Origin of the sequence: Vibrio halioticoli NBRC 102217 (assembly GCF_000496695.1) — a bacterium.
In the GTDB taxonomy this organism is placed as follows: domain Bacteria; phylum Pseudomonadota; class Gammaproteobacteria; order Enterobacterales; family Vibrionaceae; genus Vibrio; species Vibrio halioticoli.
In genome coordinates, this window is the sequence record NZ_BAUJ01000020.1 from 1 (window position 1) to 96035 (window position 96035).

Below are 96035 nucleotides of genomic sequence, written 5' to 3' on the forward strand. Positions count from 1 at the left end.
GGAAAAATGCTCGAGAACAAGGCAGAATTTTTTGATAAGTAGTTATTCTACAATCAAAAATTCTAACGCCGTTATCGAGCATTTTAACAAGCTAGAATGATCAGTTATTTAGTACGATTGGTATAACTACACAACGCTTTTACTTTGAGGTCATTATGGTTCCAGTTGTTGCGCTTGTTGGGCGTCCTAACGTAGGGAAATCCACATTATTCAATCGCTTAACTCGTACTAGAGATGCGTTAGTTGCAGACTTTCCCGGTCTGACACGTGATAGAAAATACGGTCGAGCTAAGCTTGGCGAGCATGAGTTTATCGTTATTGATACCGGCGGTATCGATGGCACAGAAGAAGGTGTGGAAACCAAAATGGCAGAGCAGTCGCTAGCGGCGATTGACGAAGCTGATGTGGTTCTGTTTATGGTTGATGGCCGAGCAGGCTTAACCGTTGCTGATGAAGCGATTGCTAAACACCTACGCAAGATTGAAAAGCCAGCGATGCTGGTAGTAAACAAAGTTGATGGTATCGATGCTGACGCTGCGAGTGCTGAATTTTGGCAGTTAGGTGTAGATGATATGTATCAAATCGCAGCGGCGCACGGTCGTGGTGTGACGGCATTGATTGATCGCGCTTTAGATCCATTCGTTGAAGCCCTGTTAAAAGAACAAGGCGAAATTGAAGACCTTACTGGCTTTGAAGACGAAGAAGAACAGCTAGAGTACACCGAAGAAGAAGCAGAAGAAGAATTCAAGCGTCTGCAAGATCAGCCTATCAAATTGGCGATTATCGGCCGTCCAAACGTAGGTAAATCGACACTGACTAACCGTATTTTAGGTGAAGAACGTGTTGTGGTTTACGATATGCCTGGTACGACACGCGATTCAATTTATATCCCAATGCAAAGGGATGAGCGTGAATACGTATTGATTGATACTGCGGGTGTTCGTCGTCGTCGTCGTATTAACGAAACGGTAGAAAAATTCTCAGTGGTAAAAACGCTGAAAGCGGTTGAAGATGCCAACGTAGTATTATTGGTTATCGATGCTCGTGAAAATATTTCAGATCAAGATCTGAGCTTACTTGGTTTTGCATTGAACGCTGGTCGTTCTATTGTGATTGCTGTGAATAAGTGGGATGGTCTTGATACTGATGTGAAAGAACACGTTAAGAAAGAGCTTGATCGTCGTCTTGGTTTCGTTGATTTCGCGCGTATCCACTTTATCTCTGCATTGCATGGTACTGGTGTTGGTAACTTGTTCGAATCTGTACAAGAAGCGTATAAATCGGCGACAACCCGTGTGGGTACTTCGGTACTTACTCGCATTATGAAAATGGCAACCGACGATCACCAACCACCATTGGTTAGAGGCCGTCGTGTGAAGCTTAAATACGCTCACGCAGGCGGTTATAACCCACCTATCGTTGTGATACACGGTAATCAGGTTAACGAGCTTCCAGCGTCATACAAGCGTTTCTTGATGAACTACTACCGCCGCTCTTTAGAGATCATGGGTACACCAATTCGTATTCAGTTCCAAAGCAGTGAAAACCCATTTGAGGGTAAATCTAGCAAGATGACAATCTCGCAAGAGCGTAAGAAAAAACGTTTGTCACAAATGCTGAAAGGCCGCAGTAGCAAAAAGTAACAGTTACGCTTTATCATTTTTAAAGCCGCTTCGATCGCCGAAGCGGCTTTTTTTTGCCCGAAAAAGGGAACAATGACACAAAATCCATATAGGAGATCTTTTTATTTTATTCTTTAAATGCCACTAAAAACATACGGAATAGAATAATAATCTTCTGTAAATTGAAAAACAGCATATGTAACTTATGCTTTCGGTGTGTGGTTATATAAATGTTCTTTTTACGGTAGAAGGCTGATCACGAGCAATAAAGTATAAGATCAAACAAAGATCATGTTAAAGCTGTAATGTGGCGGTTTTGATAGAAGAATAAGCAACAATGAACATAAACTGATGACTGTTTAATCAAACTCATTTTACCCGTGTAAGCTATCTGAAACTATAGGCTATTTTAACTGGCTAGAATGATAAACTAATGACTACGGTGGTAGATTCATCAAATAGTGGAGAGCAAGTAATGGCACACAACATTTGCCCTGAGTGTAATCAAGAACTGCAATGGGATGGTCAATATTACTGTGCAGACTGTCAGACGCATTATAAAAAGTTAGCCTTTTGCCCTGATTGCGATGCGGAGTTGGAAAAACTGCAAGCGTGTGGCGCAGCCAGTTACTTTTGTAATGCCGCTTGCAACGAGCTCAAGTCAAAGTCTCGAGCTCGCGTTGAGTTTAAGCGAGCAGAATAACCGTTAAGATTGTGTCGCTTTGACCGATTCTACGCTTGAAGTGACTTCACCATCGGCAAAACGAGTGACTAAAGTATCACCTTGTTTAAGTTGCGATGATTGAGTGACAACCTTACTATTTTTGCTTGAGATAGAATAACCACGGCGCATAGTCGCTAAAGGGCTTACTGCGTCTAGTTTTTCTGTTAACAGCTCAAACTGGTGCCTATCTTGACGAACTTGGCTTTGAATAGCCTTATTTAGTCGCTGTTCTAAATACACTAGATTTTGTTGTTGCTTGGCAATTTTGTTGGCAGGAGCATGCATTTCAAGGCGCATCTGCAAACGAGAAAGACGCTGTTTTATCGCGCTAATTTGTCCAAGCATTGCACGTTTTAATTGCGCCTCTTTTTCATCTAATTGCTGACTTTGTTTTTGCAATTGATGTTTAGGGTGCAGCTTGTCTAATCGATGCTCTTGAATCAAGATTTGTTGTTGCTGCTGTGTCAGATAACGATTCATCGCATTCATCAGTTGCTTTTGCTTGGCAAGCAGACCTTGCAACTTAAAGCTCTGATCTCGGCTAACTAGCTCAGCGGCGGCCGATGGTGTCGCGGCGCGCATATCTGCCACAAAATCTGCAATTGTCACATCCACTTCATGACCCACGGCACTGATTATTGGAATTTGGCTAGAGGCAATGGTTCGCGCCACTATCTCGTTGTTAAAACACCAAAGATCTTCCAATGAACCGCCACCACGACCGACAATCAACACATCACATTCATTGCGCTCATTGGCTAGGCCAATCGTCTGGGCAATGCTAATGGAAGCACTTTCTCCTTGCACCATAGTTGGGTAGATGATCACCGGCAGGCTAGGGTCGCGCCTTTTCAATACTTGTAAAATATCGTGTAAAGCAGCCCCAGTAGAGGAGGTGACGATACCAATGCATTTTGGGTGTTCTGGCAATGGCAGTTTATTTGACTGTGCGAACAGGCCTTCAGCGGCCAATTGCATTTTCAGCGCTTCAAACTGCTGTTGCAGGCGACCATCGCCTTCAGGCTGCATAGATTCAATGATCAGCTGATAATCACCGCGCGGTTCATACAGTGATAAGCGCGCTTTGACTAAAACTTGCTTGCCGTTTTCAGGGCGGAAAGTCACACGACGATTATTGCCACGGAACATGGCGCACTTCACTTGGGCGCGGGAATCTTTAAGAGTCAGATACCAATGTCCAGACACTGGAGATGAAAAATTGGAAATTTCACCGATAAGCCAAACCACTCCCATTTCATTTTCAAGGAGTAAGCGCACTTCAGCGTTAAGGCGTGAAACAGTAAAAATATTATTGGATTGCGGGGAGGGCAAATTGACGCTCTTCAGACATGGGTATGGAAGATAGCTCCAATATAATACACAGCAATAGGTAAAAGGCAAATTAAATTTCAAAAAATGAGTAGCAAAACGATTGCGCTCTGCGTATAATCCCTCCGCAATATCAATTCCAACTATTTTATACACCCCGTATAAATGATTGGTTTCCTTACTTTACCACCTCTATTGTGAGATATTGCAAATGTTACGTATTGCCAAAGAAGCGCTGACCTTCGACGACGTCCTACTGGTTCCAGCTCACTCCACCGTTCTCCCAAATACAGCGGATCTTCGCACCCGCTTGACGAAGAATATCAATCTAAATATCCCAATGATTTCTGCATCTATGGATACAGTTACAGAAGCTCGCTTAGCTATCGCATTAGCTCAAGAAGGCGGAATTGGTTTTATTCACAAAAACATGCCTATTGCTTTGCAAGCCGAAATGGTTCGCCAAGTTAAAATCTTTGAAGCGGGCATCGTTTCTGATCCTGTCACTGTTCGTCCAGAACAAACCATTGATCAAGTGCTTAAGCTTACTGAAAAACACGGTTTTGCCGGTTTCCCAGTAGTGACTGACAGCCAAGAGCTTGTAGGTATCATTACTGGTCGTGACATTCGCTTTGTGACTGACATGAGCAAAACAGTGTCTGAAGTGATGACTCCTAAAGAGCGTCTAGCAACAGTAACTGAAGGTGCATCTCCTGAAGAAGTTCAAGAGAAAATGCACGAAGCTCGCGTTGAGAAAGTATTAGTAGTGAACAACGAGTTCAAACTACGCGGCATGATCACTGCAAAAGATTTCCATAAAGCAGAACGTAAACCAAACGCTTGTAAAGATGAGCGTGGCCGTCTACGTGTAGGCGCTGCAGTTGGCGCAGGTGCTGGTAACGAAGAACGTGTCGCCGCGCTTGTAGAAGCTGGCGTTGACGTGCTACTTATCGACTCTTCTCACGGTCACTCTGAAGGCGTACTAAACCGCATTCGTGAAACTCGCGCTGCTTACCCTGATCTAGAAATTATCGGTGGTAACGTAGCAACTGGCGCAGGCGCTCGTGCGCTAATCGACGCCGGTGTTAGTGCAGTTAAAGTGGGCATCGGCCCGGGTTCAATCTGTACTACTCGTATCGTTACTGGTGTTGGTGTTCCTCAAGTGACTGCTGTGGCAGATGCTGCTGAAGTTGCTGCAGAATTTGATATTCCAGTTATCGCTGACGGTGGTATCCGTTTCTCAGGTGATATCTGTAAAGCTATCGTAGCTGGCGCATCTTGTGTGATGGTTGGTTCTATGTTCGCAGGTACTGAAGAAGCACCGGGTGAAGTTATTCTTTACCAAGGTCGTTCATACAAGTCTTACCGTGGTATGGGTTCTCTTGCAGCTATGTCTCAAGGCTCATCTGACCGTTACTTCCAAACAGATAATGCAGCGGACAAACTTGTTCCTGAAGGTATCGAAGGTCGCATCGCTTACAAAGGTCGCCTAAAAGAAATCGTTCACCAACAAATGGGCGGTTTGCGTTCTAGCATGGGTCTAACTGGCTCTGCAACTATCGAAGACATGCGTACTAAAGCTGAGTTTGTTCGTATTTCTGGCGCTGGTCTGAATGAATCACACGTACACGACGTGCAGATCACCAAGGAAGCTCCAAACTACCGCCTAGGTTAATATTGCGTCGCGAAATCCCTTGAGTTCAAGGGATTCAACTTAGCAAAAAAAACCTAACTACCTCTATTTATAGGGGTAACAGATTATTTAAAGTTTTGGAGGCCATTTGCCTCCATCCATCTAATACTATTGAGATTTCTAAATGACAAAGAATATCCACGACCAACGTATTTTGATCCTAGATTTTGGTTCTCAGTACACTCAACTTGTCGCGCGTCGCGTTCGTGAAATTGGTGTTTACTGTGAGCTATGGAGCTGGGATGTAGAAGAAGCGGATATCCGTGAATTTAATCCTGACGGCATCATCCTTTCTGGTGGTCCAGAAAGTGTAACCGAAGCAAACTCTCCTCGCGCTCCTCAATATGTTTTTGATTCTGGTGTTCCTGTATTGGGCGTATGTTACGGCATGCAAACAATGGCTGAACAACTTGGCGGCAAGGTTGCAGGTTCTAACGAACGTGAGTTCGGCTATGCACAGGTTAAAGTTGTTGAAGAATCCTCTCTATTCCAAGGTATTGAAGACGCTATTGCTGAAGACGGCAACGCACTGTTAGATGTGTGGATGAGTCACGGTGATAAAGTAGTCGAAATTCCTTCTGACTTTACTAAGATTGCCGAAACAGAAACTTGTCCGTTTGCTGCGATGGCAAATGAAGAGAAGAAATACTACGGTGTTCAATTCCACCCTGAAGTAACTCATACTCGCCAAGGCGCACGTATGTTAGAAAACTTCGTTATCAACATCTGTGGTTGTGAAAAATTGTGGACATCACAATCCATAATCGATGATGCAATTGCTCGTATTAAAGAGCAAGTGGGCGATGATGAAGTGATTCTAGGCCTTTCTGGCGGCGTTGATTCTTCTGTTGTCGCTATGCTAGTTCACCGCGCTATCGGCGACAAACTGACTTGTGTATTCGTTGATAACGGCCTGCTTCGTTTGAACGAAGGCGAGCAAGTGATGGATATGTTTGGCGATCACTTCGGATTAAACATCATCAAAGTGGAAGCGGAAGACCGTTTCTTAGACGCACTGAAAGGTCAATCGGATCCAGAACAAAAACGTAAGACTATCGGTCACGTATTTGTCGACGTATTTGATGAAGAATCGAAGAAGCTGAAAAATGCTAAATGGCTAGCGCAAGGTACTATCTACCCTGACGTTATCGAATCTGCGGCTTCTAAAACAGGTAAAGCGCACGTGATTAAGTCGCACCATAACGTAGGCGGTTTGCCTGACGATATGGAAATGGGCTTAGTTGAACCATTGCGTGAACTGTTTAAAGATGAAGTGCGTAAGATTGGTCTAGAGCTAGGTCTGCCATACAACATGCTTTACCGTCACCCATTCCCAGGTCCTGGTCTAGGTGTTCGCGTTCTTGGCGAAATCAAAAAAGAATACTGTGATTTGCTACGTCGCGCCGATGCTATCTTTATTGAAGAACTGCACAATGCCGATCTTTACCACAAAGTATCGCAAGCCTTTACAGTATTCCTACCAGTACGCTCAGTTGGTGTAATGGGCGATGGCCGTAAATACGATTGGGTTGTATCGCTACGTGCTGTAGAAACCATCGACTTTATGACTGCGCATTGGGCACATCTGCCATACGACTTCCTAGGTAAGGTTTCAAACCGCATTATCAACGAAGTAGACAGTATTTCACGTGTTGTTTACGATATTTCAGGTAAACCACCTGCAACTATCGAATGGGAATAAGCCTGCGCTTTTCTCGTTTTAGATAATCAGTGATACAAAAACCCGTGAGCTAGTTTAGTCTTACGGGTTTTTTTATTGTGACGCAAAATTAGGACATATAGCGGTAGGCGTGCGAAAATAAACGCAATCAGATTAATCGGTAAATAGAAGTATTAGAAATGGCAAAACTGACCCTTCAAGAACAAATGCTAAAAGCTGGCTTAGTGAATGAGAAAAAGCTAAAGAAAGCCAAGAAAGGCGCTAAGAAGTCTCGCGTACAGTCACGAGAAGCAAAGGCCGCTGCAGAAGAAAACCGTTTAGCTCAGCAAGAGCGTGACAAAAAGATCAACCAAGAGCGTGAGCAGCAACGTTTGGCTAAAGAGCTAAAAGCGCAAGTTAAACAGTTGATTGATATGAACCGCATCGATACCTCAAAAGGTGAGATCAAGTACAACTTTACTGACGGTACTTTAGTAAAATCTTTGTATGTTGAGGAGTTAAATCGTACTCAGCTTATTAAAGGTATTTTGAGCATTGCTCGTGACGGCGAAAGCTATGCGGTGATTCCAACGGTTGTGGCAGAAAAAATCGCTACCCGAGTGCCTGAAGCGATTGTTGAAACCATCAAGCCTGAAGAAGAAACGCCAGATGAAGATGATCCGTACAAAGACTTTGTCGTACCAGATGATTTAATGTGGTAATTGATTTTACATCATCAGTAATTGGGTAGCGTAATGCTGCCCATTTTTATATCAAACTCACAAATAAGGCATTTTTCTATGCACTATTGATCACAGACGGACTGTGATTGATATTATTTGACCACTTAGACGGGATTAGGGAAAGAAAATCTGTCTGTGTAAGGTCTAGTGAATATATCTAAGAGATAAATCGGTATTTACTTACGTATTACCTGTCATCGTTAAAGGCTTGAGCCAAGGAAACTAACGGAAAATCATTATGAATAAATTACTCACGGCAATGCTTACGTTATGTGCAACGTTTGGGGTGGGTGCGAAAACACTTGATTGGAATAGCATAGAGAAAACCGCGCAAGGACAAACCGTCTACTTCCATGCATGGGGAGGTAGTCAGGAAATTAACCGCTATATTCAGTGGGCTAATAAACAGCTTCAGCAGCGCTATGCTGTGACGTTAAAGCACGTTAAAGTCTCTGATATTGCGGAAAGTACCCCTCGTCTTATTGCGGAAAAAGCCGTAGGAAAGAGTGAAGGTGGCAGTATTGATCTGGTGTGGATCAATGGTGAAAACTTCAAATCAATGAAAGAGAACCAACTGTTGTTTGGCCCTTTCACTGAAAATTTGCCAAACTGGAAATACGTCGACAAAACTTTGCCAGTGACTGTGGACTTTTCTGAACCTACCGAGGGCTTAGAAGCGCCTTGGGGAGTCGGGCAACTGGTGTTCATTTACGATCAAAAGCAATTAAACACGCCGCCTGCATCATTTGCACAAATGCTCACATATGCCAAAGCGCATCCAAATCGCTTAAGTTACCCAAAGCCTCCAGAGTTTCATGGTTCAAGTTTTTTAAAGGCGTTATTGATTGAACTTTCAGATAATGATCCTGCTTTATCTAAACCTGTCACCGATGAAGAATTTGCGAGATTAAGTCCATTGCTGTGGAGCTACCTCGATGAGTTCCATCCGCTCGCGTGGCGCAGTGGTAAACAATTCCCCGCAGGCACAGCTGAAATGATCCGTTTATTAGATGATGGGCAGCTAGACGTTGCGCTGACCTTTAATCCTAATGCGGTCTATTCTGCACAAGCAGCTGGCAACCTTGAACCTAGCACTAAGCCCTATGCGATGAGCCGGGGCGCTTTGTCTAACATCCACTTTTTAGCCATACCTTGGAATGCTTCTGCTACAGAAGGTGCTTTAGTGGCGATCAACTTTTTATTAAGCCCAGAAGCGCAATCACGCAAAGGTGACTTGGATGTATGGGGCGACCCCTCAGTGCTAGAACGTCAATATTTGCAAGGTAGCGCGCAAAACTCTGAGAAATTTGACGCTATTGATGAACCTCACCCAAGTTGGCAAGTTATGCTAGAAAAAGAATGGCTTAAGCGCTACGGACAATGATCTAATATGCTTCGATTTTTTTACGCACTAGTTGTAGTAGTGTGCGTATTGCCCACAATACCGGGCATGCTGGGTGTCGTCTCATCGTCACTCAGCTTTATTCCTCCTTTAGGTATGAGTTCCATTTCTTTAACTGGTTTTGAGCACGTTTTTGCTTGGAATGGTGTTTGGCGCTCTATTGCTCTGACTTTATTTTCTGCCATTGTCAGCAGTTATCTAGCCTGCTTGATCAGCTTTGCGGTGCTACAGCGCTGTTGGAACACGCGCTGGTGGCAAAAAATAGAGCTATCGTTATCGCCATTGTTGTCTATTCCGCATGTGGCGTTTGCGATTGGTTTTGCTTTTTTGTTTGATCCTACTGGGTTAGGGGTACGTTTGGTGCATAGCCTATTTGGGCATGATTTAAACCAAGCGTCGGCGCATGAATTAGCCCTGTTAATTCATGATCCTTACGCACTGGGGCTGGTCATTATGCTGGCCTTTAAAGAAGTGCCTTTTCTGCTATTAATGAGCATTCCCGTCTTAAAGCAATTAAATATCGAAAAGACAGAAAAAATCACCGCATCAATGGGCTACAACCGCACTCAGATGTGGTGGAAATCTATTTTTGTTCAATGGCTGGTTAAGCTGCGTTTTCCCATGTTAGCGGTGTTAGCTTATAGCTTGTCGGTGGTGGACGTGGCTTTGATTGTAGGGCCGACCAATCCACCTACGTTTGCGGTATTAGTATGGCAATGGTTTAACGACCCTGATCTTTCATTACTGCCGAGGGCATCGGCAGGGGCGATCGTGTTATTTATTATCGCCTCTTTGGTTATGGTGTTTGCTAGAGTGGTTGAGTGGACTATCTGTAAATGGGCAAGGTCGTGGCAAGTGTCAGGGCGGCAAGGTACGTCATTACCGGGAAAGAGTTTGTTTACTTCAATGCTTTTTCTGACAGGGGTTATGTTGCCCCTGATGATGTTGTGGAGTGTTGCACACCGCTGGCGTTTTCCTGATCTTTTGCCTAGCCGCTACTCCCTTAGATTTTGGGAGTACGAATGGTCTGGCATTATCAGCACCATACAACAAAGCCTAAGCTTAGCCTTGGTTTCAGGTACTATCGCGGTACTACTGGCGCTTATTGCTCATGAATATCGAATTCGATATCGCTGGCAAATACCGGGCTACATTATTGCGATACCTATGCTTATTCCACAACTTTCGGTTTTGTTTGGCCTGCAAGTGACCACCTTATTTATTGGTGGCGACAATCATTGGTTATGGGTCTGCTGGGCACACCTGTTTTTTGCGTTCCCTTTTGTCTATTTGTCATTAGATGGCCCTTGGCGTAGTTACAATGAGGCTATGACCCGAGTCGCTCTGAGCCTTGGCAAAACGCCATTTAGTGTTTTCGTTAAAGTGAAATTGCCTCTAATGCTTCCTGCTATTTTATTTGCTTGGGCGGTGGCCATCAGTGTCAGCTTATCTCAATATCTGCCTACGCTGGTGTTAGGGGCAGGGCGAATTTCTACTTTAACCACTGAAGCCGTAGCGTTATCCAGTGGCTTTGATCGTCGCGTGACTGCCATATATGCGTTGTGGCAAGCATTGTTACCACTGATTTTTTTCTTTATCGCAATATTGGGAAGTCGACTCCATAACCGATGTCTGCGTCCACCGAAAGCTTTGCAGCAAAATAAAGGGGCTTTGATCAAATGAGTCTGTATCTTAAACACCTTACCGTACATAAATCAGATGGCAGTACGCTATTCGCTGAGTTGAATATGAGTATTGATTCTGGTGAAGTGGTTTCTTTGATGGGACCCAGTGGATGTGGAAAGTCTACGTTGTTGGATATTATTGCTGGGCATTTATCTTCTGAGTTCACCTATCAAGGTGAAGTGCGGTTAAACGAGCGCCGCTTGGACTCTATTGCTGCACATAAGCGCAAAGTAGGGATCTTATTTCAAGACGATCTGTTGTTTCCGCACTTAAATATCTGGGAAAACCTCGCTTTTGCTTTACCTAATTCAGTGAAAGGTGTGCAAAGAAAGCAGCAAGCTATTGAGGCGTTGCAGCAAATCTCATTGAGTCAGTTGGCAGATTCGTACCCAGAGCAAATTTCTGGCGGCCAAAGGGCGAGGGTAAGTTTGACCCGAATGTTGTTGGCGAAGCCAGAAGTAGCATTATTGGATGAGCCATTCAGTAAACTTGATAAGCAACTTCGTGCACAGTTTCGCGATTGGGTATTTGAGCAATTAAAGCGTGCCAATATCCCCGCATTAATGGTGACCCACGATGAACAAGACATTCCTAGTGATAGTGTGACACTGAATTGGCCGTGGGAGAGTACTCATGCTAGATAGTTATAGCATCAAGGTGATCAAATGGCCTTTAACTCAAGGGGCTAAGCTTGTTAATCACTTTGGGGTGACCGCGAATCAAATCACAGTCTTTGGCTTTGTATTAGGCTGTTTGGCATTGCCTATGCTAATGCTAGAGCAGTACAACATGGCATTGCTGTTTATTGTACTAAATCGTATTTGCGATGGCTTAGATGGTGCATTAGCTCGGATACAAGGCATTACTGACGCAGGCGGTTTTTTAGATATCAGTTTAGATTTTCTATTTTACTCCTTAGTGCCGTTTGGCTTTGTACTCGCTAATCCTGATATCAATAGTATTGCGGGTGCCTTCTTGATCTTCTCTTTTATTGGCACAGGAAGCAGCTTCTTAGCGTTTGCGGTTATGGCGGGCAAACGCGGCATTGATAACCCAGTTTATAAACATAAATCTTTGTATTACATGAGTGGGTTAACCGAAGGCACTGAAACCATTGCTTGCTTCATTATTATGTGTTTATTCCCACACTATTTTGCTGAGTTGGCTTTTGTATTTGGCAGTTTGTGTTGGTTTACTACTGCGACTCGTATTTATTCTGGCTTTCATACTTTACAAGATTCTTAATTTGTTGGGTTACTGAGTTTAAAAACCGTAACCCAGCACTCTTTCTACTTTGTGATACTGCACGCTTAAGCAACTTTATGCACTCCATCAGTTTTCCTAACACTGATCTTCAAAACTACTAGATATTATTTCCACTCTGACTCTCTTAATCTGAATGGGCTTTCACGAAAAGCGTTCAATTAAACGGGTGATGTTATTCACCTAGTTATTTACCGACAGAGAAGGAGGAAACTATGCCGATAAAACGCCCATTCCCAGAATTGGTTGATGTCAGCTCGTCAGTGACGAAGCCGAGTCTAACCATGCAAGCTGCGGACTATGGGCACAAAAAAGTACTTAAACCTTTTAAGCAGTCATTTGTATTAGCGGTATTTGCCGGTGCGTTTATCGCATTAGCCTTTGTCTTCTACATTACAGTGACCACGGGCTCTTATAACAATGGTTGGGGGTTAACCCGCTTTATCGGTGGTGTGGCTTTTAGTCTTGGTTTAATGCTGGTGGTTATCTGCGGTGGGGAGCTCTTTACTAGCACAGTGTTAAGTTCTGTCGCTTGGGCACAAAAAAGGGTCACTACAAAGCAGTTATTGCTCTGCTGGGCTCGTGTTTACGCGGGGAACTTTGTGGGCGCTATGCTCACCCTTACCTTCATTATGATGGCAAAAATGCACATCCTTGATCATGGTAATTGGGGGCTGAATGCACTGAGCATTGCCACTCATAAGTTAGAGCACTCTTGGTGGCAAGCATTCTCGTTAGGGGTAATGTGTAACCTATTGGTATGTCTTGGTATTTGGATGAGCTTTAGTAGCAAAGAGAGTGCAGGAAAGGCGTTTTTAGTGCTGCTTCCTGTTGCTATGTTTGTGAGCTCAGGCTTTGAGCACAGCATTGCTAATATGTTTATGGTGCCACTAGGAATTGCGATTAAGGCAACCGCGGATACGCAACTGCTCAATACAGCACTAACAGCCGGGATTCATCTAGAGCTGTTAACGATAAAACAATTTATTACTGCAAATCTAATCCCAGTCACTCTGGGGAACATTTTCGGGGGAGCGGCTCTGGTTGGGCTGGCTTATTGGAGCATAGAGCCAAAACTAAGCTCAACGGCGTCAATTTACCCGATAAAAAACACAGACATCAATTTTTCATCTTTAAATTCATTGGAGCATGCCATGTTAGAACATATGAAACGTTTACGAGTTGCTGATCTAGCCTCTGACAACCAGATCACTTTCGCAGAAGACTTAAACTGCCAAGTTGCACTTAAGCTATTAATCGATAACGAGCAAGCAGGAGCTGCAGTATTAAGTGCAGATCATCAAGTGCAGGGATTCATTTCACAGCAAGATCTACTTCGAGGAATGTGGGGACAAGATTTTGACCCTGAGATAGAAATGCCGGTTAAAGACTACATGCAATCACCTGTTTGCACTTTGACGCCAGAGCAAAGCATTCTTTCTGCTCTTGAGCCAATGATTGTCGATCAAGATGTGCTTTACCCTGTTAACCAAGGAGGTTTCTACATGGGCGGAGAAGTACTGTCATTTAAAGAGCGTTTAGCAAAAGCGGCAAGTAAAATGCCAAGTGCTTATCCGGTGGTCTTTAATGGTCAGTATGTTGGACTGCTTAATCGTGATGCGATTGCGCAGTGGGTGGCAAATTATAATCAGCCACAAACGCAACAAAAGAAGGATCTGTCAGTCGCTTAATTCTGAGCGATGACATTAGGGCCTGTGACGCCCTATCTAAAAAAGCACAACTAAGTTTTTAGGTCACGCAGGGGTCCAATCTTTGCGTGGCTTGAAAGATTTACCTTTAGTTAATCTTCTCGCCTCAGAAAGTAAACATTCCCTTAGTGGTGATTCACCACTGTCATTGCGCCAAATAAAAGAGATTTCTCGTTGCATGTTCAATTGTGGCGTTGGTAGTACCACCAATTGGTTATTTTCCAGCTCAGGTAAAATATCCAGATAAGGCACGCATCCTAAATAGCTGCCATTGGCTACTAGCGATTTTATGACCCGAATACTCTCATACTCTTTCCATACTTTTATGTTGTCGATATAGCCATGTATCGCACCGTCAAAAATACGGCGAGTGCCAGCGCCTGGCTCTCTTAATATCCATTTTGCTTGCTCTAGCTGTGCCAAAGTCACTTGCTTGTATTGTGCGAAGGGGTGATTAGGCGATGATACAATCACCAAGTCATCATCTAGCCAGTGCTCTTGTTGTAGACGACTATCGGTATTGCGACCTTCAATGATACCCAGATCACAGTCGTAGTTGAGCAGTGATTCTATGACGTTCTCAGTATTCTCAATGTTCAATTTTATGCGCATTTCTGGGAAGTCGTTATCAATTTTACTGATGAGTGAGGGCACTAAATGTTTAGCCGCTGTCTGGCTTGAACATAAGCTTAACGTGCCACTGATCAGGTGTTGGTCATGCAGGCCAAATTCAATTTGTTGTGCTTCTTGTAATAAGTGTTTGGCTCTAGGTCGTAGCCAATGTCCCCAATGACTGAGCACTAAGCGGTTGCCTTGGCGGTTGAATAAAGGGCGATCAAGCACCGATTCCAATTGAGAGAGAGACATGCTCACCGCTGACTGGGTCATCGACAGTTTTTTAGCTGCAATACTCACGCTTTCATAACTTGCTACGGCATCAAATACCGCGATTTGCTTTAAGGAAAATTTAAACATGCAACTCCTATTATTGAAAACTAAGTATCAATTTTACTGATGTTTAGATTTTGCGCTATTTAAAAAGTGAGTTCAATATTTATTCTATTGATAGTAAAGGTTAAATGTAACCACTTGCATATAAATTGATTTTTGATAAACAAGAGTTAGAAAAATAATTTAGAGCGAATGTTGTAGTTTTTACACTTAGTTTGTATATTAATCGTCATTCGACGATGTAAGAGAGATTAGCATGACAGATTGCCAAGTAAAAAAATGCCAAGCGCCGACCATCTCTATCGAGGATGAGAAGCAAGAGCAGGAGTTGGCAACACTGGCAAAAGCAATATCGCATCCAGCGCGAATTAGAATTTTAAGAGTACTTCTAGAGTTAGAACTGCAAGGCGGATGTTTGAATGGTGTTTTAGTCGGGCAACTGGGATTGGCGCAATCTACCGTGTCTGAGCATTTGCGTATATTACGTCAAGCAGGGCTGGTGCGCAGTGAACCTCAACCTCCTAAGGTCTGTTACCGTATCGAAATGCCCGCAATGCAAAGAATACAGCATTTACTTGATAGTTTATTTTAACCACTAGAACAGCGGATCTATTTTACTTTATAGAGATAGACTACACTTAGATTAATCGTTATTCGACGATTAACGAACGTAAATTAACAAACGTAAGTTAACGAATAGCAATTCACAAACACAGAGAGTGATCGGTTATGAGCAAAGAAATAGCGGGTGCAACACCCAAGCTAGGTTTTTTAGACAGATATCTAACCCTATGGATATTTTTAGCTATGGCTGTTGGCGTAGCAATTGGCGCGTTATTTCCTCAAGTAGCGGAAATTAATGAAAGTATGTCTATCGGCAGTACCAATGTTCTATTGGCAATTGGCTTGATTTTAATGATGTACCCACCGTTAGCTAAAGTGGATTACAGTCTGCTTGGTAAAGTCACGCAAGATAAGACGGCGATAAAACTGTCATTGATCATGAACTGGCTAGTTGGTCCTATCTTAATGTTTGCTTTAGCGTTGATATTTTTAGGTGATCACCCTGGCTACATGGTCGGTATTATCCTGATTGGTTTAGCGCGTTGTATTGCAATGGTCTTGGTGTGGAACGACATCGGTGGCGGAAACAAAGAATATGGCGCCGCTTTGGTTGCATTAAATAGTGCATTCCAAATCGTCACTTACAGTTTCATGGCATGGCTCTTTATCACAGTGTTACCTCCGGTATTTGGTTACACTGGAATGATAGTGAATATCTCTATGGCTGATATCGCACAAAGCGTGTTCATCTATCTTGGTATTCCATTCTTAGCCGGTTTCTTAGGACGTAAAATTCTTATTTCGGTTAAGGGTGAGCAGTGGTACAACGATGTGTACATTCCTCGTATTTCGCCGATTACTCTTATTGCATTATTGGCTACAATTGTTTTAATGTTTAGCCTTAAAGGTGAGATGATTCTTGAACTGCCTATGCATGTGGTTCGTATTGCAATCCCTTTGACTATTTATTTTGTCACTATGTTTTTTGTTAGCTTTTATGTCGGTAAACGTCTAGGCATTCCATATGACAAAAATGCCTCAATTGCTTATACCGCAACTGGCAATAACTTTGAATTAGCGATTGCAGTGTCGATTGCAGTGTTTGGTATCAATTCAGATCAAGCATTTGCTGGTGTCATTGGTCCACTCATTGAAGTGCCAGTGTTAATCGCACTGGTTAATGTAGCACTGCGTATGAAAACAAAATACGTAACAAAAAGCGCCTAATTATAAATAGATAAAGCCAGTCATTGACTGGCTTTATCTTTCTTCTACGCCCCATAACTCTGTCTACGATGCTGTTTTTTTCCTAACGGCTTAAGAACGCCCACTCTGCAGACCATACCTCTTAAAGAAATGACGATCAGATCACACTTTTATCCGGTTTTTAAGTGTGACTAATGTCATATAAAAATCTACATACTTGCGTAAAAATCCGATCCCTTAGACTCTTTCAGAGTGCGGTGGGTGATCTAGGTAGCATTTGCCTCCGTCGCCAATATCAGCCACTCAAGTCATACAATATAGTTAACTCATCAGTCAGGTTTGTGTCTATTACAGAGGTTAGGCGATGAAAACTCATGCAGAGATAGCAAAAGATGCTATTGAACTAGTAACACCAGCAATTGAACGATTATTTGAACGAACCAATCGTAAAGAGTTGCACATTGTAGTGATGGACCCACGAGTAAAACCTTGGGAATCTTCATTTGAAGAAGCAATTTTAGTTGAGTCTTCACTGGGCAATCCAGAACAGTGGACCATTCCTTTTGATGAGTTTGCTCGCAAAAAAGCAAAACAAGCATGGCGCAACTCCCGCGCTAATATGACTAATCAAACTCTACACACCGCCTCACTCAACGAAGATGACTTACTGTTCTATGGCTCTTTTGTCTATGGCGACGTAGTTGTGGGTTGCAGTGGAGTTGAGCAATGGTACGACATGCTAATCAGTGGTTGGATTGCTGTAGCAATTGAGCAGCTGTGCATGGCTGAGTATCAAAATAATAAAATTAATAACCCTACTCAAATCACTCGAAATTAAACAATTTCATATACAAACATTGAAACAAAAGGAATTATCATGAACAAACTTCTTAAATCACTTCTTGTCGCTGCTGGCATCATGGTATCTGCAACGGCGGTTGCTGCCGATTACCCAAGTAAAAATATTCGTCTAGTTGTTCCTTTTGGAGCCGGTGGCGGTACTGATGCTGTAGGTCGTACTCTTGCTAACTCAGCAAAAGACATTCTTGGTCAGAATATTGCCGTCATGAACCGTACTGGTGGCGCTGGCGCTGTAGGTATGAGCTTTGGCGCTCAGCAACGTCCCGACGGTTACACGCTTACCGTTGTTACGCGTGAAATTGCTTCTCTACCACAAATGGGCCTAATGCAGCACGATGCGAGTGATTTTAAACTGATTCGTATGGTTAACCTTGATCCTGCGGTAGTGCTGGTTTCTGCGGACAGCCCATACAACACGATCAACGACCTTATTGCAGAAGCAAAGAAAGGCGATGGCGTAGTTAAATTTGCTTCTACAGCGGCTCCAAACTTCTACCTAATGGCTCTAGAAAAAGACCAAGGCATCAAACTAAACGCAATTCCTTACAACGGTGCATCTGAAGCGATTCCGGCAGTACTAGGTAAGCACACTGACGTAACTATGGTGACTCCAGGTGAAGCTATTGCTCAGCTACGTTCAGGTCAACTTAAAGCACTAGGTGTGATGTCTGAAGAGCGCATCGCTTTCTTGCCAGAAGTTCCAACTCTTAAAGAGCAAGGCGTTGATGTAGTAACGGGTACATGGCGTGGTATTGGCGCTCCTAAAAATACGCCAGATGCTGTTATCGAAACTCTAGGTAAAGCATTTGACCAAGCAATGGCATCTCCTGAATTTAAAGAGTTCATGCAAAAAGGTGCGATGACTATCCACAACATGAATGCAGAAGAGTTCACGGCATTTGTTGAGCAAGACACTAAAAACCTTGGTGCATTGATCAACTAATTTCACTTCTAATTCCACTTGGGAGCTCTGCCTAAGAGCTCCCCATTTCCTTAAAGTCTAGCTTTAACGGGTAGCATTATGATTAATAGAAATGTTGTCTTCCCCTCCCTAATCATTGCCCTAAGCGCAGTTATTTTGGTTTTTATTGGTCAGTTCGCGGAGCCTCGCTTTCAAGATGCGAGTGTCGATGCAAAGTTTTTCCCTACTGCAATTGCGATTGCACAAATTCTTATTTGTATTGCACTTTTGGTGCAGCACAAACTTAAATCTATTGCTGTTGAAAAACAGCCAGCCATTTTCTCAAAAATGGCGGTATTTGGCATCGTGTTCTTAATTGGATACGCCTTCTTAATTAGCTTAATTGGCTACCTATTGGCGAGTTTGGTCGCCTTTACCGTGTACCTTGTGTTGTTCAAAGTGAAGAAGCCGTTGTATTACGTTGTCGCTTGGGCATTTGTGTTTGGTGTTTATTACTTATTTGGTGAGGTGTTCTACATAGCGCTTCCTGAAGGTCTATTTTATTAAGGAGGCGGTATGATTGAACATTTATTAAATGGCTTACTGACCGCGTTCAGCCCAGCCGTTTTACCTATTCTTATTTTTGGTGTGGTAGGGGGGATTGTACTTGGTGCTTTGCCTGGACTTACCGCGACCATGGGTGTGGCAATCCTATTGCCATTTACATTTGGTATGGAACCGACCGCAGCACTAGTTATGCTGATCGGTGTGTATATCGGTGGTATATATGGCGGTTCAATAGCGGCCATTTTATTAAAAACACCGGGCACTCCCGCCTCCGCCGCCACTGTCCTTGACGGGCATACCTTAGCGGCCAAAGGGCAGGCAGCAAGAGCGTTAAGTATCTCTGCTATCGCCTCTTTTGTCGGCGGACTGATCAGTACCATAGTATTAATCGCGATTGCTCCTTTATTGGCAAACTTTGCGCTGCGTTTTAATGCCCCTGAATACTTTGCATTGGCTTTGTTTGGCTTAACTATTATTGCGAGTGTGTCGGCACAAAATATTTTGAAAGGACTGCTAGCGGGTACTATCGGTCTGCTTGTATCAACCGTTGGCTTAGACCCTATCAGTAGCGTGCCTAGATTTACCTTTGGCGTGATGGATCTTTACAGTGGCATCAATGTTATCCCTGTGCTTATTGGTTTATTTGCTTTATCTGAAGCGATCAACCAAATCGAACGAATCCTAAAAGAGAAGCAAGCCAAAGTGGCCAAATTTGACCACAAACTGCTAAGCAAAAAAGATCTTAAAGAGATGATGCCTACCGCCATTAAAAGTGGCTTGATGGGAACCTCAATTGGTTCTGTGCCCGGCGCTGGCGCGGATATTTCAGCTTTTGTGTGTTACAACGAAGCTAAGCGATCTTCTAAGAATCCAGAAGAATTTGGTAAAGGATCGGTACGCGGTTTGGCAGCAGCAGAAGCGGGCAACAATGGTGTTACGGGCGGTTCGCTAGTGCCTTTGCTTACTTTAGGCGTTCCAGGAGATGCGGTGGCAGCGGTATTGCTTGGTGCATTGATTGTGCAAGGATTAACTCCGGGACCACTGTTGTTTGCCCAAAACCCTGAAGTTGTGTACGGCGTATTTAGCTCAATGCTGGTGGCGAATATTGTCATGCTGATCGTAGGTCTTATCGGTATTCGCTTCTTCTGTCGCATTATTGAAGTGCCTAAGATGCTGATGATTCCTATCATCATATTCTTATCTGTCGTGGGTGCTTACGCCATCAACAACTCTATGTTTGATGTAGGCATTGCGATTAGCTTTGGTATTTTAGGTTTTGTTTTAGGTAAGCTAGATATCCCATCGTCGCCTATACTATTAGCGATTATCTTAGGACCAATGGCAGAGACAAACCTACGTAAGGCGTTGTTGATGTACGATAACTCATGGTCCTTCTTATATGAGAGACCAATAGCACTAGCCTTTATCTTGCTAGCGGTGTTCTCGGTGTACTCGACAATGAAGATGAAAAAGAAAAAACAAATGCAGGTCGATACTGATTAAGTGAGTTTTTAATCGTTTTGTTGTCGATAACCGAAAAGTAAGATTGTAGATAATTCAGGCGTAATTGTTTCAATTTGTGATCTTCGCATCTATATTGTAATACTATATTAATGTATTGTTTTATCATGTTTATTGCTGGCCACGAGAAGTTTTCTCGTGGCCAGCAATGCTATAAATAAAAATCTTAGAGGTTAAAATGCATACAAAAAATAAGATTGCTGCTGTTGTTGTTTCAGCGCTTGTCGCTGGCCTAGCAGGTTGTTCTACAGCTTCTTCTCCTGATACTGCATCAGCCACACCGGCTAACCAAGATCCGCAACTTGCGGCTCAATACAACTTGGACGTAACCAAAGCTCCTGCTGAGAACTTTGACCTATCTAAGTTTAAACTAAACCTGCCTATGGATGATGATAAGGCTGAACGCGCTGGCAAAGTAATGGAAATTTACAAGTCAATGCTAAACAACAAAGAGAAGCCTTTCTCTCAAGCGCAGTGGTTCTACACTGACCAAACTACAGGTGCAATGGTGTTCAAAGCTCCTAACAAAGCAATGACAACACCTAACTCTAAGAATGCACGTAGCGAACTTCGTGCAATGCTGGCTGACGATTACTCATCACCTAAGAACAACTTCACTGTTGCGTCTACTAAAGATGCAGAAAAATACGGTGCGATTGGCGGTCACATGAGCGCAACTCTTGCAGTTGATTGGGTAAGTACAAGCGGTAACTACAAAAAAGGTGGCGCATTCGCGACCGTTATCGGTCAAATCCACGGTTCTAAAAATGAACCTCTAAAAATCGAATACCGTAAACTACCTGAGCACGAATACGGCTCTGTTTACTGGAACTACGAAACAAATGCTAAAGGTGATGAATATAAATTCCGTCACGACATCAGCACTGACGTATTCGGTCAACACGACCTACGTAAAGGTTCTGCAGAACCTGTTGATGGCATCAAACTTGGTGATATCTTCTCTTACGACGTAAACGTTAAAGGTGACATCATGCACCTAACATTTACTAAAAACCCAGGTCAGCCAAACCAAGAAGTTAAAGAGTTTGACGTTAACCTAGCTAAAGGTCACCTAAAAGGCGACAAATACGACCAAGGTTATGCAAATGACTGGATGTACTTTAAAGCAGGTAACTACAACCAATGTAATACTGGTTCAGCAGGTTGTTCAAACAACGGCCTTGAAGCAGGCGATTACGCTCAAGTTAGCTTCTACAAGCTAAACCTAGACCAATAATATTGGTTTAGTGGCGTTATTGAGTAATGCCAACCAAACAAGTCAAGATGTCTGGTGGGGGCTAGCCATCTTGATTAACTGTGAGGGTTAGGGGATTAAGTAAGTTATAGGATTAACGCTTGATTTCCCTCACGGTTTTTTTCAGAGCTTGCTATGCGCAAGCTCTTTTTTTTGCCTACTTTATTGCTAATCACTTAATCACTGTGACTGGCACTAGATTAAAGTCAAGGCACCAGAATTAAAGTCATAAGTTAGATTTAGCGTTCGCCCTTCACTTAAGTTCAAGCAACAAGAGACATTTGCATCCCATATTACGCTTTGAAAGCTGTGACTTTGTTGCTGTGAAAGGTCATGCAGCACAACGGCATTAAATTGTTGAGATGAACTGCGCAATAAAGAGTAGGCTAAATCTTTTATTGCAGGGTTGTCTGGAGCATAACCTTGAAGCACTTTACTTGGCTCATTGCTCCAAATATGTTGGCTATAATCAACTTGCTCCTCTATTCCATAAATTAACTGATGCGACTGACATAGCTCGCTAATTCTTGTTTGTGTCATACGAGCTAACGGGCCTTGCAATGGATTACTGATGTTGCTGCTGTGTTCAGTGTGCTTGTGAGTACCACGGATATGGTAAGTTAAATCAAGTTGTTGTTGATGCGGATTTTCTACCGTATTTAATTCTAAAAGCATATCTTCAAGCCAGATCAATACGCGGCGATATTTTATCTGTTGGTAACTTTGTGCATCCCATTGAACTATGGTGTGACTGTCTACTTGTGCCGGTTGTTGATTCCAGTCTACTTCGGCATCAATTAAGGTCACGGAATCGCTTTTTTGATAATACTTGAGTACAGGATTGATCGGTGATTGATTTTGTTGGTTTACCGTTAGCGTGTTGTGGGTGGCAGTATTCTTGTAATAACCGTAATGCAGTTCAGCGCCATAACCCGTAGTACCTAGATCTGGCAGTATTTCTTTACCTTGGCGAGTTAAAATAATACCAAGACGATCATAGTGATCGTGTTCGCCACCATAAGGGGCGTGTTTGTAGAGCAACGCATTATTGTTGTTTTCATCAAACGCCAAAGTCACTCCGGCCTCTTTGGTATGAATAGACTGACACGCTAACGGCTGAGCATTGGGCAATTCATCAACACCATATAGCAATGCATCCATGTTATCGCGACTGATATTTTGATAGATGCTAGCTAATGCCTTGGCAAAGAGATCACAGGGGTACTGTCTCTGAGCAAACTCAAATAAATGGGCGTGAGTGAGTTTTTGTTGACCATTAATACAATCATTAAGGCGAGGGAACTCACCATTGTTAAGTACTAAACTTAATGGGAACTTAAGCATCTTTAAAAAATTTGGATTATTGCTCACAGAGTAGGGGGTATTACAGGCCATTTTCTCGAAGTTGAGCAAGGCTTGAAGTGCGTAATAATGGTAATGAATTGAACCTTCGTACCACATTCCTTCACTGGTACAACCGTGATCCAATTGGTAGTGAATACCATATTGTGTATTTAATGCAAAGTCGATGTAGCTTTGTTCATCTAAGATCAGACCAATAACACCTATTGTGGCATTAATTTTCATTTCATGGTTGTGCAGTTGATCGGTGCGGTGCTTCATTAAAAACTCAGCTCCCTCACGTAATAATCGGTCTTCTATATATTGTTGTTGTTCTTTGCTGAGCTGATCTTTCACAAAATCATACCCACGCGCAAAATCAAGATGACAGTTTGCTTCACATAAGGTTTGTGCGTTCGCTTTACCTGGACCGTTGTAAGGGATGCCCCCGTGTTCTTCATAATCTGGGTAATACTTGGCGTACTCAAGGAGAATAGCACGCACTTTATCAAGGTATAGCTCGTCACCGGTTAGTTGCCATAATAAGCCAAGGTCAAAACTAGCTTTGGCATTTAAACCATTTAGCCAACGCCACCAAGCTCCATCATACGGTTCACCAGTAAACTCTTTGCCGTCAATTGGGCAACAATGAGATTTAGGTTTCTCTCGATCCCAAGTAAGTCGTACACCATGCTCAGGGCAGAAGTAATAAAGGTTCCAAGTAGCAATACCGGTTTGTGGCACTAAAGTATCGTGATTAAGTACCACATCATTGTTATTTCTGAGCGTTTTAATCATGGCAGCACTGGCTCGTGCTTTGATGATTTGTATCTCTGAATTAGAAAACTGAAGCATGACAAAATACCTTAATAGCTATGCTATATCTTTGAATTGAAAGTAATTATTTGCGTTGTGGTAACAGATGTTCTGGATAGTCTGTTTGAGTAGCTCTAGGTCGTAAGGGATCTCATTGCTTTCAACCCATTGGGCAAGTAAGTTACACAGCACTCGCCTAAAATATTCGTGTCGACTAAATGAAAATAGGTTGCGAGAGTCGGTCAACATGCCAACAAATCGTCCTAAAGCACCTAGGTTTTTTAAGCTAGTCAGTTGTGCTTCCATGCCGTCTTTGTGGTCGTTAAACCACCATGCCGCGCCAAATTGAATTTTCCCTGCGGCATCATCTCCTTGAAACGCACCGGCCAAGCAACTCAATAACTGGTTGTGATTAGCATTGAGGTTATAAAGTATGGTTTTAGGCAGTTTACCTTCACGATCGAGCTCACTTAGGTGCTTGGCAAGTGCTTCTATATCTAACTCATTGTTGATGACGGTAAAACCGGTACCTGCACCTAGCTGTTGTTTGCGTCTTTCATTTACGTTGGCAAGCACACCAATGTGCAGTTGCTGGCTCCACTTATGTTGGTGATACAACTTACCTAGTTGATTCAATATATATGTGGTGAGTTGAGCGATATCAGTTTCTGACAGTCGCTCCTTGGTCAGTAATTTCAGGAAGATACCTTCACACTGATGCGTGCTGCTTTTGGCAAAAGAAACACGAGGTAAACCAATATCAGACAGTCGACAACCTAGGTTATGGAAAAATTCGACACGCTTGGCTATTGCTTCAATATAGTGACCTAGCGAACTAATATTGATGCTCGTGATTTGGCTTAATTGATGCAGGGTATTTAGAAAGCCAGTGGGGTTAGAAAAAGCGATTAACTCATCAGCCCTAAAAGTAGGGAGCACTTGAATGGAGAAACCTGAATGTTGCAGTTTTTTATGGTATTCGAGGTTGGATAACGGAGAGTCTGTTGTACACAAGGTGTCTACGTTCAAGCGTTTTAATACTGCACGAGGGCCCATTTCTTTGTTTTTCAGTGTATTGTTACATTGCTGCCAAATGGATTGGCAGTTATTTGGGTTAAGCAGTAAATCGCAATCGAAGAAGCGTTTAAGCTCTAGATGTGACCATTGATATAAAGGGTTACCTAACAGGTAAGGTATGGCGTCACACCATTTTTCAAACTTTTCAATGTCTGTGGCATCGCCAGTAATGTAACGTTCTGATATACCGTTACTTCTCATTGCACGCCACACATAATGGTCATTGTGTAACCAAGCTTCTGCTATATTCTTGTGCTTGGTGTCTAACCAAATGTCCTTTGCTTCAAGATGATTGTGGTAATCAATGATTGGCATTGGTGCCGCGTAGTTGTGGTATAAATGCTGAGCCAGTGATGATGTCAGAAGCACATTGTCATGAATGTATTTTTCGATCATGTTTTACCTTATGCACAAAGAGGAGAGTACCTTGCGATACTCTCCTTGGATTAAAGTGAACGGTTAATTTTGAGCACGCAATTGTGGTTTAGCTTTCTTCACCTTGGCACTGCGTAGTAAAGCTGCACCAACGGCTACAACAACAGCACCACAGAATACGAAGGCCATTCTTCCCCAGAACGGATTAGGTATTAGAATCATTGCTGAAACCAAAGCGCCAAAGACTAAAATCAGCTTGCCGAGCATATTGCGTTGCTGACGATCCATTTCATCTTGTCCTTCAGATTCAATTACCGGTGTTGCGACATCTTTCCAGAAGTGATTAAGCTCTTTTTCTCTTTCACCTACTGGCTCTTTGTAGAACTTAGTCGTTAAACAAAAGAAACCACCGGTAATTAATAAGTGTCCAATGATGCCATTCATAACGATAAGATCTGAAGCTTCACGGGAAGTGAATCCATGTTCTAGACCCAGCATATTGGCAATCACGTCTGGCGTGATAACAAAGCTCACAAGGTAAGAAACACACATGCCGACGACAAGAGTTGCCCATGCAGCCCAATCGGGTGTTTTCTTGATGATCATGCCGAAGAATAAAGGCACTAGGATCGGCATTTGTAATAAGGTACTTACGTACATCATTGCATCAAATAGGCTTAATCCACGTAGCGAGTTGATAAATAGCGCTACCATGATGATCAGTGCACCAAATATCACAGTGACGCCCTGGCTAACACGCATCAGTTTTCTCTCTGAAGCGTCTTTATTGATGATAGGGCTATAGAAGTTGCGGACAAATACGCCAGCGTTACGGTTTAAGCCAGAATCCATTGACGACATAGTGGCAGCAAATACCGCTGACATAAGCAAGCCAACCATACCAACTGGCATTACACGCTCAACAAAAACAAGATAGACAGCGTCGGCGGCTTTATTACCCAATTCACTCGCATGAACAAGCGCAGCATCAGGGTAGATAACAGCAGTAACCCAAGGTGGCATAAACCAGATTGCTGGGCCGATCAGCATAAGTACAAAGGCCAGCAATGCGGCTTTTCGTGCGTTAGTTGAATCTTTTGCAGTAAGAAAACGATAAGAGTCTTGCATGTTATTGATGTTTTGTAGCTGCTTTACAAACATGAAGATAAACCAAGCTACAAACAACAATGGGTAGTTCATGTCAGGCCCCATGATTGAGTTACTTGGAAATTGTTCAATCAGATTACTAGGACCGCCAATCTTGATTAAGGCTGCCACGGCACACACAACCGTGACTGCCATGATCACAACCATCTGCACAAAATCCGAAGCAACAACGCCCCATGCTCCCCCTAATACAGAAATAAAGAGAACAATAAGACCAGTAGCAACGATAGTGGTTTCGATGTCAATCTTAAACACTGCACTGACAAATAGGGCTAAGCCATTAAGCCAAATACCGGTGTAAACGATACTGGTCGGCATGGTTGCCCATGTGAATACTTGTTCGTTAGATGCACCAAAACGACGACGTACCCCCTCAATCGGAGTAACTACGCGCATTTGGCGGAATCGATATGAGAAGAACATCCATGACAGCAAGAAGCCAAAGGCATTTGCCATAAAGATCACCATAATAGGAAAGCCATCAGTAAAGGCTTTACCAGCTGCTCCGGTGAATGTCCAAGCACTGAACTGTGTCATGAAGGCTGTTGAGCCAACCATCCACCACAGCATCTTACCGCCACCCCTAAAGTAATCACTGGTGTTGTTGCCAGCAAAGCGTTTGAAAATGACGCCAATAGCTATCATAAAGATGAAGTAGACCCCAACGACGAGTATGTCTATGTTCATTATTCCCACCTGATATATTAATAAAACATTAATTGTTATTTTTTAAAACGATGGTTCATTATGTTTATTGGCGTGTTGTTCTTCGAGTTGTTCTTGTCAAAAGTGTGATCAATGAAACATTGTTTTATTTTTAATGTGTTTTTTATTACGACTTAAATAATTAATTTTGACTTTGTGTTGCCTGCCATCATGGGGAATGAACAACATTGAGCCGAGATTTAGATAAAAAAAAGCCACCTGAATGAGTGTTCAGTCATCCTTGGTGGCTTAATTGAAAACGTTTATACCAATCCTAGTTATTCGTTTTTGAAGCTTTTAATCACTGACGATGTTATGACAAAAAGTCTTTTCTCATCGGGGTGAAATTATCGAGAAGTACGCCTGCTTTTAAGCATGTACAGCCGTGAACGATATCGGGATTTTTGTACAGAGTATCCCCCGCTTTTACTATCCTGCTTTCGTCACCAATCGTAAATTCAAATTCACCTGATAGAACGTAAGTGATTTGTTCATGTGGATGACTATGTAAAGCACCGATAGCACCTTCATCGAAATGCACTTCTACGGTCATGATATTGTCTGAATGAGCGAGTATTTTTCGTTTTACCCCGTCACCGAGATCTTCTAACTCAATATTTTTATTATAAATAAACATGAGAAATCCTTATTAGCGAGATAACCAACCGCCATCAACAGCGATGGTGTAACCATTGATATAATCCGAGGCGCTTGATGCTAGGAACACACATGGACCCGCTAGATCTTCTGGTGTGCCCCAACGTGCGGCAGGAATACGTCCGACGATTTCCGCATTGCGTGATTCGTCTGCGCGAAGAGCAGCAGTGTTATTGGTTGCCATGTAACCTGGGGCAATAGCGTTCACATTAATGTTGTGGCTTGCCCATTCGTTGGCCATCAGACGAGTCACACCCATTACGCCACTTTTTGATGCTGTGTAAGAAGGTACGCGGATACCGCCTTGGAAAGAAAGCATTGAAGCGATGTTAATGATCTTTCCGCCTTGGCCTTGAGAAATGAACTGTTTAGCAACTGCTTGAGAGAGAAAGAACACTGATTTAACGTTGATGTCCATTACGTCATCCCAGTCTTGCTCTGTGAAATCAATGGCATCGTTACGTCGGATAATCCCGGCATTGTTGACCAATATGTCGATACGACCTAGTTCTGTAACCGCTTGGTCTACGATTGATGGGATATCATCCAACTTCATAAGGTTGGCACGAATATCAATGAATCTACGACCTGTCGCTTTTATTTTCTGAATCGTTTCTGTTGGCTCTACAATGTTTACGCCAACAATGTCACAACCGGCACTTGCAAGACCTAACGCCATCCCCTGTCCTAGACCAGTATCACAGCCAGTCACTATTGCTACTTTGTTTTGAAGATCGAATGAGTTGAGAATCATAATTAAGTCCTATGTGTAATCACGTGTGGGTACAACATTAAGTTGTTTATGCGACTACATTAAACAAATTAAACTTAACTATCAAGTAAAATGAAACGTTGTTTTATAAAAATAAGGCGGCGTTAATTATTCTGATGGGTGAGTGGGGTGGTAAAGAACGTCATGCCGTGAATTTATGGCGTCATGTTGCGTTTATCGTTTTGGAATACTGATATCGATGAAAAGGGAGATTGAGAGACTAAAGGGAGGTTCAATAGGCCGGTGGTTGAATAAAATGCATAAAAAAGGCCTTTCACGGTAGGTGCGTGAAAGACCAAAGTGGGGAGTTAAATATTGTTAGGAAGGAGTTTTACAATATTATTTACCATTTAGTTTTAAGGCAGAGAAGGTCACACTGTTGTAGTCGCCATTTTGTCTGTCGATAGTGATGTCACCAGTACCGGCACAACCTGGACCCCATACAGGGTGTTTTTCTTGTACACTACATTGACCGTATGCACCGGCTTTGAAGTAGAAATCATCTTCAGCATAACCTGTTGCATGGTCTTTCTTATCAATACCTTTGCTTAGGTCGATATCGTAAGTCACTGTATCGTGTCTTGCTGTTTTGAAAGTTAGGTGCATCATAGTGCCTTCAACTTTCACCGCGTAGCTAAATTCTTCACCAAGTGCGATACCTGCTTTACCTGGGGCAGCGGTGTTTTCCCAAGTGTTACCCCATACTGGGTATGAGATGTCTTGGCGATTTGGATCGTTTTTCGCTAGGTTACGCTCGTAGTTCCAGAATACTGAACCGTATTTTTGACCAGGGAATTTTTTGTAGAAAATTTTCAATGGTTCGTTGCCATGACCATATCCAGTACCTGCTTTGATCAGGTCATTGTGTTTCTTAGCGTGGATTTGACCTACAACAACAGAGAATGCTGGGTATTTTTCTGGATATTTAGCGTGAATAGAAACATGGTTAACTTTCAATGTTGCTTCTAACGTTCCACCAACAGAGCTGTATTGATCTGCTTGAGGGTGGCTAGATAGAGCCCACTGGTTTAGTTTTGAATCCGTTAGAATGTTATCGAAGTTAGCGCCACGAGGCATTTGACGCAGTTCAGAACGGGCATTCTTAGAGTTTTTAGTAGTAATAGCTTTGTTTTGTACTTCAAAAACTAGGTTACCGTCTTTATCAAGATGAAAGAAATCGTCGTGTGAGTAGCTAAGCATTGCTACGCCTTCAATTTCATCTACTTTGCCATCTTTGTTGATATCAGAAGGAATGGTGATTTTCCAGTTGGTCATATCAAACTTGTCAGCAGGCACTGGGTGAGAAACCCCATTGCTATTGATGTTGGCAAAAGCAGGTACTGCAAATAAAAGCGAACCAGCTATAACGAGACTCTTTTTCATAATGTAACCCCATGTATGTATTATTGTCATACATAATAGTTAGGTGGATTTAAAAAAAAAGCCTCTAAGTTAGGATATGTTTGTTTGATCACAAATTAAAATATATTGATTATCCGATCTTGATAATTGAACAATTGAGGTTATTGAGACCAGAAAATTGCCCCTGTTACGCTACTTGCTCAAGCAAACAAAATGAATGTGAATGTACATTAGATAATGGCATTTCATGTGATCTAGATCGATTGAGGATTGGGGTTACTATTGATTAATAGGTATGAGTAATTAGTGGTGATTAGTGCTTACGCTATGAAACTAAAGGTATTTCTTATCGGGATATTGAAGTGAGTTTTTGAACAGAGTCATTCACAGTAGGGTTTTACTAAGGTGATATTAATATTGCTCAATACAGTAAAATGTAATTTAGAGTGAAGTTGTATTTAGAGAGTGAATTAAATTCATTGTTTGAATAGATAGTGGTAAATAAAAATAGCGATTGAGCTCAATCGCTATTTTAGACTTGTACAACAATTACTCTTTGAAGACGTAATATATGGTTGCCATAGTACCAAAAACCAGTGCTAAACCTGTCGGTATGGCGAGAATTGCGATGGCTTCGTGAGCTGCGGATTTGCCAATCATTGGTGTGACAAAAGCCATTAATGTCCACACAAAGACGCCGTAACCTGATGCACCTAAGCCTGTCACTGTACTCACAACTTTTTTCTTTTTATCCGAGATGTTGCAAAAGCCTAGAGCTAAGATAGTCACTAGTGAGGCTGTACCCATTGCAGCAGAGTGTAGGTGAGCACGCTTAATGTAATCTTTGGCTTTAGAAAATGCAGTATCTTGATCTTTCACATTAGAGAAGTTATCGGCATGTACGACATAAACTTGTTCGTGAAAATAATCTTTCATACTACTATTTGCTGCACCAAATATACAACCTAGTCCATAACCGAACAATATTGTTAATAGACTCAACAAGACACCAATTTTTATCGGTTTTATATTCATATTTTTTACCCCTGTGAATGTTTATTTATTAACAATATTAACATTGCTAAAGTTGAGCATAGCTTACGCAACTTTACTTTTCGAATTTAGGCGAAGTTTTCTTTTTTATCATAGGGTTATTATTAAATATGAATTCTAGAATATATTTTATCTATTCTAGATAACGAGTGATGTTTGTATCTGTTTGTTAATAAAGAATATTATATATTCATCTTTCCTTAATCGTAAAAAGTTAAGGTTATAACTTAGGTTAAATTGGAGTAAGATTTTGTTTATAAGCAATATCTATTTCAGCAAATAAGGATAATTATCAATGAGATTTAGTGAGTACAAAGTGGTTCATATTGTAGAGGGTGGTTGCGGCACTATTTTGTTAGGCTCAAGTGGTTTACCTATGCAAAAAATTGAGGCAGAACTTAATAAATACGCACAAGATGGTTGGCAATTAGTGTTTCAAGTTATTGAACATAAACGCTTTTGGTTATTTTGGTCACGAGAAGCTGCCATCATTACTTTAGGGCGTTAATCTTGCTTAAGATTGTCTCTTTAGCATTGATTAAGCGTTATCAAGCAGGCGGTGGCTCTCGGCGATATTTTAATACTGAGTGCAATTTTGAACCGACCTGCTCTGAATATACTAAGCAATGTATTCAAAAGTATGGGGCTCGAAAGGGTTGGCAGTTAGGTTTGGCTCGGATTAAACGCTGTAGCCAACCTGATTTAGTTGAAAAAATCGTAGATAAGGTACCTTGATGCGTTTTTATGATTCATTGGAGAAGGTTGAGCATAAAGAAGAGCAACTGCGTTTACTGGTTGCTCAACTGTCTGATAGCCGTCGGAAATCTTATTTTCAGCAACAATCTAAACAGCTTAAAGATCCTGATACCTATGCCTGTTTAAATTGGTTTTTCCTATTTGGTATTCATCATTGCTACTTAAAAAGGTATTGGCTTTTTGTTGCTGAATTACTGGGGTCTATTTGGGCGCTAGTGGGGTCTATACTTGGAGATAGTTGGGGTGTTTGGTTTTTTATCGCTTTGTTTTTGTTTGAGCTGCCGCAGCTGTTTTTTTCGCAAAGAATCGCCAGAAACTATAACTATCAAGTGTCCTATCAAATTTACGCTGATTTGCAGCCAGGAAAGTAAAGGCAATTTGTGCAAGTGCATAAATTGCCTTAGCTCGTATTTAATGAAAGATAGCTTTTAGGCAAGCATCTGAATTGAGTTCAAATAACAAAGGCAATTGAGCATGGCTACAAGCCTCATTTAAACGCTGCTGAGCAGTAAGGATATTTTTTCTCCAGTTGTCATCATGCGCCCACATTTCTATCACTAATGGCACGTAACATTCGGTTTCTTTGAGGGTGTTAAAAATCGCGTTAAAGTTAACTTCACCCTCACCAATAACGAGATCTCTGAACTGTCCTTGGTAGTCAGAGGTGACTTTATACGTATCTTTTAAGTGAATCTGGGTGATATGAGGTTTACTTAATTTTAGCTCAGTGACAATATCATAGTTCCAGCCAGAAATGTTGCCTACATCTGGGTAGGCGGTAAAGTATGGTGAATTGATTTCTCTATTTAACACTTCAAACTTACTCAAAGAGTTTAGATAGTCAGTATCCATGATCTCTATAGCCAACATGACCCCTGCCCGCTCAGCAAGTTGAGCACAAAGCTTCATGCCTTCAATAAAACGCTGATGAGTCTCTTGATTCGCAGGCTCATAATAGACATCGTAACCGGCAAGCTGAATGGTCCGAATACCCAACTTATAAGCCAAGGTAATGGCTTTTTGCATGTGGATTACCGCTTGCTCTCTAATCTTTGGATCAGCAGAGCCAAACGGGAATTTTCTGTGAGCACTTAAACACATAGATTGCAGAGGAATCTGGTGTTTTTCACAAAGCCTTCTTAGCGTGTAGATCTCCTCATCAGTCCAATCAAGTCGACTACGACGTTCATCGGATTCATCAATCGAAATCTCTAAAAAATCAAATGCGAGTTGTTTGGTTGTGATGAGCTTTTCTTCCCAACCCATAGTATTAGGCAGTGCTTTTTCATATAGCCCTACACGATGACGTGATAAGTTTGTATACATATCGACACCTAATTCCAGTAGCGATTAATTTGTGCTTTTAACGCCTCTGCTGTTTGCTTGCCTTTGTCACCGGCAAGGGCTCGTCCTGCGATAAAGGTTTTGGCTTTGATGCCTTCAAATAAGTACAAGTCTTCTGGGACTATGCCGCCAGTAATTGATAGCTCGATACCTAACTCCGACAGGGCGCGCATTTTGACTAAGTCTTCTTCGGTCCAACCGACACCCGCAAGCTCAGCATCTCTAGAGCGATGATAAATGGCTTGTGAAATACCTAAATCAACCCAAGATTGCGCATCTTGCATGGTCCAGTTTCCATAAATTTCAATTTGGATTTCACCGTCAAATTTATCGGCCACTTTTTTACATGCATCAATTGTCGCGATATGAGCTGCTGCGGAAACGGTGATCCAGTCTGCGCCAGCTTCAAAGGCCATCTGCGCTAAAATCGCTCCGCCATCGGTTGTTTTCATATCACAGACCAGAATATGATTAGGGTGATTTTTACGTAGTGTGGATACTGCAGTCATCCCTTCAGCAAAAGCGAGAATCGTTCCAACTTCAATTACATCGACAAAGCTTTCAACGTTATTGGCTACCTCTATAGCTGCGGCTAGGCTGGTTTGATCTAGGGCGATTTGAATCATTGGTTTAGTCATGGGTTATCCTTTTAATTGTTCACGTAGTAGATGGGCTAAACCATCGCAATTGTTGTCTGTAGGGCACACTGTCTGTGCGTAAGATTTGACGAGATCGTCAGCATTTTGCATGGCAACGCCTAATCCTGCGTATTCGAGCATGGAGATATCATTGTGATTGTCACCGACTGCGATGACTTGTGAGGCTTGATAACCTAATCGCTCGACATACTCGGCTAGACGTAGGCCTTTATTGTTTCCTGTAGCTGAAAAATCAATTCGATTTGCCCATGAACGCTCACCATTAAAGTTGGCTTTTATCCATGAGTGTTGCATGAGGATATCAATGGATTGCTGATCGCCCTCGACGACAAATTTCCAGATATATTGGGTTTTATTGGCTGTTTCAATAAATGAGTCAACTCGATAAATATTGGGGCGATGCGCTTCGGGGGCGGTTTCTGCCCAACTTTCCAATGCCAACATATATTCAAATGGGTTGTAGTTGGAATAGGTCATGGCATCGGTGATGTACATGACCATTTTCAGTTGAAACCGCTCAGCTAAATCAATAAACGTTAATGCATTGAAGTGGCTGATGGCATTTTGCTGCAATATGGCTTCATTGTGATAGTCATAAATATAGGTGCCATTGCAGCAGATGATTGGAGTATCCAACCCCAATTCGTAGTAGTAAGGTCTGGCGGCAGTATGATGTCGACCTGTCACTATGACCACATGATAATCGCGCTTTATATCCGCAATAGCTTGTTTTACTTTAGGGTGGATGGTGTGCTTATCGGTCAGCACTGTACCATCAAGATCTAACGCTAACACTTTATACATAAAATTTGCTCTCATACATGGCGTTAACCCTTATTGGTTAATGCCTCTCCTGTCCGTAATAAGCATTTTCGCCATGCTTACGTAAATAATGTTTATCGGACAGTTCAGGTTGCAGTTTGATACCACTATTGAGCGCTCTGGTGGCAAGCGCCATGGCTGATATTTCCTCTAGCACTACCGCATTGTGCACGGCATCATTGGCGTTTTTACCCCAAGAAAATGGTGCATGCCCAGCAACAATGGCACTAGGGACAGTCATAGGATCAATGCGGCGTTGAGAAAACTCTTCAACGATGACAAGGCCAGTATTTCTTTCATATTCCTGAGCGATTTCAGTGTTGGATAAACGACGAGTACAGGGAATATCACCGTAAAAATAGTCAGCATGAGTGGTACCAAGCGCCGGAATATCTATGCCTGCTTGCGCCCAAATTGTCGCACTGCGTGAATGCGTGTGCACAACGCCGCCAACGTTGGGAAAAGCTTTATAGATTTCTATATGCGTTGCAGTGTCGCTAGAAGGGTTTAATTCTCCTTCAATGATTGCGCCATTTAGATCGACCACTACAATGTGATTGATCGTCATATCATCGTATTCCACTCCCGATGGCTTAATCGCAATCACGCCCAGTTCGCGGTCAATTTCAGAAACGTTGCCCCAAGTAAAAGTCACCAAGCCATACTTTGGCAGTTGTAGATTGGCTTTAAGAACGCGCTGTTTTAGGTTTTGGTACACAGAAGGTGTATTACATTCTGGCATGTTATCTCCTTAAGCGGCTTCGTCTTCCACTGCGGCAAGTGCAGCATCAATTAACTGAATGACTTCGTCGGTTGTTTTACAAGCTCGAAGTAAAGAGAAGTCTTCGTCAAATTCAATCAGGTTTGCGATTTGCATGGTGCCTTCAATATGCTCCTCGGAATCTTTACCAGCCAAAGTGACTAGCACATCAACAGGCTCATCAACACCATCAAAAAATACTGGGGTTTCTAAGACGGTTAATGCAAAGCCAGTTTTTATTACGCCATCTTCAGGGCGAGAGTGGGATAGAGCAAAAGCATCATGAATGCAGATGTAAGGGCCTTCTTCGGCGACGGCGCTGACAATGGCATCGTAATAACGCTCTTCGACAACATTGGCTTTAACTAAAACATCTGTGCCCAATTTAATGGCTTGCTTCCAATCATTAGCTTTTGCATTGAGTAGGATAGAGTGGTTGTGGATTAGAGATTCTTTTAAGTTCATAGTCTTACCCATCTTTTGATTTATTGTTATAGCTCAGTGGGTGAATCCCACTGAGCGGTTGTTATTTAGAATGACTACTTATGAAAATTATTTTTGATTAATGAAATCAGTTCATCACCAAAGGTTTTCACCATAATCATATTCTTCACTGCAAGTTGTTGTTTGCCTTCTGGTAGCCCAGTGATTTTTTCAGCTAGAGCGACAGAGGTGACAATGATGTCGAATGAAGAAAGGTGAGATTTATAATCAGTAATAGCGCTATTAAAGGTGGTGCTTGGAACGCCTTGCTTATCTAAATACTCTTTGATTTTCTTGGAACACATCATTGACGAGCCTTGGCCTGAACCGCAGCAGACTAAGATGCGAACCGGTGTTTGGTTTTCAGTGCTTACGCTTGATGCTTGTGTCGCTGTTGCTGCCTGTTGAACAGGTAGCTCAACTTCAATGCCTTCAGGGGTAACTGCTGTCATGGTTTGAGTTTCCATTTCAGCGTCTTCTTCAGCGCGCAGCTGTTTTGAAGCAAAGTACATGTAGACACCAGCAAGAGCCACAATAAGGAAGAAGAATAGACCTGAAGCTGACAGACCTTGCATTAGAGGAGGGAAGACTAATGCCCAATCGGCCATGCCCATCCAGCCATTAAACTCAGTACCTGATTGTGCAAAGATATGGATTGCCCAAGCCGAACCGACGACTTCGATAATACCCATCACAAAACAGATCTTCATTACCGCTTTCCAACCGCCGAAGTGGTTTGCGAACACACCTATGGTGGCGTTGGAGAAGAACATTGGGATGAAGCCTGGGATAATCATGATTGGTGCATCAAAGGCAAGCATTGCGAGTACAGCAGTAAACTGACCTACAGCGCCCCACATGAAACCGAATACCATTGCATTTGGTGAGTAGGCATAAATCGCCGCACAATCAATCGCAAGTACCGCATTTGGGATAAGTCTTTGTGAAATACCGTTGAAGGCTTCAGAAAGCTCAGCAACAAACATACGTACGCCAGTAACAATAACTTGGATAGCAACGGCGAACTTAAGACCGGTTTCAAAAATGTAGATTAGCCAATGTGTATTGCCTGCCATGTCTTGCAGGTTATCAAGGCCAAAAGAAAGAAGGATAATGCCGAAGAAGCCCGTCATTACAAGGGTAGTTGCGGCGATGCTGTCGTGGAAAATATGCAGCCATTTCGGCAGTTTTATATGATCAACGCTGTCATTTTTGTCGCCAAGTTTAGGTGCAACTTTCACCGCAATCCACGATGCAAACTGCTGTTGGTGACCAATGGAGAAACCGGCCCCGCCAGTGACTTCTTGGGTAGGTTTAAACATGATATTTGCAGAGATACCCCAATATAGCGCCATTAAAATAGCGGAATATACGATGGTTTCCCACATGCTAGTGCCAAGTACGAAGTAAAATACCGCAATCAAACCCGCTTGCTGGAACATGATGTGTCCCGTTAGCATGATAGTTCGAATACCGGTTATACGACGAAATGCAACCAGAAGGATATTGAGTCCTAACGCCATTAATACGGCGTATCCAACCCAAGAGTAGTTATCCCCCATGGTTTCCATGGTTGCCATCATGGTTGTATACGGGTCTATCACTGAACCTGTAAGGCCGTGAATTTCACTCATCTTCGCAATGACGGGTTTAAAACCTGCAACCAGTGTGCCGGCACCCACTTGTACAATCATGAAGCCGACAATGGTTTTTATTGAACCCGAGATAACAGTTGTTGCATCCCGTTTGAGAAGTATATATCCCAGACAAGTCACTAACCCAAGCAATAATGGTGCTTTGGTCATGACCTGACTGTAAAAAATATAGAAAATATCGTAAATGAACTCCATATCTTTACCCCTAATAATATTTGTTGTTTTTATGGTTTGTAGGATTTAGTTAGTATTTTTTTGCTCACGAACTAGACTTTAACAATCAAAAGTAATCATGCAATGCTCGATTGTGATTACTTTGATATGCATCAATTTATGCCCATAGCAAACGTCATAAACGAGATTACGATCACTGGAATACAGTTAAATTCAATAAAATCAATAACTTAGCAATAAAGTGTGATTTGTGGCTCGTTTTTTACCTTCTAATTGAGATCTATTTTCAAGAGGATTGACAATCACCGCCATGATTATTAGAATCATAAATAATCAAAGGGAGTCATCAAATCATCATTGAGATGAATCGAGCGTTTAAGATGAATGAAGTTCAAAGACACAATGGGATTTTGTCGCTATTGGAAGATAAGCAGACAATCAGTGTTTCCAATATCATTGATAACTTTAATGTTTCTCCTGCTACAGCAAGGCGAGATATTTCAAAGCTGGATGAGATAGGCAAGCTAAAGAAAGTGCGTAATGGCGCTGAGCGTATTGAGAGTTTCAAAAGCAAATGGTCACCTTTAAATATCAACAGCACTGAGTTTTATGAAGAGAAAGCATTGATCGCGAAAGCAGCTGCGGCGTTATGCCAACCCGGTGATAGTGTGGTTGTGAACTGTGGTTCTACGGCTTTCTTACTTGGTCAGCAATTGTGTAGCGATGACGTACAAATTGTAACCAATTACTTTCCTTTGGCGAGTTACTTAATCAACGAAGATCATGACGATGTGATTGTTTTAGGTGGTCAATATAACAAAGCAAAAGGGATCTTTCTAAATCCTGCGCCTAACTCATTAAGTGGTTATGCGGGTAACTGGATGTTTACTTCTGGTAAGGGATTGACGGAAGCTGGCTTGTATAAAGCTGATATGTTGACAGCGGTTGCTGAACAGCAGATGTTGCAACAAATTGATAAATTAGTCGTTGTCGTCGACAGCTCTAAAATAGGCCAAAGGACAGGAATGTTATTTTGTTCAGTCACACAGATAGACATCATTGTGACGGGTAAAAATGCTGATCCTGATGTTATTCGAGCAATTGAAAAACAAGGTACAAAAGTTATTTTAGTTTAATCAGCTTTAATATTGAATTTTAAATAACGTAATACATAAATATTATTAAATAAGCAAAGTGTCTTAATTTCTAATTGAGACACCTAGCACCTTACACCCTACATAAAATAAAAATCAAGAAATAGAAGGTATAATATATGAGCAACGTAAATGAAATTACTCGCGAGTCATGGATTCTAAATACATTCCCAGAATGGGGCACTTGGTTGAATGAAGAGATTGAGCAAACGGTTGTGCAACCAAATACTTTCTCTATGTGGTGGTTAGGGTGTACCGGTATCTGGCTAAAATCTGAAGGCGGCGCAAACCTATCAATGGATTTTTGGTGTGGTACGGGTAAAAAGACTCAACAAGTACAAAAAATGAAAAATCAGCATCAAATGATGCGTATGGGCGGTGTTGAAGCACTGCAACCTAACTTGCGTACGGCTATTTTCCCTCTAGACCCGTTTGCGATTAAAGAGATTGATGCGGTGATGGCCTCTCATGATCATGGCGATCATATTGATATTAATGTCGCGGCGGCTGTTTTACAAAACTGCGAAGATCACGTTAAATTCATCGGTCCTAAAGCGTGTGTTGATTTATGGATGAAGTGGGGAGTGCCAGAAGATCGCTGCGTTATTGCGCGTGTTGGCGACGAAATTAAGATTAAAGACGTCACAATTAAAGTATTAGATGCGTTTGATCGTACGGCGTTAGTGACGCTTCCAGAAGGAACATCGTCTTTAGATAAGAGCATTCTTGATGGTATGGATGATCGCGCCGTGAACTACTTAGTTGAAACCACCGGTGGCTCTGTTTATCACTCTGGTGACTCTCATTACTCTAACTATTACGCGAAGCATGGTAACGATTATAAAATTGATGTGGCGTTACTTTCTTACGGTGAAAACCCAAGAGGGGTAACAGATAAAATGACCTCTTCTGATATTTTGCGTGCGGCTGAGTCTTTAAATTGTGAAGTTGTTGTGCCATTCCATCATGATATTTGGGCAAACTTCCAAAATGATCCGCGTGAAATTGAGATGCTATGGAATATGAAAAAAGAGCGTCTACAATACGGCTTTGCACCTTTCTTCTGGCAGGTAGGTGGTCGCTATACATATCCAACAGATAAAGGGCGTATGCATTACCAACACTTTAGAGGCTTTGCTGATATATTTAAAAATGACCCAGAATTGCCATACCGCGCATTTTTATAGAAATACAAACAACAAGTAAAAATAAAAGGAGCCTAGGCTCCTTTTATTTTGTCTAGTAAATAGAGTGAGCATAACACTCACTCTATTTGTACTATTTCGCTTCTATTTGTTTTGCTTTAATTGATCTTATCATTCTAAGAATTAAGACAAAGAACAGTGGTGCAAAATAGATAACCAATAAGGTTGCCGCCATTACGCCACCCATTACCGAGGTGCCGATAGCATTTCGCGCATTGGCCCCAGCGCCGGTACTGATCGCAAGTGGCAATACCCCTAAGCCAAATGCCAGCGAGGTCATGATGATTGGGCGCAATCGCATTTCACAGGCTTGTACTGTGGCATCTAGCAAGTTAACGCCTTTTTCATACAATTCTTTGGCAAATTCTACGATTAAGATGGCATTTTTAGCGGTCAAACCTATGGTGGTCAATACCCCTACTTGGAAGTAAACGTCATTCTCAAGGCCACGTAAGGTAATGGCACACAGTGCGCCAAGTATGCCCAATGGCACGATAAGAATAATCGCAATCGGGATTGTCCAACTTTCATAAAGCGCCGCCAAACATAGGAATACCATTAAGATAGAGATGCCATATAAGATAGGTGCCTGATTACCCGCTTCTTTCTCTTGGTATGACATGCCTGTCCAGCTTACTTGAACTTGGTCTGACAGTTCCGCTGCAAGGTGTTCAATTTCATCCATTGCTTCTCCTGAGCTGTAACCAGGAGCGGCTTCACCTAAGATTTCGATGGCAGAATTACCGTTGTAACGAGTTAACTGTGGTGAGCCTTGTCCCCAATGGGTCGTACTAAAGGCTGAAATTGGCACCATTTCGCCTTGGTTATTACGCACAAACCATAAATCAAGATCTTCTGGAGTCATGCGATATTGAGCGTCAGCTTGAATGTACACTTTTTTCGAGCGACCGCGGTCTATAAAGTCATTTACATAAGAGGAAGCCCACGCAATAGATAGCGATTGATTAATATCGGCAATAGAAATACCCAGCACTTTTGCTTTCTCGTAATCAATATCTAAGAACAGTTGCGCTGTATCTTCTAATCCGTTTGGTCGGATATTTTGCAAGATAGGACTTTGCCCCATTTTACCTAATAATTGATTACGCATGGCAATCAATTCGTTGTGACTTAAAGAGCCGACGTTTTCTAGGTAAAAGTCAAAACCAGTTGATTGACCTAACTCCCTGATGGCTGGACTGCCAAAGGCAAATACTTTTGCGTGTTTATATCCAGAAAAGTGCCCCATAAATCGCTGTAGCACAGCATCAAGACTGGTATCAGGAGTGGTCCTTTCACTCCAATCTTTAAGGCTAATGATCCCCATACCTGCGTTTTGACCTTTACCTGAGAAGTTAAATCCTGCCACGGTAAATACATGACTTACGGTGTTTGCTTCTTCTTGCTCAAGGTAATCTTTAACGTCTAACATCACTTTTTGGGTTTGTGCTAGCGTTGTACCTGTTGGGGCTTGCACCATTACAACAAAGTCACCTTGGTCTTCATTGGGCAAGAAAGAGCTAGGTAAAGAGTGGTACATGTACGCCATACCACCGACTAAAGCGATGTATATCAAAATAAAGCGGGCAGGGCGCAACAGTACATGATGAATTGAACCACGGTACTTCGATGACAACTTGTCATAGAAGCGGTTGAAAGCGCCAAAGAATTTGAGTTTTGACTCACTTTTGGTTGGTTTAAGTAGCGTTGCACAAAGTACTGGGGTTAAGACCAGCGCCACGATGACCGAAAGCACCATTGCTGACACTATGGTTAAGGAGAACTGCTTATAAATTACCCCAGTTGAGCCAGACATAAAGGCCATTGGGATGAATACTACCGACAGCACCATAGTGATACCAATCAGAGCACTGGTGATCTGATCCATCGACTTTTTGGTGGCTTCTAATGGTGATAAGTTCTCTTCATGTATGATTCGTTCAACGTTTTCTACTACAACGATGGCATCATCAACCAGCAAGCCGATGGCGAGCACTAACCCAAACATGGTTAAGGTATTGATAGAGAAGCCAAGTGCAGACATGATAGCAAAGGTGCCAAGTAGCACGACTGGTACTGCAATGGTTGGGATTAAGGTTGCGCGAAGGTTTTGTAAGAACAGTAGCATGACCAAAAATACAAGACCTACCGCTTCAAATAGCGTTTTTACTACTTCACTAATCGACAGACGGATAAACGAGTTGCTGTCCATTGACTTAACCATCGCTAAGCCTTCAGGGAAGCCCTTTTCTAGTTGTGCTAGTTTTGCATCGACCGCCGCTTGTGTATCTAATGAGTTTGCGCCTGTTGCGAGTGTAATCGCAATACCAGAAGCTTCCTTGCCTTGGTAGCTAGGAATCACCGATGAGTCTTCACTGGCAAGTTCAACACGAGCTACATCCTTCAGTTTTATTTGGGAGCCATCAGCGTCGACTTTGATGAGGATATTTTTAAATTGGTCAACCGTCGTTAATAAGCTCTGAGCGGTAATAGTGGCATTGATTAGCTGTGAATCAACCGTCGGCGTACCACCGAGTTGACCTACCGTTACTTGGCTGTTTTGTACTGATACCGCACTAGAAATATCAACTGGGGTTAGGCTATAGCTATTTAGTTTGGCAGGATCAAGCCAGATACGCATGGCGTAAGAAGGCCCAAATACTGTTACGCTGCCCACGCCACTTACACGACTAAGCACATCTTTGAGGCTGGTATTGGCGTAGTCTTGAATATCCGCCGCACTCATACTGCCATCAGGAGAGTAAAGGTTGGTTACTGACATAAAGCCAGAAGTACTCTTTGTTACTTTTGTACCTTGGTTTTGCACCGCAGTTGGCAAGCGGTTGGTCGCTTGTTGTAAACTGTTTTGCACTTGTACCTGAGCGGTGTCAGGGTCGGTATCGGCGCTAAAGGTCAGGGTAATGCTAGCGTTACCAGCAGAGTCACTGGTGGATGACATATACAGCAAGTTATCAAGACCAGTCATACTTTGCTCAATAACTTGCGTCACACTATCTTCAATCGCTTTAGCGGATGCGCCAGGGTAGGAGGCAGAAATTTTCACCGCTGGTGGCGCAATACTTGGGTATTGTGCAACCGGTAATGTGAAAATTGAAATGATACCCGTGAGCATAATGACAATGGCAATTACCCAAGCAAAAATAGGCCTTTGAATAAAAAATCTAGAAAGAGACATGGCTTACTCCTCTACTACAGGTTCAGACTTAGGTGCTGGTGCAGACTGAGGAGCCAGCGCTGATTGTGCGTCATCGGCGCCACTATCAATAACCACAGCAACATCATTTTTCACGTTGCTTAGGTTACTAATTACAACTTTCTCACCTGCAACCAGACCTTCTTCAACAATCCAACCATTATCGACTTCATCACCTAATACGACAGACTTCTTAATAGTTTTATTATTTTGGTCAACAGTAAAGATAAAAGGCTGACCTGATTGACTTCTTACCACAACAGATTGAGGCACAACTAAGTAATCACGGGCTTCTGGTAGGGCAATGTGAGCACGTACATACATACCATCTAACAAGCGATTTTGTGGATTTGACACAATCGCGCGTAAAGTAACAGTACCGGTTGAGTTAGACACTTTAGTGCTAGAGAACTCTAAATACGCTGTTTGATCGTAAGTAGTACCGTCTTCTAAAATGATAGAGATAGGGATGTCTTTTGGCTTTTTATTTAACCCTGTAAACGTTTGTTTGATCTTAGAAAGTGCAAGCGAAGACTGCTGCATATCAATATAGACATTTGATGTTTGAATAATCGTCGTCAGATAAGAGGTTTGTTGAGCGGTAAGCAGTGAACCTTCCGAAACTTGAGATAGGCCCACTTGACCTGAGATAGGCGCTTTAATTTGAGTATAAGAAAGTTCTAGGTTGGCATAGTCAAGATCTGCTTGGCGGATAGCCACTTCAGCTTTAGCTTCTTGATACGCGGCATCGGCATCATCATAGTTTTGCTGACTGGTCAGTTTTTTCTTTAATAACTGAGCGTAACGGTCGGCCGTTTTCTTACTTGATGCTTCACTCGCCAATGCTTTAGTTAGCTGAGCTTGAGCACTTTTTACCGTTGATTGGTAAGTTGATGGGTCTATCTGATACAGCACATCACCAGCCTGCACTTGGCTGCCTTCTTTATAAAGGCGGCTTTGCAAAATGCCAGTTACTTGAGGTCGCACTTCAGCTTGCTTAAACGCAGTAACACGCCCCGGCAATTCACGAGTCAAACGCAATGTAGTCGGTGTTAAGGTCAACACATCCACATGTAAAGGGCCTTGTGGTGGTCTGTGATCTCGACCTTGTTCTCCACAACCAAGCAAAAGAACAGAGAGTAATAAGCACCAAGAAATTCTTAGCGATTTAGATAAAGACATAGAGACAGCACCTTTCAATGATAGATATAACCCAAGTATGAAAATAGCATAGCGATTCAATGGTTAAGTGTGGGTTAAGGGGGGGAGGTAATCTCAAAGTGGGGGAGTCTGTTTTTTTGAACGGGAGTAAAAACACCGCTAATTTAGAGGGCGGTGCTTTCCGTTTATAGTTTAATGCTTGTCGACATTGGTGGCTTCTTATAGGACGTCTTGCATAAATGCCTTGATAGGTTCTGGTAATAAATCTTGTGGGTGATCTCCTCCTAATGTAGCAAGGCCACTCTGTCCGTCAATAATGCCTGTTTTTACTTCGGTATGGGTTTTTAAGTCAATAATCGTTATTTTTAATTTCACTTTATCAGGGATACCAGACCATTCCGTCGCACGATCTTCCCAGTGTAAAATGGTTGGGTAAATAAGGAAGTCATAGTTATTTTCGGTGGCGTACTGAATAGTATCTTTATAAGAACTATACGCCGTTGCAGTGTCTATATGGTTTAGCTTAGCGAGCAGCTCAGCTTGAATGACTTGGTTTACCATCTGACCTGAACCTTGATAGTGTTTGCTACCATATATGCCATCTTTTGACTGTGCAATGTACACGGAGTCACCTGACTTCAGCTTAATATTGGTATTTAATGCCATTAATTCAAGATTGTGAGAGTCAGCGCAACCCCATAAAAAAGGAAGGAGCAACAAGGAAAATAGTAATGTCTTTAATTTCATATAAAACCCGATTTAGATTAATTTACCCTGATTTCAGTTTACCATTTTTGCTAATGCTACAAAGTGACTTGGCTATAGTATGTGAAAGGGGTTAGCTTTAAGCTTGCCAGAGCTTTCTTGCAATAAATAGTTTAAATTAGGGTTGATTTTTCTCACTATTTTTTCTTTGAAAATACTCCACTAAATATTTTACAAAGTGCGTTAATTGAGTCGGTAAATATTTTGATTGTGGATACTGCGCGATAATCTCACCTTGGTAATTACCACTGATACGCCAGTCACTTAATAAAGGCACTACCTCACCAGAATGAATATATTGCTGAATAGAAAACTCAGGGAAAATGGAAATACCTAGACCACGTAAGACTGCTTCTCTTCGAATTTCACTATGATTGACATGAAACGTTCCCTCCACATTAATAGAACAAGTTTGGCTAGACGAAGTTAACTTCCAATTGCGATCTTTAAGATCTTCACCAAGGCATAAGCAATTATGTTTCAGTAGATGCTGTGGGGATAGAGGTTCGCCATATTGAGTAATATACGCTGGGCTAGCACACATAATTAATCGGCATTCCGCTAAAACTTTTCCTACCATTGCCTCAATGGGAGTATCAGTAATATGAATCAGTAAATCGATATCATCACGAATTAAATCAATAGGTTGGTCTGTGACATTGAGTTGAAAATCCACATTAGGGTGCAGTGTCATAAAATCTAGGATGGCAGGCATTAAAACTTGTTTAGCAAGCGCTTTTGGCGCGGCAACTTTCAAAGCTCCACTAATCTTTGCATTGTCTGATTTAACTGCATTTGTCACAAGCTTTGCACTTTTCATTATGTCACGGCAGATATGATAAATTTCCTCGCCTTTATGGGTTAAGCGCATTTTTCGGGTGGTGCGATGCAATAACTTTTGCTCTAGAGCATTTTCAAGTCGAGTGACAGAGCGGCTCACAGATGAAGGTGCTACTCCTAAAGACTTAGCGGTACTGGAGAAACTTTCAGACTCAGCAACATGAACAAAAATAGCCATTTCTGGCAGCAAAGAAATCATCTGATTTATGTTCAAAACGCAAAATTCCTTTGCACATTCAATGGATTGTTCTTCTGAGGTTAGTTTCGGATACTGATACCGTCAATAGATAAAGGAAGATGAGGAATGCTAGTCAAATCACTTCGAGAACAGCGAAATACCATATCATTTACTGAGCCAATGTTACTTCTAGTTGCGATTTTCTGGGGAACCAGTTACGGGCTAACTAAGGAGGCATTAGCTTATTCTAGCGTTTTAGTTTTTATTATATTACGTTTTTTGTTGACCTTTCTGGTGATGCTACCCGTTGTGATAAGGGACTTTAAGCAAGATCTTAATAGAGATTGGAAAGTTGCTATCCCCACAGGCTTGGTTTTATCTGCGATCTTCTTTTGCGAAGTTTTTGGTGTATCACAGACATCAGCATCTAATGCCGCTTTTTTGATTAGCTTATCGGTGATCTTTACGACATTTGCAGAACTATTAATCAACAAGAAAAAGGTGTCGTTACTTTTATGGGGGATGAGTTTTGCTAGTGTGTTGGGTGTTTTCTTGCTTACCTATCAACCCAGCAATACATATAACTTAAATGTCGGTGATTACTTTATTTTAGGTGCGGCAGTATTGAGGGCAATAATGGTTACGACAACTAAATGCTTAATCGAGGGTAAATCAATCACCACAAGTACGCTTACTTCCTTACAATCACTAACGGTTGCTTTAGTCACATTGTTAGTAGCAAGTATCTATTTGCCTGTGAATCAATTGATTCTGCCTGAACAGCCAAAATTTTGGTTGATCCTGCTTTATTTGGTGTTGTGCTGCACGCTGTTTGCATTTTTCGTACAGAATTACGCTGTCCGCCGAACCTCGCCGACACGTGTTTCTTTATTGATGGGGAGTGAGCCATTATTCGGAGCAGCGTTCGCGATGCTCTGGCTTGACGAATCTTTGAGTGTAATACAATTGTTTGGAGGACTGATTATCCTATTTTGTGTGTTGATGACTTCGATAAAGATAAAATCCTAGAATTAAGGCTGAAAATTGGTCAAAATATCGCAATTCAACGTCAGCAACATCTAGTCCAATTAGCTTCGCTAACTTCCTTGCCATAAATTCATTTATGACAAGGTGTAGTTGGTCATTTTTTCGAACTTCACAATATGAGTTGAGCATAGCTCAACCTCTCCAACCCCTAAGTTTCCATCGATAGATAAAACGTTTAACTTAGATTGAACCCCCGCTACTGATAGTCTTGGTTTACCTTCCCATACATCTAAATACCAAAGTTCAGGGTCAGATAGTTTCTTATTTAATTCACTATCATTGATTGGATTGAAAGAGGTTTCAGTTTGAACTGGAGAAACACCTTCGGATAAGAACATCATGGCACCTGATGTATCTGTTCCAATTCCACCAACTTGTGCCTCCATATAGCATGATGTAATAAAGTATGGCTAACTCTCTATCTGAACCTTAAGGTGGTCGTTCAAGTATTGTGTGTAATACAAAGGCATTACAACATTATCTTGCTCTAGTGCATTGGAGCCTTGTGTTCCTGTTAGCTTGATTGTCTTGTGTGGATTACACTTCGTTATATAGGATTGCAGTGACCTAGCACGAGTTCTTTTGCCACTCTTTACTTCTATAGGAATTATACGACCAATTTCATCGGCAATAACAAATTCAATCTCAGCTCTAGCATCCCCCCATGAAAAAGTCGGTTCGTAGCCTAGTGCTGCAAGTTCTTGTTGAACAAAGTTTTCAGCAATGTAGCCTTTGTATTCGTACCCCTGTTGCTTTATTTCACGGTAACTTGTCGCAAGCATGTGATTAAGTAGTCCTACATCAAATAGAAACAGCTTTATAGCATTCTCTTTTTGATAGGCTGATAAGGGCGATCTAGGTTGCCCATCTATAGGGTAATTCTTCAAGGTTAGTCTGCATTTATGTAGCCATGTAATTGCACTTTCGTATTCAGCATATCGAGATTTACGCTGATGGACGCCTTTAAACTTGAAACGTTTTACTGAATCATCAAATACTGACGATAACTGTGAAGGAATGTTTCTGAATACGGACTCTATAAGTGTGGCATCGACTTTATCCGAGTATTTGCCAAAGTCTCGTAAGTAACCTTGAATTAAGTTGCTGTGAACGTCTGAAACAAGCTCCGTTCGTTCAATGATACTTCTGTCTGAATGAGTAAACCACGCATCAACAGCTTCAGGCATTCCACCCACAAAGTAATAATCAGTAAGCAGATCGAATAGCTTTGTATGCGCAACGTCAGAGTTCATTTGCTGCTCAAATGCTTTAATGAGTGGTTTTTCTTCACTTGCCCATAGAAACTCTTTAAACGTTAATGGTCTTAAGTTGTGTTGTTCAACCTTACCGACAGGAAAGGATGTAAGTAAGCCAATGTTAGAGCCACTTGCAGCGATATAAGCTTGGGGTGCTTTTTCGGCAAAATACTTCAAGGCAGTGACCGCTTTTGGACACTCACCTATCTCATCGAGGATCAGTAGATCAGTGGCGAGGTCAAATACCTCTCCCGTTAATAGTTCAATATTGGTAATGATATCGTCAGGATTTAGAGAGTTAGAAAATGCTTCTCTGAACTGCGGCTCTTCTAAGAAATCAATTCTTATAACCTTGTTAAAATTTTGACCTAGTAGTTCCTGTAACAGATAAGTTTTACCCGTCTGTCTGGCACCATCGATTAAGAGTGGCTTTCTTGATGGTTTATTTTTCCAACTCAGCAGTTTGTCTAAGATTGATCGCTTCATACCATATTGCCCGTATTTTTGGTTACGCTTAATCTCACTCTACCATATTAATGCGCTTATTTGTGTCTCTATCTTACACTTTTATGCGCATAAAAGTGTGGTAAGGTTCTTTTATATGCGCATTAAAATGTTGATTTTTGATTTTATACACTTGGGAAATTACGATATTACCAATCTTCTTCATCAAGAATGCCGTTGCTCTCATTTTTTGTTTGAATCTCTCAACAGCGTGATACGTAAAGCACTAAAAAAGCGGAAGATCTTCCCAAACGATGAGGCTGCAACGAAAATGGTATACCTAGCGATCAAAGACGCCAGCAAGAAATGGACGATGCCCATTCAAAACTGGCGTCAGGCTATGAGTCGGTTTATTATCGAGTTCGAGGAACGTCTCGAAAAGCACATTAACTAAATGGCAATTACACAGAGTCTGTTACAGCCTCGGTAATTTGGTTAGCTTTAATTTCGATATGCTTTCCTATTAGAATTAAAGCCAACCGAACTGGTTGTATCTTTTTTCTGAAAATCTAATGATTCTTTCTCGCTTGATAAAAGCAGCATATATCATTGTTAAAAATTTATCTGTGTAACTAAAACTACTCATTAAATAGGTTTTTTACCATTAACGTAACGGATCGTACTCATAATGGTTTATTGAATAATAACATCAAAATTTAAGCTTTGTTTATATCTCAACATTTAGTCGTCATGGCTGCTAAGTGCTGAATTTAGTAGGTTAGTCGATACAGGTACTAGTCCTACTTTTAGCCCAAATGGCTTGAATACTTTATCAAGAATATCAGTTTTGAAAGTACCTCGATCATTCTCAATCTCAGATATGGTTTTTCTGGAAACCCCAACCATTTTGGCAAAAGTATCTTGTTTGACACCTAATACGTTTATTCTAAGCTCCTTGAGAGCTAATCCTTGTGTTAGTTCGTTCATAAGCAACGATCTAATAACTCTATTTATCTTATATTTTCTTTCTGATACTGATATTGGTTGTACGTTTTTAGGTGTACGCTTTGCCAGTTTTTCAATCTGACCAATCGAGGTTTGAGCATGCTCTTTTGGTATTGCAATTGCTGTACTTAAGTGTTCTTTATTCAAACGAAGTCGGGAGATTGCATCATGCACAGATTCTGCCGAAGTGTTTAGAGAAAGCCGATCTGATCGGTTTAAACTGTCAGTGTTAGAACTCATATCAGCCCCCATTTACCAAGTTTTGTCGCAATGAAATCCATACCTATACCAGGCATATCCAAAATCTGCTTTGGTGTTCCTCTTTCTTCTAACCTTTCTTTTAAAGTAAGGCAGTTTTGCGCAAGCACTTTAAGTTCTTTTAATAGAGTCTCTTTAGGAACTAAATCTGACAGTGAAGTCGCGATACCGTCAAAATCATACTCACCTCCTACCTCTAAAGGTGATTCCCACTTGGTAGCTCTAGGTATCCCTTCAGGGTCTGCTTTCATTGGAGCAAAATCATAGACTGGAGCAAGTTTGATAAAACCTTCTTTTTTGATGAAAGATGTGTTTCTTCCATGGTTATCGCTATTGCCAAATATGATATTGAGTAAGTCCCTTTTTACCCATTCAATAACAAATTCTTGGATGTTAAATTGATAGCCTTGTTCAGTAACCATATGACTATTTATAATTTTATCAATCAATTGTCTAATAGTATCCTCATGGTCAAGAAGGCTACCTGGTCCTTTATTTAAAACTGAGTAAACCGACTCCATGGCATAGCGCTGCATGTGTTGCTTATCACCTACATAGATATCAAACCTTGGTAACCAGAGAGAAGGGTAATTCTCGCCTTCTTCTAATCGCATCGATTCTATTGGAATAGTATCTATTCCCATGCTTGTTAACTCATGATAGTAATAATATTCAGCTCGTAAAATATTGCTGTCAGTTTTCCCTCTAGATCCTCGCGGATACTTTACTAGATAATATAAATCTTGATTAGTAACGTCATCTTGATAACTGTCAATCCAGATTCGCCCCTTTTGGGAGTAACGCAGTAGTAGTTTTGGAGCTTCACCTCCTGCACCAGTCGCACCTCCAGCGGCAGCCCCCCTTTCTTGTGCGTAATCTAAAAAATCACTAGCTCTATCTATTACATCATTAAGGGCAAAGGACAGTGAATCTGATTTTTCAGTCCGCTTTGGTAATGATTCCTTTATTCTCAAATTACCAACTGGAGAGATAGTTCCATACTTCAAAAGGATGAAATCTTGCTGGTCAATAGCTAGATCCCCAATATCCAGTTGCTTGACCCAGTACCGCCTACTTGCTCCACTCGGCATTATGTCATCGAGAAACCTCAGCCACCCTGAGCGCCCTTTATCGTCAAAGAAGAAATTAACAGGGTGATTAAGTGAAACAGCATGGTTGTCATCTTTCTCGAAGTTTTCTATAGCATATTCGTTTAGGTAATGAACTTCTGTGGTTATGAAGTTACCTTCATTACTTTTAGGGAAGGTAACACAAGCTATATCAGTCCATTGCTCTAGTATGTAAGCTTGTATAGTGAGTGATTCCATAGCTATCTCCAGATCTTTATGTGCACTATTTTACTCATAAAGTTGCTGAATTTCAAATTGTGTAACTTTAATTACTCACAAATCTAAATTTTAGAGGTTGTTGTAACCTAAAATAATCATTACTACTTTAGTTATGAGAAAAGGTGATGACTTGAATAGGTTTTGAAGATTTTCGAACTGATTTTTGTATCAGAAAGGTAGGAGGTAGCTCTAGGGTAATCCACCCAAGAAATTAGCAATGAGTAGAGGGGAACGCAACGGGGAACAAAGGGAGCGGGGCTGGGTTGGATTGGATAAGATAAGTTGAATTAGGATTCTAATACTATGTAAAACAATGCTTTATATACAAAAACGGGACATCCTGAGATGTCCCGTTCCAATCGATTGGTGGAGCTGGCGGGAGTTGAACCCGCGTCCGAAAATCATTCATCATTGGTACTACATGCTTAGTCGATCTTTAAATTCACCAAGTACCTGCGAACCGACACGCTAGTAAATGACTATCCTGAATTATAATTCGCCGTTCATCTCTCAGGCGGGAGAATCCGGGCTAGCTCTTTTGGGTTTGATCTCTTATTGGTCCCCGTCTTAAAAGCGGAAGCTAGGGTAAGAGAGCTCTCAGCAGGTTATTAAGCTGCTAGTGCGTAGTTTTCGTCGTTTGCGACTATTTTTTTGCGGCTTTTTACGTGGCCAACCGCCCCACGACATGCACCTCAGACTTCAGAATTCCCGTCGAATCCTAGATCAGCCCCTAGTGTTCTTGCATAGTACCAGAAAAGACTAGTCTGTCTAGCACCATGCTGACTGTATGCTCAATATTAGCGCAGTTTACTCTTCATAACTCGTGCTTTATCGCGCGCCCAGTCTTTATCTTTTAGATCTGTTCGTTTGTCGTGCAGCTTTTTACCTTTAGCTACGCCGATTTTGATTTTAACCCACGAGCGTGACCAGTACAGAGAGAGTGCTGTTAGGGTCATGCCGTCTCGGTTAATGCTACCGAAAAGGTTGTCTAGCTCTTTACGCGAAAGCAGAAGCTTACGGATACGAGTAGGGTTAGCTACTATGTGAGTAGACGCTTGGTTAAGCGGGATAATGCTCATACCACTAATGAAGGCTTCGCCATCTTTTAAATAGACGTAGCTTTCGGCGATATTTGCTTTACCCTGACGTAGAGATTTTACCTCCCAACCTTGGAGCTCTAAGCCAGCTTCAAGCTCGTCTGCGATAAAGTACTCGTGACGGGCTTTTTTATTTAGCGCAATAGTATTACTAGTCGCTTTGGTTTTTGATTTTTTCTTTGCCATAATAGGCTCATTATACGTATTGCCTTATTATAGGGAAATTCTTTTTACTCGGTTTTGAGTAAAGGTCTGAAAAATTAGCGATTTAGTAGTTGAGGAGTAGTTATGCCGCAGGTGACCCGTTCAGCATTGGTATCGTTTAGCGCTGAGCAGATGTTTAATTTGGTCAATGATGTCGCGCGCTATCCTGAATTTTTGCCTGGATGTTCTGGTTCTAATGTCCAAGAGGCTGATGAGAATAAAATGGTGGCGTCTGTTGATGTTGCAAAAGCAGGCATTAGCAAAACCTTTACCACTCATAATGTGTTGCATGCTGGCCGTCGTATCGAAATGAATTTGGTGGATGGCCCGTTCAAACGTTTACAAGGTGATTGGTTCTTTACCCCTTTAGATGAAGGCGCCTGTAAGATTGAACTTAAACTTGAATTTGAGTTCTCAAGTCGCATGATTGAGATGGCGTTTGGTAAAATATTTAATGAGTTAACATCTAATATGGTTAGCGCTTTTACTCAAAGAGCTAAGCAAATATACCCGTGTTATGAGTATTAATTTTATATGATTCATGTAGAAGTAGTTTATGCGTTACCAGATGATCAACGCGTTGTGTCACTGGTGGTAAACAAAGAATTAACGGTTGAGCAGATTATTGAACGCTCAGGCTTATTAACTTTGTTTCCTGAGATTGATCTTAGCGTGAATAAGGTCGGCGTTTTTAGCCGAAACATTAAGCTTGATGCTGTGGTGAGAGATAAAGATCGTATTGAAATCTACCGCCCATTGCTTGCCGATCCAAAAGAGATTAGACGCAAGCGAGCGCAACAGGCCGCAGAAAAATCCGCCAAGTAAAATTAGGTGACAATACCGCAGTAATTAAGTGATTGTTATTAATGGAAGCAGAAGGGGGAGCATTTAATGCTCCCCCTTCTTTGTATTTGATATGACGACTATTGAATCGCTTGGTTAAAGTTAGCGCCAGGGCTAAAGTCACCTTCAATACGTTCTAAGCGGTCATCAGCACCGAAGAAAACAAACAGGTTTTTCTGTATTGGTTCTTCATGTCCTTTAGTGAAGTGATAGATGTAGTACCATTTGTTTGGTTTACCGTTTTCTATCAACATAGAAGAGCCGAGTACATAGCGAACTTGCTCTTTAGACATGCCTACACGCAGTTTATCCACAGCAGATTGTTCGACAAAGTTGCCTTGGCTAATATCGATTCGATATACCAATTTCTCTAATATAGAACAGCCCGTTAGCATTGAAAGCGCTAGTGGGACTGCGATTAACCATTTTTTAAACTGCATATAATCAGGTCTTTAACTTCTAAATAAAACTTGGCAGATAATAAACAAGCTAAGCCTGCTTGTATAGGGAAACAGCCATGAGAGTGGGGATTGTCCATTATTGAGCACGCAAAACATGACATTCCCCAAGTTTTCATGATTATTGACCACCAATATTTAGATGAGTTCCCTTTACGCCGCCATTAACTCTTTGGCATTGGCCAGTGTTGTGGATGTGATTTCGCTACCACCTAATAATCGAGCAAGCTCTTCAACACGCTGCTTTGTATTTAGGGTAAACATTTGAGTTTCGGTAGTGCCTGCTTTGGTTTTCTTTGCCACAAACATTTGTTGGTGTCCGCTACCTGCCACTTGCGGTAGGTGAGTGACGCAAAGGATCTGGGTACTTTCCCCTAGTTTTCTTAGCATTTGTCCAACAACGGCAGCCGTCGGTCCACTAATCCCCACATCGACTTCATCAAAAATTAAACTTGGCGTTTCAACTTTTTGCGCAGTAATCACTTGAATGGCTAGAGAGATACGCGACAACTCACCACCCGATGCCACCTTTCCTAAAGGTTGCAATGGTTGACCAGGGTTTGCCGAGACTAAGTATTCTACATCATCGATGCCAAGAGGAGAGGTATAGGTAACATCACTATTGATACAAATATCAAATTGCGCTTTTTCCATGCTCAATTGATGCATGCTTTGTGAGATGAGCTTATTGAGTTCTTTGGCATAACGCTTACGTGAAGTGCTCAGTTTTTCAGAGCTTTTCAGGTATTTTGCATGGCTGTTGTCTACATCTGATTGTAGCTGTGCAATACGCTCATCAGAGCAATCTAGCATGGCGATTTGCTTGGCTAAATCTTGATGATGCTGATAAAGATCTTCTGGCAATACTAAGTGCTTCTTAGCTAGAGACATGACCAGAGAATAACGGTCTTCGACCATTTTCATGCGCATCGGGTCCATATCTATAGAGTCGAGGTAGTTTCTAAGCTCACTGGATGCTTCTTCTATTTGAATCAAAGCTTCGTTTAGCATCTGATTGACACCACAGAGGTTGTTATCTAGCTCACTCAACTGCTGGGTTTGATTCATAGCGCTGTGCAGTAAAGTGCTGGCATTGGTATCGTCGTTGTCAGTGATAAGCTCTAGGCTTAATTGACTAAGAGAGACAAGTTCACCGCAGTTAGACAGTTTCTTGTGCTCGTCTTCTAGTTCAGAAAATTCATTTTCAGATAAGGCTAGCTCATCAAGTTCATTGATTTGATATTCAAGTAACTGTTTTTGTGCCAGATTCTGTTGACCATTTTTGATCGTTTGTTTGAGTGTGTTATCCGCCTGACGCCATGTTTGGTAATGCGCTTGAACGCGCTGCATTAGGTGTTGATGGCCGGCATACTGGTCTAGAAGGTTCAGTTGGTACTCTTTTTTCAATAGCTGATGATGGGCATGCTGCCCATGTATGCTAACCAGTGTTTGCCCTAAGCTTTTTAGTTGAGAGACAGGAACAGGATTGCCGTTAATGAAAGCACGTGAGCGCCCATCTTTGCTAATTACTCGGCGCAGGATACATTCACCACCATCGGCAAGTTTATTGTCTTCTAACCAACGCTGAGCACTTAGGTTGTTTTCAACCATAAAACTGGCGCACAGATCGACTTTGTCTTCTCCCTGACGCACCATACAACAATCGGAACGACTGCCTAAACAAAGGCTTAGGGCATCGATAGCGATAGACTTACCGGCGCCTGTTTCACCAGTGATGGTTGTCATACCGGACTGAAGTTCAATTTGTAGTGATTTTACGATAGCAAAATTATTAACACTTAGATGAGCAAGCATACGGAAATCCATTGACTGAAACACTGTATATAGGAACAGTATATACTGGTTTTACATACAGTAAAGTCAGGTGGTGAATTTTTTTGCTAATTTTTGCTGTTAATTAAAAAAGTTTGCTCGACCAGCCTAATTTTTCTCGTAAAACATGGTAGTAGCTATAGTCTTTAGGATGAATCAGTTGCAGTACATTATCGCTACGATAAATATGAATTTCATCGCCCGGTTCTACAGGTAAAGATACCTGACCGTCACAGCTGACTTCTTGTGTACCTCTATTATCCGGTGCCAACACCAGTTTAATTTGGCGGTTTCCATCCACAACCAATGGTCGGCTCGATAACGTGTGTGGGAACATAGGCACTAAAGAAATAGTGTTCAAACTTGGGGATAAAATAGGGCCGCCACCAGAGAGTGAGTAGGCGGTAGAGCCAGTGGGGGTGGATATAATCAAACCATCGGAGCGCTGAGTAAAGGCAAATGAATCATCAATATAAACTTCGAATTCAATCATATGCGCAACTTGCCCAGGGTGAAGCACTGCTTCATTTAAGGCTGAGTTTTGACCTTTGATTAAGCCGTGGCGATGAATTTCTGTTTCTAATAGAAATCGCTGTTCTTTTATATATTGGCCGGCCAATACTTCTTCAAGAGGGCCTTTAAAGTCTTCAGGATCTAAATCGGTAAGAAAGCCAAGGTTACCTTTGTTGACCCCAATGACCGAAATATCAAATCGAGAAAGCACGCGAGCGGCCCCTAGCATGTTGCCATCACCACCGACTACAATAGCTAAATCAGCGTTTTTGCCTATTTGCATTAAGTTGCAAAATACGGCGTCGTCGATCTCAGGCATAAGATCTTGAAGTCGATCATCAATCAGGATTTGATAACCTTTCTCAGTAAGCCAATGGTAGATCTCATTATGAGTCTGGGTGGCACTGATGTCGCGAGGTTTACCTAAAATAGCGATTGTAGAGAACTGGTTACTCATTTTAGTCCCAAAATAATTGGTTAGGCTTGATTCAGAAACGATGATCCCCATAATAAAGGCAAGTTGAATTTAGATGCTAATTTTTATGGGGGCATTTCTGTGAAAATAATAGCACTTTCAGAAATTAGCGTACCCATGTCGGAGAAATCATGAGCGATAAAGAAAATAAGATTAACGAAGAAGAACTAGAGCAAGCGGTGAACGAAGCGGAAAAAGTTGCAGAAGACGCAGCTGAAGAAGCACAAATTATCGGTGATGACGGTGATCTTGACGGGTATTTTGAGACAGCCGAAGAGATTGAAGAATCTAAAGTTGCTCAATTAGAAGCCGCTTTACTGCAAACAGAAACACGTTTGAAAGAGCAGCAAGATAGCGTTATTCGTGCTAAAGCTGAAGTTGAGAACATGCGTCGTCGTACAGAGCAAGAGATGTCTAAAGCTCGTAAATTTGCGATCAACAAGTTTGCAGAAGAATTATTACCAGTTATTGATAACCTAGAGCGCGCTATTGAAGCGGCAGATGCTGAGCACGAAGTGATTAAGCCAGTACTTGAAGGTATCGAGATGACGCATAAATCATTTATTGATGTTGTGTCTAAAAACGGCCTGAAAGAAATTAATCCTGTAGGTGAAGCGTTTAACCCTGAACTGCATAACGCAGTGTCTATGGTTGAAAGCCCAGATCACGACAGCAACATGGTTACTGTTGTTCTACAAAAAGGTTATGAGCTAAATGGTCGCGTAGTTCGTCCAGCTATGGTTATGGTTGCTAAGTAATCAATTTCGATTGATTAAACTCAATAAGAGAGGCTGTTTCAGCCTCTTTTTTTGTTTTTTTTTGCATGAAGTCTTGAAACATAGAATCGAGACCCTATCTATGGTGCAGAGCAATTAATCATAAGCTAACTGCTTTTAAAAAATTTTAGGCTTGGGGTTGAAACCAAGCCAATCATCCCCACTTATGGGGTATAAAGAAACAGATAATTAAATTCTTGGAGATAGCCTGATGGGTAAAATCATTGGTATTGACTTAGGTACAACTAACTCATGCGTTTCAGTTCTAGACGGTGACGCACCACGCGTAATCGAAAATGCAGAAGGCGAGCGTACAACCGCTTCTGTTATTGCTTACACAGACGGCGAAACTTTGGTTGGTCAGCCTGCTAAACGTCAAGCGGTAACCAACCCAGAGAACACGCTATTTGCAATCAAGCGTCTTATCGGTCGTCGTTTTGAAGATGAAGAAGTTCAGCGTGATATCGAAATCATGCCTTACAAAATTGTTAAGGCTGACAACGGTGATGCATGGGTAGAAGCAAGAGGCCAAAAAATGGCTGCTCCTCAAGTATCTGCTGAAATCTTGAAAAAAATGAAGAAAACTGCAGAAGACTTCCTTGGTGAAGAAGTAACTGGCGCTGTTGTTACAGTTCCTGCTTACTTCAACGATGCACAGCGTCAAGCAACTAAAGATGCGGGTCGTATTGCAGGTCTTGATGTTAAACGTATCATCAACGAACCAACAGCAGCGGCTCTAGCTTACGGTCTAGACAAGTCAGGCGGCGATCGCACTATCGCAGTTTATGACCTTGGTGGTGGTACTTTTGATATCTCAATCATCGAGATTGACGAAGTTGAAGGCGAAAAAACCTTTGAAGTTCTAGCAACTAATGGTGACACACACCTTGGTGGTGAAGACTTTGATACTCGTATGATCAACTACTTGGTTGACGAGTTCAAAAAAGAACAAGGTATCGACCTTAAACACGATCCTCTAGCGATGCAACGTGTTAAAGAAGCAGCAGAAAAAGCGAAAATTGAGCTTTCTTCTACTACTCAAACTGACGTAAACCTACCTTACGTTACCGCTGATGCGACTGGTCCTAAGCACATGAACGTTAAAGTGACTCGTGCAAAACTAGAAGCACTAGTTGAAGACCTAGTACAACGTTCTCTTGAGCCTCTAAAAGTTGCTCTAGCGGATGCTGACCTATCTGTAGGCGACATCACTGATGTTATCCTAGTAGGTGGTCAAACTCGTATGCCTATGGTTCAAGCTAAGGTAACTGAGTTCTTCGGTAAAGAACCACGTAAAGACGTTAACCCTGATGAAGCAGTAGCAATGGGTGCTGCAGTTCAAGGTGGTGTACTTGCGGGTGACGTTACTGACGTACTACTTCTTGACGTAACTCCATTGTCTCTAGGTATCGAGACTATGGGTGGCGTAATGACTAAGCTAGTTGAGAAAAACACCACTATCCCAACTAAAGCGAACCAAGTTTTCTCTACAGCAGAAGACAACCAGAATGCGGTAACTATCCACGTTCTTCAAGGTGAGCGTAAGCAAGCGTCTTACAACAAATCTCTAGGTCAATTTAACCTAGAAGGTATCCAAGCTGCACCACGCGGTATGCCTCAAATCGAAGTAACCTTCGACCTTGATGCGGATGGTATTTTGCACGTATCAGCGAAAGACAAACAAACTGGTAAAGAGCAAAAAATCACTATCCAAGCGTCTGGTGGCCTAAGCGACGACGATATCGAGAAAATGGTACAAGAAGCAGAAGCTAACAAAGAAGCGGACAAAAAGTTCGAAGAGTTAGTAACTACTCGTAACCAAGCTGACCAATTGATCCATGGTACTCGTAAACAAATGGAAGAAGCGGGTGACGCACTTCCAGCTGACGAGAAAACTAAGATCGAAGCAGCAATCACTGAGCTAGAAGAAGTTAAGTCTGGCGATGACAAAGAAGCTATCGACGCTAAAGTTCAAGCGCTTATGACAGCAGCTCAAAAGCTAATGGAAATCGCTCAACAGCAAGCTCAAGCTCAACAAGGTGCTGATGCAGGCCAAGAGCAAGCTAAAGACGACGACGTAGTTGATGCTGAATTTGAAGAAGTGAAAGACGAGAAGAAATAATTCTTCCCGATTAAAGAGGTCGATGCTTGATTAACGATAGATAATTAAATAGCGATCTCTTTAGTAAAGCTTCCCTCTTGGGAAAGCTTGCTCTTCAATATTGAAGTTGGGCGTTTAGGGAAACCTTAACGCCCTTCTGTTTGTAAAAGCGTTGTCGCTATAGATGATAGTTTTAGAACCTAGAACCTAGAACCTAGAACCGCCATCTATATCGATATAAACACTAAACGGTCTCTCCGTTTACAGTAAACAAATTGGTGACGAAACACATGTCTAAACGTGATCTTTATGAAGTACTTGGCGTAGCCCGAGATGCTTCTGAGCGTGATATCAAAAAAGCTTATAAACGCCTTGCGATGAAATACCACCCGGATAGAAACCACGGTGATGAAGCATCGGCAGAGAAGTTTAAAGAAGTGAAAGAAGCGTATGAGATTCTAACAGACTCTCAAAAACGCGCAGCTTACGATCAATACGGTCATGCCGCTTTTGAACAAGGTGGCATGGGCGGTGGCGGCGGCTTTGGCGGCGGCGGTAGCGGTGACTTCGGCGATATCTTTGGTGATGTGTTTGGCGATATCTTTGGTGGCGGCCGTCGTGGCGGTGGTCAACAACGCGCACAACGTGGTGCTGACTTACGTTACAACATGGAGCTGACTTTAGAAGAAGCGGTTCGTGGTTGTTCGAAAGAAATTGAAGTTCCTACATTAGTCGGTTGTGACGTGTGTGATGGCACAGGTGCTAAGAAAGGCTCTTCTGCGCAAACTTGTGGCACTTGTCATGGTCACGGCCAAGTACAAATGCGTCAAGGCTTCTTTGCGGTTCAGCAAGCGTGTCCAACCTGTCATGGTAAAGGCAAGATCATTAAAGATCCTTGTAACTCATGTCACGGTGAAGGCCGTAAGCACAAAACTAAATCACTTAACGTTAAGATCCCAGCCGGTGTTGATACTGGCGATCGCATTCGTCTTTCTGGCGAAGGTGAAGCGGGAGAGCACGGCGCTCCAACCGGTGACTTATATGTACAAGTACATGTTAAAGAGCACCACATCTTTGAACGTGACGGCAGCAACTTGTATTGTGAAGTCCCTGTTAGCTTTACTATGGCCGCTCTGGGTGGCGAAGTTGAAGTACCAACCTTAGATGGTCGAGTAAGCCTAAAAGTACCGGCGGAAACACAAACGGGCCGTATGTTCCGTATGCGTGGCAAAGGTGTGAAAGGCGTACGTGGCGGTCCACAAGGTGACTTGATTGTGAAGCTAGTGGTGGAAACGCCTGTGAAGCTAAATGCTCGTCAAAAAGAACTGCTTAAAGAGTTTGAAGAGTCTTGTGGCGGTGATGCTGCCAACAAGCATAAGCCTAAATCGAAAGGTTTCTTCGATGGTGTTAAGAAATTCTTTGACGACCTGACTAGCTAATTAAAAGTAATAGCTCGCAGTAAACATGCTTGCAGTAAAAAGCGTACAAATAAAGGCCAACCTAGTGTTGGCTTTTTTGTGCCTAAAAATCGTCTATAAAAGTATGACGGCTTGCGAGTTCCCTCCAAAGGCGTTAGCAGCATTAATAATTGCCAAGAGTTGTGCACTACGCTTGGCAGATGAAAACAACATCTTATGGTTTCTCAATATTAGAGGTTTTAGTGTGTTGCCTTTTGCTCGGAATAGTAGGGCAATGGACTGTCTCTTCGATTGCTGAGCAACTCGCCCAGCAAAAAATAAAAGCCGCTGCCGCTCAAGTGCATGGACTATTAACCAGCGCCAGCGATAGTGCGTATGGCATGAAAAAAGATCTGTGGCTGCATACTGCCTCGTCTAACTCGCAGCAATTATTTGCGCTACACACAGATAGTAGTGAGCGTAATTCAGAGTCATTGTTCAATGGCGCGCTCCATCCGCAAACTCTTGCTGACATCTCTATTACCACTACTTTTAGTACGCTTCGTTTTAGTGGCGTAACTGGTAGACCTTACGGTAATGGCAATATCAGTATTGGGCTCAATGACGAACCACGAGTTAAAGTTATCTTCCACGATATCACTGGCCGAATGCGTATCTGCGCAATTGAGGAGCGAGCCTATGGTTATCCCGCCTGTTAATTATGTATGTTCGCGCCGCACTTTAATGTATCGCTGTCAGCAGGGGCTGTCGTTACTTGAACTCGTATTGAGCTTAGGGTTATCAAGCGTGTTGTTGGTTGCAGTGTGCACCTTACTTGTCCATCAACAACAATTACTAGCCCAACAAATTAAGCACACACAACGTTTTATCGAAAGCCACTATCTTGCCAGCTATTTACGCGGGGAAGTCCGTCGTGCGGGGTATCAGCAGTTGGCATCGACCTATATCGAAGCATCCAAGTTGGGGCTGGGTTATCAAGATGAACAAGGAGGTTATCGCCGAATACTGATTTGGCGCGACGCTGCGCAATACAAACTCAAATACTGCGCAGACTCTACTGACGCACCGCAACCTCTCGCGCAAACCTGCTCAGAAAATATCAATTACTCGATGCTAAATGACAAACTTCTTTCTTTTAGGCAATTGGACGTTATAGGCTTAGGTTCCGCTGAACACTTGATTGATATTGAATACGGCATTGCAATTAAAGGCGAGTCCTCTGTAACTCATCAGGTGCTGGTTGCTTCGCGCAATATTGAATTCTCGACTGATGAGTAAGGCAATGCACTCGAATAAAGGTTATGTGTTGTTAACGGTTTTAAGTTTGTTGTTTGTATTAGGCTTTTTGGCGCTGGATAACGCTCGCTATCTTGCTAACGCATTAAGTGGGCAGTCTCATATGTATCAAAGCCGAGCTAGTTTGGATTGGGAGTTGGAATCCATGCTCAATTGTCAGGCGGTGCATTTAAGCGTGATACAAAACTTACCTAACAACGAATGTGATAATGACGCTGAAGTGCAGGTTGTAATTGAGCCACAACAAGCTGCTAATCAATATAAAATTGAAGCGCATAAAGAGAGCATTGCCACCAGTGCCGTTATTCAATTTGGCGATATGGAGCAAGACTACGCCGTGATAAGTAACTTTGCTCTTGATAGTGCATTTACTGCAACCTCGAGCTTAGTTGAGCCTTCGGCATTACTGTCATTTTATGCTTATAACGATATTGCATTATTACAGCCGCGGTGGGGGAGCACTCTAGAGGTGACATCCAAACAAAGCTGCGGCAATGAGCTGCTGACTTATTTAACCCAAACCGCCAGTACAGATATCGTGATAGAAGGCAGTTGCGCTATCAATCTTATGCAGTGGCAACAAGTTGTTGCTAGATCTCAGCAAGCTCCGCTCAACTTACTGTTTGTCGGTGACTCTATTGAGCTGATGGTTTCGGGTACATTGCGCGGAATATTGGCTATTTGGCAACAAACAGAGTCTACACAAACTGTGGTTATGCAAGGGACGTTAAGCATTGATGGAGGATTACAGCTGCATCTTGCTGAACCTATGGATACAAGCCAAGCCGAATTGCTGGTGCTTGAAAATACGTACAGCCTGCAAGAGGCCAGAGTTAAGTTTGCTAAGCGAAGTTGGCTTCAAGGGAGTTGGCGTGATTTCTAATTTCGCATCTAAAGTGCAAGCCGGCTTTAGCTTATTAGAGGTGCTTACCGCCAGCGCCTTGGTTTCGCTGTTGTCTGTGTTGCTGATAGAAGGTAGCGTATTTATACAGCGAGAAGTCAAATTCGCTGAGCAAAGTCTACAAGTATTAAATGTTGTTGAGAACAGGCTAGAGTTACACCGATTAGAAGTATTAACAGGTGAGAGCATAGCGCTCGAAAATGAGCACGCCAGTAGCACTCTACAAATAGCAGAATTTCAAATATCCAGTCAGAAACAATATGCAGTTTCATCGCTAGGAATATCAGGTACGCACATTACAGTTTCAGCCAGTTGGACTGATCCATGGCGTCGCCAACAGAGCTTATCCTTATCTACTTGGGTCGCATTCAAACAATAGGAATGTGTATTTTTTGTTAATGATAAATTTTCTTTATGGGATGAAATTCATAAGCGAGCTGAATACAAGTAAACAAAAGGTTGCTATGCTGTTTTTGTTTATTGGCGTCTGTGTTTTTATTTGTTTTGCAGTTGTTTTTAATATGCAAAACTTCTGCCAAATAGCACATTTTGCAAACTTAGATTCTGTTTTTGTCTGACTAATTAGTTAGAATGCCCGCCTTAATAAAAATAAGACCTATATTTAACGGTTTTACATTGTTGTAACGTCATACGGTGGTAATCCAATGAGCAACCAATTAGCTGATACAGCTACACCTAAACAAGGTGGAATGGATCGCTTCTTAAACCTGATTGAAAAAGCAGGTAATAAGATCCCTGATCCCGCAATTTTATTCTTTTGGGCATTAATTATAGTTTGGGTATCTTCAGCCTTGCTATCGAATGTTTCTTTTGACTTAGTTAACCCACGCACTGGTAATCCTCTTGAAATTACAAACCTTTTAACCGGTGATGCGTTAGCCAGTTTCTTAGCCAATATGGTCACAACCTTTACCGGTTTTGCACCGCTAGGTATCGTTTTAGTGGCAATGCTGGGTGTAGGTGTTGCTGACTCTTCAGGCTTTATTACTACTGGCCTGAAAAAAATGCTGAGCTTTACGCCAGCAAAACTGTTAACGCCAATGCTGATCCTTGTAGCTATTGTGTCTCACACAGCCGCAGATGCAGGTTATGTATTAGTTATCCCATTAGGCGGTATCATTTTCCATGCGGCAGGTCGCCATCCATTGGCGGGTATTGCAGCAGCGTTTGCGGGCGTATCAGGGGGGTTCTCTGCTAACTTTATTCCCTCTGGTATCGACCCGCTACTGGCTGGTTTCACGCAGACTGCAGCAAACGTATTAGACCCTGAGTATATTGTTAACCCACTGGCTAACATCTACTTTACTGGTCTATCTTCGGTGTTGATTGTTGCTATTGGTTGGTTTGTGACTGAGCGCATTATCGAACCGCGTTTAAACGCCACAACAAATGTTGATGAAGATGCAGAAGAAGCGCCTGATTTGGGTTCTATGACAGAGCTTGAGTCAAAAGCATTTAAATATGCTGGCTGGTCAATGATGGCAGGTATAGCACTATTAGTGTTTGCTATCATGCCTGAAAACTCGGCGTTACGTTCGCCAGAAGGTGAAATTACTGCATTCTCTGCACCTATCATGCAGTCGATTGTGCCACTGATCTTTATCCTATTTATCATCCCTGGCATCGTTTATGGTCGCGTAGTCGGTAAGTTCTCTAGCAGTAATGATGTGATTAAGTCGATGTCTGACACCATGAACACTATGGGTGCTTACATGGTGATGTCATTCTTCTGTGCGCAGTTCCTAGTGGCATTTGGTCAATCTAACATTGGTACTATGCTTGCGCTATATGGCGCGGAAGGCCTAAAAGCGATGAACCTTCCAGGTGAAGCGACAGTTGTGGGTATGATTTTGCTTACCGCAATGGTGAACTTACTGGTAGGTTCTGCATCGGCGAAATGGGCATTGATTGGTCCTATCCTTGTACCTATGTTGATGGCGGTAGGGATTTCTCCTGAGCTATCTCAAGCGGCTTATCGTGTAGGTGATTCAGTATCGAATATCATCTCACCATTGATGGTGTTCTTCCCGCTAGTGGTGGTGTACTGTCAGCGATATGTGAAGAATACGGGTATTGGTACGCTTGCGTCACTGATGATGCCATTCTCCATTGCCATGCTGATTGGTTGGACAATATTCTTGCTTGCTTACTGGGCACTGGGTATTCCGCTAGGTATTCAAGCACCTTACACTTACACAATGTAAGCGTTGCGATAAGCTGATTCTAAAAATAAAACCCGCTATGTTGCATAGCGGGTTTTTTATGTTTAAAAAGAAGCTGTGCTGCTACAAATGTTTGGCGTGAAAATGTAAGTGATCATCGATAAAGCTAGATATGAAAAAGTAGCTATGGTCATAACCCGCTTGCATACGCAGTTCAAAGTCGATGTCTTGCTGTGCGGCAACATCGATAAGGTGATTAGGCTTGAGTTGCTCTTCTAAAAAGCCATCCGCATCACCTTGGTCAATCAGGATAGGTAAACGACTGCCGTGTTTGGCGAGCAGTTTACACGCATCATATTCGGCCCATGTACTTTGGTCATTACCCAGATAATGAGAAAATGCTTTGATGCCCCACGGGCATTCTGTTGGGTTTGTGATAGGGCTAAACGCCGAAATAGACTGATATTGATGTGGGTTTTTTAAGCCGATGGTCAATGCGCCATGACCGCCCATGCTGTGCCCTGCGAGTGATTTTTTATCGGTGATAGGGAAGTGCTCTGCAATGAGTGCTGGCAGTTCATCAACAATATAAGAATACATTCGATAGTGTTTATCCCAAGGCGCTTGAGTGGCATTAAGATAAAAGCCTGCGCCTAAACCTAAGTCATAGGCCTGCTCAGCATCATCTGCAACATTATCTCCCCTAGGGCTAGTATCTGGCGCAACAATGGCGATGCCTAATTCTGCGGCTTTACGAAATGCTCCTGCTTTTTGCATAAAGTTTTCGTCATTACAAGTTAAGCCTGATAGCCAATACAGCACGGGCACCGCTTGTTGCTGTGCTTGTGGTGGCAAAAAAATGGCAAAGGTCATTTGAGTATGGGTTGAGTGTGCTTGATGGGTGTATCGCTGGTGGAGTCCACCAAACACGGTATTTTGACTGAGAAGTTGGATGGACATAGTGTTTCCTGTAGTAATATTGCTTTCTAATAATAAGAAAAGGCGCTGCGATTAATGAATAATGTACAGCGCCAAAAAGAAAGACCTATTTATCAAAATGTATCACAGTGCGGATACTTTCACCTTTGTGCATCAGCTCAAAAGCTTCATTGATATCTTCTAAACCCATGGTGTGAGTAATGAAATCTTGCAGGCCAAATTCACCCGCCATATAACGCTCAACAATTTCTGGCAATTCAGAGCGGCCTTTTACTCCGCCAAAGGCACTGCCGCGCCATACACGACCTGTGACTAACTGGAATGGGCGAGTGGAGATTTCTTGCCCTGCGCCAGCCACGCCAATAATCACAGATTCCCCCCAACCTTTATGACAACACTCGAGTGCAGAGCGCATTACATCGACATTGCCGATACATTCAAATGAATACTCCACGCCGCCATCGGTCATCTCAACAATCACATCTTGGATGGGTTTGTCGAAATTTTTAGGGTTGATGCAATCGGTCGCGCCAAGCTGTTTAGCCAGCTCAAATTTACTTTCATTAATATCAACGCCAATGATGCGGTTTGCGCCTGCCATTTTTGCGCCAATAATAGCGGAAAGGCCAATGCCACCTAGACCAAAGATTGCCACGTTGTCGCCTTTTTCAACTTTGGCGGTATTGAGCACCGCTCCCATACCTGTAGTGACGCCGCAACCTAATAAACAGACCTCTTCAAGAGGCGCCTCTTTGTTGACCTTAGCCAGTGAAATTTCAGGCAATACGGTAAATTCAGAGAAAGTTGAGCATCCCATATAGTGATAAATAGGTTGTCCATCTTTGTAAAAGCGCGTGGTGCCATCGGGCATTAGGCCTTTACCTTGTGTCTCTCGAACCGCTTGGCAAAGGTTGGTTTTTCCTGATTTACAGAACTTACACTCACCACATTCTGCGGTATACAGAGGAATGACGTGATCGCCAACCGCAACGCTCGTCACCCCTTCACCAACCATTTCCACAATGCCTCCACCTTCATGCCCCAAAATTGAAGGGAAGATGCCTTCAGGATCGTCACCCGATAGAGTAAAGGCATCGGTATGACAGACGCCGGTGGCGATAATCTTAACCAGAACTTCGCCTTTTCTAGGCAGCATCACATCCACTTCTTCCATTTTCAGTGGCTGGTTTGGCCCCCATGCAACAGCGGCGCGTGATTTGATAAATTGGTCAGTGGTCGTCTTGGTCATGATGGTTTCCTATTGGCGAACGTATGAATTAAAACTTTAGACTATAGGGACGATTATATTGTTTCTTTTGAAGTGATAAACTAGCCTTTATGAAAATCACTTTTACGCAGGTGTAATAATGTCGCAGTGGGAAGGCATTGAAGAATTTGTCGCAGTGGCGGATAGCGAGAGTTTTACTAAAGCGGCGCAAATGCTAGATACATCCGTGGCGCAAGTGAGCCGTAAGTTGTCTGCTTTAGAAGCTCGTTTAGGGGTAAAGCTAGTACAAAGAACGACTCGCCGCGTTTCTGTAACCGAAGTGGGCTTAGGTTATGCTCAGCATTGTCGCATGTTACTTGATGGGCTTGCTGAAGCTGAAAGAGAAGTGACTCAAGTGCATTCTCAGCCCATAGGACGTCTGCGAATTACCGCCCCAACGACTTACGGTGAAAGTGTTATTGCGCCAATGCTAATGCAATTTGTTGCCCGTTATCCGCAATTAGAATTAGATTTACAGCTGAGCAATAAACGTTTAGATCTTATTGCCGATAAATTTGATATTGCCATACGTATAGGGACGCTTCCTGACTCGTCATTGATTGCGAAGAAACTGACTGAGCGACAACAATATGTGTGTGCTTCGGCTGGATTTATTGCCCAATATGGAAAGCCGACACACCCTGCACAACTAACCGACTATCCCTGCTTATTGGGTTCATCCTCTACGTGGCGTTTTACGGAAAACAACAAAAAGCTAAGCCTGACGATGAAAGGGCGACTTCGTTGTAATAACGGTAATGTGCTCACCCAAGCGGTATTGCAAGGCAATGGTATTGTGCAACTGCCTGATTTTTATGTTGCCCGCTATTTGCAAGATCATAGCTTGCTTGAACTATTAAAAGATTATCGTGCAGAAAAAGAGACCATTTGGGCGCTCTATCCACAAAATAGGCATTTATCACCCAAAGTAAAATTGGCCATAGAGTTTTTGAGTGAACAACTTGCGCAAGGTAAGTTTTGCCCCAATTCATATAATGGAACAACATGGTAGGCGAGTCATGCTCAATAAGCACAGCAGTAAAGAGAGTGAGTAATACAGTGAATGAAGTAGAAGTAAGCCAGTTTTCTGAGCAAGATGAGCAATTTATGCGTCGTGCTATTGAGTTGGCACGCAATGCCGAAAATGAAGGTGAAGTTCCTGTTGGGGCGGTATTGGTTCGAGATAATCAAATTGTCGCTGAGGGATGGAATCGCTGTATCGGCACGCACGATGCCACCGCACATGCAGAAATCCAAGTCTTGAGAAAGGCGGGTGAGTCACTGCAAAACTATCGTCTATTAGACACTACCTTATATGTGACACTAGAGCCTTGCCCAATGTGTGCAGGCGCACTATTGCATAGCCGAGTAAAGCGCATAGTGTTTGGTGCACCTGATTTAAAAGCGGGCGCAGCAGGCACAGTATTAGACTTGTTCTCTAGCCAAGCAGCCTATCATTTTGCTGATGTTGAATCGGGGTTATTAGAACAAGAGTGTCGGGAACAACTACAAGCGTTTTTTAAACGACGTCGCAAGGAACAAAAAGAGTTAAAGCGTTTACAAAAAGAGGCGCAGCAGAAAGGGGATTAGGCAAACATTTCGCTAGTTAAGTGCCAAATGTTTGCGCGCGGGTGTGACTAGATAGCTAACATTACGTAAGAACGATTTCGCCAAAGAAGCTTCTTCTTATTGTTGGCTCGCATACGCTTACGACGGTTAGCTGAAACGGTGCCACTTGATAACTTCTTTGACAGTTTTCTTTTCAGTTTCAACGAACAATCTCCTATGAAATTTACGGCAGCAAACGTTTGAATTACACACATTATTGTTGTTTGCTGTACTCATATATAGAGGATGATTGTTACCGTTATATGAAATCAAGCAAAGGAAACATCTCTCAAATAAAGCAAGCTCTTGCATATTTACATTTAAAATGTGAACCATCTCAACTGTTTGGACGCGATTACTATTTTGAATCGCTGTCCATTGACGTATTGGCTGCTGAATGTGTCATGTGCGGCGCTTCAATGACGGTTAGATCATCAGTGCCGGTTTCCACTTTATTATGATCACGCTGATCAATATGACCTATGATGCTTTGGTAGTATCGGCGAATACTTTCTACGTAGTTGAGTGCTTCATCACCACGGGCATAGCCATAACGAGTGTATTCGTAATAGCCTTTTTTACGCAGTTTTGGTAAGCGGGTTTTCACATCACTCCACAGATCGGGATTGGCTCCTTGAGCTTTGGCGATACGTCTAGCATCCATCACATGACCATATCCGACATTATAGGAGGCCAATGCAAACCAAATTTTTTCATGTTGATTGATACTGTCAGGAATTCGATTGACGATCTTTCTTAGATATTCAACGCCGCCACGAATCGATTGCTCTGGATCTAGGCGATCTTTTACCCCTACGCTTTTAGCGGTAGGTAGAGTCAACATCATCATGCCTCGCACTCCCGTTGGAGACTTAGCTTTAGGGTTCCAGTGAGATTCTTGATAGGCGAGTGCGGCCACTAAACGCCAATCAAACTCGCCAGCGTATTTTTGGAATAGTGATTCCCATTTTGGCAGTTTGCTGTCCAGTGCGCGGACAAAGGCGCGAGTATCCACATAATCAAAGTCGTCGATGTGACCAAAGTATTTCTCTTCAATAAGACGCAACTGACCGTCTTGGTGAATGTTGCCAAAAAACTCGATTACTAAGGCGTATAGACTCTCATCAACCCCGCGCGGTAAGTACCATGAAGTAGGTTGATCTTCGGTAAGCTCAAAAGCTAAGGCGATATTTGGGTAGATGCGCTGCGCAAGTGACAGTTCGATAGAGTCAACCACGGTAAATAAACGTTCGCCCGTGGAAACTTGTTTTAGCAGATCATTGGTATCGTAACTATCGGTGATGGTGTATTTCAGGTCGGGGTGCGTTTTGGCTAAATCCAACAAGGTTTGTTGAAAGTGTGAGCCTTTGACCACAGTAATGGATTCGCCACTGTCGATAAGCTGTTTTAGGTTGCGAGGACGCCAAGTGCCTTTTTTATACACCACTTGCTGACTGACGTAGTAGTAAGCCGGTCCGGCACGAAATGTTTTCACTCGATTGGGCGCTTGGGTGAGCCCAGCCGCCACGATATCTATTTCACCATTTTGCAACGCAGGGAACAGTTCAGAGAGGCGATAAGCGGGTTTGATTTCCAGACGAACCCCTAATTGATTAGCAAAAGCAGAGGCAAGGTCGTACTCCATGCCTGTGGGGCCGTCGGGGCCAATATAATAGGAAAGCTGATTGTTTAGCGTGCCGACACGTAATACGCCACGTTCTTGGATTTTTTGTAGCTCTGTTTGTGTATCGGTATCGTATTGACAGCCAACAACAGAAAGCAAGGTCACTATGGTGATAGCCAATGTACAAAATTTCGTTAACCATTTAGTGAACACTGACGTGCGCATAGTGTTTTGTCACTCCAACAATCGAGGGTAATTATTTTAATTATACGCCTTTATATCAAACCCACTATCAAGGGGGAAGTGAAACAGTATTAACAAGTACTTAACTCAAGTTTCATTTTTTATGAGGCGCAATTTATCCTCAACTAAGCCTTTGACGCAAAAATTTGCGCAAACGGTTGCTTTTTGTGTTACTTCACAAAAAGATTTGCTTTATAATACGCCCGAAACAGCAGAGGCAATACTGAAGTAAAAATAATAAAAAATCATAACTTATTGTTTTTACTTGAATATTATCTTTAATCCATCATCAAGAGACCTAAGCACATGAGAATTTTGCGTGGCTCCCCAGCTCTTTCTGAGTTTCGTGTACAAAAATTACTAGAACTTTGTCGTGAACAAGGCCTACCTGTTACAGGTATTTATGCTGAGTTTATGCATTTTGCAGACGTAAGTGCAGAACTTGACGCCTCAGAGACAGATAAGCTAGAAAAACTGCTTACCTATGGTCCAACGATCGAAGAACATGAACCACAAGGGACTTTATTCCTTGTGACTCCACGCCCTGGCACCATCTCCCCATGGTCATCTAAATCAACTGATATTGCCCACAATTGTGGTCTAGACACAGTGAAGCGTCTAGAACGTGGTACGGCTTACTACGTTGAGACATCAGTCGCCTTAGATGAAGTACAAATCAAGGCTGTGAAAGCATTGATTCATGACCGCATGATGGAAGTGGTCTTTAATGAGATGGAACAAGCTTCAGCGTTATTTACAGTTGCAGAACCTGCGCCACACACTGTGGTTGACTTGCTTGCTGGTGGCCGTAAAGCCCTAGAAGAAGCGAACATCACCCTAGGTCTTGCACTAGCTGAAGACGAAATTGATTACCTAGTTGAGAACTTCAATAAACTAGGCCGTAATCCAAACGACATCGAGCTGATGATGTTTGCTCAAGCAAACTCTGAGCACTGTCGTCATAAGATCTTTAACGCCGATTGGACAATCGATGGCGTCGCGCAAGACAAGTCATTGTTCAAAATGATCAAAAACACCATGGAAGTGACTCCTGACCACGTATTGTCTGCTTATAAAGATAACGCAGCGGTAATGGAAGGTTCTAAAGTAGGTCGTTTCTTCCCAGATCCAGAAACTCGCCAATACTCTTACAATCATGAAGATGCGCACATCTTAATGAAGGTTGAGACTCATAACCACCCAACCGCTATTTCTCCTTGGCCGGGTGCTTCTACCGGTTCTGGCGGCGAAATTCGTGATGAAGGCGCAACCGGTATTGGTGGTAAACCAAAAGCAGGTTTAGTGGGCTTTACCACATCTAACCTACGCATTCCTGGTTTTGAACAGCCTTGGGAAACGGACTTTGGTAAACCAGGTCGCATCGTAACCGCGTTGGATATTATGACTGAAGGCCCACTAGGTGGCGCAGCATTTAACAACGAATTTGGTCGTCCAAACCTATTGGGTTACTTCCGTACTTACGAAGAAAAAGTGACGTCTCACGCCGGTGAAGAAATCCGTGGTTACCACAAGCCGATTATGTTGGCAGGTGGCATGGGTAACATCCGTGACGAGCACGTGCAAAAACGTGAAATTCCAGTGGGCGCAAAACTGATTGTTCTTGGCGGCCCTGCGATGAACATTGGCCTTGGCGGCGGCGCGGCCTCTTCTATGGCTTCAGGCCAATCGGCAGAAGATCTTGATTTTGCTTCAGTACAACGTGAAAACCCAGAGATGGAACGTCGTTGTCAGGAAGTAATTGACCGCTGTTGGCAGTTAGGTGAAGAAAACCCAATCGCCTTTATCCACGATGTGGGCGCTGGCGGTATCTCAAACGCACTTCCTGAGCTTGTTGATGACGGCGAGCGTGGCGGTAAATTCCAGCTACGTGACGTGCCAAACGATGAGCCGGGCATGAGCCCTCTTGAAATTTGGTGTAATGAATCTCAAGAACGCTACGTAATGGCGGTTGCTGATGAAAACATGGCGACTTTCGACGCTATTTGTAAGCGTGAGCGTGCACCGTACGCTGTAGTAGGTATTGCAACTGAAGAGCGTGAACTAACGCTAGAAGATACTCACTTCGATAACATGCCAATTGACATGCCGATGGATGTATTGCTTGGCAAAACACCTAAAATGTACCGTGATGCGAAAACGCTAAAAGTCGATAGCCCTGCTATCAACCGTGACGGTGTTGAGCTAAACGAAGCCATTGATCGCGTACTGCGTTTGCCAACGGTTGCTGAGAAAACCTTCCTTATCACCATCGGTGACCGTAGCGTTACTGGCCTTGTAGCTCGTGACCAAATGGTCGGCCCTTGGCAGGTTCCAGTGGCTAACTGTGCGGTAACGGCGGCAAGTTACGATACTTACCACGGCGAATCTATGTCTATCGGTGAGCGTACTCCGGTTGCTCTGCTAGACTTTGGCGCATCTGCACGTTTGGCGGTAGGTGAGTCTCTAACTAACATCGCAGGTACTGATATCGGCGATATTAAACGCATTAAGCTTTCGGCTAACTGGATGTCTCCAGCAGGTCACCCTGGTGAAGACGCGGGTCTTTACGAAGCGGTTAAAGCGGTAGGCGAAGAGCTATGTCCTGCGCTGGGTCTAACTATCCCTGTGGGTAAAGACTCAATGTCAATGAAGACTAAGTGGAATGAAAACGGCGAAGACAAAGAAGTGACTTCTCCTCTTTCACTAGTAATTACGGCATTTGGTCGTGTTGAAGATGTTCGTAAGACTGTGACTCCTCAGCTACGCACTGACAAAGGCGAATCAAGCCTAGTATTGGTTGACCTTGGTAACGGTAAAAACCGTTTAGGCGCAACAGCGCTAGCGCAAGTGTACAAACAACTGGGCGACAAGCCAGCTGACGTTGACAACGCAGAGCAGCTAAAAGGCTTCTTCGATGCAATGCAAACCTTGGTTCGTGATGACAAGCTAGTGGCTTACCACGATAAAGGCGATGGCGGTTTATTTGTTACGCTTGCAGAGATGGCATTTGCCGGTCACTGTGGCGTGAAAGCGGATATCTCTGAGCTTGGCGAAGACGTTCTAGCGGCACTATTTAACGAAGAGTTAGGCGCAGTTGTTCAAGTTAACAATAGCGACCTAGACTTTGTTCGCACTGTACTGGCAAGTAACGGCCTAGAAGCATGTTCTCATGTTATCGGCACAGTTGAAGCAACCGATAAAGTAGAAATCTACGCTCACGGCGCAGCCGTTGTTGACCGTTCACGTACTGAGCTACGTACTATCTGGGCTGAAACTACGCATAAGATGCAAGCACTGCGTGATAACCCTGTGTGTGCTGACCAAGAGTTTGCCGCCAAGAAAGACAACTCAGACCCAGGTCTGAACGTGGATCTTACTTTTGACGTAAACGAAGATATCGCAGCGCCTTACATTGCTACTGGCGTTAAACCTAAGATGGCTATCTTGCGTGAGCAAGGCGTGAACTCTCACGTGGAAATGGCGGCTGCTTTTGACCGTGCTGGTTTCGATTCTGTGGATATCCACATGAGCGATATCTTAACCGGTCAAGCGGTACTTGAAGAATACCAAGGCCTAGTGGCTTGTGGTGGCTTCTCTTATGGTGACGTATTGGGCGCAGGTGAAGGTTGGGCTAAGTCTGTATTGTTTAATGCGCAAGCTCGTGACCAATTTGCTGGTTTCTTCAACCGTCAAGACACTTTCTCATTAGGTGTATGTAACGGTTGTCAGATGCTATCCAATCTTAAAGAGTTGATTCCGGGTGCTGACTTATGGCCGCGCTTTGTACGCAACGAATCTGAGCGTTTTGAAGCTCGCTTTAGCTTGGTTGAAGTGCAAAAATCGGACTCTGTATTCTTTGATGGTATGGCTGGCTCTCGCATGCCAATCGCTGTTTCTCACGGTGAAGGCCGCGTAGAAGTGAAAGACTCAGCTCACCTGAATGCGATTGAGAACTCTGGTACGGTTGCGCTTCGTTACGTTGATAATAACGGTAACGCGACTCAGCAATACCCGAACAACCCGAACGGTTCACCAAACGCAATCACAGGTCTAACAACCGCAGATGGCCGTGTCACTATCATGATGCCTCACCCAGAGCGTGTATTTAGAACTGTGGCAAACTCTTGGGCTCCTGAGTCTTGGGGCGAAGATTCTGCTTGGATGCGCATGTTCCGTAACGTTCGTAAGAACATCGGCTAATAGCTAAGCCATAGCAACATTATTTAATAAGCGACCTTAACGGTCGCTTTTTTTATAAATGCGATCGGGTCATGCAATGTGAATAAAAATGTAAATATTTCTTATTTTTCAATGGCAAAGGTTTAATAGTGAACTACCTTAATAGAGCTAATTAATTTTTCTATGCTCTAATAAGGGATTGTTTGTATGAGAAAATTTTGTTTGAAAGCCATTGGCGCCGCTGTGCTAGCTGCATCGCTGACCGGTTGTATTGGTAGCAACGCAGTAACAGGTTACGTGATGAAGTTTAACCTTGAAGTGGTGGATAACCGTTATGCTCGTGGTGGTGTGAACATGCTACTTGCACCTGCGTATGCTTTGTCAGTAGCTGCCGATACATTGATCTTCAACTCCATCGAATTCTGGGCAGGCAAAAACCCGCTAAATGGCAAGCCGCATATCTTCGACTCAAAAGTTGAAACTATGTACAACATGAACGATGATCTTGACCCATCACTTACCGAAGCGCCACTAGATCCTATTAGTATGCGTCAGGTTGAATCATCGACGTTTGAAGCGATTGATGCTAATACAGTGCAAATGAATGTCACTTATAATAATGGTGAAAAAGCACTGATTGAAGGTGTGCGCGATGGTGAGAAAGTTAGCTATTACTACAATGGTGACTTGGTCGCAGAAACGACACTTGCACAACTGCAAGAGCTAGCAGCAACGAAAGCTTAGTGTTGGTTATAGAATAGAAAAAGCCGAGCATTGCTCGGCTTTTGTCGTTTAAGGGCATAGTTAAGTATAGCTAAGCGCTTAACTAACCTTTGTTTGGAATGTGTTTGAGTAGATTGACCATTTGTTCCCAGTAAAGATCAACGGTATCAATTTTTACTTTTTCATCCGGTGAGTGAGGGAAGCGGATAGTCGGGCCAAACGACAGCATATCCATATTCGGGTAAGGCTTTTTGAATAGGCCACACTCTAAACCGGCATGGATAACCATAATGTTAGGGATGTGTCCGTATACTTGCTGATACATATCGCGGAATACCGCCATGATTTCTGAATTTGCATCCGGTTTCCAGCCAGGGTAAGCGCCAGAGAAAGTCACTTTTGCGCCAGCCAAAGTTGCCACAGAAGTGAGCATGCTTTCGACTTGACGACGACCTGAATCAATTAAAGAACGAATCAAGCACAGCGCAGTCACTTTATCTTGCTCGGTCGTAATCACGCCAAGGTTTAGCGAGGTTTCAACCACACCTTCAATCGCATCACTCATGCGGATTACGCCATTCGGGCATGCATTTAGCGCGGCAATTAACGCTTGCTGGCTTTGCTCAGAGAATACACCGAACTGCGCTTCTACATCTTCAATGAAAGTCGCAATAGTCGTTTCAATAGCACCTAACTCAGCGGTTAAGGTCTTGGTGTATTCGGTAAGTGCTGTTGCTAATTTGCCAATGTTTTGCGTTGCAACGGCGAGAGTAACAGAGCCTTCACGAGGAATAGCGTTGCGCAGGCTACCACCATTGAAATCAATCAATTTTAGGTCAAGTTGCAAAGCGTGATCGGCAAGGAAGCGAGCCAGCAGTTTGTTAGCATTGCCACGGCCTGTGTGAATATCACAACCAGAGTGACCGCCTTTTAAGCCTTTTAAAATCAGTTTTTTCGCAACAAAACCTTCCGGAATTGCTTCACGTTGCACGTCAAATTCAAGACTAGAGTCAATACCGCCAGCACAGCCCATGTAGACTTCGCCTTCTTGCTCTGAATCGGTATTAAGTAGGATGTCACCTTCTAGCCAACCTTCTTGAAGAGCGAATGCACCTGTCATCCCTGCTTCTTCATCAATAGTCAGCAGTACTTCAATTGGGCCATGCTCAATATCTGTTGCGGCTAGTACAGCAAGACAGGATGCCATGCCAATACCGTTATCAGCGCCAAGGGTAGTGCCAGTTGCTGTTACCCATTCACCATCAATATAAGGAAGGATAGGATCGAGGGTAAAGTCGTGTTCGGTATCTTCGTTTTTTTGCGGAACCATATCGAGGTGCGCTTGTAGTACCACCCCTTTTTTGTTTTCCATGCCTGCGGTAGCGGGTTTTTTGATAAACAGATTACCAGCGCTATCGGATTTCACCGCCAGACCTTGTGCTTTTGCCCACTCTACAATGTGGTCAGAAAGTGCTTGCTCATGTTTTGATGGGTGAGGGATAGAGCAAATTTTATCGAAAAATGGCCAGATCGGGTTTTGCGTTTGCGCAGTGATCTCGCTAAGAAATGTGGACATGGTGATACTCCTTCATGCTTATAAGTACTGTCTTTACAGACGGTACATTGACTGGCATTGATATAGCTCAGTTTAATGGGGTTAGGATATCACTCACTGCTAGGGTTGCACAGGCAAAGTAAGGTTTGTGATGTCAGCTTATAGTGAGTTGTTAATTTATTGCAATCAATGTGTATTTAGTTAATTTATTTTACTGGTGAAATTAAATTACAGAAACAAGCTCGTAAATTGCACTAAATGGAAAAATTGACGCTTTTGAATAAATATACTTGTAATTAAATTACAGTATTGGTAATATATTTCCTGTCGATACAGACCACCCTTCTGTGAGTCACCCCACTCATTATTTGGTCTGTACCAATGCTAAATTAAAGCGCAAACTTGTTGTTTTTCAACTGGTTAGCCTTGAGATTATAGATGTGTAACTTTTGGACTTGTTGGTCGAGATTATTATGTATCTACAGTTTCAACCCTGTAATAGGGTTTTTAAGCATGTGATTGAACTTCGGTTCACCCCTGATATATTGGAAATTAATTACTGATTTCATAAGCCGTCCATCTGGAACGGCTTTTTTTTCGCCTGCAGTTTCTACTTTTAAAATGAAAAGCATACTCATTTCAAATTGTAAATCTTGCACTTTAGTTGCTCTGGGAGGAGTAGAGAGGCGAATAGGGGGTTTTTATGTGCTACATCCTTAAATAATTGCTGCTAATGCGATGAAAGATTTTAAGGAGTATAAAAAACGCACAAATTAATTGTTTGGATTTAGTCAAAATATATTTATTAATATCAATGGCTTAGTGCGTATGGTTGCATGTGAAATAAATAAGGAATGTGTGTTCATTAAAGAAATAGACGAAGCAGTATGGTATTTCGTCATGTTACTCTCTATAATTCACGCCAATTTATTTACGCAAACGTTTACTTTTATATATTTTTAGGAATTGATAATGCTGGAGAAGCTATTCAAACTACGTGAACATGGTACAACGGTTCGCACGGAAATCATTGCAGGTATCACTACCTTCCTGACAATGGCTTACATCATTTTTGTTAATCCAACAATGTTGTCAGCAACAGGTATGGATCACGGAGCTGTTTTTGTAGCAACGTGTTTGGCTGCTGCAATTGGCTGTTTTGTGATGGGTCTATACGCTAACTATCCGATTGCCCAAGCACCAGGTATGGGGCTAAATGCCTTCTTTACTTATGGTGTTGTGCTAGGAATGGGTTACACATGGCAAGTGGCGCTAGCTGCAGTATTCATGTCTGGTATTTTGTTTGTTCTACTGAGCCTATGCCGCATCCGTGAATGGATCATTAACTCAATCCCTATGTCACTGCGTACTGGTATCTCTGCTGGTATCGGTCTTTTCCTTGCCTTTATCGGTCTTAAAAATGCCGGTATCGTCGTTGATAACCCAGCAACTTTGGTTTCTTTGGGTGATATCACAGGCCTACACGCTATTTTAGCGGCGGTTGGCTTCTTTATTACCATTGCACTTGTTCATCGTGGAACAAGCGGCGCGGTTATGATTGCTATCCTTTGTGTCACTGTTTTAGGCATGATTTTCGGTGACGTTCAATATCACGGTATTATGGCTCCACCGCCAAGCTTAGCGCCTACCTTTATGCAGTTGGATTTTGCCGGTGTATTTGAAGTGGGCATGATCTCGGTTGTGTTTGCATTCTTGTTTGTGGATTTGTTTGATACCGCCGGTACGCTGGTTGGTGTGGCAACTAAAGCGAACTTAATTAAAGAAGATGGCAAGCTGCCTCGTCTAAATAAAGCGTTACTTGCTGATTCAACAGCAACTTCTTTTGGTGCTTTGCTTGGTACATCAAACACAACGTCATACGTTGAGTCTACAGCGGGTGTTGCTGCGGGTGGTCGTACTGGTTTAACTGCTGTGACTGTTGGCGTACTTTTCCTATTGGCTTTGCTGTTTTCTCCATTAGCTAGTATGATTCCGGCTTATGCGACAGCTGGCGCACTGTTTTATGTAGCTATCTTAATGCTATCTGGTCTGGTAAATATCGACTGGAGTGATATTACAGAAGCAGCCCCTGTTGTAGTCACTTGCTTGCTAATGCCGCTAACATTCTCTATTGCAGAGGGCATTACATTAGGCTTTATTTCTTACGCTGCAATAAAATTGTTAAGCGGTAAAGGGCGCGATGTATCTGTAAGTGTGTGGATTATGTCAGCTATCTTTATATTAAAATATGCTTTTGCCGGTTAATTAGTCTTAAATAGGTTTACCCGTTATGCCAAAAAAACACATCATTACTTGGGATGAAATGCAGACCAACTGTCGCGAACTTGCTGCGCGTCAAATGCCTGCTGAACAATGGAAAGGAATTTGGGGTGTTAGCCGTGGTGGTTTAGTCCCTGCTGCTATCCTTGCTCGCGAATTAGGTATTCGTTATGTGGATACTATTTGTATCTCAAGTTACGACCATGATCACCAACGTGATATGAGCGTTCTCAAAGCTCCTGAGGGTGATGGTGAAGGCTTCCTTATCGTTGAAGATTTAGTTGATAGTGGCGATACAGCACGTAAATTACGTGAAATGTACCCTAAAGCTAAATTGATTGCGGTTTGTGCAAAACCTTCTGGCGCTGATCTATTAGATGACTATGTTGTCGATATTGAACAGGAAACCTGGATTGAGCAACCTTGGGACATGCAGCTAACGTTTGTTGAACCTATCAATCGCAAACGCAAGTAATTAAGGTTATTGACCTTTTGCTAGAAGTCGCAAAATAAATTTTATGTAAAATGCCTCTATATTAGAGGCATTTTTTGTTTATGCTTAGTGATAAGTTCAACATGTAGACGCCCCTTTATGAATGATGACAACAATAAGAACCTTTCTGAAAAACTGTTTACCAAACATCTAAAAGCCAAAGAAACGTCGTGCTTGACTCAATATATGCCAAGCAGTTTAAGTTTGCTTGAAGATAAGCCGGCACAATCTTGGTATCGCAACCTGCGTCGTTTGCAGTGGATTTGGCAAGGTGCTGATCCCATCGAGCAGGAACAAGTGTTAGCCCGCATCTCTTCATCAACACACTCCCGTTCTACCGATGAGTGGTTGGATACAGTGACCGGTTTTCGTTCGGGAAACTGGGCCTATGAGTGGACTCAGGCCGCCATGACGCATCAACGTCACGCTAATGATTTAAAAGGCGACGAAGCGGCTCTCGCTCTGTACAAAGCGAGCTTGTATTTTAGCATCGCCGCCTATCCACACATTAAAGGCGATAACTTAGCGTCACAAGCTCAAGTGCTGGCCAATAAAGCCTACGATGAAGCATCACGTTTAAGTAAATACGTGTTCAAGCAAATTAATGTACCGTACAAAGGCAAAACCATTCAGGCGAATTTGCATTTGCCACACACTGAGCGTCCACTGCCGGTTGTGGTTGTGTGTGCAGGTCTTGATAGCTTACAAACGGATATGTGGAAACTGTTTTTAGATTACCTCGCACCGAATGAGTTTGCGATGCTAACCATAGATATGCCATCGATCGGTAAAAGCAGCAAATGGACATTATCGGAAGATTCCAGCTGTTTGCACAAAGCGGTACTAGAACATCTACCACAAGTCCCTTTTATTGATCACTGGAATGTTGGTTTACTTGGTTTTCGCTTTGGTGGTAACGCATTAGTCAGATTAAGCTTTTTAGAGCAAAGTCGCGTTAAGGCGTGTGTCACTATCGGCGCTCCAGTGCATGATATTTTGGCTTCTCCTGATAAAGTCGCAAGCATGCCTAAAATGTATTTAGATGTTTTAGGATCTCGATTAGGCAAATCACCCGTTGATATTAAAAGTTTAGCCGGACAAATGTCGGCATGGTCTTTAAAAACGCAAGGTTTACTGGCTTCAAGACGCACTAACGTTCCTTTGCTGGCTATCTCTTTAGATGGCGACCCTATTGCACCTCATAGCGACAATAAGCTGATCTCAATGTCGAGCAAAGTGGGGCAAGCGGTAAAAGTTCCTTCTAAGAATTTGAGCCAAGGTTATCAAAAATCGTTAGATTTGGCGGTTGACTGGTTGTTAAATGAATTAAAATCGTGACAACAATGTTAATTTAATGGCACTATGACTCCTGCTTATGTAACTGATGAGCAACAATAAAACGTATCGCACTCTATTGTTGCGAACGAAAAATAATAAAAAATGGAGTTATTATGCTAGGGAAGCAACCAACTTATCATCGTATGATCGCTAAGCTTAAAGCGATCGGTCCGTATTTACGTGAGTCAGAATGTCAGCCAAATTTATTTTTGTTTGATTGCCTATCCGTATGCGTCGATGATAAAAAGTCACCTGAATGTCGTGAGTTTTGGGGCTGGTGGATGGAGCTTGAAAAACAAGAAGATGGCTCAACCTGTATCGCGCATTTTCATCATGGCAAATACAATGCATCAGGCGCTTGGATTGATGAAAAATTACCAGCGGCAGCCGAAGCAGAAGTGAAACGTACTCAGTCTGTTTTTCAAAGCAAAATTCAAGCTCAGCTGAGCGAACAGTTTGCATTTGAGTTTGAGCTTCATGAGGATTCTGAAGCTGTAGCTTAATGAAAACTTGAGAATAAAGGCACCTTAGGGTGCCTTTTTGCTTTTTTGCTTGTGAAACTGTGCTTAGCTTGTTAAAAAAGAAGCTCCTTTATCAATATGAATGAGTAACAAATGCAAGCTAAGACAGTTGTTGTAAAACTAGGCACTAGTGTAATAACTGGCGGTTCTCAATATCTTAATCGCGCTCACATGGTCGAATTAGTCCGCCAGTGCGCTGAATTGAAACAACGTGGTTATCACTTAGTGTTGGTATCTTCTGGTGCGATTGCCGCAGGTCGAGAACAATTGGGTCACCCCAGTCTGCCTAAATCAATGGCCACCAAACAACTGCTAGCTGCTGTCGGTCAGTCACATCTAATCCAAGTATGGGAATCTCTCTTCTCTATCTACAATTTGAAGATAGGGCAGATGTTATTGACTCGCGCCGACCTTGAAGACAGAGAGCGTTTCTTAAATGCCCGCGATACGATTAATACGCTAGTTGAACACAATATTATTCCAATCGTGAATGAAAATGATGCGGTTGCCACAACCGAAATCAAAGTGGGGGACAATGACAACCTATCGGCATTGGTGGGCATTTTATGTGGCGCTGATACTTTGGTTTTGCTGACCGATCAGCCGGGTTTATTTACCGCCGATCCTCGAAGCAACCCTGATGCGAAATTGATTCGTGAAGTCTCTACCATTGATGAAACCTTGATTAAAATTGCCGGTGGCAGTGGCACGACCCTAGGCACTGGTGGTATGGCAACTAAACTGCAAGCCGCTGACATTGCCAGACGTTCTGGGATTGAAGTTATCATTGCCGCAGGCAGTGCCGATAATGTAATTTTAGAGAGTGTTTCCTCTTCTCCTTGTGGTACACGTTTCCTTCCTTTGCCTGAATCTTTAGAAAACCGAAAACGTTGGATATTGGCAGGCCCTGCTGCCTCTGGTGACATTGTTATCGATGATGGCGCAGTGAATGCGTTGCAACGTAAAGGCAGCAGTCTACTGGCAAAAGGGGTGACAGAGGTCAACGGTGAGTTCGCACGTGGCGAAGTCGCGCGTATTGTGAATCAATCAGGCACTCTCATTGCCAAAGGCTTAGTTAAATATTCCAGTGAAGATATGCTGCAAATTCAAGGTATGCACAGCAAAGAAATTGGTGAAGTTCTTGGGCATGATTATGGCTCAGAGATCATCCACCGTGACGATTTAGTCATGATGCAAGATTAACGGCTGACCAGCCAAGAAAAAATTATAGAGGAAAATATTTTGGATTTAATTCAACTAGGCCAGCGCGCGAAACAAGCATCATTTGCACTTGCTACCACCACAACTGCAACCAAAAATACCGCATTAGCGGTGATGGCGGATGAGCTAGAAAAGCAATCAAAAACCATTCTTGAAGCTAACGCTATCGATATTCAAGCCGCTCGCGATGCCGGTATGAGCGAAGCGCTGCTGGATCGTTTATTGCTTAATGAAGATCGCCTGAAAGCGATTGCGAATGACGTGCGCAACGTTATCACCCTAAATGATCCGATCGGCAGTGAATTAGACAGCCGCGTATTGGAAAATGGCCTTTCACTATCACGTCGCCGCGTTCCGCTAGGTGTGGTAGGAGTGATTTATGAAGCGCGACCGAATGTCACCATTGATATTGCTTCATTGTGCCTTAAAACAGGTAATGCCAGTATTTTGCGAGGCGGACGCGAGACATTCCATTCCAATATGGCGCTGGTAAAAGTAATTCAAACTGCGCTAGAACAAACTGGATTGCCGATAGCGTCGGTTCAATACATTGAAAAGCCAGATCGTGAATTGGTCTCTCAACTGTTAAAGCTCGATGAATACGTGGATATGATCATTCCTCGTGGTGGTGCGGGTTTACATAAAATGTGTAAAGAGAACAGCACCATTCCAGTGATTATTGGCGGCTTTGGTATTTCACATGTTTTTGTGGATGAAAGCGCCGATATCGAACGCTCAGTGGCAGTCGTAGAAAACTCAAAAGTACAGCGTCCATCGGCGTGTAACTCACTAGACACCTTATTGGTGCATAAAGCTGTAGCCGAAACCTTTTTAAGTAAATTGGCAGCATCACTAAAAGATAAAGTCGAATTTGTTGCTCACGACTCTGCATTGCCGTATCTAACTCATGCAAGCAAAGTGCGAGCTGCGGTCGAAGGTGACTTTGATACCGAATGGTTGGCGTTTGTGCTAGGGGTTAAAGTGGTCGATGATGTTGAGGGTGCAATTCAACATATGCGCGATCACAACGCTAGTCACTCTGATGCCATCATGACTAATGATCTCAATAATGCTGAACGCTTTATCAATACCGCAGGATCAGCGGCGGTGTATGTGAATGCTTCAACGCGATTCACTGATGGTGCTCAGTTTGGTTTAGGCGCTGAAGTGGCGGTGTCTACGCAAAAACTGCACGCCCGTGGTCCTATGGGCCTTGAAGAGCTGACGAGCTACAAATGGGTTGGTAAAGGTAACTATTTGCCAAGACCTTAGCGGTTAAGTCGTTTGCTTTATTGTGGCTAAACGATTGATACTTTAATGAGTTATTCTAAATAAATGTAATGGGGGCTCTATCACAGAGCCCTTTTTTCATTTCTAAGCTTTGTCGCATCTTTCTCGAATCAGCGCGGTAAATCCGTTACACTGGTTATAACGAGTAGCTTTGTAATCTATAAGCCTGATTTAATGTGCTTTACTACAAAGTATCTTTCCCTTTTTATCACAATTATGGAGCTTGTATGCACTGCCCATTTTGTTCAGAAAATGAGACTAAAGTCATCGACTCTCGATTGGTTGCTGACGGGCATCAAGTACGTCGCCGCCGCCAATGTATCGCGTGTAATGAACGCTTTACTACCTTTGAAACTGCAGAGTTGGTGATGCCGAAGGTGATTAAATCCAATGGCAATCGTGAACCGTTTAACGAAGATAAGCTGTCTAATGGTTTACATCGTGCGTTAGAGAAGCGACCCGTTAGTGCTGACGCGGTTGAATTATCCATGAGTATTATTAAATCAAAACTGCGCGCAACAGGAGAGCGAGAAGTCTCTAGCGATATGATAGGCAATCTAGTGATGGATCAACTTAAAGAGTTGGACAAGGTGGCTTATATCCGTTTTGCTTCTGTGTATCGCAGTTTTGAAGATATCAAAGAATTTGGCGAAGAGATCGCTAGGTTAGAAGATTAAAGTGCAATGAACTTTTCTGTATTTGATCATCAGATGATGGCAAAAGCGATTAAATTGGCTGAAAAAGGTCGATTTACTACGCATCCTAATCCTAATGTCGGCTGTGTGATCACACAAGGCGAAACCATTGTTGGGCACGGCTATCATATTCGTGCTGGTGGTCCGCATGCGGAGGTGCATGCCTTAGCCATGGCAGGCGATAAAGCCAAAGGTGCTACTGCGTATGTCACCTTAGAGCCATGCTCCCATTATGGCCGTACGCCACCGTGCGCTAAAGGTTTGATTGATGCCGGTGTTGCGCGCGTTATCTGCGCTATGCAAGACCCTAACCCCGAAGTTTCAGGCAATGGTATTGCCATGTTAAAAGCGGCGGGAATTGAGGTGCAAGTTGGGCTTTTAGAAGCCGAAGCTGAGCGTATTAATCGACCTTTTTTGAAAAAAATGCGCAGTGGCATGCCATGGGTACAATTAAAAATGGCCGCCAGTTTAGATGGTAAAACGGCATTGCAAAATGGCAACAGCCAATGGATTACCAGTCGCTTGGCGCGCGCTGATGTACAGCTATACCGAGCGCAAGCCGGCGCTATCCTCTCAACCTCTAAAACTGTGATCGACGATAACGCTTCGCTAAATGTTCGTTGGGATGACCTTGCTGAAGAGGTGCGTTCTATTTATCCCGATACTGAGCATTTCGATGCGGATAATTCAGGTCAAAAACTGCGACAGCCACTTCGAGTGATTTTAGATCGTCAGCAGCAGCTCACCCAAGATTTGCGTTTGTTTAACAGTGCAGGTGAAGTGTTAGTCATCTCAGGGCCAGAGCAAACCAAAGCGGACTCAACAATTGATTTGCCACAACTACTTGCAAACTTAGCTTCGCAACACAATATCAATCACATCTGGGTTGAAGCTGGTGCCACACTGGCGGCCAGTTTTATTGAGCAAGGCTTAGTCGATGAGCTTATCGTCTATTTAGCGCCTAAAATTATGGGCACTGATGGTCGTGGTTTGGTCAACCTAATTGGGTTAACCGAAATGGATCAGGCGATAGAGTTAACTATTGAACAACTCACTCAAGTAGGGCCTGATATTAAGTTGGTCGCTACGTTTAAATCATCAAGATAGAGTAGGAATTACTATGTTTACCGGTATTGTCGAAGCCGTTGGCACACTTAGAGCCATTACCAATCAGGGCGAAGATATTTCTATTACCGTAGATACTGGGCTTTTGGATATGTCCGATGTGCAGTTAGGCGACAGTATTGCAACTAACGGTATCTGTTTGACGGTGGTTCGTTTTGATCAGCATTCGTTTACCGCCGATCTTTCGGTTGAAACACTGACCAAAACAGGTTTTAGCCAGTATCAAGTTGGCGATAGGGTAAATCTAGAAAAAGCCATGCTTCCCACGACTCGTTTTGGTGGACATATTGTTTCAGGGCATGTCGATGGTATTGGGACTATTGTTGAAAGAGTTCCGGTCGGTCGCGCTGTGGAATATTGGGTTGAATTACCCACTGAATTAGAGCGTTATGTCGCTCAAAAAGGTTCAATAACGGTGGATGGTATTAGTTTAACAGTCAACGATCTGCGTAAGAACGGCTTTAAACTGACGATCGTCCCGCACACTAGTGAGCAAACTATTATTGATGAGTTTGCAGTAGGAAGAAAAGTAAACCTTGAGGTTGATGTTCTTGCTCGTTATATGGAGCGATTGCTCGGAGTCGGTTCTGAGCAGCAGCAACAGACCTCTAATATCACCATGGAATTTTTACAACAAAACGGATTTGCATAGGCGTGATTAACGCGTGTGACTGACTCTAAAACAGGAAATAAAAGATGCCTATTAGCTCCCCACAAGAAATTATTGAAGATATTCGCTTAGGTAAAATGGTTATCCTAATGGATGATGAGGATCGTGAAAACGAAGGCGACCTGATCATGGCTGCGGAACATATTACTCCAGAAGCTGTCAACTTTATGGCAACTTACGGGCGTGGTCTTATTTGTCTTACTATGACTCAAGAGCGCTGTGCTCGCTTAGGTCTTCCACCTATGGTTCAAGACAATAACGCTCAATATTCAACGGCATTTACCGTATCAATTGAAGCGGCTGAAGGTGTGACCACAGGTATTTCGGCAGCGGATCGCGCAGTGACTGTGCAAGCGGCGGTAGCAGCAGATGCTAAAGCAGCCGATCTAGTTCAACCGGGTCATATTTTCCCTCTATCAGCACAAGACGGCGGTGTATTGACTCGCGCAGGGCATACAGAAGCGGGTTGTGATTTGGCTCGTCTAGCAGGCTGTGAGCCAGCATCTGTTATCGTTGAGATTTTAAAAGACGATGGTGAAATGGCACGTCGTCCAGATTTGGAAATCTTTGCTGAGAAGCACGGCGTTAAGCTAGGCACTATTGCAGATTTGATTGAGTATCGTAACAATACCGAAACGACCATTGAGCGTGTTGCTGAATGCAAAATGCCAACTGAGTTTGGCGATTTCGACATGGTGACTTACCGCGATACTATCGATAACCAAATTCACTACGCATTGCGTAAAGGTGAAATTTCCGAAGAAGCTTGTTTGGTGCGTGTACACTTACAAGATACCTTTACCGATCTTCTTAACTCAAACCGTAATTCGGACAGAAGCTGGTCTTTGGACAAAGCGATGAAACGTATCGGTGATGAAGGTGGAGTATTGGTTGTGCTTGGTAACGAAGAAACCACTGAGCAACTGATCTACAAACTAAAAGCTTTTGAACAGCAAGATAAAGGCGAAGCGCCTGCTATGGCTAAGAAACAAGGTACATCACGCCGTGTGGGTGTGGGTTCTCAGATTCTTGCCGATATGGGCGTAAGCAAGATGAAATTAATGTCATCAAGCAACAAGCGTTACCACTCTTTGTCTGGCTTTGGCTTAGACGTTGTAGAGTATGTGTGTGAATAACATTTAATATGAACGGGTTGTTGATTCGACCCGTTTAATCAATAACTAGAGAATTAGCTGAAATGAGATTAGATCCTAGTCACATAATTGTGCTAGAATCCGGCGATTCTCACTCATGAGATAGTTGAAGGAAAACTTATGAAAGTCATCGAAGGTGGATTTCCAGCACCCAACGCTAAGATTGCGATCGTTATTTCGCGTTTTAACAGCTTTATCAACGAAAGCTTGTTGTCTGGTGCTATCGATACCTTAAAGCGCCATGGACAGGTTGCAGAAGAAAACATAACAGTAGTACGTTGCCCTGGTGCGGTAGAATTACCCCTAGTTGCTCAACGTGTTGCTCGTACCGAGAAATACGATGCTATCGTTTCTCTAGGTTCAGTTATCCGTGGTGGAACACCACATTTTGACTATGTTTGTAGTGAGTGTAATAAAGGTCTTGCGCAAGTGTCACTGGAGCACAGTCTACCAGTAGCATTTGGTGTATTGACCGTTGATACCATAGATCAAGCTATCGAGCGTGCCGGAACCAAAGCAGGTAACAAAGGTGCTGAAGCTGCACTAAGCGCGCTTGAAATGATCAACGTTCTTTCTGAAATCGATTCCTAATGGGGGCCAGTGTGAAACCAGCCGCACGTCGTAATGCACGTCAATTTGCTCTACAAGCTATTTATTCTTGGCAGATCACTAAAGAGAATATCGCAACTGTAGAAGAACAGTTTTTGTCCGCAGGGAAGTACGGGGAAGAAGAAACCCAAGCTGATGAGCCGGCACTGAACGAACAAGAAACAGATGTAGCATACTTCCGTGACCTGTTAACTGGTGTTGCACTGTCTCACCAAGAGCTTGACAGCAAACTACGTCCATTCCTTTCTCGTCCTATGCAAGACTTGGATATGATGGAGTTAGCACTTCTTCGTCTAGCCGTTTATGAGATGACTCGTCGTGAAGACGTACCTCATAAAGTTGTAATTAATGAAGCGATTGAATTAGCGAAAGTATTTGCTGCTGAAGACAGCTATAAATTCGTTAATGGTGTGCTTGATAAAGCGGCACCAACACTGTGTAAAAACAGAAAATAGTCGAAATCGACTGTTGAAAACTCTATAGTGAAAAGGTCAGCATCTGCTGGCCTTTTTTTGTATAACTTAAAGGAAAACACGTGGCTGGAGAGTTTGACCTTATCAGTAAGTATTTTGCTAATCAGCAACTTAAACGCAGTGATGTAGCGCTCTCCCAAGGGGATGATTGCGCTTTGTTGCAGGCACCTGAGAATACTCATATAGCGGTAAGTACAGATTCTTTGATTGCGGGCACGCATTTTCTCGAACACGCTAACCCACAATGGGTAGGACATAAAGCCTTAGCCTCCAACATTAGCGATCTTGCCGCTATGGGCGCAGAGCCGGCGTGGGTATCGATGGCTATCACTTTACCCTCAGCAGACGAAACCTGGCTTGAGGGCTTTTGTGAGGGCTTCTTTGAGCTAGCTAACGCACATGATCTGCAATTAATTGGTGGCGATACGACTCGTGGCCCGCTGGGCATCACTTTAACGGTACAGGGCTTTATTCCGCAGGGGTTAGCATTGCTACGCTCTGGCGCAAAAGTGGGGGATAAAATCTTGGTCAGTGGCTGTCTTGGTGACAGTCATGCCGGTCTTGAAGTGATTTTAGATCCCAGCAAGCGAGAACGCGCCCATGCTAGTGAGTTGGAACGTCGTCACTACTGCGCAAGCTCTAAAGTCGCTTTAGGTATGATGCTGCGAGGAAAAGCAAGTAGCTGCATTGATATCTCTGATGGGCTTGTATCTGATATACAGCACATCATGCAACGTTCGAATGTCGGCGCGCAGATACACTGCGATAAACTGCCGCTGTCAGCCGAGCTTATCGAATTTACCCAAGATAAGCACCTTGCTCAGCAATACGCACTAAAAAGCGGCGAAGAGTATGAGCTTTGCTTTACCCTGCCACAACATCTGCTAGAGTCTGTGCGTCAGTCTGCCCAGCAGCATAATGTGATGATTACTGAAATTGGAGAGATCACTGACTCCAATACCCTACACTTATTTGATAACGGACAAGCATTAGAGGATGATGTGGCTGGCTTTGACCACTTTCGTTCTTGAACCTATTTGATATAACCACTTAGAGATACTCTCAATGAGCAACCCCCTTGATAAAATTTCGCTAGACAACCCATGGCATCTATTAGCAACTGGTTTTGGCAGTGGACTGTCACCAATTATTCCAGGCACTATGGGTACCTTAGCCTCTATTCCTCTTTATCTTGCTTTAGTGCAACTGCCTTTAAGCGCGTACTGGGTGTTTGTGATTATCAGTTGCATTGTGGGGATCAAAATATGTGATGTGACCTCAAAAGATATGGGCGTGCACGATCATGGCTCAATCGTATGGGATGAATTTGCCGGTTTTTGGATCACCATGAGCGTAGTGCCTTTGCTCGGTATTGCAGCTAACGATTGGAAGTGGTTGATTGCCGGTTTTGTATTGTTCCGCGCTTTTGACATGATCAAACCTTGGCCAATCAGCTACTTAGATAAGCAAGTGCATGGCGGTTTTGGCATTATGATCGATGATATTCTAGCGGGTGTGATGGCCGGAATTTGTTTGGCTATCTTAGGTTTTGTCGCTGGCTGGATTTAGACGTTAATTTCTTGAATTGCGAGTAGTCCTAGAGCGGATAGCTCTAGGACTAAAATACGTTTATTTTGCTAAATACTGTTCAATGCTCTCTTGAATGCCTTGCGCATCCAAACCTAGCTCTTGATGCATCTCTTGTTGAGTCCCTTGCGCGACAAAACTATCCGGCAAGCCAAGGTTTAGCACAGGTTTAAGCTGCTTTTGACTCATCAAGAACTCAACTACGCCGCTACCAGCGCCGCCTGCTACAACGTTTTCTTCAATCGTCACTAACACTTCATGCTTATCCGCAAGTTCAAGGATTAAAGCTTCATCCAGAGGCTTCACAAAGCGCATATCGGCCACTGTGGCATCAAGTTGTTCAGCAGCTTGCATTGCGTTGTCGAGGAAAGTACCAAAGCTTAAAATAGCCACTTTGCCGTTACCGTGACGAACGGTGCGACCTTTGCCTATTTCAAGAGCGGTAAATTCTGAATGAATCTCAGCGCCGATACCATTACCACGAGGGTAACGAACCGCAGCAGGTCCATTATGTTGATGACCTGTGTAGAGCATTTGACGACATTCGTTTTCATCACTTGGCGCCATAATGGTCATATTAGGAATACAACGCATAAAGCTAAGGTCGAATGCACCTTGGTGAGTTTGGCCATCTGCGCCAACCAATCCTGCGCGGTCGATAGCAAATAATACCGGCAAATCCATAATAGCCACATCGTGAATCAGTTGGTCGTAGCCGCGCTGTAAAAAGGTTGAGTAGATTGCCACAATCGGTTTGTTGCCAGAAATAGCCAGACCTGTCGCAAGAGTGACCGCGTGCTGCTCGGCAATAGCCACATCAAAATATTGCTCAGGGAACTGTTTAGAAAAACGCACCATACCAGAGCCTTCACGCATGGCAGGTGTCACCGCCATCAATTTTGGATCGCGCGCGGCCATATCACATAAGAAATCGCCAAATACTTTCGAGAAGGTAGGCTTCCCGCCTTTACTCTTAGGCAGTGAGCTTTCAGTTGGGTCAAACTTAGGTACACCATGATAACCAATAGGATCTTTTTCAGCAGGCTCGTAGCCTTTGCCTTTCTTGGTCATTATGTGTAGAAATTGAGGGCCTTTTAGGTGGCGCATATTTTTCAGAGTTTTGACTAACTCAAGTACATCGTGACCGTCTACAGGCCCAATATAATTAAAGCCAAGCTCTTCAAACATAGTGCCAGGGACGACCATGCCTTTTAGGTGTTCTTCGGTGCGTCGCACTAATTCTTTAATTGGTGGAACGCCAGATAATACTTTTTTACCCCCTTCACGGATGGAGGTGTAAAGGCTACCTGATAGCACTTGCGCTAGATGATTATTAAGTGCGCCCACGTTTTCTGAAATAGACATTTCATTGTCGTTAAGCACCACTAACATGTCAGGATGGATATCCCCGGCATGGTTCATGGCTTCAAACGCCATACCAGCGGTAATGGCACCATCACCGATAACGCTGACTACCTTGCGGTCTTTGGCCTCTTTTTGTGCGCCAATGGCGATGCCTAATGCCGCACTGATCGAAGTGGATGAGTGCCCAACAGAAAGGACGTCGTATTCACTTTCACCACGCCAAGGAAATGGATGCAACCCATCTTTTTGGCGAATAGTCGACATCTGTTCACGACGACCGGTTAAAATTTTGTGTGGATAAGCTTGATGTCCTACATCCCATAACAATTGATCGTAAGGGGTTTGGTAGACATAGTGCAACGCTACCGTTAGCTCAACAGTACCTAAGCCAGAGGCTAGGTGCCCGCTAGATTGGCTCACGCTATTTAATAGATAGGTTCGTAATTCGTCACAAAGTGTTGGTAGCGTCTCTTTAGGCAGAGAGCGCAACTCATCAGGCGTGTTGGCTAATGCCAATGTAGGGTATTTTGATATATCAAGTGTCATAAGTATTCGCGCTGATAAGTTAATAAGTTAGTTTTTGCGTTCGATCACGTAGCGAGCAAACTGCTCTAGGAGATCGGTGTTGTACGGAATGCTCTCTAATTCAAGTAAAGCTTCTTTTAACAACAGGGCTGCTTTTTGTTGTGCCCCTTCCAGTCCGAGAAGAGATGGGTAGGTCGACTTATTTAAGGCTACATCTGAGCCTTGTGGCTTACCTAGAGTTTGAGTATCGCTAGTAATATCCAATATGTCATCTTGAACTTGGAAAGCGAGCCCAATCTTTTCTGCAAATTTATTGAGGCGAGGAAGCTGTTCAATACCTGCTTCACCTGCCGCTAAGGCACCAAGTTGAATCGCTGATTTTATCAAAGCTCCGGTTTTGTTGCGATGAATAACCTTCAATTCTTTAAGGGAAACTTGACGATTTTCCGCTTCAAGGTCTAAAGATTGACCTAAACACATGCCTGATGCGCCAGAAGCACTGGCTAAACTTTGCACCATTTTTATGCGATGACTCTCAGCCTGAGGGGCAAGAGTCCCTTCCGCTAAAATAGTAAAAGCGAGGGTTTGCAGGGCATCTCCGGCAAGAATGGCGGTTGCTTCATCAAATTCAATGTGGCAGGTCGCTTGACCGCGACGTAATTCATCGTCGTCCATCGCGGGCAGATCATCGTGAATGAGTGAATAAGCATGAATGCACTCAATTGCCGATGCAGGCGTATCTAAAGATGGGGTGTCAATGCCAAACACTGCTCCCGTCGCGTAGACCAAAAAAGGTCTAGCACGTTTACCACCGAGTAGCAGTCCGTAACGCATCGCTTTGATTAAGCTATTATTTTGTGCCTGCAATGAGTCTAACCAAGTTTCTAATTGTTGGTTATTGCGGGTTTGATACTGTTCGAGTTGTTGTTTAAAAAGAGTCATCGCCAGAGTCAAGTTTGAAATCCTGAGGAGTTGCTTCTACTTGATTTTCCATCAAGATTGAAACACGTTGTTCTGCTTGATCTAATTTAGTTTGTCCTGCACGAGCAAGCGCAATGCCTCGTTCGAAATTCTTCAGTGCAGAATCAAGTTCAAGATCACCTTGTTCAAGCTGATTTACTATGTTGTCGAGCTCTTTAAGAGACTCTTCAAAACTCATATTTTCTGGTTTTTTAGTCGCCATGATTATTCTTTTCTACACTAGGATCTGGGAAAGGTAACTCAGCCAAGGGTTATGGTCAATTTTAGCAGTTAAAAATCCTGCTTTATCACTAACTTTAGTTCATTTGTTGCTAGATAAATGAACAGCCTATCATATTGTTTTATTTTTACTCGGCTATAAATAGTATATAATTCGTCGCCCTCAATTGTGTACGCTGTGCCAATTGGCAAAATAATTTAGGCTAGACTCGAGTCATTGACTAATCAGAAGTGAAATTATCTATGAAGTTTATCGTAAAACCACATCCAGAAATTTTTGTAAAAAGCGAATCAGTAAGGAAGCGCTTTACACGTATTTTGGAGTGCAATCTAAGGATTATCATCCAACGTCGCACAGAATCAGTGGCGGTATTCAATCGTAGAGATCATATTGAGATTTCTTCTGAAAGCGATGAATTCTACCCACAAGTGCTAGAGATTTTAACTCGCACGCCGGGTATTCATCACTCTTTAGAAGTTAAGCAAACAGACTTTACTGATATGCATAACATCTACGAGCAAGTACTTGAGCTAAGCTCAAGCCGAATTGAAGATAAAACCTTCTCTGTTCGTGCTAAACGTCGCGGTAAGCATGACTTTAGCTCAATAGAGTTAGAGCGTTATGTTGGTGGTGGTTTAAACCAAGCGGTTGCCAGTGCCAAGGTTAAGCTAACTCGCCCTGAAGTGACGGTTAACATCGAAGTGGCGGGTGACAAACTAAACCAAGTATTAGCGCGTCATAAAGGTCTTGGTGGCTTCCCTCTAGGAACGCAAGAAGATGTACTGAGCTTGATTTCGGGTGGATTCGATTCTGGTGTGTCTAGTTATCTGCACATTAAACGCGGTTCTAAAACGCATTTCTGCTTCTTTAATTTAGGCGGTCCTGCGCACGAAATTGGTGTTAAGCAAGTGGCTCACTACCTGTGGAACAAATACGGTTCTTCGGCAAAAGTGAAGTTCATTGCGGTTGATTTTGAACCTGTGGTAGCGGAAATCCTAGAAAACGTCGAAGACGGACAAATGGGCGTTATCTTAAAACGCATGTTTATGCGTGCTGGTGGCATGATTGCCGATCGTTTTAAAATTGAAGCTTTGGTTACCGGTGAAGCACTAGGTCAAGTATCGAGTCAAACCCTAACTAACCTACGTCACATTGATGGCGTGACCGATTCTTTGATTTTGCGTCCGTTAATTAACTGGGATAAAGAAGACATTATCGATTTGTCTCGCATTATCGGTACTGAAGATTTTGCTAAGGTCATGCCTGAATACTGTGGCGTTATTTCTCGTCGTCCTACAGTGAAAGCTGTGAAAAGTAAGCTAGAAGCTGAAGAAGAGAAATTTGATTTCTCTGTACTTGAAAAAGTGGTCAGTGAAGCGCGCGTTATGGATATCAGAGATATTGAAAAAGAGAGTCTAGAACAAGCGCCAGAAGTTGAACAAGTGAACGCTGTTCAAGATCAAGCTGTTGTGTTGGATATCCGCAGCCCTGACGAAGAAGAAGAGAAACCACTGGAAATTGAGAGTGTTGAAATTCAACACATTCCTTTCTATAAACTAGCCACTAAGTTTGGCGATTTAGATCAATCGAAAACTTACTTGCTGTACTGTGACCGAGGCGTAATGAGCCGTTTGCAAGCACTGTACCTGCAAGAGCAAGGCTTTAGCAATGTGAAGGTGTATCGCCCGTAAATATTGGGTTGAGTCATTAGTAGGTCGGTGTCAGCACATGATACCAATCG

General features: G+C 42.8%; 89 protein-coding genes and 1 other RNA gene. 53 read left to right on the plus strand and 37 right to left on the minus strand.

The genetic code is table 11. The features are described from left to right. Positions 1-155: 155 nt before the first annotated feature. On the plus strand, positions 156-1643 hold the full coding sequence (gene der, locus VHA01S_RS07640) for a ribosome biogenesis GTPase Der (RefSeq protein ID WP_023403783.1): 1488 nt from the start codon (positions 156-158) through the stop codon (positions 1641-1643). A gap of 454 nt (positions 1644-2097) precedes the next feature. After that, positions 2098-2325, plus strand: coding sequence for a zinc ribbon domain-containing protein (locus VHA01S_RS07645; RefSeq protein ID WP_023403784.1), 228 nt, complete (start codon positions 2098-2100; stop codon positions 2323-2325). 3 nt (positions 2326-2328) lie between these two features. On the opposite strand, the gene xseA is transcribed toward VHA01S_RS07645, so the two are convergent. Beyond that, positions 2329-3678, minus strand: coding sequence for an exodeoxyribonuclease VII large subunit (gene xseA / locus VHA01S_RS07650; RefSeq protein WP_023403785.1), 1350 nt, complete (start codon positions 3676-3678; stop codon positions 2329-2331). A gap of 208 nt (positions 3679-3886) precedes the next feature. Here xseA and guaB point away from each other — a divergent pair, with 208 nt between their 5' ends. From guaB to focA, 8 genes are all read left to right on the plus strand, one after another. Continuing rightward, entirely contained in the window at positions 3887-5350 is a 1464-nt protein-coding gene (gene guaB, locus VHA01S_RS07655; RefSeq protein WP_023403786.1) for an IMP dehydrogenase, read from the plus strand. A 142-nt stretch (positions 5351-5492) separates the two neighbouring features. Beyond that, positions 5493-7070: a glutamine-hydrolyzing GMP synthase gene (guaA, locus tag VHA01S_RS07660; protein ID WP_023403787.1), complete on the plus strand. Its 1578-nt coding sequence runs from the start codon at positions 5493-5495 to the stop codon at positions 7068-7070. Between the two features lie 158 nt (positions 7071-7228). Further along, positions 7229-7750 carry a DUF2058 domain-containing protein gene (locus tag VHA01S_RS07665; protein WP_023403788.1) on the plus strand — a complete coding sequence of 174 codons (522 nt, stop codon included), beginning with the start codon at positions 7229-7231 and terminating at the stop codon, positions 7748-7750. Between the two features lie 259 nt (positions 7751-8009). Continuing rightward, on the plus strand, positions 8010-9155 hold the full coding sequence (locus VHA01S_RS07670) for an ABC transporter substrate-binding protein (protein WP_023403789.1): 1146 nt from the start codon (positions 8010-8012) through the stop codon (positions 9153-9155). Positions 9156-9161: 6 nt separating this feature from the next. Further along, positions 9162-10856, plus strand: a complete 1695-nt coding sequence (locus VHA01S_RS07675) for an ABC transporter permease (protein ID WP_023403790.1) — start codon at positions 9162-9164, stop codon at positions 10854-10856. Beyond that, positions 10853-11503, plus strand: a complete 651-nt coding sequence (locus VHA01S_RS07680) for an ATP-binding cassette domain-containing protein (protein ID WP_023403791.1) — start codon at positions 10853-10855, stop codon at positions 11501-11503. Before VHA01S_RS07675 ends, VHA01S_RS07680 begins: the two co-directional genes overlap by 4 nt. Next, positions 11493-12104, plus strand: a complete 612-nt coding sequence (locus tag VHA01S_RS07685) for a CDP-alcohol phosphatidyltransferase family protein (protein ID WP_023403792.1) — start codon at positions 11493-11495, stop codon at positions 12102-12104. The genes VHA01S_RS07680 and VHA01S_RS07685 overlap by 11 nt, the downstream gene beginning before the upstream one ends. 233 nt (positions 12105-12337) lie before the next feature. After that, positions 12338-13813, plus strand: a complete 1476-nt coding sequence (gene focA, locus VHA01S_RS07690; RefSeq protein WP_023403793.1) for a formate transporter FocA — start codon at positions 12338-12340, stop codon at positions 13811-13813. A 63-nt stretch (positions 13814-13876) separates the two neighbouring features. Here focA and VHA01S_RS07695 read toward each other — a convergent pair whose 3' ends face one another. After that, on the minus strand, positions 13877-14806 hold the full coding sequence (locus tag VHA01S_RS07695) for a LysR family transcriptional regulator (protein WP_023403794.1): 930 nt from the start codon (positions 14804-14806) through the stop codon (positions 13877-13879). 232 nt (positions 14807-15038) lie between these two features. On the opposite strand from VHA01S_RS07695, the gene VHA01S_RS07700 reads away from it, so the two are divergent. The 7 genes from VHA01S_RS07700 to VHA01S_RS07730 all read left to right on the plus strand — a co-directional run bounded on the left by VHA01S_RS07700 (position 15039) and on the right by VHA01S_RS07730 (position 21639). Then, entirely contained in the window at positions 15039-15374 is a 336-nt protein-coding gene (locus VHA01S_RS07700) for an ArsR/SmtB family transcription factor (protein ID WP_023403795.1), read from the plus strand. Positions 15375-15511: 137 nt separating this feature from the next. Continuing rightward, positions 15512-16573 carry an ACR3 family arsenite efflux transporter gene (arsB, locus tag VHA01S_RS07705; protein ID WP_023403796.1) on the plus strand — a complete coding sequence of 354 codons (1062 nt, stop codon included), beginning with the start codon at positions 15512-15514 and terminating at the stop codon, positions 16571-16573. Positions 16574-16916: 343 nt separating this feature from the next. Next, the gene (locus tag VHA01S_RS07710) at positions 16917-17390 is read left to right on the plus strand and encodes a hypothetical protein (protein WP_023403797.1); all 474 of its coding nucleotides are present in this window, start codon (positions 16917-16919) and stop codon (positions 17388-17390) included. Between the two features lie 39 nt (positions 17391-17429). Further along, on the plus strand, positions 17430-18356 hold the full coding sequence (locus VHA01S_RS07715; RefSeq protein WP_023403798.1) for a tripartite tricarboxylate transporter substrate binding protein: 927 nt from the start codon (positions 17430-17432) through the stop codon (positions 18354-18356). Between the two features lie 78 nt (positions 18357-18434). After that, a complete protein-coding gene (locus tag VHA01S_RS07720) occupies positions 18435-18881 on the plus strand; it encodes a tripartite tricarboxylate transporter TctB family protein (RefSeq protein WP_023403799.1) in 447 nt (148 codons plus the stop codon). Between the two features lie 9 nt (positions 18882-18890). Then, the gene (locus VHA01S_RS07725) at positions 18891-20384 is read left to right on the plus strand and encodes a tripartite tricarboxylate transporter permease (protein WP_023403800.1); all 1494 of its coding nucleotides are present in this window, start codon (positions 18891-18893) and stop codon (positions 20382-20384) included. Positions 20385-20580: 196 nt separating this feature from the next. Then, positions 20581-21639 carry a polysaccharide lyase family 7 protein gene (locus tag VHA01S_RS07730; RefSeq protein WP_023403801.1) on the plus strand — a complete coding sequence of 353 codons (1059 nt, stop codon included), beginning with the start codon at positions 20581-20583 and terminating at the stop codon, positions 21637-21639. A gap of 213 nt (positions 21640-21852) precedes the next feature. Here the strand turns inward: VHA01S_RS07730 and VHA01S_RS07735 are convergent, their stop codons facing one another. From VHA01S_RS07735 to VHA01S_RS07765, 7 genes are all read right to left on the minus strand, one after another. Beyond that, positions 21853-23853 carry a heparinase II/III domain-containing protein gene (locus tag VHA01S_RS07735; RefSeq protein WP_023403802.1) on the minus strand — a complete coding sequence of 667 codons (2001 nt, stop codon included), beginning with the start codon at positions 23851-23853 and terminating at the stop codon, positions 21853-21855. Positions 23854-23871: 18 nt separating this feature from the next. Beyond that, positions 23872-25284: a glucuronate isomerase gene (gene uxaC, locus VHA01S_RS07740; RefSeq protein WP_039970436.1), complete on the minus strand. Its 1413-nt coding sequence runs from the start codon at positions 25282-25284 to the stop codon at positions 23872-23874. A 66-nt stretch (positions 25285-25350) separates the two neighbouring features. Then, on the minus strand, positions 25351-27120 hold the full coding sequence (locus VHA01S_RS07745) for a sodium:solute symporter family protein (protein ID WP_023403804.1): 1770 nt from the start codon (positions 27118-27120) through the stop codon (positions 25351-25353). 331 nt (positions 27121-27451) lie between these two features. Next, positions 27452-27775 (minus strand): cupin domain-containing protein, encoded by a 324-nt coding sequence (locus VHA01S_RS07750; RefSeq protein ID WP_023403805.1) that lies wholly within the window; start codon positions 27773-27775, stop codon positions 27452-27454. Between the two features lie 12 nt (positions 27776-27787). Continuing rightward, positions 27788-28549 (minus strand): 2-dehydro-3-deoxy-D-gluconate 5-dehydrogenase KduD, encoded by a 762-nt coding sequence (gene kduD / locus VHA01S_RS07755; RefSeq protein WP_023403806.1) that lies wholly within the window; start codon positions 28547-28549, stop codon positions 27788-27790. A 357-nt stretch (positions 28550-28906) separates the two neighbouring features. Then, positions 28907-29950, minus strand: a complete 1044-nt coding sequence (locus VHA01S_RS07760; RefSeq protein ID WP_023403807.1) for a polysaccharide lyase family 7 protein — start codon at positions 29948-29950, stop codon at positions 28907-28909. Between the two features lie 528 nt (positions 29951-30478). Continuing rightward, on the minus strand, positions 30479-30865 hold the full coding sequence (locus VHA01S_RS07765) for a hypothetical protein (protein WP_240432728.1): 387 nt from the start codon (positions 30863-30865) through the stop codon (positions 30479-30481). 412 nt (positions 30866-31277) lie between these two features. Here VHA01S_RS07765 and VHA01S_RS07770 point away from each other — a divergent pair, with 412 nt between their 5' ends. The 3 genes from VHA01S_RS07770 to VHA01S_RS07780 are packed head-to-tail and all read left to right on the plus strand — an operon-like array spanning position 31278 to position 32109. After that, positions 31278-31490, plus strand: coding sequence for a DUF4177 domain-containing protein (locus VHA01S_RS07770; protein WP_023403810.1), 213 nt, complete (start codon positions 31278-31280; stop codon positions 31488-31490). Positions 31491-31492: 2 nt separating this feature from the next. Beyond that, positions 31493-31717 carry a membrane protein insertion efficiency factor YidD gene (gene yidD, locus VHA01S_RS07775; protein WP_023403811.1) on the plus strand — a complete coding sequence of 75 codons (225 nt, stop codon included), beginning with the start codon at positions 31493-31495 and terminating at the stop codon, positions 31715-31717. Continuing rightward, positions 31717-32109: a hypothetical protein gene (locus VHA01S_RS07780; RefSeq protein WP_023403812.1), complete on the plus strand. Its 393-nt coding sequence runs from the start codon at positions 31717-31719 to the stop codon at positions 32107-32109. The genes yidD and VHA01S_RS07780 overlap by 1 nt, the downstream gene beginning before the upstream one ends. A gap of 40 nt (positions 32110-32149) precedes the next feature. Here the strand turns inward: VHA01S_RS07780 and VHA01S_RS07785 are convergent, their stop codons facing one another. The 6 genes from VHA01S_RS07785 to VHA01S_RS07810 form a co-directional block, all read right to left on the minus strand. Further along, positions 32150-33064 carry an L-ribulose-5-phosphate 3-epimerase gene (locus tag VHA01S_RS07785; protein WP_023403813.1) on the minus strand — a complete coding sequence of 305 codons (915 nt, stop codon included), beginning with the start codon at positions 33062-33064 and terminating at the stop codon, positions 32150-32152. A gap of 8 nt (positions 33065-33072) precedes the next feature. Next, on the minus strand, positions 33073-33720 hold the full coding sequence (locus tag VHA01S_RS07790; protein WP_023403814.1) for a 3-keto-L-gulonate-6-phosphate decarboxylase UlaD: 648 nt from the start codon (positions 33718-33720) through the stop codon (positions 33073-33075). A 3-nt stretch (positions 33721-33723) separates the two neighbouring features. Next, a complete protein-coding gene (locus VHA01S_RS07795) occupies positions 33724-34545 on the minus strand; it encodes a Cof-type HAD-IIB family hydrolase (RefSeq protein WP_023403815.1) in 822 nt (273 codons plus the stop codon). 37 nt (positions 34546-34582) lie between these two features. Next, on the minus strand, positions 34583-35281 hold the full coding sequence (locus VHA01S_RS07800; RefSeq protein WP_039970439.1) for an L-ribulose-5-phosphate 4-epimerase: 699 nt from the start codon (positions 35279-35281) through the stop codon (positions 34583-34585). Between the two features lie 33 nt (positions 35282-35314). Then, the gene (locus tag VHA01S_RS07805) at positions 35315-35788 is read right to left on the minus strand and encodes a PTS sugar transporter subunit IIA (RefSeq protein WP_039970422.1); all 474 of its coding nucleotides are present in this window, start codon (positions 35786-35788) and stop codon (positions 35315-35317) included. A gap of 74 nt (positions 35789-35862) precedes the next feature. After that, positions 35863-37656 (minus strand): PTS ascorbate-specific subunit IIBC, encoded by a 1794-nt coding sequence (locus tag VHA01S_RS07810; protein WP_023403818.1) that lies wholly within the window; start codon positions 37654-37656, stop codon positions 35863-35865. A gap of 359 nt (positions 37657-38015) precedes the next feature. Here VHA01S_RS07810 and ulaR point away from each other — a divergent pair, with 359 nt between their 5' ends. Then, positions 38016-38771: an HTH-type transcriptional regulator UlaR gene (ulaR, locus tag VHA01S_RS07815; RefSeq protein ID WP_023403819.1), complete on the plus strand. Its 756-nt coding sequence runs from the start codon at positions 38016-38018 to the stop codon at positions 38769-38771. A gap of 137 nt (positions 38772-38908) precedes the next feature. After that, positions 38909-39976, plus strand: coding sequence for an L-ascorbate 6-phosphate lactonase (gene ulaG / locus VHA01S_RS07820; protein WP_023403820.1), 1068 nt, complete (start codon positions 38909-38911; stop codon positions 39974-39976). A 91-nt stretch (positions 39977-40067) separates the two neighbouring features. Here the strand turns inward: ulaG and VHA01S_RS07825 are convergent, their stop codons facing one another. The 4 genes from VHA01S_RS07825 to VHA01S_RS07840 form a co-directional block, all read right to left on the minus strand. Further along, the gene (locus VHA01S_RS07825) at positions 40068-43190 is read right to left on the minus strand and encodes an efflux RND transporter permease subunit (protein ID WP_023403821.1); all 3123 of its coding nucleotides are present in this window, start codon (positions 43188-43190) and stop codon (positions 40068-40070) included. Positions 43191-43193: 3 nt separating this feature from the next. Continuing rightward, entirely contained in the window at positions 43194-44390 is a 1197-nt protein-coding gene (locus VHA01S_RS07830; protein ID WP_023403822.1) for an efflux RND transporter periplasmic adaptor subunit, read from the minus strand. 198 nt (positions 44391-44588) lie between these two features. Then, positions 44589-45116, minus strand: coding sequence for a DUF4823 domain-containing protein (locus tag VHA01S_RS07835; RefSeq protein ID WP_023403823.1), 528 nt, complete (start codon positions 45114-45116; stop codon positions 44589-44591). A 136-nt stretch (positions 45117-45252) separates the two neighbouring features. Beyond that, entirely contained in the window at positions 45253-46188 is a 936-nt protein-coding gene (locus VHA01S_RS07840; RefSeq protein WP_023403824.1) for a LysR family transcriptional regulator, read from the minus strand. Between the two features lie 90 nt (positions 46189-46278). On the opposite strand from VHA01S_RS07840, the gene VHA01S_RS07845 reads away from it, so the two are divergent. Continuing rightward, positions 46279-47181, plus strand: coding sequence for a DMT family transporter (locus VHA01S_RS07845; RefSeq protein ID WP_023403825.1), 903 nt, complete (start codon positions 46279-46281; stop codon positions 47179-47181). A 92-nt stretch (positions 47182-47273) separates the two neighbouring features. On the opposite strand, the gene VHA01S_RS07850 is transcribed toward VHA01S_RS07845, so the two are convergent. Continuing rightward, the gene (locus tag VHA01S_RS07850; protein ID WP_023403827.1) at positions 47274-47585 is read right to left on the minus strand and encodes a HipA domain-containing protein; all 312 of its coding nucleotides are present in this window, start codon (positions 47583-47585) and stop codon (positions 47274-47276) included. Positions 47586-47609: 24 nt separating this feature from the next. Then, positions 47610-48941: an ATP-binding protein gene (locus VHA01S_RS07855; protein ID WP_023403828.1), complete on the minus strand. Its 1332-nt coding sequence runs from the start codon at positions 48939-48941 to the stop codon at positions 47610-47612. 127 nt (positions 48942-49068) lie between these two features. On the opposite strand from VHA01S_RS07855, the gene VHA01S_RS07860 reads away from it, so the two are divergent. Further along, positions 49069-49353, plus strand: a complete 285-nt coding sequence (locus tag VHA01S_RS07860; protein ID WP_373277888.1) for a transposase — start codon at positions 49069-49071, stop codon at positions 49351-49353. A 287-nt stretch (positions 49354-49640) separates the two neighbouring features. Here VHA01S_RS07860 and VHA01S_RS07865 read toward each other — a convergent pair whose 3' ends face one another. The 4 genes from VHA01S_RS07865 to smpB form a co-directional block, all read right to left on the minus strand. Further along, positions 49641-50144 carry a helix-turn-helix transcriptional regulator gene (locus tag VHA01S_RS07865; protein WP_023403830.1) on the minus strand — a complete coding sequence of 168 codons (504 nt, stop codon included), beginning with the start codon at positions 50142-50144 and terminating at the stop codon, positions 49641-49643. Next, positions 50141-51490 carry a type II toxin-antitoxin system HipA family toxin gene (locus tag VHA01S_RS07870; RefSeq protein ID WP_023403831.1) on the minus strand — a complete coding sequence of 450 codons (1350 nt, stop codon included), beginning with the start codon at positions 51488-51490 and terminating at the stop codon, positions 50141-50143. The genes VHA01S_RS07865 and VHA01S_RS07870 overlap by 4 nt, the downstream gene beginning before the upstream one ends. Positions 51491-51875: 385 nt before the next feature. Continuing rightward, positions 51876-52242, minus strand: a transfer-messenger RNA (tmRNA) gene (gene ssrA / locus VHA01S_RS18060). A 66-nt stretch (positions 52243-52308) separates the two neighbouring features. Next, positions 52309-52794 (minus strand): SsrA-binding protein SmpB, encoded by a 486-nt coding sequence (smpB, locus tag VHA01S_RS07875; protein WP_021712131.1) that lies wholly within the window; start codon positions 52792-52794, stop codon positions 52309-52311. Positions 52795-52896: 102 nt separating this feature from the next. Between smpB and VHA01S_RS07880 the strand changes: the two genes are divergently transcribed. Both VHA01S_RS07880 and VHA01S_RS07885 read left to right on the plus strand, forming a co-directional pair. Next, entirely contained in the window at positions 52897-53340 is a 444-nt protein-coding gene (locus VHA01S_RS07880; protein ID WP_023403832.1) for an SRPBCC family protein, read from the plus strand. Positions 53341-53346: 6 nt separating this feature from the next. Next, entirely contained in the window at positions 53347-53637 is a 291-nt protein-coding gene (locus VHA01S_RS07885; protein WP_023403833.1) for an RnfH family protein, read from the plus strand. Positions 53638-53735: 98 nt separating this feature from the next. Here VHA01S_RS07885 and VHA01S_RS07890 read toward each other — a convergent pair whose 3' ends face one another. The 3 genes from VHA01S_RS07890 to nadK all read right to left on the minus strand — a co-directional run bounded on the left by VHA01S_RS07890 (position 53736) and on the right by nadK (position 56916). Further along, complete coding sequence (locus tag VHA01S_RS07890; protein ID WP_023403834.1) at positions 53736-54095, minus strand: outer membrane protein assembly factor BamE; 360 nt, start codon at positions 54093-54095, stop codon at positions 53736-53738. 171 nt (positions 54096-54266) lie between these two features. Next, positions 54267-55928, minus strand: a complete 1662-nt coding sequence (gene recN / locus VHA01S_RS07895) for a DNA repair protein RecN (protein WP_039970425.1) — start codon at positions 55926-55928, stop codon at positions 54267-54269. A 103-nt stretch (positions 55929-56031) separates the two neighbouring features. Beyond that, positions 56032-56916, minus strand: coding sequence for an NAD(+) kinase (gene nadK, locus VHA01S_RS07900; protein ID WP_023403836.1), 885 nt, complete (start codon positions 56914-56916; stop codon positions 56032-56034). A 149-nt stretch (positions 56917-57065) separates the two neighbouring features. Here nadK and grpE point away from each other — a divergent pair, with 149 nt between their 5' ends. From grpE to VHA01S_RS07945, 8 genes are all read left to right on the plus strand, one after another. Next, on the plus strand, positions 57066-57692 hold the full coding sequence (gene grpE, locus VHA01S_RS07905) for a nucleotide exchange factor GrpE (RefSeq protein WP_023403837.1): 627 nt from the start codon (positions 57066-57068) through the stop codon (positions 57690-57692). Positions 57693-57921: 229 nt separating this feature from the next. Next, a complete protein-coding gene (dnaK, locus tag VHA01S_RS07910) occupies positions 57922-59832 on the plus strand; it encodes a molecular chaperone DnaK (protein ID WP_023403838.1) in 1911 nt (636 codons plus the stop codon). Between the two features lie 269 nt (positions 59833-60101). Further along, the gene (gene dnaJ / locus VHA01S_RS07915) at positions 60102-61250 is read left to right on the plus strand and encodes a molecular chaperone DnaJ (RefSeq protein ID WP_023403839.1); all 1149 of its coding nucleotides are present in this window, start codon (positions 60102-60104) and stop codon (positions 61248-61250) included. A 179-nt stretch (positions 61251-61429) separates the two neighbouring features. Beyond that, positions 61430-61927, plus strand: a complete 498-nt coding sequence (locus VHA01S_RS07920; RefSeq protein WP_039970429.1) for a hypothetical protein — start codon at positions 61430-61432, stop codon at positions 61925-61927. After that, a complete protein-coding gene (locus VHA01S_RS07925) occupies positions 61908-62507 on the plus strand; it encodes a hypothetical protein (protein WP_023403841.1) in 600 nt (199 codons plus the stop codon). The genes VHA01S_RS07920 and VHA01S_RS07925 overlap by 20 nt, the downstream gene beginning before the upstream one ends. 4 nt (positions 62508-62511) lie before the next feature. Further along, positions 62512-63408 carry a hypothetical protein gene (locus VHA01S_RS18470; RefSeq protein WP_023403842.1) on the plus strand — a complete coding sequence of 299 codons (897 nt, stop codon included), beginning with the start codon at positions 62512-62514 and terminating at the stop codon, positions 63406-63408. Beyond that, on the plus strand, positions 63398-63805 hold the full coding sequence (locus tag VHA01S_RS07935) for a prepilin-type N-terminal cleavage/methylation domain-containing protein (protein ID WP_023403843.1): 408 nt from the start codon (positions 63398-63400) through the stop codon (positions 63803-63805). Before VHA01S_RS18470 ends, VHA01S_RS07935 begins: the two co-directional genes overlap by 11 nt. Positions 63806-64091: 286 nt before the next feature. After that, positions 64092-65651 (plus strand): AbgT family transporter, encoded by a 1560-nt coding sequence (locus VHA01S_RS07945; RefSeq protein WP_023403844.1) that lies wholly within the window; start codon positions 64092-64094, stop codon positions 65649-65651. Positions 65652-65732: 81 nt separating this feature from the next. Here the strand turns inward: VHA01S_RS07945 and fghA are convergent, their stop codons facing one another. Both fghA and VHA01S_RS07955 read right to left on the minus strand, forming a co-directional pair. Further along, positions 65733-66569 (minus strand): S-formylglutathione hydrolase, encoded by an 837-nt coding sequence (gene fghA / locus VHA01S_RS07950; protein ID WP_023403845.1) that lies wholly within the window; start codon positions 66567-66569, stop codon positions 65733-65735. A gap of 85 nt (positions 66570-66654) precedes the next feature. Further along, positions 66655-67797 carry an S-(hydroxymethyl)glutathione dehydrogenase/class III alcohol dehydrogenase gene (locus VHA01S_RS07955; RefSeq protein ID WP_023403846.1) on the minus strand — a complete coding sequence of 381 codons (1143 nt, stop codon included), beginning with the start codon at positions 67795-67797 and terminating at the stop codon, positions 66655-66657. Between the two features lie 118 nt (positions 67798-67915). Between VHA01S_RS07955 and VHA01S_RS07960 the strand changes: the two genes are divergently transcribed. Beyond that, positions 67916-68827 (plus strand): LysR substrate-binding domain-containing protein, encoded by a 912-nt coding sequence (locus VHA01S_RS07960; protein WP_023403847.1) that lies wholly within the window; start codon positions 67916-67918, stop codon positions 68825-68827. A 47-nt stretch (positions 68828-68874) separates the two neighbouring features. Next, entirely contained in the window at positions 68875-69405 is a 531-nt protein-coding gene (tadA, locus tag VHA01S_RS07965; RefSeq protein WP_023403848.1) for a tRNA adenosine(34) deaminase TadA, read from the plus strand. Positions 69406-69452: 47 nt separating this feature from the next. Here the strand turns inward: tadA and VHA01S_RS18630 are convergent, their stop codons facing one another. Both VHA01S_RS18630 and mltF read right to left on the minus strand, forming a co-directional pair. Next, the gene (locus VHA01S_RS18630; RefSeq protein ID WP_255209306.1) at positions 69453-69587 is read right to left on the minus strand and encodes a hypothetical protein; all 135 of its coding nucleotides are present in this window, start codon (positions 69585-69587) and stop codon (positions 69453-69455) included. A gap of 194 nt (positions 69588-69781) precedes the next feature. Continuing rightward, positions 69782-71272, minus strand: coding sequence for a membrane-bound lytic murein transglycosylase MltF (gene mltF / locus VHA01S_RS07970; protein WP_023403849.1), 1491 nt, complete (start codon positions 71270-71272; stop codon positions 69782-69784). Positions 71273-71596: 324 nt separating this feature from the next. Here mltF and purL point away from each other — a divergent pair, with 324 nt between their 5' ends. After that, the gene (gene purL, locus VHA01S_RS07975; RefSeq protein WP_023403850.1) at positions 71597-75490 is read left to right on the plus strand and encodes a phosphoribosylformylglycinamidine synthase; all 3894 of its coding nucleotides are present in this window, start codon (positions 71597-71599) and stop codon (positions 75488-75490) included. A 186-nt stretch (positions 75491-75676) separates the two neighbouring features. Further along, a complete protein-coding gene (locus tag VHA01S_RS07980) occupies positions 75677-76213 on the plus strand; it encodes a DUF3332 family protein (RefSeq protein WP_023403851.1) in 537 nt (178 codons plus the stop codon). Between the two features lie 82 nt (positions 76214-76295). Here VHA01S_RS07980 and VHA01S_RS07985 read toward each other — a convergent pair whose 3' ends face one another. Both VHA01S_RS07985 and VHA01S_RS07990 read right to left on the minus strand, forming a co-directional pair. Further along, positions 76296-77768, minus strand: a complete 1473-nt coding sequence (locus VHA01S_RS07985) for an aminoacyl-histidine dipeptidase (RefSeq protein WP_023403852.1) — start codon at positions 77766-77768, stop codon at positions 76296-76298. 458 nt (positions 77769-78226) lie between these two features. Further along, positions 78227-78406 carry a hypothetical protein gene (locus tag VHA01S_RS07990; RefSeq protein WP_023403853.1) on the minus strand — a complete coding sequence of 60 codons (180 nt, stop codon included), beginning with the start codon at positions 78404-78406 and terminating at the stop codon, positions 78227-78229. A gap of 313 nt (positions 78407-78719) precedes the next feature. On the opposite strand from VHA01S_RS07990, the gene VHA01S_RS07995 reads away from it, so the two are divergent. From VHA01S_RS07995 to pgpA, 14 genes are all read left to right on the plus strand, one after another. Then, the gene (locus tag VHA01S_RS07995) at positions 78720-80012 is read left to right on the plus strand and encodes an NCS2 family permease (RefSeq protein ID WP_023403854.1); all 1293 of its coding nucleotides are present in this window, start codon (positions 78720-78722) and stop codon (positions 80010-80012) included. 25 nt (positions 80013-80037) lie between these two features. Further along, on the plus strand, positions 80038-80502 hold the full coding sequence (gene gpt / locus VHA01S_RS08000; protein WP_023403855.1) for a xanthine phosphoribosyltransferase: 465 nt from the start codon (positions 80038-80040) through the stop codon (positions 80500-80502). A 117-nt stretch (positions 80503-80619) separates the two neighbouring features. Beyond that, on the plus strand, positions 80620-81858 hold the full coding sequence (gene frsA / locus VHA01S_RS08005) for an esterase FrsA (protein WP_023403856.1): 1239 nt from the start codon (positions 80620-80622) through the stop codon (positions 81856-81858). Positions 81859-81971: 113 nt separating this feature from the next. After that, positions 81972-82361 carry a sigma factor-binding protein Crl gene (crl, locus tag VHA01S_RS08010; protein ID WP_023403857.1) on the plus strand — a complete coding sequence of 130 codons (390 nt, stop codon included), beginning with the start codon at positions 81972-81974 and terminating at the stop codon, positions 82359-82361. Between the two features lie 111 nt (positions 82362-82472). Beyond that, positions 82473-83582, plus strand: a complete 1110-nt coding sequence (proB, locus tag VHA01S_RS08015; protein WP_023403858.1) for a glutamate 5-kinase — start codon at positions 82473-82475, stop codon at positions 83580-83582. A gap of 39 nt (positions 83583-83621) precedes the next feature. Then, positions 83622-84872, plus strand: coding sequence for a glutamate-5-semialdehyde dehydrogenase (locus VHA01S_RS08020; RefSeq protein WP_023403859.1), 1251 nt, complete (start codon positions 83622-83624; stop codon positions 84870-84872). 245 nt (positions 84873-85117) lie between these two features. Then, positions 85118-85567, plus strand: a complete 450-nt coding sequence (gene nrdR, locus VHA01S_RS08025) for a transcriptional regulator NrdR (protein ID WP_023403860.1) — start codon at positions 85118-85120, stop codon at positions 85565-85567. A 6-nt stretch (positions 85568-85573) separates the two neighbouring features. Then, positions 85574-86692, plus strand: a complete 1119-nt coding sequence (ribD, locus tag VHA01S_RS08030; RefSeq protein WP_023403861.1) for a bifunctional diaminohydroxyphosphoribosylaminopyrimidine deaminase/5-amino-6-(5-phosphoribosylamino)uracil reductase RibD — start codon at positions 85574-85576, stop codon at positions 86690-86692. 13 nt (positions 86693-86705) lie between these two features. Next, positions 86706-87362: a riboflavin synthase gene (locus VHA01S_RS08035; RefSeq protein WP_023403862.1), complete on the plus strand. Its 657-nt coding sequence runs from the start codon at positions 86706-86708 to the stop codon at positions 87360-87362. Positions 87363-87406: 44 nt separating this feature from the next. Further along, a complete protein-coding gene (ribBA, locus tag VHA01S_RS08040; protein WP_023403863.1) occupies positions 87407-88516 on the plus strand; it encodes a bifunctional 3,4-dihydroxy-2-butanone-4-phosphate synthase/GTP cyclohydrolase II in 1110 nt (369 codons plus the stop codon). Positions 88517-88654: 138 nt separating this feature from the next. Further along, a complete protein-coding gene (ribH, locus tag VHA01S_RS08045) occupies positions 88655-89125 on the plus strand; it encodes a 6,7-dimethyl-8-ribityllumazine synthase (protein ID WP_023403864.1) in 471 nt (156 codons plus the stop codon). Beyond that, positions 89125-89598, plus strand: a complete 474-nt coding sequence (gene nusB, locus VHA01S_RS08050; RefSeq protein ID WP_021712095.1) for a transcription antitermination factor NusB — start codon at positions 89125-89127, stop codon at positions 89596-89598. The genes ribH and nusB overlap by 1 nt, the downstream gene beginning before the upstream one ends. Before the next feature lie 80 nt (positions 89599-89678). Continuing rightward, a complete protein-coding gene (thiL, locus tag VHA01S_RS08055) occupies positions 89679-90647 on the plus strand; it encodes a thiamine-phosphate kinase (protein WP_023403865.1) in 969 nt (322 codons plus the stop codon). A gap of 34 nt (positions 90648-90681) precedes the next feature. Then, positions 90682-91185: a phosphatidylglycerophosphatase A gene (pgpA, locus tag VHA01S_RS08060; RefSeq protein ID WP_023403866.1), complete on the plus strand. Its 504-nt coding sequence runs from the start codon at positions 90682-90684 to the stop codon at positions 91183-91185. 60 nt (positions 91186-91245) lie between these two features. On the opposite strand, the gene dxs is transcribed toward pgpA, so the two are convergent. The 3 genes from dxs to xseB are packed head-to-tail and all read right to left on the minus strand — an operon-like array spanning position 91246 to position 94276. Continuing rightward, positions 91246-93114, minus strand: a complete 1869-nt coding sequence (gene dxs, locus VHA01S_RS08065) for a 1-deoxy-D-xylulose-5-phosphate synthase (RefSeq protein ID WP_023403867.1) — start codon at positions 93112-93114, stop codon at positions 91246-91248. A gap of 27 nt (positions 93115-93141) precedes the next feature. After that, positions 93142-94035 carry a (2E,6E)-farnesyl diphosphate synthase gene (ispA, locus tag VHA01S_RS08070; RefSeq protein WP_039970434.1) on the minus strand — a complete coding sequence of 298 codons (894 nt, stop codon included), beginning with the start codon at positions 94033-94035 and terminating at the stop codon, positions 93142-93144. Further along, on the minus strand, positions 94022-94276 hold the full coding sequence (xseB, locus tag VHA01S_RS08075) for an exodeoxyribonuclease VII small subunit (RefSeq protein WP_023403869.1): 255 nt from the start codon (positions 94274-94276) through the stop codon (positions 94022-94024). Before xseB ends, ispA begins: the two co-directional genes overlap by 14 nt. Positions 94277-94536: 260 nt before the next feature. Here xseB and thiI point away from each other — a divergent pair, with 260 nt between their 5' ends. After that, positions 94537-95985, plus strand: coding sequence for a tRNA uracil 4-sulfurtransferase ThiI (thiI, locus tag VHA01S_RS08080; RefSeq protein WP_023403870.1), 1449 nt, complete (start codon positions 94537-94539; stop codon positions 95983-95985). The last annotated feature ends 50 nt before the right edge of the window (positions 95986-96035 follow it).

Excerpts from the sequence above, each read along its gene's own strand:
- VHA01S_RS07785 (WP_023403813.1), bottom strand. The coding sequence starts at position 33,064 with ATGTATACAAACTTATCACGTCATCGTGTAGGGCTATATGAAAAAGCA.
- VHA01S_RS07825 (WP_023403821.1), bottom strand. The coding sequence starts at position 43,190 with ATGTCTCTTTCTAGATTTTTTATTCAAAGGCCTATTTTTGCTTGGGTA.
- VHA01S_RS07675 (WP_023403790.1), top strand. The coding sequence starts at position 9,162 with ATGCTTCGATTTTTTTACGCACTAGTTGTAGTAGTGTGCGTATTGCCC.
- VHA01S_RS07845 (WP_023403825.1), top strand. The coding sequence starts at position 46,279 with ATGCTAGTCAAATCACTTCGAGAACAGCGAAATACCATATCATTTACT.
- VHA01S_RS07790 (WP_023403814.1), bottom strand. The coding sequence starts at position 33,720 with ATGACTAAACCAATGATTCAAATCGCCCTAGATCAAACCAGCCTAGCC.
- VHA01S_RS07695 (WP_023403794.1), bottom strand. The coding sequence starts at position 14,806 with ATGTTTAAATTTTCCTTAAAGCAAATCGCGGTATTTGATGCCGTAGCA.
- VHA01S_RS07980 (WP_023403851.1), top strand. The coding sequence starts at position 75,677 with ATGAGAAAATTTTGTTTGAAAGCCATTGGCGCCGCTGTGCTAGCTGCA.
- focA (WP_023403793.1), top strand. The coding sequence starts at position 12,338 with ATGCCGATAAAACGCCCATTCCCAGAATTGGTTGATGTCAGCTCGTCA.
- VHA01S_RS07860 (WP_373277888.1), top strand. The coding sequence starts at position 49,069 with ATGTTGATTTTTGATTTTATACACTTGGGAAATTACGATATTACCAAT.
- VHA01S_RS07670 (WP_023403789.1), top strand. The coding sequence starts at position 8,010 with ATGAATAAATTACTCACGGCAATGCTTACGTTATGTGCAACGTTTGGG.
- ulaR (WP_023403819.1), top strand. The coding sequence starts at position 38,016 with ATGAATGAAGTTCAAAGACACAATGGGATTTTGTCGCTATTGGAAGAT.
- mltF (WP_023403849.1), bottom strand. The coding sequence starts at position 71,272 with ATGCGCACGTCAGTGTTCACTAAATGGTTAACGAAATTTTGTACATTG.
- ispA (WP_039970434.1), bottom strand. The coding sequence starts at position 94,035 with ATGACTCTTTTTAAACAACAACTCGAACAGTATCAAACCCGCAATAAC.
- VHA01S_RS07760 (WP_023403807.1), bottom strand. The coding sequence starts at position 29,950 with ATGAAAAAGAGTCTCGTTATAGCTGGTTCGCTTTTATTTGCAGTACCT.
- pgpA (WP_023403866.1), top strand. The coding sequence starts at position 90,682 with ATGAGCAACCCCCTTGATAAAATTTCGCTAGACAACCCATGGCATCTA.
- VHA01S_RS07835 (WP_023403823.1), bottom strand. The coding sequence starts at position 45,116 with ATGAAATTAAAGACATTACTATTTTCCTTGTTGCTCCTTCCTTTTTTA.
- fghA (WP_023403845.1), bottom strand. The coding sequence starts at position 66,569 with ATGTCCATCCAACTTCTCAGTCAAAATACCGTGTTTGGTGGACTCCAC.
- VHA01S_RS07810 (WP_023403818.1), bottom strand. The coding sequence starts at position 37,656 with ATGGAGTTCATTTACGATATTTTCTATATTTTTTACAGTCAGGTCATG.
- proB (WP_023403858.1), top strand. The coding sequence starts at position 82,473 with ATGCAAGCTAAGACAGTTGTTGTAAAACTAGGCACTAGTGTAATAACT.
- ulaG (WP_023403820.1), top strand. The coding sequence starts at position 38,909 with ATGAGCAACGTAAATGAAATTACTCGCGAGTCATGGATTCTAAATACA.
- VHA01S_RS07985 (WP_023403852.1), bottom strand. The coding sequence starts at position 77,768 with ATGTCCACATTTCTTAGCGAGATCACTGCGCAAACGCAAAACCCGATC.
- VHA01S_RS07880 (WP_023403832.1), top strand. The coding sequence starts at position 52,897 with ATGCCGCAGGTGACCCGTTCAGCATTGGTATCGTTTAGCGCTGAGCAG.
- VHA01S_RS07720 (WP_023403799.1), top strand. The coding sequence starts at position 18,435 with ATGATTAATAGAAATGTTGTCTTCCCCTCCCTAATCATTGCCCTAAGC.
- VHA01S_RS07700 (WP_023403795.1), top strand. The coding sequence starts at position 15,039 with ATGACAGATTGCCAAGTAAAAAAATGCCAAGCGCCGACCATCTCTATC.
- gpt (WP_023403855.1), top strand. The coding sequence starts at position 80,038 with ATGCCAAAAAAACACATCATTACTTGGGATGAAATGCAGACCAACTGT.
- nrdR (WP_023403860.1), top strand. The coding sequence starts at position 85,118 with ATGCACTGCCCATTTTGTTCAGAAAATGAGACTAAAGTCATCGACTCT.
- crl (WP_023403857.1), top strand. The coding sequence starts at position 81,972 with ATGCTAGGGAAGCAACCAACTTATCATCGTATGATCGCTAAGCTTAAA.
- nadK (WP_023403836.1), bottom strand. The coding sequence starts at position 56,916 with ATGAGTAACCAGTTCTCTACAATCGCTATTTTAGGTAAACCTCGCGAC.
- grpE (WP_023403837.1), top strand. The coding sequence starts at position 57,066 with ATGAGCGATAAAGAAAATAAGATTAACGAAGAAGAACTAGAGCAAGCG.
- nusB (WP_021712095.1), top strand. The coding sequence starts at position 89,125 with ATGGGGGCCAGTGTGAAACCAGCCGCACGTCGTAATGCACGTCAATTT.
- der (WP_023403783.1), top strand. The coding sequence starts at position 156 with ATGGTTCCAGTTGTTGCGCTTGTTGGGCGTCCTAACGTAGGGAAATCC.
- VHA01S_RS07710 (WP_023403797.1), top strand. The coding sequence starts at position 16,917 with ATGAAAACTCATGCAGAGATAGCAAAAGATGCTATTGAACTAGTAACA.
- VHA01S_RS07995 (WP_023403854.1), top strand. The coding sequence starts at position 78,720 with ATGCTGGAGAAGCTATTCAAACTACGTGAACATGGTACAACGGTTCGC.
- xseB (WP_023403869.1), bottom strand. The coding sequence starts at position 94,276 with ATGGCGACTAAAAAACCAGAAAATATGAGTTTTGAAGAGTCTCTTAAA.
- recN (WP_039970425.1), bottom strand. The coding sequence starts at position 55,928 with ATGCTTGCTCATCTAAGTGTTAATAATTTTGCTATCGTAAAATCACTA.
- guaA (WP_023403787.1), top strand. The coding sequence starts at position 5,493 with ATGACAAAGAATATCCACGACCAACGTATTTTGATCCTAGATTTTGGT.
- purL (WP_023403850.1), top strand. The coding sequence starts at position 71,597 with ATGAGAATTTTGCGTGGCTCCCCAGCTCTTTCTGAGTTTCGTGTACAA.
- kduD (WP_023403806.1), bottom strand. The coding sequence starts at position 28,549 with ATGATTCTCAACTCATTCGATCTTCAAAACAAAGTAGCAATAGTGACT.
- VHA01S_RS07645 (WP_023403784.1), top strand. The coding sequence starts at position 2,098 with ATGGCACACAACATTTGCCCTGAGTGTAATCAAGAACTGCAATGGGAT.
- VHA01S_RS07685 (WP_023403792.1), top strand. The coding sequence starts at position 11,493 with ATGCTAGATAGTTATAGCATCAAGGTGATCAAATGGCCTTTAACTCAA.
- VHA01S_RS07795 (WP_023403815.1), bottom strand. The coding sequence starts at position 34,545 with ATGTATAAAGTGTTAGCGTTAGATCTTGATGGTACAGTGCTGACCGAT.
- frsA (WP_023403856.1), top strand. The coding sequence starts at position 80,620 with ATGAATGATGACAACAATAAGAACCTTTCTGAAAAACTGTTTACCAAA.
- ribH (WP_023403864.1), top strand. The coding sequence starts at position 88,655 with ATGAAAGTCATCGAAGGTGGATTTCCAGCACCCAACGCTAAGATTGCG.
- VHA01S_RS07960 (WP_023403847.1), top strand. The coding sequence starts at position 67,916 with ATGTCGCAGTGGGAAGGCATTGAAGAATTTGTCGCAGTGGCGGATAGC.
- dxs (WP_023403867.1), bottom strand. The coding sequence starts at position 93,114 with ATGACACTTGATATATCAAAATACCCTACATTGGCATTAGCCAACACG.
- VHA01S_RS07765 (WP_240432728.1), bottom strand. The coding sequence starts at position 30,865 with ATGAAAGATTATTTTCACGAACAAGTTTATGTCGTACATGCCGATAAC.
- ribD (WP_023403861.1), top strand. The coding sequence starts at position 85,574 with ATGAACTTTTCTGTATTTGATCATCAGATGATGGCAAAAGCGATTAAA.
- smpB (WP_021712131.1), bottom strand. The coding sequence starts at position 52,794 with ATGGCAAAGAAAAAATCAAAAACCAAAGCGACTAGTAATACTATTGCG.
- ribBA (WP_023403863.1), top strand. The coding sequence starts at position 87,407 with ATGCCTATTAGCTCCCCACAAGAAATTATTGAAGATATTCGCTTAGGT.
- VHA01S_RS07850 (WP_023403827.1), bottom strand. The coding sequence starts at position 47,585 with ATGGAGGCACAAGTTGGTGGAATTGGAACAGATACATCAGGTGCCATG.
- VHA01S_RS07870 (WP_023403831.1), bottom strand. The coding sequence starts at position 51,490 with ATGGAATCACTCACTATACAAGCTTACATACTAGAGCAATGGACTGAT.
- VHA01S_RS07780 (WP_023403812.1), top strand. The coding sequence starts at position 31,717 with ATGCGTTTTTATGATTCATTGGAGAAGGTTGAGCATAAAGAAGAGCAA.
- VHA01S_RS07715 (WP_023403798.1), top strand. The coding sequence starts at position 17,430 with ATGAACAAACTTCTTAAATCACTTCTTGTCGCTGCTGGCATCATGGTA.
- VHA01S_RS07865 (WP_023403830.1), bottom strand. The coding sequence starts at position 50,144 with ATGAGTTCTAACACTGACAGTTTAAACCGATCAGATCGGCTTTCTCTA.
- VHA01S_RS07770 (WP_023403810.1), top strand. The coding sequence starts at position 31,278 with ATGAGATTTAGTGAGTACAAAGTGGTTCATATTGTAGAGGGTGGTTGC.
- arsB (WP_023403796.1), top strand. The coding sequence starts at position 15,512 with ATGAGCAAAGAAATAGCGGGTGCAACACCCAAGCTAGGTTTTTTAGAC.
- VHA01S_RS07855 (WP_023403828.1), bottom strand. The coding sequence starts at position 48,941 with ATGAAGCGATCAATCTTAGACAAACTGCTGAGTTGGAAAAATAAACCA.
- VHA01S_RS07680 (WP_023403791.1), top strand. The coding sequence starts at position 10,853 with ATGAGTCTGTATCTTAAACACCTTACCGTACATAAATCAGATGGCAGT.
- VHA01S_RS07885 (WP_023403833.1), top strand. The coding sequence starts at position 53,347 with ATGATTCATGTAGAAGTAGTTTATGCGTTACCAGATGATCAACGCGTT.
- thiI (WP_023403870.1), top strand. The coding sequence starts at position 94,537 with ATGAAGTTTATCGTAAAACCACATCCAGAAATTTTTGTAAAAAGCGAA.
- VHA01S_RS07735 (WP_023403802.1), bottom strand. The coding sequence starts at position 23,853 with ATGCTTCAGTTTTCTAATTCAGAGATACAAATCATCAAAGCACGAGCC.
- VHA01S_RS07745 (WP_023403804.1), bottom strand. The coding sequence starts at position 27,120 with ATGAACATAGACATACTCGTCGTTGGGGTCTACTTCATCTTTATGATA.
- VHA01S_RS07890 (WP_023403834.1), bottom strand. The coding sequence starts at position 54,095 with ATGCAGTTTAAAAAATGGTTAATCGCAGTCCCACTAGCGCTTTCAATG.
- VHA01S_RS07725 (WP_023403800.1), top strand. The coding sequence starts at position 18,891 with ATGATTGAACATTTATTAAATGGCTTACTGACCGCGTTCAGCCCAGCC.
- VHA01S_RS07945 (WP_023403844.1), top strand. The coding sequence starts at position 64,092 with ATGAGCAACCAATTAGCTGATACAGCTACACCTAAACAAGGTGGAATG.
- VHA01S_RS07955 (WP_023403846.1), bottom strand. The coding sequence starts at position 67,797 with ATGACCAAGACGACCACTGACCAATTTATCAAATCACGCGCCGCTGTT.
- VHA01S_RS08035 (WP_023403862.1), top strand. The coding sequence starts at position 86,706 with ATGTTTACCGGTATTGTCGAAGCCGTTGGCACACTTAGAGCCATTACC.
- VHA01S_RS07665 (WP_023403788.1), top strand. The coding sequence starts at position 7,229 with ATGGCAAAACTGACCCTTCAAGAACAAATGCTAAAAGCTGGCTTAGTG.
- VHA01S_RS07750 (WP_023403805.1), bottom strand. The coding sequence starts at position 27,775 with ATGTTTATTTATAATAAAAATATTGAGTTAGAAGATCTCGGTGACGGG.
- dnaK (WP_023403838.1), top strand. The coding sequence starts at position 57,922 with ATGGGTAAAATCATTGGTATTGACTTAGGTACAACTAACTCATGCGTT.
- VHA01S_RS07730 (WP_023403801.1), top strand. The coding sequence starts at position 20,581 with ATGCATACAAAAAATAAGATTGCTGCTGTTGTTGTTTCAGCGCTTGTC.
- VHA01S_RS07925 (WP_023403841.1), top strand. The coding sequence starts at position 61,908 with ATGGTTATCCCGCCTGTTAATTATGTATGTTCGCGCCGCACTTTAATG.
- VHA01S_RS07805 (WP_039970422.1), bottom strand. The coding sequence starts at position 35,788 with ATGAACTTAAAAGAATCTCTAATCCACAACCACTCTATCCTACTCAAT.
- dnaJ (WP_023403839.1), top strand. The coding sequence starts at position 60,102 with ATGTCTAAACGTGATCTTTATGAAGTACTTGGCGTAGCCCGAGATGCT.
- guaB (WP_023403786.1), top strand. The coding sequence starts at position 3,887 with ATGTTACGTATTGCCAAAGAAGCGCTGACCTTCGACGACGTCCTACTG.
- VHA01S_RS07830 (WP_023403822.1), bottom strand. The coding sequence starts at position 44,390 with ATGTCTTTATCTAAATCGCTAAGAATTTCTTGGTGCTTATTACTCTCT.
- VHA01S_RS18470 (WP_023403842.1), top strand. The coding sequence starts at position 62,512 with ATGCACTCGAATAAAGGTTATGTGTTGTTAACGGTTTTAAGTTTGTTG.
- VHA01S_RS07920 (WP_039970429.1), top strand. The coding sequence starts at position 61,430 with ATGAAAACAACATCTTATGGTTTCTCAATATTAGAGGTTTTAGTGTGT.